Below are 82,768 nucleotides of genomic sequence, written 5' to 3' on the forward strand. Positions count from 1 at the left end.
CCCCCCCCGCCCCCCCGCCTGTGACGCCACCCGTAATTCCGCCCGTCACGCCGCCCGAGCCGGCCACCCTGGCCAGCGCCGTCAACCTCGTGTTTTCCAGCACGGAACTGGCCTCGGCGGGCCTGGCCGGCGGCGAAGTGGCCGTCACGGCCCTCGTCAAGGATGGCGCCAACCTCGCTTTGCCCAACGCGAAGATTTCCTTTGCTACCGATTCCGGCATCCTCGGCAGCGTCGATGCCGTGACGGACAAGAACGGCCAGGCGCGCGCCCTGCTGGGCACGGGAGGCGCCAACAGCAACCGCAGCATTACCGTGACGGCCACTGTCGGCACGCGCAGCGGCAAGGGCACGGTAGCGGTCACGGGCAGCACCGTGGAAGTGCTGGGGCCGGCCGCCCTGATGCTGGGCCAGGGCGCCGACCTCACCGTCACCGTGCGCGACTCGGCGCGCAAACCCGTGGCCGGCGCCGCCATCGCCTACAGCACGGGCGCCGGCAACAGCGTGCGTACCAAGGATGGCGGCGCAGCGCTCAGCAATGCACAAGGCCAGCTGGTGCTGCGCCTGACCGCAGGCAGCCTGGGCAGGGACGCCGTGTCCGTCAATGCGCTGGGCGCCGCCGCCACGCAAGCGTATGCCGTGGCCGGCAGCGACCTGCGCCTGAGCCCGGCCGTGGGGCAGGATGCCAGCGGCGCTGACGTGCTGGCGGAAGTGGCCACTCTGGCGTGCCAGCCCATCGACGTGCGCTACGACAAGGCGGGCGTGGCGCAAACGGGCAGCGCCAGCCTGTCGACCTCGCGCGGCAGCCTGTTTGCGGACAGCGCCTGCAGCCAGGCCTTGCCTGCCAGCTTGATGTTCAGCAATGGCAACTTGCCGCGCAGCTATGTGCAATCGGCCAACGCGGGTGTGGCCACCATCACGGCGGCCGTGGCCGGCGGCCCCTCGGCGCAGACGCGGCTGGAATTCGTCACGCCATTGAGCCCTGCCAGCAAACTGGCCGTGCAAGCGGAGCCGGCCGTGCTGCGCGCCAACACGACCACTTCGGCCGACAACGCCAGCACCAGCACCATCAGCGCCGTGGTGCGCGATGGCGCGGCCAACAACCTCGTCAAGAACGCGCCCGTGCTGTTTACCATCTTGAGCGACCCCAGCGGCGGCTACCTGCGGCAAGCGGGCCGCGTGCTGACGGGCAGCGACGGCCTGGCGCGCGCCGAGTACGTGGCGGGACCAGCCGACAGCGGCCGCGATGGCGTGCTGATCCAGGCCCGCATCGAGGGCGCGCGGCAAGCGGCGGCCTCGGCCCTCGTGCGCCTGACGGTGGCACGGCAAGCGCTGTCGATCAAGCTGGGCACGGGCAGCCTGCTGCGCGAATATTCGGCCAGCGTGCTGCAAAAGGACTTTGCCGTGTTCGTTTCCGACAGCGCCGGCAACGCCGTGCCCGGCGTCGCCATCACGGCCGCAGCCTGGCCCAGCCGCTATGCCAAGGGATCTTACGTGTGGCAGGCGGACAAGCCCGAGTTCCCCGACACGGGCGTCTGGCGCCTGGCCCTGCCCAATTACCTCTGCGCCAACGAGGACGTGCTGCGGAATGGCATTTTTGACGCTGCCTACGACCGCAACGGCAATGGCGTGCTCGACCCGGGCATCCCCCTGACCGTCAGCGCCAGCGCCAGCGGCCTGAGCGACGCGCTGGGCATGGCTACCGTCACCGTCAGTTATCCGCGCAACTATGGTTCCTGGGTGAACGTCGCTTTGACTGTGCGGGGCGCGGTCAGCGGCACGGAAGCGAGCGCCACGGCGGACTTGCCCTTACCCACCCTGGCCAGCGACTTCAGCGCCCGCCGCGTGGACCCGCCGGGACGCATCAGCCCCTATGGCAGCGGCCCCTGCGACAGTCCCGATTGAGGAGCAGGCATACCACTTGCCATTAGATCAAATTATTTGCAACATGGATAAGAAAACAGTCTTGCCACATGGAAATATTTTCGCTATGCTCATTTTTCCCGCCCAGGCCGCCACAAGCGGCCGGGCCTGCAGGAATACTTTGAGACAGGTTGCTTGCCAGACCAATATGCGAAAAAAGAATACTGTAGCCCGGACACCCAGCACCGCCACCCGCCCCGTATCCGGCGACGGACGGCGCGTGACCTCGTATGACGTGGCCTTGCTGGCCGGCGTGTCGCAATCGGCCGTCTCGCGCTGCTTCAAGCCGGGCGCCAGCATCTCGCAAGCCACCCACGCCAAGGTCATGCAGGCGGCCATCAGCCTCGACTACATCCCCAATGCGGCCGCGCGCAGCCTGATCACGCGCCGTTCGAATCTGGTGGCCGTCATCATTTCCAACCTGGCCAATCTGTACTATCCGCAAGTATTGTCCGACCTGAGCCAGCAAATCGCCCGCCAAGGCAAGCGTCTCTTATTGTTTACCCTGGAGCGCGAAGCGGACATCGGCAAGGTCTTGTGCGACGTGTGGCAATACCAGGTCGATGGCGCCGTCGTGGCCGCCTGCCTGTCGGACGAGCAGATGGCTGAATTCGGCCGGCGCGACGTGCCGCTGGTGCTGTTCAACCGCAGCCCGCGCGAACACGCCGTGCACGCCGTGCTGTGCGACCAGGGCGAAGCGGCGCGCCTGCTCGTCTCGCGCCTGGCCGAAGCGGGCCACCGCCAGTTCGCCATCATCGATGGCCCCGGCGACTCGGCCGTCGCGCAGGAACGCAAGGCCGGCATGCTGGACCGTCTGCTGACCCTGGGCTTGCCCGCGCCCATCGTCGTCAGCGGCAACTACGATTACGCCAGCGGCGGACGCGGCTTGCGCAAGGTCATCGACCGCCTGGGCCGCGTGCCCGACGCCGTCATCTGCGGCAACGACATCATGGCCATCGGCTGCCTCGACACGGCGCGTCACCAGATGGGCATCGAGGTGCCGCTGCAAATGTCGGTGGCCGGTTTCGATGCGCTGGAAGCTTCGGGCTGGCTCAGTTACGACATCACCACCCTGCGCCAGCCCGTGCAAAAGATGGCCACAGACGCCGTCGCCATGCTGGGCGAACTGATGCAGCGGCGCGGCGGCATCGCCGAGCGGCGCCGCTATTGCTCGTATCTGGTCGAGGGGAGTACGGCCAGGCTGACTGTCGAGCAGCCATATTTCGGCATGATGGCCGCCGCCTGAAAAACGCCCGTGGCGTTGTTGCCTGCCCCTCGCCGTACTATTCGTACTGTCTTCGGGGCCGCGCCTAGCCACAGGCGTTTTTCAGACGCTCGCACTTCTCTGCCAAAAACCTTGCACATAAAAAAACCTCGCATTGCTGCGAGGTTTTTCATTTCAAGGCCAGGGAATCAACCGAAAATCTTGCCCTTGAGCATATTCAAACCCTGGCTGACGAGGTCATTGCCTTCCGGTACCTGACCATCGGGGGTCAGCTTGTCGATCAGCTGGGGCAGCAAGGCGGCCAGGCCGCCCGAGGCCGCGTCCGGTGCGACGCCCGCTTTTTCCGCGATCTGACTGATCGTGTCGCTGCCGAGCGCATCCTTGATCTGTTCGCCGGAGACAGGCGCATTGGCGCCCGTGCCGATCCAGCTGGCCACCTGGTCGCCCAGGCCGCTTTCCTGGAATTTCTGCAGCAGGCCGGGCAAGCCGCCATGCTGGTTGACCAGGTCCATCACACTGGCCATCAATCCCGATGGGGCTTCCCCGTCAGCACTTTTGTTGCCCAAAGCGCTCATCGCCTGTCCTGCAATTTGATCTAGCAAACTCATCGTATTCTCCTGAACGCTATCGATTGGTGCCGCATGACTGCGGCGTCCGGCATGAACGCAGACTATTCTGCGCCATGGAAATCATTATACTATGAATAATAACAATGCTATAATTACAATCCTGAGGCGAACGCACAGATCGCCTCACTGTCGAGGCATCCACCTCCATCATATTTAGTTCGGCCCAACTTGCAAGCGTAAATTGACAGTTTGCAAAAACGTGTAGAATTAATTTTCCCACTTACTGAGGAGTATCAACACATGAACATCAATAAAGCGGTAGACAAGGCTTACGAAAAAAAGACGTTCAAGGAAATCGCTGATGCACCCGTCGATGCGCTGCAAGGCGTGAGCGAGAAGGATGCTGAGCTGCTCAAGCAGGCGTTCAATGTCAAGACCGTGCGCGATCTGGCGAACCTGAAATACTCGAAGTGGGCGCGCGCCATCGTCACCCTGGCCGATACGGAAGAATAAACGGGGCCATGCCGCAGGCATTCCCGTCAGCACAGCCCGCCCGAGACGGCGGGTTTTTTCATTCCGGGCCACTATCGGCTGGCAAGCCGATAGCCTTGCAGAGGCCTCATTGGCTACGCCGCTGACCCTGCCCGGCATCTGCTGGCCCCTGCAAGCGAGCACGGGCCACCTTGCCGTCACCACCCAGCACATCACGGGCCACTTTCGCGCCGGCGCGGGCGAAGACGCCATCATCGTGTGCGATCTGCTGCCAGCCGGAAAGTTCCGCAATGGCGCGGCGCGCCACTGGTGCCGCACGCACCAATGCTACTGGGGCACGCAGGCCGACGTGGCCGACTGGCAGGCAACGCGGCAGATGCGTTGCCGCCAGCACGCCAGCCCCATGGGCTACGTGCTGTATCCGGCGCTGTTCGACCCCAGCCAGTTTCACGCCACAACCTTGCGCCCGGGCCCCGATGGCATGCTGCAACTGCGCGCCAGGGCCGATGACGGCGGCGCCCTGCTGGCGCGCGACACGGCCGCGCTGGCCATCGATTGCCGCGCCCTGCCCGGCCTGTTCCCGCCCGACGTCGTGCAGCTGAACATCACGCCGCCCGCCGCGCAAGCCTTCACCGCCGCCTTGCAGGCGGGCACGCCGCTGGACTGCAGCGACTGCGCCCGCTGCGGCCACCCGCACCTGGACCTGGGCAGCTTCGCGCTGGCGCCGCACCGGCGCCACAGCTGCGGCCATTGCGGCCACGACGCCTCGCACAGCGCCACGGCCATCGTCTCGACGCCCCTGTGGCGGCTGCGCCAACGCTACGCGCAATGGTTCTGACGCAATGCGTCTGAAGGTGCGCCCGCCCACAGTCGGCCTGGTCGCTTGTGCGTAGACTGGCGCCATCACCACCACGAGGACGGCCCCATGCCACAAACGCCACACCAGGATGAAGATGGCCAGCCAGGCGACGAAGGCGACCTGTCCGACCTGCTCAGCGAATTGCGCATCCTCTTGCCGGGCGCGCAGATGCTGACGGCCTTCCTCATCATCCTGCCCTTCAACGGCGGCTTCGCAAAGATCGTGCAGGCGGAAAAAGTCGTTTTCCTGCTGACGTTTTTCCTGTCCATGACCAGCCTGGTGCTGCTTAGCGCGCCAGCCATCCAGCATCGCGTGATGCGCCCGCTGCAAGACCGCGAACGCTTCAAGCGCGTGGCCGACCGCATCATGATGTGCGGCGCTTTTTCCCTGGCGCTGGCGTTTATTTTAGGCACCAACCTAGTGATGTCGGAAGTGTTCGGCCACATCGCCGGCATCATCGCCGGCGTGCTGATGGGGTCACTCATCATTTGCATGTGGTGGTGGCTGCCCCTGCACCTGAAAAGCAGCAAGAATATCTGAGCGAAGCTGGCAGCGCCCGTCCGCGCCCGGCAACTATCGTAGGCATAGTCGCTTTCATATTCTGCGTGTCAATATTTTCCATGGGATCAGAAATTCCTTGCGCCTGCCGTCTCCGAATGACATCAGAGCGATTCGCCCATCCTGGCCATCAGCATGGCTGCCGTCATGCAAATACAGCTTGCGCACATCGACGCCAAGATTAGTATGAATGCAATATTTTGCCTTTATACAAGCAGTATCGATGCCTCATTGAAAGGATGACAACTTGGATCCCGATCTCGACCTCCTCAAGAAACAGATTGAATTGATGGCCTTGCACGCGCAATCGAGCATGGACCCCGCGCAAGCAAGGGCATTCGAGGCGGCGACACGGAAAATGCAGGCGGAGTATGAAGGGGCAAAACGCATCCTGGCCGACAAAAACTCCAGCGCGGATGCTAAGAAATATGCAAAGGACGTCACGGACGCCATCAACAAGAACTTGCCCAATATGGTCAAGGGCGTGCTGTCCGCGGCCAGCGCCTTCAAGTCGGGCGACTATGTCAACGGCAGCGCCGCCATCATGGATATCTGCGCCGCTGGCATGCAGCTGATCGGCAGCCTGTCAGCCGGCGCCAGTCCGTACGGAGCGATATTCGGCGCCCTGTTCAGCATTGTCGGTCAACTGCTCACCTATTTCGGGCCAAAGCAACCTTCTCTCAAGGATCAGATCATTGAGGCGATGAAAGGGTTGAATGCTGATGAAAAACTGCGTGAAGTCAAGGCCAATGGCAGTGCGGTTGATCAATATATGGCGACCATAGGCCGCATCAAACTGGATCTGTCCGAAATTCTGCCGACGCCCTTGAACACGGTGGAGAATCGGGTGAAGGTGCACAAATGTCTCGATAGTTGCATTATTTCAATAAATAATGCGTTTACCATTATTTCCGTTTTATACGACAAATGGATGACCGCCGAATGGCTGAAGGACGAAAAAACCCAGGACCTGGAGAAATGGCCGGAAATCCTCGGCGTTTTCTGCCGCACCTATGCCGATGCGCTGCTCGCCCATGTACTGCTGGAGTCCCTCGTCGACCATGAAATGGTGGGGCGGCAGCTGGAGCAGGCCTCGATTCGAAATCCGGACTACAAGAACACGCCGCACGAGTATGACGCGATCTACGACCGTTTGATACGGCTCGAAGCGGACATGGAGGCGCTGCCCAAGCTGTGGAACGACGGCAATACCCAGATGCTGGAATGCCTGAAGGCGATCGAACCGGTCGCCCGCGACCGGGGCCTGTTCGTTCACCTGGGCACCAACATGAGCAAGAACCTCTACGCCGCGACGGGAAGCACCGTCACGCGGACCGGCGAATGGAAGCCTTTTCAGATCGGCTACGGCAATCGTGGCCGCCGCTTCGCCATGACGATGCCAAAGACGGAGGCGGGCTCGCTGAAGCCGCGCTATCACCTTTTCTTCTGCCAGCACTGGAGCGCGTCCGATAACGGCGACATGGAACACGGCTGGATGGATCCGACCACGATTGAAGTGTCGGGCATGAAAGAAGTATCCGGTGATAAATTCCATGACGTCTGGGCGCTGCCGTCCCCCGACGACAGCCACGCATCGTTCGTCTACACGGCACGCAATGAAGGCAGGCAAGGCTCCATCAAGCTGCATCAATTGAATGACAGCGGAGAGTTGAAGGCCGGAAATTGGCAGCCGGCGACCAAGGCCGGCGTCGTCAACGTCCGCGCCATCACCCATCCGCCCGCGACATTGCCGGATGACCCGGACGGGGCCGCCATGCTGCCTGCCCTCCTGCAAGGGACGGACCATTACAACTCCATCATGTACGGCGCCCTTGCCGCTTCCGGCGAGCTTTACGTCGACCAGTCAAATACCCGCTGCTACGTGCCAGCGCCGTGGGGCAGCTATACCGGTATCGATGTCGATCCCTACTACGTCTGGGTTTTCGGGCCGATGGGCCTGGCGTGCGCCACGCACGCCTCGGTCATCAGCTGTATACGCGGCATCATCAAATCGCCCAGATGGATCAGCCATATCCCCGAAGCGCTGATCGGCGACACGCATACCCATCCGGGCAAAACGTGGTGGGACAGATATACCCAGACGAGGATTCCCTACCCGCCGCTGATCGGCATCCAGTCGCTGTCGCCGTGCAAGGATGGCACCCTGTTCGCCAGCATCACGACACGCACAGTTACACCTGCACAACGTGGCGGAGAAGTCGCTTACATCGCGACCGATACGCCAGCCCTGTACACAGCCCTCTACAGCATCAATATCAAGGATGGCAGCCTCAACGTGGGGCCGTGGAGCAAGCTGCCCGGCGGCCCGCAGGCGCAACAGGTCCAGAAGATGGCCATCCCCTGCTGGTCGCTATTTGCAAGTTTGAAAGCACAGCTGGCCAAGACGCCTGTCATGGCCCCGCCTCCGCTGCGAACTGCCCGACAGACCACGCTGTAAGCCTGCCCTGCCGCCTTGGCTCGCCGTGGCGGCAGGAATCACACAGATAGCAGGCGACGCACGGCGGAAGGAAACGCAGCGTGGGCAAGCCGCTAGCCCGCCTTTTGCAAAATGGTGATCTTGCCGTCCGCTTCCAGGAACGCGCATTTCATGTCAGCCAACGGACAATCGGCCTCGCGCAGCGCCTGCTCCACATCGCCGCCGGCCACCCGGCATTTCTTGACGACATCCTCAAAAATCTGCCCGTCGCGCCCCAGCAGCACGGGCGTGCCGTCGACCAGCTCGGCGAACTTGCGGCTGCGCGAACTCAGCCATGCGATCAGCATGTTGAGGCAGATCAGGGTCAATGCCAGTACCAGGCCGGCAGGAACGGAATCGTCGCCTCCGGACAAGGAATTCGATACGGCTTCGCTCAGCAGCATGACGACGAGCAAATCGAACGGCGTGAATTGCCCCACCGTCCGCTTGCCCGTCATGCGCACCATCAGCAGCAAGGCAAGGTAGACGATGACGGCGCGCGCCACCAGTTCCCACACCGGCACATCCAGATCGAACATGGCAATCTCCCCACAGATGATTGCCTTATTTATACGTCTTTTTGCTCCGGCATGGCCACACCGCTGGCCTGCTCCAGCAAGGTTTCACGGAAAATCCCCACCAGCGGACGCAGGTTGACCTTGTGCCAGGCCAGCCACAAGGGCGTGCGATAGCTGAACCACGGCAGTGCGCGCACGATCACGCCGGCCGGCGCGTGCTGGCGCAAGCTGTGCTGGATCATGGCCATGCCCAGCCCGGCCGCCACCAAACCCAGCGCCGTCAGCGGTTCCGTCGCTTCCATGCGGATATCGGGCGTAAAACCGGCGCGCGCGCAGGCGGCGATGAAGTTATCGTGTTTCAGCACGCTTTCCTTGTGCAGTACGGCAATCCACTCCTGGCCCGCCAGGTCCTCAGGCGTCAGCTCCGCCTTGTGCGCCAGCGGATGCGTTTCCGGCAAGGCCAGCAGCATGGGGTCGCTCAGCACTTGCGCGCAATCGAGGTCCGGGTCGTCCGGCAGCGGCGGTTCGCACAGCAGCGCGATATCGAGACTGCGCTGGCGCAAGCCCTCGATTTGCTCGGCCGAATGCAGGTTGTACAGGGCGATGTGCACCTGCGGGCGCGTGGCGCGCAAGGCGCGCAAGCCATCGGGCAACACGCCCGCATGCATGGCGTTCTCGATGTAGCCGATGCACAGGCCGCCCTCGTCGCCCCGTCCCAGGCGTTTCGCCAGGGCTTCCAGGCGATTCCCGTGAGTAATGAAAGCGCGCGTTTCGGCCAGGAAAGTATGGCCGTCGCGCGTGAGGCGGATGCGCTGCGCGCTGCGCTCGAACAGGGTCAGGCCCAGCCTGTCTTCAAGCTGGGCGATTTGCCGGCTCAGCGGCGATTGGGAAATATGCAGGCGCTCGGCGGCCCGCCCCACGTGTTCTTCCTCGGCCACGGCGATGAAGTATTGCAATTGGCGGATGTCCAGCATGTAAGACCTTTCAGGACTCAAGTTACGCCAATTATGTCTTGGACAGGCTTAACTTGTCCAGCTATTCTGTCTTCACTGATCCACACATTGAAGGAAAACATCATGAGTATCAAACACTTACTGACAGGCAAACTGGGTTTCGGCACGGCGCCGCTGGGCAATATGTTCCGCAACATTCCCGAGCAAGAAGCGCTGGCGACCGTCGACGCGGCCTGGGAATCGGGCATCCGCTACTTCGATACGGCCCCGTTCTACGGCGCCGGCCTGGCCGAGCTGCGTCTGGGCGCCGCCCTGAAGCAGCGCCGCCGCGACGAATACGTACTGAGCACCAAGGTCGGTCGCCTCATCCTCGATGAACTGGAAGACCCGGCAAGCCGCGAACTGGGCGAAAAAGGCGGCTTGTTCGAATTTGGCCGCAAGAACAAAATCGTCGATGACTACTCGGCCGACGCCACCCTGCGCTCGATCGAAGACAGTTTGAAACGCCTGGATACGGACCACCTCGACATCGTCTGGGTACACGACATCGCCCAGGATTTTCACGGCGACAACTGGCTGACGCAATTTGAAACTGCCCGCACGGGCGCCTTCCGTGTGCTGACCCGCTTGCGTGAAGAAGGCGTCATCAAGGCCTGGGGCGTGGGCGTGAACAAGGTGGAGCCGCTGGAACTGACCCTGGACCTGGCCGAAGCCCGGCCCGACGCCTTCCTGCTGGCCGGACGCTACACTCTGCTCGACCATGAACGGGCGTTGCAGCGATTGATGCCTGCCGCGGCCAAACAAAACGTCGACATCGTCGTCGGCGGCCCCTACAGCTCGGGCATCCTGGCCGGCGGCGCGCATTTCGAATACCAGAAAGCCTCGCCCGAGATCATCGCGAAAGTGGAACGCATCAAGGCGATTGCCGCGCGCCACGGCGTCAGCGTGAAGGCGGCCGCCCTGCAATTCTCGCTGGCCAACCCGGCCGTGGCTGCCGTGATCCCCGGCGCCAGCCGTCCGGAACGCCTGGCCGAAGACCAGCAAGCATTGAACAGCATCATCCCCGCCGCCTTCTGGCAAGACATGCGCGCCGAGCAACTGGTGTCGGCATTCGCGCCGCTGCCAACTGGCAGCAACTAATATATAAAGGAAGACCATCATGGCCCATACCACCACCTCGATCGACATCGCCGCCACGCCGGCGCAAGTGTGGCAACTGATCGGCGGCTTCAACTCGCTGCCCGACTGGCTGCCCTACATTCCCAGCAGCACATTAAGCGACGGGGGCCGCATACGCCACCTGGCCAATCCGGCCGGCGACGTCATCGTCGAGCAGCTGGAAGCGTACGACAATGCGGCGCGCAGCTACAGCTATTCCATTCTGCAGGCGCCGTTTCCCGTCACGGATTACCTGTCCAACCTGCAAGTGAGCGCAATTCCCGGCAGCGATGGCGCGCGGGTCACCTGGTCGGGCCGCTTCACGCCGGTCGGCGTGGGCGAGCAGGAAGTGACGGACCTGTTCCACGGCATCTACGTGGCGGGCCTGGAAGCGCTGCAGCAATCATTATCGAAGTAACACACCACAAAGACCATTTCCGCCACAGCCAGCGTTTCTTCGCCTGCCCTGTGGCGGAATCGCGCAGATTCCGTGTTATCGTTAACAACAAGAGCAATCGCGGTTGTGTGCAGTGCAGCAGATTTCAGCCATCGCCCAGCAGAGCTTGCCCGAATCTTTTACAATGTTGTCTTTGGGCAGTTCCTGTAGCCCGAAAATACCGGCCGGCCGTCGACTCCGGTGGCGCATTGCCACTTCCGGCCGGGCCACAGCGCGCCTCTCCACCCTGTCATTCTTTACCCAACTAACAAGAACATGCACGCCTCCGTAGACCCATTGATTCCGCGCGTCACCGCGCCTTTTGGCGCTGGTTATGCCGACCTGGCCCTGGCCATCGGCGGCCTCGCCATCGGTACGGGCGAATTTGCCTCCATGAGCATCCTGCCCGTGGTGGCTGACGACCTGGGCACGACCTTGCCGCAGATGAGCCACATGATCAGCGCCTATGCGCTGGGCGTGGTCGTCGGCGCACCCCTGATCACGATCTTCCTGGCCCGCATGCCGCGCCGGCTGATGCTGATCTGTCTGATGCTGATGTTCGCTGGTGGCAACTTGCTCAGCGCCATCGCCCCCAACTATGGTTTGCTGGTCGTGGCGCGTTTTGTCGCCGGCATCCCGCACGGCGCCTATTTCGGCGTGGCGGCACTGGTGGCGGCCGCCCTGGCCGAACCGGACAAGCGGGGCCAGGCCGTGGCCCGTGTCCTGATGGGCTTGACCGTGGCGAATATCTTCGGCGTGCCGCTGGCCACGTATATCGGCCAGACTCTGGGCTGGCGCTCGGCCTTCTTGCTCGTCGCGGCGCTGGGCTTGCTGACCATGCTGATGGTGCGCATCTTCGTGCCGATGGTCGCCGCCGGCGATTCGAGCCCGCGCCGCGAACTGGGCGTGTTCCGCCGTCTGCAAGTGTGGCTGACCCTGCTGATGGTGGCGATCGGCTTCGGCGGCATGTTCGCCGTCTACACGTTTATTACGCCAACCTTGCTGGAAATCACGAAAGTGTCCCCCCTCGTCATTTCCATCTTGCTGGCCATCATCGGCGTCGGCATGACCGTGGGTAATCTGATCGGCGGCTGGCTGGCCGACCGTTCGCGCCTGTGGACCATCTTCGGCGTGCTGCTGTGGAATGTGGCCGCCCTGGCCGCCTTTACCTATACCAGCAGCAATGTGTGGCTGACGGCGATCAACCTGTTCGCCATCGGCGCCGGCATCGCCGTCGCCCCGGCCGTACAGACGCGTCTGATGGACGTGGCTGGCGACGCGCAAACCGTGGCCGCCGCCCTCAACCATTCCGCCTTCAACATCGCCAACGCCCTGGGCGCCTGGGCCGGCGGCATCGCCATCGCCATGGGCATGGGCTTGCGCTCGACGGGCTGGGTCGGCGCCATGCTGGCCTGCGGCGGCATCGTCGTGCTCGGCATTTCCGTGCTGGTGGAAAACCGCAGCCGCAATGTGGGCGGCGCGCAGCCGGCCTAATCCGTTCAGTGAGCGGCGGCCTGTTCAGGTGGCCGTTCACTGCCCGCTCGTCTAGTGCTCGATGGCAAACGCCACCGCTGCCTCGCAGTGAATCGCCGTGGTATTAAATAGCGGCAAGTCGACATCGCCGGGCTTGACCAGCAAGGGAATCTCCGTGCAGCCCAGAATCACGCCCTGCACGCCTTGCAGCCGCAGTTTCTCGATGATATCCAGAAAGATATTCCGGCTGGCGTCAGTAACAATATTCTGCACCAGTTCCGTGTAGATGATGTCGTGGACGACTTCCTGGTCGGTCGCATCGGGCGTCACCGTGGCGATGCCCAATTGCTCCAGCGCGTCGTGATAAAAGCGGCCCGCCATGGTCTGCTTTACGCCCAGCAAGCCGACCTTGCGCAAGCCCGACTGCTGCACCCGCTTCGCCGTCTCCTCGACGATGCTGATGAAAGGCAAGCCGATCCCCGGCACAACGGCCGGCGCGAAACGGTGTGCGCCATTCGCGCATAGCAGGAAAAAATCCGCGCCCATACCTTGCAGGCGCCGCCCTTCCTTGACCAGGAAGTGCTCGATGGCGTGCGAATCGGCTTGCGCCGCGTGCGCAACGAAATCGGCCTGGTCCAGGCTGACCAGCATGATGCGCGCGCTATGCGCGGGGCCGATGCGCGCCACCAGCATTTCATTGAGCAGGCGGTAGTATTCCAGGGTGGAGGCCCAGCCGATGCCGCCGATGAGCCCTATGGTTTTGTGTTGCACGTTATTCCCGGCGAAATGATTTGCGCAAATTATACGGTGACCAAGCCCGGCCATGCACTTGCCATCAAGCGTCCAGCCACAGAAACAAGGCCTTATCCGGCGTGGCGGATCGATGCCAGTTCGCTTTCAACTCCATCAGGAATCCTGCCAGATCGACGGGGTTGACTTCCAGTCCAGCCCATGGCGCGGTTTGCGCCCACGCCACCGCGATATCGGCCAGGTCGTCGGCCGCTATCCGGTCGAGCGCCTGCCCTATTGCAGTACTGAACACGTACAGATCGCCCCCCAGAATAGGCACGGACCTAAGGACAGACGCCGTCGAGTGCGTCAACAATTGCCCCAGCGACGCAAAATCCAGTTCCCCAGGCAAGGTGATGCCGGTGACAGGAAAGGAGTCGAAGGCATCCTGCCAGCTGGCACATGAGCGTATTTCTGTATCGGAACAGACAAAAATATCGATTTTTTTCATGGGACAGTCAGAGGCCCGCCTGCGGCGCCGGTCGCATCATGCCGGTTCGACGTCTCGCGGCTGTATGCGCTCTCAAACGCGGCCAGGCTCTCCGCTTGCGCCCACAGGCTGGCGACATAGTGAAATTCATCTTCGAACGGCTGCTCGAAATCGGCCACGTCCGTCGCGTATTCACAATTGCGGCTTAGCATGACGAGCCAGTCGGGATAATCGAGCGCCGGGTACAAGCGGGTCAAGATGGCATCGAGCGACAACACGCTTTCGCTCCCTGCCAGATAAGCTGAGCGCAACTCGACAATGTATTTGCCAGCCAGAAATTGCTGCTCGAGCCGCTGCGCGCCACGGTAGCGCTCGATGATCACGTCGGCCAGCGGCAGCACCTCGTCAACACCGCGGGCGCTGGCCAGCAGCACGACCTCGAGGTCGTCGCCTTCCTGGTCCAGGCGCAGGCGTTCCACGGCCCAGTCGACGCAGCGGTCCGCCGGGGCAAAACCCATGCTCAGCTGGAAAACGGCGATTTCAAGTTCTGTCAGTTGTTGCATGTCTTTCATTTTTCTGATGCCCTCCTCACCCCACCTGCAGCATCTTTTGCAGCACCGCATCGAGCTCATAAAAATCCACAGGTTTGGTCAGGTGCAGATCAAATCCCGCATCGGATGCCATCTGGCGGTCCTTATCCTGGCCCCAGCCCGTGACGGCCACGAGGATGGCGTGCTGGCCGCAGGCCTGGCTGCGCAACAGCCGCGCCACGTCGTAGCCGTTCATGTCCGGCAAGCCGATGTCGAGCAGGATGACTTGCGGCATGAACACTTGCGCGGCCGCCATGCCGGCCGGGCCGTCGTAGGCCGTGCGCACTTCATAGCCGAGGATGTCGAGCGCCAGCGCCAGGCTTTCGGCCGCGTCGGCGCTGTCGTCGATAACCAGCACCTTGCCTTCGCGCGTGCCGGCAAGCAAGCGGCGATTGGGCTCGGGCGGCGCTTGCAGCGGCACGGCGGGCAGCGGCAGGCGCAAGGTGAAGGTGCTGCCCAGCCCGACGCCATCGCTGTGCGCGCTGATGCTGCCGCCATGCAATTCGGCCAGGCCGCGCACCAGCGACAGGCCGATGCCCAGGCCGCCCTGGGCCCGCGACAGGGCCGGCTCCAGCTGAGAAAACATGTCGAAGACCTTGTCCAGGTGCTCGGGCGCGATGCCGATGCCCGAATCGCGCACGGTAATGTTCACTTCGTTGTCCGTGCACGCCACTTCCAGGCCGATGACGCCGTTGGCAGGCGTGTATTTGACGGCGTTGGTCAGCAGGTTGGCGACCATCTGCCCCAGACGCGTGGCATCGGCGTCGAGCCAGATGGCTTGCGGCCATTGCTCCACGTGCACCTCGTGGCCGGACTGCGCCGCCAGCTCCGCCACGCTGTGCAGGGCCGCTTCCACCACGGGGGCCAGTTCCACGCTGGCGCGGCGCAGTTCCAGGCGCCCCCGTGTGATGCGCGACACTTCCATCAAATCGTCGACCAGGTGCGTCATGTGGCCCACTTGCCGGCCCAGCACGTCGCGGGCCCAGCGCAGCTGCGGATCGTCCAGCTGCGTCAGGCGCAGCACTTCCAGCACATTACGCATGGGCGCCAGCGGATTGCGCAGCTCGTGCGCCAGGGTCGCCAGGAACTCGTCCTTGCGCCGGTCGGCGGCCGCCAGCTGCTCGTTGAGCTCGCCAGCCTCCTTGCGCGCCAGTTGCAGCTGCTGTTCGTATTTGCGCCGGTCGCTGGCGACAAAGACGGCGATCTCGTCATAACGCACGCCCTCGTGCACGCGGCGCACGGCGTTGAACAGCATGGGGATCGACTGCCCTTGGCGCTGGCGCATGTCGAGCAGGATTTCCGACACGCTGCCCTGCACCTGCATCAAGGGCAGCCAGTGCGTCTGGTGGAATACGCGCCCGCCGATGGTCAGCAAGTCCTGCAGTTTCTTTTTTCCGAGCAATTCCGCGGCGCCATAGCCGAGCCAGCCGCAAAAGGTGGCGTTCGCCTGCACGATGGTGCCGTCGGCCGTGCATAGCAGCAAGCCGCAGGCGGCGTGCTGGAACAAGGTATTGGTATCAGGCAAGGAAGGCATCGTGTCGCGCATTACAGGTGCAGGCCGTCGAGAAAATGGCGGATGGCGCGGTAGCTGGCATCGGGCACGCTCATGTGCGGGCAATGGCCTACATTGTCGACCACGTGCAGGCTGCTGAGCGGCAGCATCTCGCGCAAGTATTCGCCCACGGACGGCGGCGCGATGAAGTCGTCGCTGCATTGCACGATCAGGGCCGGCGTGCTGTTGTGTGGCAAGACGGCGCGGTGGTCGGACAAAAACGTGGTTTGCGCAAAATGCCAGGCGATGGCCGGGTCCGTGCGGCAAAAACTGTTCACAAGATCTTCTCCCAACCCCGGCTGCCCGGACGCGCCCATGATGGCAGGCGCCATGCTGGCGGACCAGCCCAGGTAATTGCTGTCCATGGCGCCAAGCAAGTCGTCGATATCGGCACGGCTGAAGCCGCCCCGGTAGCCGGCCGCCGCATCGTCGACATAGCACGGCGACGGCGCCAGCATGACTTGCGCGGCGAACAGGTCCGGCTCGGCGATGGTGGCCAGCAAGGCGCTCATGGCACTGACGGAATGGCCGACGCAAATCACGGGACCTCCGCCAACGGCATGGATGACCTGGCGCAAATCAGCGCCATGCGCGCCGAGCCGCGCGTAGCGATCGAAATCATAGGCGTCCAGGTCGGAAGCGCCGCTGCCGACCAGGTCGAACAGCACGGTGCGGTAGTGCGGACGAAACAGCGGTTCCAGGTAGCGCCACATGGTCTGGTCGCAGCCAAATCCATGCATGAACACCATGGTGGCTGCCGCGCCCGCCAGCGGCGCATCGTTGCGTTCGTGCACGCGGACATTGTTCCGATCTTCTATACGCATACCGCTTCAACCTTGAATATTTCCATGTGGAACGTAAATTAACTTCTTGCTAGCATCTTAGCATGCGGTTTTTGTACAGGGCCAGCAGCATCGTCGCTGGACAAACTCTGCGCCACGGCGGATAATGAGAACGATTCCCATTATCAAAATACCAGGCCTGTGCCTGGTTCTTACTGTGCGCCGCCATGGCGTCCGCTGGCGGCAACAAGCCGGTTTCATGTTGAAGGTTTGTACCGCATGCGCGCTTTCTGGACTGTCATACACCGCTGGGCTGGTCTCACCATCGCCCTCTTCCTCATCGTTGCGGGCCTGACGGGCGCCGTCACGTCGTGGGACCACGAACTGGATGAATGGCTCAACGCCGACATCATGGAAACGCCGGGCCGCGGCCCCCTGCAGCGGCCGTTCGTGCTGGCGCAAAAAGTGGCCGCCGCCGATCCGCGCGTGGAAGTCAATTACATGACCCTGGGCCTGGAGGAAGGCCATGCGGCCGCCTTCATGGTGCGCCCGCTCACCGATCCGGCCACGAACAAGCCGTTCGTGCTCGACTACAACACGGTCTACATCGACCCCGTCACGGCGCAGATCACGGGCACGCGCGATTCGACGGCCATTTCCCTGTCGCGCCGCAGCCTGATGCCGTTCTTGCGCCACCTGCACTACAGCCTGCACGTGCCCGCCTTCTGGGGCATGGACCGCTGGGGCTACTGGCTGATGGGCACGGTTGCCCTCATCTGGCTGCTCGACAGCATGGTGGCGTTTTATCTGACCACGCCGCGCCGTTTGCGCCCGCGCGCGCAGGACGAGGCGCCGCGCCACCGCGACGCCGCCAACTGGTGGCAGCGCTGGAAACCGTCGTGGGTGGTGCGCTGGGCGGCCGGCGGCTACAAGCTCAATTTCGACTTGCACCGCGCGGGCGGCCTATGGGTGTGGGCCATCATCATCGTCGTCGCGTTCACGTCGTTCTCGCTGAACCTGTACCGCGAAGTGTTCTATCCCGTCATGTCGCTCGTCTCGACCACCACGCCGGGCCCGTACGAAACGCAGACGCCGGCGCCCTACGGCGCGTATATCACGCCCGCGATCGGCTTCGAGCAAGCCGTGTCCATCGCCAAAAAGCAAGCCGTGCAGCGCGGCATCACGGCGCCCATCGGCGGCATTTATTACGGCGGCAATTACTCGTTCTATAACGTCTCATTTTTTGATCCCGCCGATGAATTCGGCGCGGCCGGCATGGGCTTGTCGAACCTCTACGTCGACGGCATGGACGGCAGCATCATCGGCCAGCACAAACCGTGGGAAGGCACGGCCGCCGACGTCTTCGTGCAACTGCAATTCCCACTGCACTCGGGCCGCATCCTCGGCATGCCGGGACGCATCATGATGTCCTTCATGGGTGTCATGGTGGCGATGCTGTCGGTGACGGGCATCGTCATCTGGGAAAGAAAACGGCGTTCGCGCCGGCTGCAGGCGAAAATGCCATAGCAATCCACCTGAAGCAACCGCTCCACAAGGGCGCAGGCGGACTCATTCAGCCTGCGCCGCACACGCGCAACGCGCAACTAATAATAGCGGCCATCCCACCTCCTCACTTTGCTACACGGTAGCCGGCACATGCCGGCTGTCCGCGCTACTCTTTCCATGCGACTAATGCAGTTTACTTGCAATAACATGACGCGCCAACTATTATTGCAACTCAATTGCACTTACACCTTCGCGCTGCGCCTGCGTCCAGCGCCAACATTCCATACGCCTTTTAGAGAGTCCTATGCGCCATCATGTATTCGCAGCTGCCATGCTGTCCACTGCCCCGCTCGCTTACGCGGCGGACGACGTCACCTTGCAAACCATCAAAGTCCGCGCGGACAGGCCTTCCAGCATCGACAGCGTCGTGCTGGTCGAAAATACGCAAGCGCAGAACAGGACTTTGGGCGGCATGCTCGAGCATGTCTCTGGCGTGCAAAGCAGCGCCTTCGGCCCGAATGCCGGCGCCCCCGTGATTCGCAGCCTCAGCGGCAGCCGCGTGCAAATTCTCGAGGATGGCCAGTCCATCCTCGGCATGAATGCGCTCAGCGGCGACATCAACATCCCGTTCGATCCCCTGTTTGCGCGCAGCGTGACCGTCAACAAATCGTCCGATAGCGTGCGTTTCGGCGGCAATGCGATCGGCGGCAGCGTCGACATCGATTCCGGCCTCGTTTCCAGAAAGATGGAGAGCAAGGAGAGAGATCTGGAGCTGATGCTGCGCAAAGGCTTCAACGATGCCGACGCGCAAGGCTTGCGCATGAATTTCAACGATGGGAAGCGTTTCTCTACGAATCTGCAGATGTCATTCCAAAAGATCGGGCATTACGATATTCCCGGCAACAGCAAGGCCGGCGTGTGCAACAGCCAGCTGTTCCCAGTGAAAGGTGGCGTGAATACCTTCCTGGCCGACAGTTGCCAGAAAGAGGCGAGGATCCAGCAAGTCTATAGCAAGGCTTCGCAACCGTTTATCGACCAGTTCATGACGGAAAATCCTGACTGGGCGGATGGCGATTTTTCCTTCTATACCAATCAGCCGACGTCTGTCTGGCAGCGCAAGACCTACGTCAATCCGGCCAACCCCGCTTACGTACCGGGTACGCCAAAGACGGTGCAGAACAAGATCAACAAGGACGTGACTCCCGACTACCACGGGACCCTGGGCAACAGCCATGCCAGCAATTCCCACTTTGCCGTCGGCAGCACCTATTTTTTCGATCGCGGCCACGTGGCCGTCAGCCTCGATACCAAGAATAGCGAGTATGGCGTGCCGGGCTTTTCCATGGAAAACAAGTCTTTCGGGGCCAACCATGACGAAGGGCTGCCCGTCGGCGTCGTGATCAGCCAGGATAAATATGCGCTGGAAGCCACTCTGCGCGACCCCGTCGCGTATATGGAAAGCGCGCAGCTGCGCGTGTCGCGCCTGAACAATACGTCGGGAGAACGCCTGGGAGCGGCCAAGGCGAATGACTACCAGTTCGACACCAATCAGGCCGAGCTCCTGCTGGCGCACCGGCGCGCGGGGCCCTTGAGCGGCTTGCTTGGCCTGAGCCATCAATCCCGCGACATCACCGGTAGCGGGCCGCAGCTTTACCTGCCCGATGCGAGCACGGTCAGCAGTGCGCTGTTCGTCAAGGAAAGCCTCGATGCCGGCGGGGCCACCTTCGATGCCGGTTTTCGCCATGAAAAAGTCGAGCACGATATCCGCCAGAGCGGATTCAAGACGTCGAGGAATGCGAAAAACGCCAAACTCGAGGACAGGTCATTCAGCCTGAACAGCTATAGCCTGGGGGCCTCGGTCAAGCTTGCCCAGCTGTTCGGTGCCAAGCTGCGCCATGCCTCGTCGGAAAGAGCGCCCGACGTCAATGAGTTGTATGCGAGCAACCGCCACTATTCGATCATGACCCAGGAAGAAGGCAACCAGGATTTGAAGGCCGAGCGCGCGCGGAATACCGAGCTTACAGGCTTGTTCGCCAATAGCGGCTTCCAGATGTCCGCAACGGGCTACGTCATGAAGTACGAGAACTATCTCTACCTTGGCCACTCGGGCCTGCAGACGGCCAATCGCCTGCCATTGAAATATTGGAAGCAGACCGATACGACGGTCAAGGGATTCGAGATCGACGTGTCCCAGGCCGTTCAGCTTGACGGCTACGGCAAGCTGAACCTCTCCGCATTTGCCGACCTGGTCAAGAACAAGGCGGACAATCCGGACAAGCTGCGCGCGCACAACGACGGCGCCTACCTGCCCAACATGCCCACCAGCCGCTATGGCGCAAATGTGTTGTGGGAAAACAAGGGGTGGAAGGCCAGGCTTTCCAGCACTTGGTACGACAAGCAGAAGTACCTGGGCAAGAGTGTCAGCGAGGAAGTGCCGCTCGACGGCTACACCATGGTGAACTTCCAGGTGAGCCGCGCACTGCAAGTGCCGAATTCGCCGTTTGCCGGCATCGACGTATTCATCAGCGGCACCAACCTCCTCGATGAGGACGCCAGGCCGCACAATTCTCCACTGAAATACATCGCGCCCTTGCCGGGCCGTGGCTTCCAGATTGGACTGAGCGCCAGGCTCTAAGACGCGGCGCCGTCCCGCTCCCGCCTCACCAGCGCCAGCAGGCTGTCGCCCCGGTTGCCGTCGCAGCAGACGGCCACGCCATCCGTGAAGTCGGGTGCCGTCAGCCGCGTCAGGACGCTGCCGGGCGGCATTTCCAGCGCCAGCCTGGCCCCCCGCTCCCACGCCAGGCGCACGGTACTGCTCCACTGTACGCGCTGCGCCATGTTGGCGGCCAGGCTGTCGCGGATGCGGGCAGGGTCGAACAGTGCGCGCGCCGCGCTGCTGCTCAGGTAGACGAGCGATGGACGGCGCACAACCACGCCATCGAAGGCGGCGGCCATGTCGCCGGCGGCGGCCGCCATCAACGGGCAATGCGACGGCACGCTGACGGCCAGCCGCTTGGCCTTGCTGGCGCCGTGCGCCAGGGCCAGCGCCATCATGGCGTGCAAGGCGGGTTCGCTGCCCGCAATGGCGATCTGGCGCGGCGCGTTCAGGTTGGCGACATACACGGGCGTTGTTGCGCCATGCACCTGCGCCAGCAGCGGTTCGAGCTGCGCCAGGTCCAGGCCGATGATGGCCGCCATGCCGTAACCGGCGGGATACGCCTGCTCCATCAGTTCTCCGCGCCGCGCCACCAGGCGCACGGCGTCGGCATAATCGAGCGCGCCGGCGACGACGGCCGCCGCATATTCGCCGATGGAAAAGCCGGCCACCATGTCGGGCCGCGCGCCGCGCGCGGCCAGGGAACGCGCCATGGCCACGCCGGCGATCAGCAGACACAGTTGCACGGCCCGCGTCGAGGCCAGCACGTCAGCCGTGTCCAGCGCCAAGGGATCGTGGCCCAGTACTTCCGCCGCTTCGGCCAGGGCCGTCCTCACCGCCGCGTCATCGGGCAGCGTATGCAGCATGCCCGGAGTCTGGGCACCCTGGCCGGGAAAGGTAAACAAGACGCTCATGCCAGCTCCCATGGCGTGGCCGTCAGCACGGGGCCACGATCCGTTTTCAGCAAGACCCGCTCACGCCCCGCCGCCCACTCGGCATACGCAAAGCCGCCACGGCCCGTGTCGATCTGCAGGTCCAGCCGGCACGCCGTGACGGCCGCCGCGATGGCGCGCAGGGCCTCGGCCTGCGTGGCATCCGGTGGCGCGGCAATGCGCAGCACGAGATCGAGGTCGCTGTCGGCGCGCAGCACGGGCAAGCTGCTGGCCAGCGCAAAACCCACGCCGCCCGTCGGCCCCCAAGGCCAGCCCATGGCGTCGAGCAAGGGCGCCACCTGCCGCAACGCGTCGAGGGCGGCACAGGAAAAAACCGGCACTGGCGCATGCGCCAGCATTTCCGGCGTCACGCAGCGCACGACGGCGGCGGCATCCACTTCGCACGCATGCCGCTCGCTGCGCAGCATCCCCCGCATGCCCACGGGGATGCGCCCGGGCGCCATGCTGGCGCGCCGCACCACCAGAGGCGCCGCCTGCAGCCAGGCAGAGTCGGCCCAGGCGGGCAAGGCTGCGCCGTCCGGCAGGCCGGAAACCCACAGCAAATCATGCGTGCGCCAGGTGTCCATCAGGCCACCACCGCCTTGACGGCAAAGAACAGCAACGATGGTCCCAGCAAGCAGCCCAGGCCCGTGTGAAACGTGGCCACCAGCGCGCCGTACGGCACCAGTTTGCGGTCGGTGGCGGCAAGGCCGGCCGATACGCCGCTGACCGTGCCGGCCAGGCCGCCGAAGACCATCGCGGAACGCGGCGTTTTCAGGCGCAAAAAGCGCGCCGCGGCGGGCGTGCCCACCATCACCAGGATAGCCTTGATGAGGCCCGCCGCAATGCTCAGGGCCATGACGTCCGAACTGGCGCCGATGGCCGCGCCCGTGACGGGGCCGACGATGTACGTGACGGCGCCAGCACCGATGGTGGTCATGCTGACGGCATCCGAATAGCCAAATGCATACGCGATGCCCGCGCCGACGAGAAACGGCAGCACCACGCCCAGCATCAGCGCCACGACGCCGATCAGGCCAGCCTTGCGCGCCTCCGTCGCCTGCACTTCGAAGGCCGTGGCGACGATGGCAAAGTCGCGCAGCATGGCGCCGCCCATCAGGCCGATGCCGCCGAACAGCGACAAATCGGCCAGTCCCTTGTGGCCGCCGCTATGCACGCCGCCCCAGTAAGCGAGGCCCAGGCCGATGACGATGGCGATGGCCGAGCCGTGCACGCGGCCCAGGGTCAGATACTTCGACAGCGCCACGGACAGCAGCATGATCAGGCCGACAAAGGCGAATGCCGTCACCAGGCCGTTGTGGATGGCGGCTTTTTCAAAGAGCTCAAGCATGACGGTGCTCCTTGCTCAACATCGAGTCGGCTTCGGCGGCGGGGTTTTCCATTCGCGGGTTTTCCATACGATTAATCAGCGAGATCACGGCACCGCAAACGAGCACGGAACCGATGGCGGCCAGCACGGCCACCGGACCGCCGCGCAGGGCCGCGACCACGTCCTGCTGCGCGGCCATCGCCACCACCACGGGAATATACATGGCGCCCCAGTATTCGACGCCCCGTTCCGTCATTGGCGGCAGCCATGCGCGGCGCTGCATGTAGAGACGGGCGCAGATCAGCAGCAGCATGGCGATGCCCACACCGCCCACGTTGGTCTTGACGCCCATCAGTTGCCCGAGCAGGTCGCCCAGGAAGATGCCGAGCAAGTGGCATAAGGCCAGCAGTGCGGTTCCGTAAATGATCATGATTGTCTCCGTTATAGGAATAGGAATGACTTGGTGTCTTCTCTGTTTGTTTCCCCTACCACTGCTGTCCCAGCACCTCCCTGACTTTTGCCGACGCCTGACGGTGCGGCGCGCCCAGGCGGCTGGACAGGTCCGCCAGCGGATCGGCGCGGATGTCGGCCAGGGCCGCCCGCAGGCTGGCCTCGACGGCGGCCGCGTCCTGCGCCGATGGCGCGTCCGGCTGCGCCACTTGCAAGGTTTGCCACAGCAGGCCCAGGGTGGCGTAGTTGCCAATGTCGTAGGCCATCGGCGCGATGGTGGCGGCCAGCGCTTCGAGCGCTTCCACCGTGCGCAGGGTGATGCGCGCGGCCGACGCCTTGCCCATCGCGTGCACCATCACTTGCGGATCGTCGAGCGCGATCAGGCGGTTGGCCTGGTAGCCGTGCGCGAGGAAAGCACCCGACATGGCCTTGCCGACGATCAGGCCGATCACAGGATGACCGGCCAGGCGCGCCTCGGCGTATGCGCCTGCCGCGCCGGCCAGCGCCTGGTGGATGCCGTACGCTTCTTCGCGCCGGCCGTAGGCCTGGCTGGCCACGTCGATGACGGCGACGATGGGGCGTTTCACGGCCAGCGCACGATCCTCCAGCACCACCTGCTGCACGGCGCGGGCCAGTTGCCAAGCCTCGACCAGGCCGATTTCACCCGTGCGTGCGCGCGTAAAACGGTTGTCCGGGTCGGGTAGCACGGCAAGGTAGCGCGCCGGCTCGCCCGCCAGCGGCGCGTCGACCACGCGCACGGCAGGCGGGTAATCAGGCAACGGCGCGGCATGCTGCGTCAGGGCCGCCAGCCAGACGGCGCCCCGGCTCGTATCGGTGATGGCGTTCATGCTGCAACTCCTTTGCTGTAGATGGCGCGCACGGCTTGCGGCGTGGCTTGCGGACCGGCGTCGACATCGGCCAGGCGCGCCAGAAAAAGATCTGCCTGATCGCTGCGGTGCTGTGCTGGCACGCCGCGCGCGAACAATTCGGCCACTGTGGCGCGCATCTGCGCCGTGTCGTCCTCCACGTAGGCGTCGGCCAGGCCGCTGTGGAAGCGCTGTTCGCCGCCCGTCAGGCTCCAGATGAACGGTTTGTTGCGCGAGTCGAATTCCTCCACACCCGCCTCCTGCTCGATGACTGCCGGCCCGTTGAGACCCAGGCGCGCCTCGCGCGTGACGATCAAGTAACTGCACAGGCCTGCCGCGATCGACATGCCCCCGTAGCAGCCCACCGTGCCGGCCGTAATCCCGATCACGGGCTGGTAGCGGCGCAGGTCAACGATGGCCGCATGGATATCGGCAATGGCAGCGAGGCCCAGGTTGGCTTCCTGCAGGCGCACGCCGCCCGTCTCGAACAGGATCACGGCGCGCGTCGGGATGCCGTTGCGGTTGTCGCGCGCAGCCAGTTCCAGCGCGCCGGCGATTTTCGCACCGCCCACTTCCCCCATGCTGCCGCCCTGGTAGGCGCCCTCGATGGCCAGCACCACGGCCGGCTGGCCGCCGAACAGGCCCTTGGCCACCACCACGCCATCGTCCGCCTGGGCCGTCACGCCTTGCTGCGGCAGCCAGGGCGAAGCGATGCCGCAGAACGGGTCGAGCAGTTCGCGCATGCTGCCCGCATCCAGCAGGGCCTTGACCCGGCTGCGCGCACCCCGTTCGATGAAGCTGTCACGTTCGAGTAATTGCTGCAATGTGCTCATGCCGCCCTCCCCGCTTGCAATTCTTCGTATGCTTGCTCGATGCGCATGCGCACCACGCCCGGCGTGGCGCCGCAATCGTTGATGACGATGTGCGCCGCCGGCAGCGGCTCGCCGCCGAATACGCGCTGCAACAGCGCATCCCACACGGCGCCCTTGCCATCGACGGAGGTGTTGACGACGATGCGGGTCACGCCATCGCTGCCCGGCTGCAGCAGTACTTCCAGGTCGCCCGAGCCGACGACGCCAGCCAGGGCGCGGCTAGACGCCGGCTGCCCGGCCGGGAATATATAGTCACGCGTTTCCATGCGCTTCTCCTTGTGTCAATCGGTCGAGGAACAGGGTGGCCGCCAGCAGATCGGCCGCGCCGCCCGGCGACACGCCGCGCGCCAGCGCCACCGCTTCCAGGGCCAGCAGCGCTTCGGTACCGGCGGCCGTGGCCGCGCCGCCGGCCGCCAGCACCCGCGCCGCGCCCGTTTGCAGTGCCAGCAAGGCCGGCTCGCCGCCGCGCGACAGCACGCAGGTGTCGTCGAGCTGGCTGACTATCGCCAGCAAGGCGTTCAGGCGCGCCGTCGTTTCGTTGTCGCCGCGCACCCGCGAGGTGTGCAGCTGCACCAGCCCAACGCCTGTCACCAGGGGAAAGCCGGCACGTGCCTGACCCCGCGCGCCGTCAACCTGATACTGGCGGCACGCCAGCTCGCCCTTGTTGCCGGTGGCGCCAGGCGCGCCGCGGTCGTGCAAACGGGCCAGCGCGCCGGCCCGCGCCGCCACGGCTGTTGGTGCCAGCGATGCGCCGCGCGCGCCCTGCTGCGCCGCCGCCGTCACCAGCAATCCCAGCGCCCAGATGGCGCCCCGGTGCGTGTTCACGCCGCCCGTCGCTGCCAGCATCAGCGCCTCGCCGTCGCGGCCGAGGGCGCCGATGCGCTGGCGCAGCAAGTCGTCGTCTTCACTCTGCGCGCCAGCGTCGGCCATGGCGGCAAACACGGGCTGCAGCACGCAGGCCGAATGGCACATCAGGGCCCAGTTCAAGTCCGTGTGGGCGCCACGGCTGCGCAAATCGACCAGGCCCGGTTTCGGCGTCAAGGTCACTTCATCAAGCAGCGCCTGCAGCACTTGCCGTCCCAGCACGGCGGCGCGTTCGCGCACCGGCACTGTCATCATGGTCGTCATTACCAGCTCCTGAATTTGGCGGGTGGTTGATACAGGCCGTCCGACCATTCGACCAGGTCGGCGATGCTTTTCGCGGCCAGCAGCGAGCGGTTCGCAGCGCCGCGCTGCACGCCGATATCCTCGGGCAGCGCGATCAGGCCGTCGGCGCGCAATTTGGCCGTCGTCTTCGGGTCGTGGCGCAGGCCGATCGGTGTCACGCCGGCGACTGCCGCCAGCATGACCTTGCGCTCCTCGAGCGAGCGGGCCTTGTACAGGTAGGCGATGCCCTCTTCCGTCAGCACGTGCGTGACGTCGTCGCCATAGATCATCACGGGCGCCAGCGGCATGCCGCTGGCCTGGCCCACGGCCACGGCATCGAGCGATTCGACGATGGTGGGCTGGCCGCCGTCCTGGAACGTCTCGACCATCTGCACCACCAGCTTCTTGCCACGCGCCAGCGGGTCATCCGTCTCGATCAGGTCCAGCCAGGCCGGCGTCGGATGGCGCCGGCCGTGCGGATCGTGGCCCATGTTCGGCGCGCCGCCGAAGCCGGCCAGCCGTCCATTCGTCACGGTGGACGAATTGCCCAGGCCATCCATCTGCAAGGTGGCGCCGATGAACAGGTCGACCGCGTACTGGCCGGCCAGCTGGCACAGGGCGCGGTTCGAGCGCATCGAGCCGTCGCGGCCCGTGAAGAAGACGTCGGGCCGCGCGGCCGCATAGCCTTCCATGCCCAGCTCCGCGCCGAAACAGTGCACGCTTTCGACCCAGCCCGTCTCGATGGCCGGTATCAGGGTCGGATGGGGGTTGAGCACCCAGTTGCGGCAAATCTTGCCCTTCAAGCCCAGCTGCTCGCCATACGTGGGCAAAATCAGCTCGATGGCGGCCGTATTGAAACCGATGCCGTGATTGAGCGACTGCACCTGGTGTTTTTCATACACGCCGCGGATCGCCATCATGGCCATCAGCACGTGCACGGGCTTGATCACGCGCGGGTCGCGCGTAAACAGCGGTTCGATGAAGAACGGTTTGTCGGATTGCACGACGAAATCGATCCACGAGCCGGGCACGTCCACCCTGGGTAAATCGCTGACGTCGTCGACGATCTGATTGACCTGGGCGATGACGATGCCGTCGCGGAAGGCGGCCGACTCCACCAGAGTCGGCGTGTCTTCGGTGCTGGGGCCCGTGTACAGATTGCCCTGGCGGTCGGCCATGTAGCCGGCCACCATGACGACGTTGGGTGTGAGGTCGACGAACAGGCGCGCATACAGTTCGATGTAGGTGTGGATGGCGCCAACTTCCAGCAAGCCATCCTGCAGGAACTGGGCGATGCGCAGGCTTTGCGTGCCGGCAAACGAGAAATCGAGCTTGCGGGCGATGCCCCGTTCGAACAGGTCCAGGTGCTCGGGCAGGCTGACGCTGGGCATGATCAGGTGCAGATGGTGGATCTTGTCGGGATTGACCTGCGTCAGCATGCGGGCGAGGAAGTCGGCCTGCTTCTGGTTATTGCCTTCGAGGACGACGCGGTCGCCCGGCGCCAGCAGCGCTTCGAGCACGGCGACCATGTCGCCCTGTTGCAGCACGGGGCCGCTCGCGTAATGGCGCACGGCGTCGAGGCGGCGGCGCTTCTCGGTGCGACGCGTGTCCCATTGTTTTTGCCGCTGCGCTGGCGCTGCTGTGGCGGTTGACATCTTGCCTCCGAATTAAGCTATCGAACCCTGACGATAGAGTGAAAACGGAGGCGCGACAATCAACCTGCTACCATGTTCATTACCCTGAAGTTAATGAACTCACGATAATCACGGTGATCATGGCCATCAACGAAGAAATCACGCTGAAAAAGCTCGAGGTTTTTCTCAGCTTTATGGAATTGAACAACCTGGCGCGGGTGGCCGATGCGCTGGGCCAGAGCACGGTCAGCGTGCACCGCGCCCTGCACTCGCTGGAGGACGGCTTGCGCTGTCCCCTGTTCAAGCGCGAGGGCCGCAGCCTGATACCGCTGCATGCGGCCTACACCTTTGCCGAATCGGCGCGGCGCGCGCTGGCCGAGTGCGAGGAAGGCATGCGCAAGGTGCGCGAAATGTCGGGCATCAACCCCGTGCGCCTGAAGATCGGTTCGCTGTATTCATTGACCCTGCACTGCATCCCGCAACTGGTGATAGCGCTGAAGCTGCGCCGGCCCGGTCTCGACATCGACCTGACCCTGGGCTCGAACCGCGAACTGCTGCAAAGCCTGGCCGATGGCCGACTCGATGCCATCATCGTCGGCGTGCAGGAGGAAGAACAGCATGCCGGGCTGGTTGCCGTGCCCCTGTTCCAGGACGACGTCTACCTGGCCGCGCCACTCGGCTCGCCCTATGCGGGCGCCGCATCGGTGGACTTGCAGCAGCTGCGCGACGACAAATTCGTCACCCTCAACGAGGGTTTCGTCACCTCGCAAAGCTTCAACCACGCATTCGACCTGGCGGGATTCGTGCCCGACACGGCCATGCGGGTGGGCGACATCTTCTCGCTGATCAACCTCGTCAGCGGCGGCATCGGCTATAGCCTGCTGCCGGGCCGCGTGCGCGCCTTCAGCTCGCGCATCGAACTGCTGCCGCTGGACGCGCGCTACGGTTCGCACCAGCAAATCACCCTGCTGATGCTCAACAGCCGCGAGCGCGACCCGAATTTGCTGGCGCTGGCGGCGGAGTGCCGGTTGTATGGGCGCAGGGAGCCAGCTAAATGAGTTGCTGAGCGAGGTAAACAAAATCGCGGGTATGTAGCGAAATCGGCATACAAGTGTTCATCGATTAGGCAGAATGAATCGAAAAATTATCAAATATCCATTGAGTTAAAGACAATGACAACCATCCATGGTTGTAAGCCCACATGGTGATCCGTTTCAAAGCACTGCGGCCAATGACTGTAATGGCGCGCATGTTGCTTCTCGGTTTTGTAAAATCAGATGAGGTACTGCGCTTGACTATGGTGCTCATGACTATTCTCCAATCTATGCTATGGGGGGGCAGTTGGATGGAGAATACCGATAGATTTTATGCTGCAGCAGGCCCTAGCGCAGTTACATAACGTTTGAATGAATTCGCGCTCTAGCGCAAATTCATTGAAAAAACATGATTTGCGCTAGTCCAACCCTTACGCCACATACTCTTTGAGTTCGGTACTTAAAACTGCCTTAAGTTCTGAGGCCAAACTTGGGTCTTGGATGTCGCTGACGATTTCAAGCATTGCCCGGAGGGACGACGCATCTGTTGGAAAGCGCCGCAGCCCTCGCTTAATTCGACCAATTTGCTCTTCGAGGTTCGCGATTGCATCTGCATTTTCAGGGGAAAGGATTCGCCTTGTACTACTCGCAGCCTGTAGGGTCAAGTGCGTGTGCGTACGAGCAGTGCTCTCAGCCTTCCTATCAATCTCGCACTGCCGCTTTATCTTCTCTGTTACCTCGGACGTAAGTACACGTCGCGTTGCACTAACGCTCACCGTGGGCCAAGCTATGGTAATAAGATAGTGCACGTAATCGACCGGTACTGAACTAAAAGCTTTCGCGAATTTTTTTGCCAGTGTGAGCGTGAGAGAACGTCTGGTAGGGTCTCCTGATCGATTGGTCGGAACGAAGATCGGCGGCGCGTAGACACATAATGCTTGCAGTCCTGACAGAAAATCAGATGTCGCTGCGGTTGAGGGAAGATATTGCGCCGCAGGAAGTTCGTTAAGCAACGAGTTAGCTCGCTCTCGCACTTTGTAGACCATGGAAGGGCTAATTATTTCAACTTCAATCCCAGTTCGCAGCTCGTGGTATGCCTCCGCAATTACGTCACAGGCCGTAAGCTTGAAAACTACACTGTCGCGCGAACCTTTAAAAAATACAGCAGCCGCTGGTGCCCCCAGGCACATTGAGAACCAAGTTGTCGTATCACGCTGTTTTCTTTTTGTGCGCGCATATATGTCGAGGGCATCTGTCGTGTTTGGAGATAAAGCGAAAATTGGCTGAGAGCCAACTTGCTTAACGCTCGTGCGCAAAGGTGTGGATCTAGTTTTCATGGTTCATACAATCAGTTTGTTACAGTGTTGAACTAGCTCGATCTAAAGCGAAGTATACAGCACCCATCTGATCTAGCCGAGTATTAGCCTGCTTGGTCCGCACTGTAACGTGGTGTAGTAGAAAACTTAGATTGTTCTTGCTAACAGTTATCAGCCTGCTGCCGGGCCGGGTCCGCGCCTTCAGCTCGCGCATCGAACTGCTGCCGCTGGACGCGCGCTACGGCTCGCACCAGCAAATCACCCTGCTGATGCTGAGCAGCCGCGAGCGCGACCCGAATTTGCTGGCGCTGGCGGCGGAGTGCCGGTTGTATGGGCGTGGCGAGCGCGCAACTGGCAACTGAAATGGAGTCGCAGGAGCGCCGCGCTGACATTGAAATAATAATGATGCCGCATGCCATCTGCACTTTGGACCATGCCTGTATCAGCTCAAGTTGGAAACTCTCCGCGCATATAGGTTTTCCAGAGATTGTCGATAAAGTCGATCTTGCCTTTATCGTGGCATGCCTGCGCAATCAGGCCCATATCGTCCGACACATAGCCAGCAAGGTCGGAATTTTCAGTGACTTGATACACTTTCTTGAATGCGACCTCCCTGATCCCCTTCACCAGGGCGCCTTCAGGTGGACAAGATGAAGTCACTTTTTCGTAGCTGGCACACCATGCGCCATCAAACTCAACAGATTCCCTGGCGCACAATGCAGCATCCCAGTCAGTATCTTTCTGGAAAATAGTCTCAAGAAAAATGCTGTCATTTATTGTCGCTAAAATGTCGTTTGCGGTCATCATCTCGGTATTTCGTATTGATCAGTGTGGATGCCCTTCGGTATTTCGTGTTACTACGCACCAAGCCTGGTGATGACCTGGCGCGTAATGACACGGTACAATTAAATCGCACTATCCCAAGGCGCCGACAACCTGACCGCGCAGTTGATCAACCCCACCATCGAGTAAGTTTGCGGGAAATTCCCCCACATTTCGCCCGTCACGGGATGCGTATCTTCCGACAGCAAACCCAGGTGGTTGCGCGCCAGCAGCATGGTTTCGAAGATTTTGCGCGCTTCGTCTTTCCTGCCGATGCGGGCCAGGGCGTCGATGCGCCAGAAGGTGCAGATGTTGAAGGCCGTTTCCGGTTTGCCGAAGTCGTCGGGCGCTTCGTAGCGGCGCATGTAGGGGCCGTCGCACAGCGATGCTTCCAAGGCGTCGACTGTCGCGATGAAACGGGGGTCCATGGGGTCGATGAAGTTGACTTCCGCCATCAGCAGCACGGAGGCGTCGAGGTCGCGCCCGCCCAGGCTTTCCGCGAAGGCCTGGCGTTCCTCGCTCCACGCTTCACGCAGCAGGCGCTCGCGGATCAGCACGGCGCGGCTGTTCCAGTGATCGGCGCGGTCCGGCAAGCCCAGTTTATGCGCGACCTTGGCCAGGCGGTCGCAGGCGGCCCAGCTCATCAGCATGGACGAGGTATGGACCCTGGCCCGCGTGCGCAGCTCCCACATGCCCGCGTCCGGTTCCGCATGCAGTTTGAAGGCTTGGTCGCCCACGGCTTCCAGCGCGGCGAACTCGGCTTTTCCCGCCCGGTGGAACAAGCGGTGATCAAGAAACGCCTGCGCGGCGCCCAGCACAATATTGCCGTAGACGTCGTGCTGGAAGTGTTCCTGTGCCTGGTTGCCCACGCGTACGGGACCATTGCCGCGGTAGCCGGGCAAGTGGTCGAGCATGGATTCGGGCAGTTGCTCTTCCAGGCCGATGCCGTACAGTGGCTGGATGTGGCCGCCTTTCGAGCGGGCCACGATATTCGTCAGCCAGCGCAAATACTCTTCCATCGTGCCCACTTCGGACAAACTATTGAGTGCCCGCACGACAAAGAAGGCGTCGCGCAGCCAGCAATAGCGATAATCCCAGTTGCGGCTGCTGCCAGGCGCTTCCGGAATGCTGGTGGTCATAGCGGCGATGATGGCGCCCGTGTCTTCATATAAAGACAGTTTCAAGGTGATGGCCGCGCGGATGACCACGTCCTGCCATTCCAGCGGCACGGCCAGGCGGCGCGTGTAGGTGCGCCAATAATTGATGGTTTCCTTTTCGAAGATGCGCGCCGTCTCGTCGATGCCGCCGGCCAGGGTTTCATCAGGCCCCAGCAGGAAGTTGGCCGTGCCGCCCAACACGAAATACGTTTCACTCAGCACATAATTGAGCGACACATCCGTGTTCAGCCGCAAGGTTTGTTCCGGCCCCACGTAGCGGATGTGGTGGCTGCCCTGTGTGATTTGCGGCGCCAGCTTGCCCCAATCGTAGCGGGGGCGCAGACGCACGCGGATGCGCACGGCATGATCGAGCGGCCGCACCCGGCGGATCAGCATCAGCGGGCGGAACATGCGGTCGCGGCTGAGGAATCGGGGCGCGAAGTCCGTGATTTCCACGCCGCGCCCATCCGTGTCGTACAGCCGCGTGCGCAGCACGGCCGTGTTTGGCTCGTAGAATTGCTCGCTGCGGGCAAAGTTTTCAATGTCGATGGCCCACACGCTGCCGTTTTCCGTGGCGTCCAGCAGGCCGTTGAAGACAGGATCGCCATCGAAACGGGGCAGGCAGGACCAGACGACCTGCCCCGCCTGGTCGATCAGGGCGCTGAAGGCGCAATTGCCCACCACGCCGCAGTTGAGGGATGCTTGCGCGGGAGGCAAGCTGGCGGCGTTGCTGGCGGCGGATGCATGCGCGCCGCTGGGGGTGTCATAGGATGTCGTCATCGGCTACTCCTTCTGTATGTGTTCCAAGGCGGCCAGCAAGGCTGTCCGCAAGGCGTCGGGGCTGGCCAGGCGCAAGGTGGCCACGCTGGGGCCGCTGCCCACCTTCACGCCATGTCCGCCCGCTCCTTGTACATAGGCAAAACCTGCCTCGTCGGTGGTATCGTCGCCGGCGAAGACGGGACGGCGGCCCGCGAACGGCGCCTCGGCCATGAAGGCGGCGATGGCGCTGCCCTTGTCGGTGGTGGCAGGCTTGGCTTCCAGAACCATTTTGCCATGCAACAGTAAAAGGCCGGGGCACGCTTGCACGGCGGCCGTCATTTCCTGCACGCACAGCTGCTCGAGTTCCGGCGCCAGCCGGTAATGCAGGGCGACCGCACCGCGCTTGTGTTCCACCAGCAAACCGGGGTGGCGCTCGGCCAGCGCCTGCGCGCGCGCCAGCACGGCAGACACGTCGGGTGTCGGCACGACGGAGAGGCGGCCATCGGCATCGCGCCGCTCCACGCCGTGCACGCCGGCCACGGGCAGCAGCAAGGGCGCCAGCATCGCGTCGATCTGCGCCACGGGGCGACCGGAAATGATGGCCAAGGCACCGCCATGCCGGCGCGCCAGCACGAGCAGCGCGTCGACCACGCCCGCTTCCAGGCGCACGCCGTCGGGCGTGGGAGCCAGGTCGACCAGGGTGCCGTCGAAGTCGAGGAAAACGGCGCTGCCGGACGCACTCAGCAGCTGCAACAGGGCTGCAGTATCGTCAGGAATCTCCGCCATCAAATCCCCTTGCGCCGCTTGATGCGGCTGTGGGCGTCGATCTTCGTCATGACCTTGTCGCGCTGGCGCAAACGGGCCGCATCGAGCAGCATGCGCCCGGCCCAGCGGTAGACATTGAAATGCTTCACGCGCGCCCGCATGCTCTTCATGCGCTCGCGCTGTTCCACGGGCGGCATCACGAGGGCGCGGTACAGGGCGTCGGCGCCCTGCTCGATATGGTAGGGGTTGATGATCAGCGCTTCGTGCAGCTCGCGCGCGGCGCCCGTGAATTGCGACAACACCAGCACGCCCAGTTCGTCGTCGCGCGCGGCGATGAATTCCTTGGCCACCAGGTTCATGCCGTCATGCAAGCTCGTCACCATGCACACTTCGGAAGCGCGGAAATAGCGCTGCAAATCGTCCTGTCCATGGTGCTCCGCTTTCAGCAGGATGGGCACATAGTCTCCGCTGCCGAAGCGGCGGTTGATGCGCTCGACCATCTTGCGCACCCTGGCGTCGAAACTTTGATATTCATCGAGCGAGGCACGGCTGGGGGCGGCGATCTGCACGAAGGTAAAATGGCCCACCATGCCGGGCTGCTGCTCCAGCATGCGCTCGACGGCCTGGAAGCGCTCGACGATGCCTTTCGTGTAGTCGAGGCGGTCCACGCCGATGCCCAGCAAGTGGTCAGGCGCCACGCCCAGTTCGCTGCGGATTTGCGCGCGGCACGTGGCCACGTCGGGCTGGTCCGGGTTATCTTCCGGCCAGGCGATGGAAATCGGGTAATCCTCGACCTGCGTCATCTCGCCGCCATAGGAAATGGTGGACGCTTCCGGTTCGATACGGGTTTCCAGGTAGCGGTCCACCGTTTCGAGGAAATTCTTGCGGTGGAATGGCGTGTGGAAGCCGAGGATTGTGCTGCCCAGCAAGCCATCGAGGATTTCTTCGCGCCATGGGCAAATGCCGAACGATTCCGAGTTTGGCCAGGGGATATGCCAGAAAGTAATAATCGTCGCCTTCGGCAAGGCTTCGCGCACCATGCGCGGCAGCAAGGCGAAATGGTAATCCTGCACCAGCACGACGGGGTTGTCCGTCTTCGCTTCCGCGATCACGGCGTCGGCAAAGCGGCGGTTGACCTTCACATACTGCTCCCAGTCGGACGAGCGGAACACGGGGCGCACATGGGCGATATGGCACAGCGGCCACATGCCTTCATTGGCGAAGCCATAATAATAGCCCTGCTCTTCCTCTTGCGTCAGCCACACGCGGCGCAAGGTATAGCTGGGATTGTCGGGCGGCACGGGCACGTGGTCGAGTTTATCCACCGTCTCGCGGTCGGCGGAACCGGCGCCATGCGCGATCCACGTGCCGGAACAGGCGCGCATCACGGCTTCCACGGCCGTCACCAGGCCGCTGGCGGGACGCTGCACCGCAACACCGGTCTCCGTTTTGGTGTGGATGTACGGCTCGCGGTTCGATACCACGAGCACCTGGTCGCCGGACAAGTCCGCTTCAAGCAAGGCACGCAGCTTGTCCGGCGTCCAGTCGGACGACCAGCCGTTATCGCCCTGGCGTTCCAGGTGGTATTCCTGCAGCAATTCGCGCAAGTCGCCGATCAGCGGCTGCATTTCCGGCGGCGGCGCGGGCGCGGCGGCCGGTGCGGCGGCGGCAACGGCTGGATTGTTCTTCGACAGCAATTCGCCGCGCAAGATGTCCTTCACGGCCGCCAGCCAGCCGCGCCAGCTCAGGTGCGCCACGAACACGGTCATCAGGGAAATCAGCACGGCCAGCACGGCCAGGAAGGCAAAGATAAAACGCTTGGTATCCGTATTGCGGCGCTCGACAAAGCTCATGTCCTGCACCAGCACCAGCCGGCCTAGCTGGGATGCATCCTGCATCACGGGCGTTTCGCTGAGGTGGACCTGGCCTTGGGGCAATTGCGCCAAGGATTTGTACAGGCCGCCTGTGGGCGGCGTGCTCCAGCAACCGATGGAAGCGGGGTATTGCGCGGACTGGTACAGCAAATGCCCCGCGTTGTCGCAAAAGCCGATGGCGATCAGGCGCTCGTCGCGCGTGGCGCCCTGGAACAGTTCGCTGATGCGGGTGGTGTCCTGCGCGGGCAGGTATTCGGTCAGCGAGGGCCGCAGGGTGCCGGCGAGCAATTCTGCCCGGCTGTCAAGGTCGCGCACATACCAGCGCAGGGTGATATTGTCGAGCAGGGGTACTACGATATAAGCAAACAGTCCCAGCACCAGGGCCAGTGGCAGGATGAAGCGCAAGGACATTCGGAGTGATCGTACTATCATCGTTTTCCTTTGCAAAAACAAAAAGCATGGCAAGTATGACTATGTTTCCACTGCGGCGACGCCCGTTTGCTTTCCGTATTGAAACGTCAAGGTGACATGGCGCAGCGCAGCAATTTCATCCAGTATCCACGTTGACGCAAGTCTTATCCGTACGGCAACGCACGCCCCCGTTACGCCATCTGCCCGTAAAATACCCGCTTCCGACATCCCCCCACCAATTTCAAGGAGTTTTCGCCTATGGATCTCAGCACGTTCCACTCGCTGATGGGAGGCCCGCTGCGCTCTGCGCTGACAGTGCTCGTTTCCGCCCTGCTCGTCACCCTGGTCGCCATCGGCATGCACCGGGCCGGCATCGGCCTGCTGAGAAGGCTGGCCAATGGCCATCCGCTTGCCAGCAACGTCGCGCGCGTGGCCTTCCGCGCCAGCCAGCTGTGCCTGATCGTCTTCGGCTTGCGCATGGTGCTGGCCAGCGCGCCCGACGATACGCCGGGGCTGGTCGCCATGTCGCACCTGGCCAGCGTGGCGCTGATCATCGCGCTGACCTGGCTGGCCATGCAATGCATCGAGTCGCTCAGCATCACGATTTCCCAGATCAATCCCGTCGATGCGGCCGACAACCTGCGTGCGCGGCGCCGGATCACCCAGGCCCGCGTGCTCACGCGCAGCGCGCACGCCATCGTCGTCCTCCTGGGCCTGTCCTTCGTGCTGCTGACCTTGCCCGGCGCGCGGCAGATCGGCGCCAGCCTGCTGGCCTCGGCCGGCGTGGCGGGCCTGGTGGCCGGTATCGCCGCTCGCCCCGTGCTCGGCAACTTCATCGCAGGCCTGCAAATCGCGTTCTCCCAACCGATCCGCATCGACGACGTACTGATCGTCAACGGAGAATGGGGCACGGTCGAGGAAATCAAGGGCACCTACGTGGTCGTGCGCGTGTGGGACGAGCGCCGCCTGATCGTGCCGCTGCAGTGGTTCATTGAAAATCCGTTCGAGAACTGGACGCATACCTCCTCCGAGATCCTGGGCACGGTGTTCCTGTGGCTCGATTTCAGCATCCCGATAGAGCCGCTGCGCGCGGAACTGACGCGCATCTGCGAGTCCGCCAAGCAATGGGATGGCCGCGTCTGCACCGTGCAGGCGACGGATTCCAACGAGCGGGCCGTGCGCGTACGCTTCCTCATCAGCGCGGTAGATTCAGGCACGGCGTTCGAATTGCGCTGCATCGTGCGCGAGCAGATGCTGGCCTTCATCACCACCCATTATCCGCACGGCCTGCCCCGCTTGCGCTCCACGCACGACCCCATCGAACTGCATGGCATGCAGGCGCAGAACGACAGCGTGTCGCTGTACAAAGTGTAAAGAAACCTGCGGCGCGCTGCCCTTGCCCGCGCGCCGCTACAATGGTTCGCATGAGCACCACCGCCTGGTTCATCCTGATCGGTTGCCTGATGCTGGCGCGCGGCCTGGGCGCCGACGGCATCGCGCGCCTGCCATTGACCTCGGCAATGGCTTACCTGGGCGTGGGCCTGCTGCTGGGCCCCATGTTCCTCGGCCTGTTCTCGTTCGACCTGGTGCAGCAAGCGCCCCTGCTGGAAACCCTGACGGAAATCGCCGTCCTCATCTCCCTTTTTTCCGCCGGCGTCAAGATGCCCGTGCCTTTCAGCCTGGCCCGCTGGCTGCCGCCGCTGCGCCTGGCGTGGCTGTCGATGGCCATCTCCGTGGCCCTGGTGGCGGCCTTTGCCTGCCTGGTGCTGGGCCTGCCCTTGGGCGCAGGCGTGCTGCTGGGCGCCATCCTCGCCCCCACCGACCCCGTGCTGGCCACCGACGTGCAGCTGCGCCATGCGGGCGACAGCGAGCAATTGCGCTTCACCCTGACCAGCGAGGCGGGCATGAACGATGGCAGCGGCTTTCCCTTCGTCATGCTGGGCCTGGGCTTGCTGGGCCTGCACGAGCTGGGACCGCATGGCGCCAACTGGCTGTGGCGCGACCTGGTCTGGGCCAGCGCGGGCGCCATCGGCCTGGGTGCGGCCGGCGGCGCGCTGCTGGCCTGGCTGGGCTGGCAGGTGCGCGCGAAGGAGCCGAAACACGCCATGCTGGACGACTTGGCGGCCCTGGGCTTGATCGCCCTCGTGTATGGCGTGGCCACGTGGCTGCACGCGTGGGGCTTTTTGGCCGTGTTCTTTGCCGGCGTGGCCTTGCGCCAGACGGAACTGCGGCTGGCCGGCGCGCCGAAAGACCGGCAAGGCTTGCTGCAGGCCGAGGAAACCCATGCCGTGTCCGCCGCCAAGCCGCACGACAGCGACGTGACGCTGACCGTCAGCGGCGAAGCCCTCGTCTTCAAGGAACACCTGGAACGCCTGTCCGAACTGACCCTGGTGCTGCTGCTGGGCGGTGCCGTCACGGCCGCCGCCTGGAGCTGGCAGGCGTGGAGCGTGGCGCTGTTCCTGCTGCTGGTGGCGCGCCCTGCCAGCGTGATGCTCGGTTTGCTGGCATCGGGCACCAGCGTGCGCCTGCGCGGACTGGCCGCGTGGTTCGGCGTGCGCGGCATCGGCTCGCTGTATTACCTCAGCTATGCCACCGCGCATGGCTTGCCGCGCGGCTTGGCGCGCGAACTGGCCGACATTACGCTCGTCGTTGTCATCCTCTCCATCGTCGCGCACGGCCTGACGGTCAAACCGCTGCTGGAACGCTACTGGCGCAAATAGCACCGGTGGCCCCCATTTGTCTCTGCTTCAAAGCAATGTTTTGTCAATCGCCCCTATGCCGGGCAGAAATATTGTTAAGATAATTAAAAATGGCAAAAGAGAGAATCAATGAAACGAAGAAGCGTGCTGGGACTGGGCGTCTCGATGGCCCTGCTGCAAACGGGCTGCGCCACCGATCCGGCCCGGCTGGCGTGGGAAACGGCATTTGACGGCTTCATGCGCGACGGCCTGGCCCGCACGGAAACACCGGGCATGAGCGTGGCCGTGGTGCGCGGCGAGCAAACGATTTTTGCGCGCGGCTATGGCTGGGCCGACATCCAGGCCGGCAAGAAGGCCGATGCCAACACGGTGTTCCATGTCGCCTCCGTCAGCAAGCTCGTCACGGCCACGGCCGTCATGCTGCTGCTGGAACAAGGCGCCTTCCAGCTCGACGACAAGGTGGCGGCCTACCTGGACTTCCCGTTCATGCATCCGAAGTTTCCCGACGTGCCCATCACCTTTCGCCACTTGCTCAGCCACACCTCCGGCATTTCCGACGCCGTATACGAAAAGACGACGACGTTTGCCGTGCAAGGCGACCCGCGATTGCCCCTGCGCGACTTCGTCAAAGGCTATCTGTCGCGCGGCGGCGCCTGGTATGACGCGGACGTGTCGTTTGCCGCACGGCCCGGCACGGAATGGCGCTACAGCAATGTCGGCATCGCCCTGCTCGGCTATCTGGTGGGCCGTTTGAACCCCGATGGCCTCGACGCCTTTACGCAGGAGCAGCTGTTCGAACCGCTGGGCATGGACAACACGGCGTGGAAACTGGCCGGCTTGCCGCGGCGCGCCATCGTCGCCCAGCCTTACGCGCACAAGGAACCGGGCCTGCAAGTGCTGCCGCCCGTCGGCTATCCGGACTGGCCGGCCGGCCTGCTGCGCAGCTCGGCGCATGATTTTGCCCGCTTCCTGGCCATCTTCAGCAATGGCGGCCGGGTCGATGGTCACCGCTACCTGCAAGATTCCACCCTGCAATCGTTTTTTGCCCCGCAAGCGGCCCCCGTCGTGCCTGCGGACTCGTCCGTACGCCAGGCGTTGGTGTGGCTGCTGCGCGACGTCGACGGCAAGGTGCTGGCCACGCACAGCGGCGGCGACCCGGGCGCCGCGTCCGTCGTCTGCGTCGACCGCGCCAGCAAGACGGCCGTGCTGGCTTTTGCCAACGTCAGCGCCGACAAGGAGTTTCGTTCATTCCAGAAAGAAGTCGTGCTGCGCCTGCTGGCGCATGGCGGCGGCGCGCAAGCGCGCTAGGCATGCCGCTTGTGTGAGCGGGCGCACGGTGGCGCCCAGGCAAGAACGTATGCTGTGCTGGTCAGATTTGACACTCAACGAGGAGACTGGCATGACGAACCGCATCGGCAACAAGGACGTGGCGCAGCAGCGCAGCAAGAGTGAAAAAGCCCGCATCAAGGCACAGAACATCGCCAACGAGGCGGTCAAGAAGGCCGAGGCCAGGGCCAGGTACCGCAACGCCGTCAAGGGACAACCGGGCCAGCCGGGCCAGCCCGCACCAGCAAGCTAGGCGCCGAACCAGCCGCGCAGTTTCTCGGCGGCCCGTTCCTTGACCTCGGCCGTGATGTAGGTGGCGACCGTGGCGACGGCCGCCGCCAGCACGGCCAGGTCATCCGCATAGCCGACCACGGGCGTGATGTCAGGAATCGCATCGATGGGCGAAATGAAATAGCCGAGCGCACCATAGATGGCCGTCTTGGCCCACAGCGGCGTATTCGGCTGCTGCGCCGCGTAGTACAGCCACAGGGCTTTCTCGATGACTTCGCGTCCCGCCGTCTTGGCGAACTTGACGACCTTGTCCCAGAAGCTGTCATCCGTGTATTTCTTTTCATACTGCTTGTCGGCCTGGGGGGCGTGGTCTTCTTCCAGATTCTTTTTTCTGCCAAACATCTGCTGCTCCTGTCTGCCGCGCACGGCGTTACGAATGCGCACCTTAGCATAACGGCGCGGCAGGTGCGCGGCGTACAAGGTACGCTATATCCATGGAAATATCCGCCACCACCACGGCCCGCGCCGCCGGCCTGCGCTACACGGGCGACCATCAAAGCGGCATCGCCCGATCGGGCAAGCCCGGCAAGTTCCGCTACCGCGACGCGGATGGCAAAGTCCTGCGCGATGCCGCCACCCTGGCGCGCATCAAGGCACTGGCCATTCCACCGGCCTGGACGGACGTGTGGATCTGCCCGCTCGCCAACGGCCATTTGCAGGCGACGGGACGCGACGCGCGGGGCCGCAAGCAATACCGCTACCATGCGCGCTGGCGCCAGGTACGCGACGAAGTGAAATATGAACGCATGCTCAGCTTTGGCCGTGCCCTGCCCGCCATCCGCGCCGCCGTCGCGCGCGGCATGCAGCTGCCGGGCTTGCCCCGTGAAAAAGTGCTGGCCACCATCGTGCACTTGCTGGAATTGACGATGATGCGCATCGGCAACGAAGAATACGCACGCACGAACAAATCGTTCGGCCTGACCACCCTGCGCACGCGCCACGTGCAGGTCGACGGCAGCGCCGTGGCTTTCCACTTCAAGGGCAAGAGCGGCGTGCGCCACGATATCCGCCTGAGCGACCGGCGCCTGGCCAAGGTGCTGCAGCGCATGCGCGAACTGCCGGGGCAGGAACTGTTTCAATATGTCGATGAGGACGGCGCGCGCCACGGCATCGGCTCGGGCGACGTCAACGATTACCTGCGCGAGGTGACGGGCGAAGACTACACGGCCAAGGATTTCCGCACCTGGTCCGGCACCCTGCTGGCCGCGCTGGCCCTGCAGGCGTTCGAACAGGTCGATTCCGATGCGCAAGCGAAGAAAAACATCGTGCAGGCGATCGAGTCCGTGGCTAAAAAGCTGGGCAATACGCCGACGATCTGCCGCAAATGCTATGTGCACCCGGCCGTGCTGGAATCGTATCTGGATGGCAGCTTATTGGAAGGCATGCGCGCACGGGCGCGGCAGCAGATGCAGGACGATTTACAGGCGCTGGCGCCGGAGGAAGCGGCCGTGCTGGCCTTGCTGCAGCAGCGCCTGCAGGGCGCGGTCAAGCCTGGCGCGCAGGCTGGGGCTGGCACTGGGCCGACAGCGTAAGGGCGTCGCTGCTGCAAACGGGCAAGGCGCCGTGGCCTGCTTCGCGCGCCACTGGCGCCGGCGCGGCATCGCTTGCCGGCGCCTCGCCCATCGTCATCAAGGTGGCCGCCAGGGTCGAGAAAGTGAACAGGCAGATCAGCAGGAAGGGCTTGTTCACGTGGATGGACTGATCTGGCTTTTGCATCGCATACTCCGTCGGACTGGTTGGCTGTTGCAGCATGGACACGATCATCGCGTGTTTCCGCAAAGCATACAATCAGACAGTTTCGACAAGGCGGGTAGGACAGCGCTGACAGACTCAGCCATGCATCAGCTGGCGCGCATTTGAAATGGCAAGGTGAATAAAGCAGGCATGCCGGGATTATAACTAAGTGACGGGCGTGGATATTCCAGCCAATATGAGAATATCGACAGGAAATGGAATTGATTAAAATAAAACAAGATCTTATTTATTTTAATTTCCTTGAAAATAAATATCGTCCGGCAGTTCGCATAAAATGGCGCAAGGTAATCGCGCGCCCCCTCGGATAAAAGAAACGGAATAAAAGCCGCACCTTTCAAACAGGCGCGGCTATTAATTTTCCGGCATGTTTACATGCAAACAACTTTACGCCGCTTCCAGCATGGCCTTCAGGGCCGGCACGGCAAGGCAGCTCCACTTCTGGTTCTGGCCGCCGTTATATGGCCACACGAGGATGGCATTGCCAGGGCTGGCGTTGTTGTTGGCGTTGTCCAGCACCATTTGCGGGTATTGCACGTTCGAGATGTTCGGCGCACGGCCCACCCAATTCCACAACTGGCTGGTGCGGCCCAGGGTCATCGTGCTGACGATCACCTGGCCTTGCTGGCCATCGTAGCCTTGTACATCGAGGCACAGGCTGGGGTTGGCCGCCAGCGTGATATAGCCGGTATTCGGGTCCATATTCCATTGCGAAGTCGTGCCGCCGACGCCAGAAAGAACTTGCAGGGTAACGAGGGAACCTGCCGCGGCGCTGGTGACGCCGATGCACAGATTTGTATTTTGCAAGCTTTGGATTACATATGCAGTCATGCTATATCTCCAATGGGATTATCGACGTTAATATTATCGGGCTGGCAGCACAATATATTAACGGAGCTGTTTTACAGCAAAGTCAGTATGGACCCTATTTTTTGATTTATTGTCACGCTTTGTCACTTTGAAAAATATATATTAACGGGCTAACGCTAATTAAATTCCTTAATTGAAAAAACAAACGCCAGCCACGCGGACGGCCTGGACCAGAACCGGGACAGGACTGTCAGCATATTTGACAGTGCGCCCGGCAACAAAGGGAGCGCCGTAGCCAAGTCCTTGTTTTACAAACGATAAATTTTCAGGAACGCTTCCTGCTTGACCTCCTGCCTGGGCACGCTTGGCGCCAGTCAACGGAGGAACGATCATGAGCTTTATCAAACAGGCGCTGCTGGCGCTGCTGCTGTGCGCAATGTCTGCCGCGCACGGCGCCAGCATCGGCTACACGGCCACATCGCTGGGCGGCACGCAATGGCGCTACGACTATACGGTCAGCAATACCACCCTGGCCGTGCCCATCGAGGAATTCACCTTGTTCTTCAGCGTGGGCCAGTACGCCAACCTGCACAGCGCCTCCACGCTACCCGGCTGGGACCTGCTGCTGGTGCAGCCCGATCCCGCCATTCCCGCCAGCGGCTACCTCGACGCGCTGGCGCTGGCAGGCGGCATCGCGCCCGGCGCCACGGCCACGGGCTTTTCCGTCACCTTCGACTACCTGGGCGCGGGCAGCCCCGGCGCCCAGCCGTTTTCCATCCTCGACCCCGTCTCCTTCATCGCGCTCGAGACGGGCATCACGCAGGCGGCCGCCATCGCCCTGCCCTCCACCCCATGGCTGCTGCTGGCGGGCGTGCTGGCCATGGCCTGCCTGCGGCGCCGGCAGCTGGCGGGCGCCGCGCTGGCCACGGGGCTGGCACTGAGCCTGTGCGCCTGCGGCGGCCCGGACGGTTCCATGCAGCCGCCCGCGCCGAAGGTCATGCTGGCCGCCGCCGCGACCGCCACCCAGGCCGCCGGCGACCTGGAAGTGACCTTGCTGGAAAAAGTGGCCGAGCAGCGCGTCAACCGCACGGCCTGGGATTACACTTACCGCGTGCACATCCGCAACAATGGCAGCGAAGCGGCCGGCAATGTGCAAGCCGTGCTGGCCAGTACGCCTGCCGGCAGCACCATCATCGATGGCGACGTGCTGGCCGGCAGCATCAGCGCGGGCGCCACTGTCACGCCCGCCGACACCATCACCCTGCGCATCGAGCGCAGCATCGCCTTCCAGAGCGCCGGGCTGACGTGGACCTTCAGCACCAGCGACGGCATCGCCCTCGACCCCGTGCGGCCCGCGCAAGTGGTCGTGCTGCCGCTGGCCGAGCTGGGCTTTCCCGACGGCGCCGACAGCGTCAAGGCCAGCGGCGCCGTCACGGACGTGCTGCTGCAGGACGGCAGCCTGCGCTTTTCCACGCCCGGCGACACGGGCGTGGACCAGCACGCGCAATTTTCCCTCAGCAAGGGTGGCAAGATCACCATCCTGGACTTGCTGATCCAGACGCAACTGCCCACCGCCGTGGAAACCTATGTGGAGCCGAACGACGACGGCAGCGTGCCGACCACGGCGCCCGTGCTGGCCATCACGGGACTGGGACCGAACAACCGCCTGCAGCCAGGCGCCCTGGGCTTCCGCCTCGTGGGCGCGGCGCCCATGGCCCTGCAGGACGACAGCGACGGCCTGCTGTCCACCCCGGGTGGCGTGGCTGTCAGCCTCAAGACCTACTGGACGTTCGATGCGGCCAGCGGCATCTTCAGCATCGGCGCCACGGCCATGCAGCAACTGCTGGCACCCTTGCCCAACGGCAGCTATGACCTGAACCTCAATTTCGTCTCGCAGGATGGCGAGTTCACGGCCAGCTATGCCTTGATCGTCATCAAGTCCGGCATCGTGCTGCAAGGACAGCTGCGCACGCCAGCGGGCGGTAACGCCACGGGACTGGCCGGCAAGAAGATGTTACTGGCCGGCTACAACAATCACCAGCGCCAGGTGGCCGTGGTCGACGCCACGGGCGCCTTCCACTTCGATGGCGTGCTGCCCGATACCTACCAGCTGACCTTGAACGACCTCGTCCACCCGAACGTGGTCAGCGTCAGCGCCGTCGTCTTCAACAGCAGCAGCAACGTCAACGTCGACATCGTCTATCCGTACGTAACGAGCCTGGCCCTGCGCGCCGGAGCCCAGACCTATGCGGCCGGCAGCGTCACGCAGGATGGCGCCGGGCCGCCCGCGCGCGCGGTGCCCGCCAGCCCCCGTGCCGCGGGCGACGTCACGCAGCAGGATGACGAGGGCAGCAAGACCTTCACGGCCACGGCGGCCGCGCAAAATCAGACCATCACCTCGCCCATCGCCTTCACGGTACCCAAGGGCACGAAAAACGTGGGAGTGAAAATCACCGTCAGCACGGCCGAATATCCCACCTACACGACGGCGCAAAGCCAGTACAACGATACCTGGTCGTACGCCGTGACCGGGCTGCCCGGGGTCAACCTGGCCGCCACGGGCGCCGTCAACCAGACGCACTTCACGCAAGGCACCATCGTCAGGACGGAGTGCATCGACGTCAGCAAGCAAACCAAGGATGGGGCGTTGAGCCTGGGCGGCAACGTCAGCGCCACGAATATCGGCGACAGCGCCCTGGCCACCGTGACGACGGTGGAACTGAGTCTCGCCTGCAAGGGCTTGAAGGTGACGCAGGCGAAGTTCAGCTCGCCGAACCAGGCCGCCCATCCCGTGCTGCAGCCGATCAAGCTGACGGGCAATTTGGCGGGGCCGTATGTATCCGTGTCGCAGGGAGCGGCCACGGCCACGCACACCGTGCCGCTGGAATTGCACTACACGCCAGCGGCGGCGACGATTACGGAAGTCAATATCGGCATCTCGTCGGGCGGCGGCGATCCCGCCTTCAGCACGGAGAATTTATTGTCCCAGACGAATACCAAGACTGCCGGCAGCGTGAAATTTTCCAGCCTGGTGCTGCCCGCCTTTGCCGGCGCCAAGCTCGACAAGAAGGCAGTCATCACGGTGCGCCTGAAGGGCCGCATCGACAATGTCGATGCCAGCTCCGACCCGGCCGAAGGGGGGCAAGTGGAATTCAAGGGCGACACGGCCTACATCCCCCTGTACCTGGCCGACAACGAGGCGGCGCTGGCGGCACGGCGCTACGGCACGCGTGACGCTGGCGGCGATTCGTGGGCCACGCGCCTGGCCATCGCCTGGCTGGCGGGCAAGGCTTACCGTTTCGACGACATCAGCGGCCAGCATGTGACGCAGACGGCGACGGGCCGCTCCATCCTCGGCCACAGCGGCCACAGCGACGGCCAGCAGATCGACTTGCGCTACGCGGACGGCGCGGGCGGCTACACGGACGCGCTGGGCGGCCAGAACGATGGCGCCGCCATTCACAAGCTGATCAATGATGCGAAGGCGGAAGTGGTGGCCAATCCCGCGCAAAAGCCGAAACTGGCGTCCCTGCAGGCGTGGATCGCGGCGAACCGGGCCATGCTGGCCCAGGAAGCGGCGCCGGCCAGCACGCGCGTCATCTACATCGGCCCCAGCTTCATCAAGCTGGCCCTCGTCGACGGACGTTTTTCCGCCGCCACTACCGACAAGATCCCCGGTGCAGGTGCCTGGACCAAGCCGGCAAAAGTGCACATCGAGGCGGGACACCTGAGTCACTGGCACATCAGCATCACGGCCCACCCCTAGCTGGATTCAGGCGGGCAGATCGGATAGTTCCAGTTCCGAAAAGCCCGCCCGGCGCCGCGCTTCCAGGTTGAATGGGCCGCGCAGGGTGGGCGCTTCGTAGCGCAGCGCCAGCTCGGCATAGGTGGCGCGCAATTCCAGGCCCCTTTCATCGCACAGGTAGCCATACCAGCGGTTGCCGATTTCAACGTGCCCCACTTCATCGCGCAAGATGATGTCGAGGATGGCGGCGGCCGCCATGTCGCCCGCCTGCGCCAGCTTGGCGCGCAGCGGCGGAATCGCGTCCAGCCCCCGCGCTTCCAGGGTGCGCGGCACCAGCGCCATGCGCGCCAGCACGTCGCCGCGCGTCTTGTCGACCATTTCCCACAGGCTGTCATGACCGGGGAAGTCGCCATACGTGTGGCCCAGCACCTGCAGGTGCGCCTGCAGCATGGCAAAGTGCGTGGCTTCCTCTTTCGCCACGCGCAGCCAGTCCGTGTAGTAATCAAAGGGCAAGTCCGGGAAGCGCCACAGCGCGTCGAGCGCCAGATTCATCGCATTGAATTCGATATGCGCGAGCGCGTGGACCAGCATGGCGCGTCCTTCCGGCGTGATCATCGAGCGCCGCCCCACGAGGCGCGGCGGCACCAGTTCCGGGCGTTCGGGACGGCCCGGCACGGGGCCGGTCGGCGCCAAAGGCGCTTGCGCATCGAGCTGTAGCTGCGCTTCGGCCATGGCCGCCACCATCGCCACCTTGGTTGCCGGGTCCGGTTCGAGCAGGCAGGCCAGCGCCGTCGTGCGCAATTCCTGTGGCGGCGTGGAGGTCAGTGGAAGTGGATGCATGGGACTGCTTTCTGGCGCGTTTTTTCAATGAGGGGCGCAGTGTATCAAATTGCCTGCCGCAGCAGCCAGTCGGACAAGGCCTGCACTCTTGCCGGCAGCGCGGCACGCCCGCTGTGCACGAGGTAGTACGCCTGCGGGCTGGCCAAGGCAAAGCCGCCAAACGGCAGGATCAGCTGGCCGCTGTCCAACCACGGCTGCACCAGCTGGCGCCGGCCCATGGCCACGCCCGCGTGGTGGATGGCCGCCTGCGCGCACAGGTCGGCACGGTCGAAGCGCAGGCTGCGCGCGGGCAAACTCACCTCTGGCGCCTGCCCGTCCAGCCACAGCCGCCACTCGGCATCGGGCGCGCAGGCGGGCCAGGCCAGGGTGTCGTGCAGCACCGTCACGCCTGACAAGTTGTGCGGCGTCTCCTGCAAGCCATGCTGGCGCGCATAGTCCGGGCTGCACACGGGCGCCAGCCATTCGCCCATCAGCTTGCGCGATGCGAGGCCGGGAAAGCTGCCGTCGCCGTAATGCAAGGCCAGGTCGACCTGGCCGGCGCGAAAGTCGACAGCGTCGTTCCCCACGCGCAAATCAATCGACACGTCCGGATACTGCGCCGTAAAGCCTGCCAGGCGCGGCACCAGCCAGCATTGGGCGATGGACGGGCGTGCATGCACGGTGATGCTGCCCGTCAGCGCATCGCCGCCGGCCAGCGCCGCATGCAAGCCATCCCAGCCGATTTGCAGCGCGGCAAAGATGCGTTCGCCATCCTGCGTCAGCTTGACCTGCCGCGTCAGGCGCTCGAACAAGCGCAAGCCCAGGCCCGCTTCCAATCGTGCGATGCGGTGGCTGACGGCGCTGGGCGTAAGCGCCAGTTCCTGCGCCGCCAGCGCGAAGCTGGCGTGACGTGCCGCCACGAGAAACGTGTGCAGGTTGGCGAACTGGCTGGCCGTCAGCGTCGCCATGCGCGGTGCGCCGGGCGGCATCAGGCGGCGCCGGCCGCCAGCAGCGCGCGGCCGCGCGCCACGTAGGCGGACATTTCCGCCTCGGGAACCATGCTGCCGCCCGTGCCCCACACCAGGTGCGTGGCCGTTTCCAGGTGCGGCTGATACTGCGGCGCGGCCAGCACGGCAGGAATGCCCGCGAAACCGGCCACGGCGGACGGTTCCAGGCGCAACTGCTCCGTCTGCTCCAGCAGGGCCAGCAAGCGGTACAGTTCTTCATCCGTGACGGTGGCGTAGCCATCGATCAGCCGCTGCATGGCGCGTCCGACGAAGCCGGACGGGCGTCCCACGGCCAGGCCATCGGCGGCCGTGAGGTTGTCGATGCCGACCTCCTGCACGCTGATCCCTTCATGCAAGCCCGTATGCACGCCCAGCAGCATGCATGGCGAATGGGTCGGCTCGACGAAGACGCAGTGGACAGCATCGCCAAAGGCCAGCTTCAAGCCAAACGCCACGCCGCCGGGGCCGCCGCCCACGCCGCACGGCAGGTACACGAACAGCGGGTGGTCCGCATCGACCGTGACGCCGCTAGCTGCAAATTGGGCTTTCAGGCGCTGGCCCGCCACCGCGTAGCCGAGAAACAGATCGTGTGAGTTTTCATCGTCGACGAAATGGCAGGTAGGGTCGTTCTCCGCCTGTTTGCGCCCCGCTTCCACAGCCACGCTGTAGTCGGTCGCGTACTCGACGACGGTGACGCCATGGCCGCGCAATTTATCCTTCTTCCATTGCCGTGCGTCGGCCGACATGTGCACGGTGGCACGAAAGCCCAGGCGCGCGCTCATGATACCGATCGACAAGCCGAGGTTGCCCGTGGAGCCGACGGCAATCGCGTACTGGCCAAAGAAGGCCCGTACGGCGTCGCTGGCCAGCAGGCTGTAATCATCGCCCTCCCTCAACAAGCCGGCATCCAGCGCCAGCGTTTCCGCGTGTTTCAGCACTTCATAGATGCCGCCGCGCGCCTTGATCGAGCCGGAAATGGGCAGATGGCTATCCTGCTTGAGCCACAGCTGACCGCTCGTCATGCTTGATGCCAAACCCAGCGCCGCCTGCATGGCCGGCAGCGGCACGACGGGCGACTCGATGATGCCGCCGCTGGCCTGCGTTTCCGGGAACGCCTTGGCCAGATACGGCGCAAAGCGCGCCAGGCGCGCGCTGGCCTGCGCCACGTCATCCGCCGTCAAGCCGACGTCGTTCAGCCCCTCGGCCGCCGGCGCGATGCCGGGATTGAACCAGCTCAAGGGCTGCAAGGCCATCAACTCTGTAATCAGGGGAAATTTTTCGCGCAGCGCGGCGATGGCGGAAGTGGGCAGCATGGCAACCTCGTGAAAGAACAAGCCATGATTAGACCGCATCCAGGCGCCGCTGGCAAAGGATGGTTGATCAGGCAATGGGTGACGGGAGATCATCTATGCCGTATTCATCGTCCGTGCATGTCTGGGCTCTGAACTTGGACGATAGATAAATTTAATTCCTCAATGCACTATCGATTAAAGAAAAATTTCCACAAAGTCACAAAAATAAGTTATCTTAAAGGCAAATAAAAGGAGACATTTTTTCTCTTTTCTACCGAGGCAAAAATGCGCTCCAAGAACGACAAGGTCACTGCTACGAATATGGATATCCTCGACTGCGCAAGGCAGGACGATTTGACGGCCCAAAAGGTCGAAGTCGGCATTATTTTCCAGGAAATGCTCGATACGGCCACGGCCGCCGCCTACCTCGCCAAGAACAAGGTGCCGATCGCCACCGCGCTGCGCGTGCTGACGGGGTCGCGGCGGAAAAAGAGCGGCGGCGCGAATTGATGGGGCTATGCGGGATTATCTGAGGCAGCCTGGTTGAACACGTCAGGGTTTCAAGGGAATAGACGCCACTTCATACCAAACCCGTATCCCTCGCTCAACCTTGGCTAGCGCCATCCAGCCCCTGGTTTCCGTGATGGTTTCGATGGAGACAGGGCGAACGCCGTTTTTTGTCAGCCATTCATTGGCCAGGACCAGCGACCTGTCCATGCCATCAGAGAGCGGACTGCCCGGGGTGCTCGAGCGAAAATCTTTAAATGCGATCATGCATGCCTTTCTTGTTCCGGAGATGGCGCTTGCAATTAATGTTCATGGCCGTGCTTACGCGCCAGCACCTCGTCCAGCGCCACCCATTCGCCATCGCCTTGCGTGGCGGAGGCAATGCCAGCGACACTGCGCAGGCGTTTCGGATCGATGAAAATCTTCCCATTCCGATTATCCACAAACGACCAAGAGACCTTGCCGCCTTCTTCGTTGACGACGATTTGTTTCTGCGTCACGGGGAAACTGGGGCCAAATTCACCGATGCGCGACGAGAATTGGCGTGTCTGCGACGGCACCACGCCGCGATAGATGTGGTCCACTTTGACCTCCATCATCTGGCAGCCGCCGGTGTTCGAGATGCAGACCGCCTGCGGCTTGCCGGCAACGGCTGGTAACGCGGGAGGACAAGGCGAAGGGCAATGCTCGGTGCCTGACGGTTGCAGAACGACCCGCTGCACGTGTCCGGCAAGCAGGACATCCTGGGCCGAGCCGATGGAGCAAAGACTAAACACCAAGGCGGCAAGGCATGTGGATTTTCTCATTTTTCTTTTTGCGGATGGCGGTTGTTGATAGTCTATTATTAAACTCATGGGAAAGTCCACCCATTACTTTCATTCCCGATAACACGCCCCGTCCACCGTTTGACGAGCAGGACGAAGGCGCGTTATTTCCGTTTTAGAACTTCAGTTGCAGCCCCAGATCAATCGACCTGCCCTCGGCCGGCAAGGCTTGCAGCGCGCCGCCGTTCGCCTTCAAGCCTGACAGGTACACGCCGCCCAGCGGGTCCGCATACGCGCGGTTGAACAGGTTGCTCACGCCAGCGCTCAGGCTGGCCATCTTGCCCAGCGCTACGCTGCTGCGCAGGTTGACGAGCGCGTAGCCGCCCGTTTCCGGTTCGAAGCGGCGCGCATCGACCATGTCCTTGCGGGCCACGATCTTCGTTTCGATGCGGTTGCTCCAGGCACCCAGCTTGTGCTCAACGGCCAGCAAGGCGTTGAACGGCATCATGCGGTACAGGTCGCCGCCATCGCTGCGCTTGCCCCGCGTGTATGCGGCGTTGCCTGTCGCCATGAAGCTGCCCCAGCGCGCGCCGCGTGCCAAAGGCAGCTGCCACGCCAGATTGGCGCCGTACAGCTTGGCGTCGTGGTTGGCAAAGCGCAGCAAGTTGCCCTTCGCGCCCATTTTCATGTACGGGTTGAAAGACGCCAGCACGTCGACGTCGATGTAATTGTCGACCTTGCTGTAATAGGGATTGACGCGCACGAACCAGCCCTCCTCGCCGCCGCCATGCCAGTCGGCCGTGAACGCCGCCGTGGTGGCCGCTTCGGGCTTGAGGTCGATACTGCCCACATAGCCGTTGCCATCGCCAAACCAGTTGGTCATGGTCATGGCCATCGAGCCGCGCCCCCACGAGTAGCGCTCGTACAGGTTGGGCGAGCGCACCTTGCGCGCCAGCGCGAATTCATAGCTGCTGGCCGCGTCTGGCGTGAACGTGGCTTGCGCGGAGGCATCGATATTCGTGTCGCGCTGGCTGCGGTTACGCGCATTGAAGGCCCTGGCGGCCATCACGTCCGGCATGTTCATCATATTGGTGCCGTACGATTGCACGTCGCCCGAGTCCATGCGCACGGATTCGCCGCGCAAGCCCAGCACGCTCTTCCAGCGCGCATCGTGGCGCGTTTCCAGTTCGCCAAACAGCACGGTGCGGTCGCGCTTGCCGTCGTTGATGTTCAGGTAGGTGCGCGGCCCCATCATCATGGAACCGGGCACGGCCGGCCAGTAATCGTCGAGGCGGAAGCCATGCCACTCCTGGCCCAGGCGCAACTCGCCCGCAGCCATTGGCAAGCTGGCCATCAGCGCATAGCCCGTGTTACGCCCGTGCGTGATCATCGGCATCGTGCCCGTGCGCTCGGGGGTAAAGAAACCCATTTCATGGTCCGTCTGCTGCCAGTAGGCACGTGCCTCAAACACGCCCCAGCCGAACTCCCCCTTGTAAGCGAGGTTGGCGAATTGGCCGTGGTTATCCGTCATGTCCATGTACTGGTTCGGGAAACCCTGGTACGGGATATGCTGCACGCCGGCGCGCAGGGTCAGCTGCTGGCCATCGCGCTTGGCCGCCAGAACGATGGACTGGTTGATGCTTTCAAACATGCTGGCCAGCACTTTGTTGCCGTGACCATCTTCATAGCTGTGTCCGCGCGTGTAGGCGCCGCTGTAGCCGACGCTCAGGCTGTCGCTGGCGGCCGAGGCGTTCACGCTGGTCGCCACGCTGTTGTTGACGCTGCGTCCCGACACGGCAAAGCTGCCTTGCGTGAGCAGGCCCACGCCGGGCGGGGCAAACACGGGCGCGTTCGACTGCACTTCGATGGTGCCGCCGATGCTGTCGCCGCCCGCGCTGACGGGTGTGACGCCCGCGACCAACTTGATGCGCTGCACCTGCTGCGGATCGATATACGACAGCGGCGCATTCATGTGATTGGCGCAGGCCGACGTCAGTTCCATGCCGTCGATGCGGATCTTGATGCGGTCATCGGCAAAGCCATTCACTACCGGCAAGCCGGACACGCCGCCACCGGCCGCCACGCTGTAGCCGGGCGTGCTCGACAGCATCAACGCCGTGTCGGCGGCGGGACGGTAGCCGTCGCCTATGGCCGTGACGATGACTTTCATCTCGGGCAAGACCTCTTCGGTGCGCGTTTGCGCCATGGCGGGCATGGCGATGGCGAGGGAAATCAATAAGGGGAAATGTTTCATGGTGCTGCTTTCAGATTCTGTATAGGCAAGACGAACAGGCGCAAGCGCACGACACGCGCGGCGCAAGGCTGTTCAGGAAAAGGTCAGATCAGAAAGCGGCAGGAGGTCCGCGGGGCTGGACAGGCGTCCAGGCAAACAGCGGCGTGGCGGATTGGTAGAACAGCGTGGGCAGCAAGCCCGCGATGAGCTCGCCGGAAGCAAGCACGAGGGTCGTGGGCGGCACGTCCAGGGTGGCCGCATGCATGCTGCAGCAGGGGCAATCGCCCATGCGCATGCCGCCCTTGGAGCTATCGGGTGCATCCGTCGACAGTGTTACGGGCAGCATGTTCATGCCGCCCGCCACCGAGCAGATTTCCAGGCTGGGCACGGCCCGGCCGCCGGCGACCGTCAGCGCGCGCGACACCGTAGGGGCGAGCGTGGCCAGGAAGATGGCGATACACGCGATCCACAGAACGATGCTGGCCTTGCCTTTGCTGATGAACATGGCAACATTGTATCAGCGCAGGTCACTCTGTGGACAGCGCGCAGGTCAAACCATTCTTACAAATCCACCTTCATGCTCAGCTTGATGGCGCGCGGCGCGCCGGACGCCAGGCGCGTGCCGGCGCCGGCCCAGTAGCGCTTGTCGGCCGCGTTTTCCACGTTCAGCTGCCACACGACGGCCTTGTCCATCACGCGGCTTGCATAGCGGGCGCCCGCGCTGAACAGGCTCACGCCGCCGAGGAAGGCCTGGTTCAAATCATTGACGGGACGGGCGCTGTAGTAATACGCGCCGCCGTTGACGGACAGGCCCGGCACGGCGTCAAACGCGTAGGCGAGGAAGGCGCTGGCCGTGCGTTTCGACGCGTTTTCCGGCGCCTTGCCGTTGTAGTCGGCGTTGATGTGCGCAAACTTGGGATCGAGGAACTGGGCCGACGTCTGCCACGACAACTGGCGCGTCAGCTTGCCTTGCGTCGACAGTTCCAGGCCGCGGTAGCGCTGTTCGCCGTCCGACGTAAACACATTGCTGGCATTCGTGTAGTAGCCGGGACGGGTGATGTCGAACAAGGCGGCGGAGAGCAAGGTGCCGCCCGGCGTCAGCCAGCGCGCGCCCAGCTCTTTCTGTTTGCTCACGCCAGGCGCCATCTTGACGCCCTGGTTGACGGTGCCCGTCGGGCCCGTCTCGCCCTCTTCCAGCCCCCGCGCCGTGGATGCATAGAACGACAGCTCTGGCGTGGCCTTGTAGATCAATGACGCCATCGGCGTCGTCTTGCTGACGTCGTAGTGGCTGGCGCCCTGGTCGCTCTGGTAGCTGCTGCGGCGCACGCCGATGACGCTTTGCCATTGCGGGCTGAAGACCATGCGGTCGAGCGCATACAGGCCCGTGTCGCGCGTGTCGAGCCCGGCCGTCGTGGGTGACGTCGGCTTGGGGCCGAACACGACGTTCGTCACGGGCACGGGGTTGTACAGGTTTTGCGAGGCGATCGTGTAATTGCTCTGGTAGATAGGATCTTGCGACTTGTCCGTACGCGAGGCGCCCAGGGTCAGTTCATGGGCGATGAAACCCGTATTGAAATTGCCGGCCAGTTCCGCGCGCAGCAAGTCCGACGCCATCACGCTGTGCTGGATGTTGCCCGTGATGCGGCCTGCGCCCGTGGCCAGCGCGGCCGCGTTGTTCAGGCGGAAGATCGCCAGGCGGCGGTCGCGCGCCGTTTCCGAGTGGCCCGCCTCCACCGTCAAGGCCCAGCCATCCGTGATGGCGTAGTCGGCGCGCAATTGCGCGTTTTTCGTTTGCGCTTCAAAGTTCGACCAGTCGGGGCCGATCAGCTTGCGCGGATCGACGGCGCGCGGCAAGCTGATCACGCCTTTGACGGCCGCAGGCAAGGCCACGCCCGCCTGCTCCGTCACCCTGCGGCGCTCGTATTCCAGGTCGGCCTTGAGCAGCAATTTGTTCGTCACTCTCCAGTCGAGCGCCGTGGAAATGAAGCGGCGGTTGCCATTGCCGACATGGTCCAGGTAGGAACCAAGGGTGCCGCCGGCGGCATTGACGCGCACGCCGAATTCCTGCTGCGCGCCAAAGCGGCGGGCCACGTCGACATTCGCCACGGCACTGCCGCGGTCGTCGATGCTCAAGCCCATGCTGGTGACAGGCTGGCTGCCGGCACGCTTGGTGACGAAATTGACGACGCCGGCCGGCGAGGTAAAACCGTAGTACAGGGCCGAAGCGCCTTTCAGCACTTCCACCCGTTCCTTATTTTCCATGGGCACTTGCGAGAAGTTCATGATGGGCATGGAGCCGTTGAGGCGGTAATTCGTGCGGTTTTCCATGGGGATGCCGCGTATTACCAATTGATCCCACGTCTCTCCCCCGTTTTGCTGGCGCGTCACGCCGGCCGTGTTGCGCACGGCGTCGTATAGGCCGGAGACGGCTTGCTGCTCCAGCAATTCGCGCGTGATCACGTTGACGGTGGACGGCACGTCCATGATGCTGGCGCCCCTAAAGCTGCCCGCCTCCGTGGTCAGCGGCACCAGGCCTTGCGCGCGGGCGCCCGTCACTTGCACTGCCTGCATGACTTTCTCATCGCCAGCCGTTGGGTCGTCCTGGCCGCTGGCCGCATTGGCAGCCAGCGCGGCGTGGGAAGCGAAGGCCAGCGACAGGGCGGCGGCGACTGGAAGTAAACGGGTGCGGGGTGTGACGACAGGCATGACATCGGGCTTTCAATGAGAAAGTATGTGCAAATGAGAACTTACGGTTAGCGGACATGATACCGATAATAAGAATCATTATCAAGTAAGAGTGAGTTTGTGTGAGTTTTACAGGAGAAATTAGTTCCCCTAGGCGCCTGTTATCACTTGAACACGTTTGGATTTTGCAGACGAGGCCGCAAAGAGGCATACTGACAGTCACGGCGCGCACGGTGCGCCGCCCAACAAGATCAAAAGGTAAGTTCGTGAACACAATCGACAACAAAAGCGTGCAGACGAAAACATTTCGCTGGAAACGCTGGCAGCGCTGGGCCCTGGGCACAGGCTGCGCCCTGGCCGCCTACAGCGCGGCCGGCTTCTGGCTGGTGCCCTACGTCATCAAAAACCAGCTCCCAAAATTTGCCGAGAAAGAACTCGCGCGCCAGGCCAGCATCGCCGATGTGCGCTTCAACCCGTTTACCCTGCGCCTGGAAGCGGACCAGATCGCTTTCAAGGAAGCGGCCAGCGCAAACAATGCGCCGCTGCTGTCCATCGGCGCCCTGGCCGTGCAGCTGGAATGGAAATCCATCGTGCGCCGCGCCTGGAGCCTGGCGGAAATCCGCATCACGGCGCCGCAGGCGCAGCTGACGATCACGCCGGACGGCAAGTTCAACCTGGCCGAAGTGCTGGCCACCTGGCAACGCAATCACCCGGAAAAGAGCGAAGGCGGCATGCCGCGCCTCGTCATCGCCCACTTTGCGCTGGAGCAAGGCAAAGTCGATTGGCAAGACCAGAAGGCGGGCTATGCGGACAACTTCACGCCGATCAACTTTACGCTCGATAATATCTCCACCCTGCCCGACGCCAACGGCAGCTACAGCCTCAGCGCCGATGCGGCGCGCGGCGGCAAACTGCACTGGCGCGGCACGGCCTCGCTAAGCCCCATCCGTGGCGAAGGCGAACTGATACTGAACGACGCTTCCCTGCCCGGCCTGGCCGCGTATCTGAAAGCCTACACGCGCGCGCAAGTGACCAGCGGCAAGCTGTCGGCGCGCCTGCCCTACGCCTTTTCGTATGAGGACGGCAAGCTGGAAGCGAGCGTCAAAGGCGCGGGCCTGGCCTTGCGCGACTTGGCCCTGGCGCAAGATGGCAAAGGTGCGCCGTTTACCTCGCTGAACACCCTGGGCATCGCCGGCGTGAACGTGGACCTGGCGCGCCAGAGCGTCACGGTTGACAAGGTAAACTTGTACGGCGGCAAGGTGGCCGTGCGCCGCGACAGCAAGGGCGAGATCGACGTGGCGAATCTGATGCTGCCGGGTAATCCCGCACCAGCAGCACCTGCCGCCACCACGCCCGCCGCGCCAGCCAAGCCTGGCAAGTGGAAAGTGGACTTGAAACAGCTGGCGCTGGCCAACGTGGACGTGTCCGCCATTGATGAAACCGTCTCGCCAGCCTTGCAACTGAGCGCCAGACAGCTGCAGCTGAACTTGCAACTGGCCTTGCAGCAAGGCCCATCGGGCATGGCCACCGTCATCGACGGCGCACATTTTGGCCTGGCCGACCTCACCATGCAGCGCGGCGCGCAAACGCCGTTCAAGCTGGCCCAACTGGGCTTTACAGAAGGCAAGATCGACCTGGCGGCGCATACTGTGCACCTGGGCGCCGTGACGGCCAGCGGCGCGCAGATCGACCTGGCGCGCAACCGCCAGGGCGAATTTGCGATTGCGCAAAAGCTGCCCGTGTTTGCCTCCGGCAAGGCCGACCCGGCCAAGGATGCGCCATCCGCGCCCTGGTCCACCAAGGTAGACAAGGTAGAACTGAGCAAGTTCGGCGCCCGTTTCGATGATGCTGGCACGGGCATCAAGGGCACGCTGCAGGATGCCCGTTTGTCCCTGCAAAACGTCAGCAACGACATGAAACAGGCGCTGCCGTTCGAGCTGGGCGTGGGCCTGCGCGAAGGCGGCTTGCTCACGGCCAATGGCAAATTCGTACCGGGCACGGGCGCCGTCGATGCGCAATTGAATTTGAAACAGCTGACCCTGGCGCCCGTGCAACCGTTGCTGGCGCAGCATATCAAGCTGAAACTGGCAAGCGGGTCGCTCTCCGGCAGCGGCCGCCTGACGACGGGCGGCGGCGCGCCGAAAGCGCCCAAGGTCCGCTATGAGGGCGGCGTGGATATTGCCGGCCTCGTGCTCAATGAAACGGATGGCAAGCGCTTTGCCTCGTGGAAAAGCGTGCACGCCGACAAGCTGACAGCCAGCGTGGGGCCCGACTTCGTCGACATCCCCGAACTGCGCGTGGTCGAACCGAACGCCCAGCTGATCATCGAAAACGACCGCAGCCTGAACGCGCAGCGCCTGCTGGTCAAGGCGCCCGAGCCGGCCACGGCCCCCGCTTCAGCTTCCGTTACCGCAGCCACGCCAGCAGCCGACGCCGCCTTCCCCGTGCGCGTGCGCCGCGTGCGCCTGCAAAACGCCAAGCTGGACTTTGCCGACCTCAGCCTGCGCCCCCAGTTCGCCGCCAAGATTTATGAGCTTAACGGCGTCGTCACGGGCCTGTCGACCAAGCGCGATGCGCGCAGCCAGATCGAACTGGACGGCCGCATCGACGAATTCGGCCTGGCCCGCGTGCGCGGCCAGCTCAATCCGTTCGCCCCGACCGACAACACGGACTTGAACGTGGTCTTCAAGAACGTCGACATGGTGTCCGCTTCGCCGTACACGATGAAATTCGCCGGCTACAAGGTGGCTGAAGGCAAGATTTCGCTGGACTTGCAATACAAGGTGCGCAACCGCCAGCTCGACGGCACCAACCAGATCGTGCTCGACAAGCTGACCCTGGGCGAGCGCATCGACAGCCCGGACGCGTTGAAGCTGCCGTTGGAACTGGCGCTGGCCATCCTCAAGGATAGCGACGGGCGCATCGACCTGGGCTTGCCCGTGTCGGGCGACATGAACGACCCGCAATTCAGCTATGGCGCCCTGATCTGGAAAGCCGTGGGCAATGTGCTGACGAAAATCGTCACGGCGCCGTTCCGCGCGCTGGGCAACTTGCTGGGCATCAGCGCCGACAAGCTCGAAGCTATCGACTTCGATGCGGGCAGCGCCGTGCTGCTGCCGCCCGAGCGGGAAAAACTCAAGCAGGTGGCGCAAATCCTCGCCAAGCGTGAACAGCTGAAGCTGGCCGTGCCTGGCCAGTACAGCGACACGGATGCGGCCGCCCTGCGCGCCCAGGCCGTGCGCCGCGCCGTCGCCGCCAAGGCTGGCATCAAGCTGGAAGCAGGCGAAGAACCGGGGCCGTTGAACCTGGGCGAGCGCAAGGTCCGGGGCGCCCTGCGCGACCTGTACGGCGAACGCTTCGGCAAGGCCGAGCTGGACAAGCAGAAAAAGGCGGCGGAATCGGCCGCTCCTGCCACAGCGGCGGCATCCGCCAGCGCCACCGCTCCGGCGGCGGCAAAGATCCCTGTATTCCAGCGCTTGGGCAAGCTGATCGAGGGAGAGCCGCAAGTGGCCGACACGGGCGCCTTCTACAACGGCTTGCGCGAGCAGCTGGAAGCCAAGCAGACTTTGCCTGCCGACGCCTTGAGCAAGCTGGGCACGCAGCGCAGCGCAGCGATTCTGGCGGCATTGCAGCAGGACGGCACGCCGGCAGCCAGAGTCAGCGCCGGTGCGCCGGAAAAGACGGAGGCCGCGCCGGGCAAGCTGGTGGGCTTGAAGCTGGGATTGGCGGCTCAGTAACCCAAAAGCAAAGTGCCGGGGTCGGCCCATCGGGATCCAAGCCCGGCACTTTCCGCCTTACCTCTCTTGTCCCTACTTTTTCTTCTCCACCGCCTCATCCGGCAACGCAAACGCCACCAGGCTATCCCCCATCTTCGTGCCCAGCGAACCGTGGCCGCCGGCCATGACGACGACATATTGCTTGCCCGTCTTGTCCGAGACATAGCTCATCGGCGTGGCCTGGCCGCCGGCCGGCAGGCGGGCCTTCCACACGGTCTTGCCGTTGCGCACGTCGTAGCCGCGGATGTAGTAGTCGAGCGTGCTGCTGAGGAAGGCCACGCCGCCGCCCGTGGTGGACATGCCGCCCAGGCTGGGCACGCCCAGCGGCAAGGCGATGGGCACGGGGGCGCTGTCGCGCGTGGTGCCGTTCTTGTGCATCCACACTTTTTTCATCGTGCGCAAGTCGACGGCGGCGATATAGCCCCACGGCGGCGCCTGGCATGGGAAGCCCAGCGGCGACAGGAAAGGCTTGATTTCCACGGCAAACGGCACGCCCGTCTGCGGCTGCAAGCCCATTTCCGACCCCGTGCCGCCCTTCGCATTGGCTTGCGCGCGCGGCACCAGGCGTTCCAGAAAGCCCATGTAGTCGGGGTTCACCAGCAGCAATTGACGCACGGGATCGACGGCCGCCCCACCCCATTCGAAGATGCCGAGCGGACCGGGGGAGATGATGGCGCCCTTGATCTTGCCTTCGGCCACCGTTTGCGGCGTGAACGGGCCTTCATAGCGGTGCTGGCGGAAGATGATGCGGCAGGCCAACTGGTCGAACGGCGTCGTGCCCCACATATCCGTTTCGCTGATGTTTTTCTCGGGCAGGAAAGTGAGGGCCGAGAATGGCTGCGTGGGCGACAAGCGGTCGCCCGGAGCGGGATTGTTCGTCGGCACGGGTTTTTCCGGCGCAGGCACGACCAGGCTGCCGTCGCGGCGGTCGATCACATAGATGTCGCCGCGCTTGGTGGTGGCCACGACGGACGGCACTTTGCCTTTCGGCGTGTCGATGTCGACCAGGGTGGGCTGGCCGCCGATATCCATGTCCCAGATATCGTGGTGCACGGTCTGGTAAACCCAGCGCACCTTGCCCGTCGCCAGGTCCAGCGCGACGATGGCGCTATTGTATTTTTCGCCATGGGGATTGCGGTTGCCGCCCCACGTGTCCGGCGTTTCATTGCCCATCGGGATGTACACCATGCCCAGTTTTTCATCGATGCTGGACACGCCCCAGGAATTGGGCGAGTTGTTGGTGTACGTCTTGCCGTCGGCAATCGGCGCCGTGTCGTCGGGGTTCGAGGCATCCCAGTTCCACATCAGCTTGCCAGTGACGGGATCGTAGCCGCGGATCACGCCCGACGGTTCTTCCGTGGAAAAGTTATCGGTGACGCTGGCGGCCATCACCACCACGTTTTGCGCCACGGCCGGCGGCGACGTCGGCATCAAAAAGCCCCGCTTCTTCATGCCCATGCCGTGGTACAGGCCGATCACCCCGTTTTCGCCAAAGCTTTTGCAGGCTACGCCCGTGTCGGCGTTGACGGCGATCAGGGTCGCATCCATGGTGGGCGCGAGGATGCGGCGCGGGCACTCCATGCCGGCCGCCTCGGGCGCCGGGTCGTCCTTGGCGCGGCCCGCATTGACGTCCCAGTAGGCCACGCCGCGGCAGATCATGTGCTGATAGCTCGATGCGTCGCGGTTGATCTTCGGATCGTGGCGCCAGATTTCCTTGCCCGTGTCCGGGTCCAGCGCGATGACGATGTTATGCGGCGTGCACAGGTACAGCATGCCGTTTACTTTCAGCGGCGTGACTTCGTTGGCGATCTCGCCCGGGTCGTTCGGCCCCTTGAAGTCGCCCGTGTTGTACACCCACGCCTGTTTCAGCTGCGACGCGTTGGCCGGTGTGATCTGCGCGGCCGGCGCATAGCGGTCGCCATAGCCGGAGCGGCCATACGCGGCCCAGTCGTTGGGCGCCACGCCAGGCGCGAAATCGCCTTGCGGCGTGGCCGCCATGTTTTCGGCCGGCACTTCGCCATGCAAGGTGGTGTAGTCCTGGAACAGCGAGAACACGCCCACGGCGGCCGTCAGTACCACGGCGGCGGCCAGCGCGCTCTTGCCCGCATCGCGCGGTTTGGCTCCGGCCGTCAATGGCGGATCGAGGCGGCGGTCGACGAAGGGCAGCAGCAGCCAGACGGCCGCGGCGAACCAGATATCGAGGCGCGGCAGCAATTGCCACCAGTCGAACTTCACTTCAATGACGGACCAGATCAGGGTGGCAAACAGCAGCAGCGCGAGAAACAGCTGGGCGCTGCGCCGCCCCTTCCACACGAGCGCGCCCGCGACGAGCATGCCGATGCCGGCCACGACGTAATACCAGGAACCGCCGAGGCTGACGAGCCAGGCGCCGCCGCCGGCAAGCGCCAGGCCCAGCAAGATGAAGATGACTGCGGTGATGACAAGCAAGGGTCCAGGCCGGGCAGAGGCAGTCATGATGCTCCTTTACAAGAGTCAGTCGGCGGCACGCGCCTGCGCACCGTATTTGATGGCGATCAACGAAATTCCATTTTTTCACTAATCGCTAAAGCGTGCCACACGCCACAACGCCCCGTGCGTACGGTGTGGCTTTTTATACACGCGCTTAACGTCCAGCCCGCCACAATTATGCGATTTTTATGGAAAAAATTGAATAAAATAAATAAATAACAAATTTCTCGAATAAAACGAATTTCTATCGTAAAATGAAAAAAACATCCAAGCCAAGCACGTCAGGTCCGCCATCGCGCAGACCACTTGCATCGACCGCACTGGAGCACCACCATGAACGCCTTCCTCGCCATTCACCCCTTCCTTCGCTGCGAAGACCTGTCGCTGATGCGCCCGGCGCTGGCGCTGGCAGGCCTGCTGTTGCTGCTGGCCGCCCTGCTCTGGCGCCGCACCCGCTGGCAGGCCGGCAGCGGGCCAGCCGCCAGCGCGGCGCCGCCCGATCTGCATGCGCTGCTGCAGCTGCGCAAAGCGGCCCCGCCGGCCAAGGTGGCTGACAGCGCCCCGCCTGCGCCCAGGGCGCCGGACGCGCCGCCGTTCGAGCAAGCCCGCCTGGACGCCATGTTCGGCCACGACCGCCGCCTGCAAGGGGAAATTCTCGCCCTGTTCGTGGCTGAGACGCGCGACCGCCTGGCCGGCATCGCCCATGCGCTGCGCTGCGAGCGGACGGCCCCGGCAAGAGTGCTGGCACAGGAAATCCTCGACGGCAGCCAGTCCATGAGCCTGCTCCCCTTGCAGGCACTTTCGCGCCAGGCCGTGCATGCGGGCTTTTCCAACGATATCGGCGCGCTGCGCCGCCTGCACGCTGAGCTGCTGATGGCGCTCGATGTGCTGTCGCAAGCCGTCACGGTCCTGCAAACGGACGCGGCGCTGGCCGACGACCGCAGCGGCGTGGGAAGCCGGCCATGAGCGCGCCAGGCCACGGTCCGCGACCTGCCAGGTTTTTTAATGAATTCATCTAATTCGTTGAAATTGATTTTTTAAGGCCGATTGCGTATCATTCCCTTCAACTACATCCGCGACCATAAAGCCCATCATGCACACTGCAGACGTTTGCACTACCCAAAAGGCCGCCGAAATCCTCGGCATTTCGGTGACATCGGTGCAGCAACTGGTCGAAGCCGGCGTGATCGAAGCCTGGAAGACCAAGGGCGGCCACCGGCGCATTCCCCTCGCGGCCGTCGAGGCCTACAAAGGCAATCCCGGCCAGCCGGGCCAGGACCAGCGCGCGGCACGCGCCAGCCGCCCCGCCCCATCGGGCCGCCCGCCGTCCATCCTGGTCATCGAAGACAATCCCATCGAGCGCGCGCTGTATGAAAAGCAGATCGGTTCATGGGGCTTGCAGGCGGGCTTGCGCTTTTGCGAGAACGGCTACCAGGCGCTGATGGAAATCGCCCGCGACCAGCCCGACATCCTGCTGGCCGACATCATCATGGAAGGCATCGACGGCTACGAAGTGATCCGCACCATCCTGGCCGACCCGCTGCTGGCGGACATGCACATCGCCATGCTGTCGAGCCTGACGCAGGAAGAACTGGAAGAACGGGGCGGCGTGCCGCCCGGCGTCGTGTTCTTTGCCAAGCCCGTCAATTACGACGAGCTGCGCGGCTACCTGCGCGCCTGCTGCGCCGGCCATGCGCGGCGCAACAGCCTGGCCGCCTGACCCGCCACCGCATCCCCTCTCCCCGGAGCCGCCATGCCAGCCTACCGCCACATCGATCCTGCCGTGCTGTTCCAGGCCACCGGCCACGACCTGGAGATGTTCCGCGCCCTGTCGCAGACCTACCTCGATACGTCGCCGGCCATGTTTGCGCGCATCGAGCAGGCCGTGCGCGGCGGCGCGGTGCCAGCCATCGTGCATAGCTGCCATACGTTGCGCGGCACCGTGATCCTGCTGGGCGCCAGCGCCCTGGTGGCGCGCCTGGCGGCACTCGAGCAGCTGGTGCGCCACCAGGGCGTGGCGGCAGCGGGCTGGCTGGACGAGACGGCCGCGCTGATCGGCGCAGTGGAGCAGGAAGTCCGCCGCAGCATGCAGGAATATACGGGAGCCCAGGCATGAACGAGCGCGAGGAAGCGGCGCATGCCGCCAGGCCGGCCCCCGCCTCGGAGCCCGGCGCGCGCATCCTGCTGGTCGAGGATACGGCGCTGAACCGCCAGCTGGTGTGCCTGCAGCTGGCCGCCCGCGGCTACAGCATCGACACGGCGGAGAACGGCGCGCTGGGCTTGCAAGCGCTGGCCGGACAGCAATACGACCTGGTGCTGATGGACTGCATGATGCCCGTCATGGACGGCTACCAGGCGTGCCAGGCCCTGCGCGCCAGCGAAGCGGCCAGCGGCGCGCCGCGCCTGCCCGTCATCGCCCTCACGGCCGGCGTCACCGAAGACGACCGGCAGCGCTGCGTGGCGGCCGGCATGGACGATTACCTGTCCAAGCCGTTTACGGCCGCCCAGCTGCGCGACATGGTCGACCGCTGGCTGGCGCGCCGGTGACGCCGGGCATCCACGCATAACGGCAAACCTGGCAGACCTTGCGGAGGCAGCATGCGGCAGCACAGACACTGGAAGGCCCTGGCCTGGGAGCGCTGGGAGCGTTGGGATGCGCGCACCCTGCTGTCGCTCTTCATGGCCGTCCTGCTGGCGGCGCTGTGGAGCATCACCGTGCTGCAACTGCGGCACGCCTACGACGCCGCCATCGCCGGCGCCGGGCGCGACGCGCGCAGCATGGCGCGCGTCTTCGACGAGCACGCGATCCGCACGATCGAAGCGGCGGACCAGGCGGCCACGTATTTGCGCGGCCGCTACCAAACGCTGGGCAGTAGCCTCGACATCGTGGCGGACCTGCGGCAAGGCCTCAAACCCGGCCCCCTGTACAACCTGTTTACCATCGTCGACGAACAGGGCGACATGGTGCTGTCGAGCCGTCCATTCCAGCCGACCAGGCTGGCCGACCGCGAGCACATCCGCGTACACATGCAGCGCGACAGCGGAGAACTGTATATCAGCAAGCCGGTGCTGGGTCGCGTATCGAAAAAATGGTCGATCCAGATGACGCGCCGCATCAACCATGCCGATGGCCGCTTCAAGGGCGTGGTGGTGGTCTCGATGGACCCGTATTACTTTACGCGCCTGTACGACGAAGTCGACCTGGGCAACAACAGCTCCACCGAACTGGTCGGCAGCGACGGCGTGGTGCGCGCGCGCCGGGTCGGCGCCGTCGACACCATCGGCCAGGATATCGGCGGCAGCCAGGTATTTTCCCTGATGCAGGGTAAAGCGCGGGGCGGCTTCACCGAGCGCAGTCCCGTCGACGGCATCCTGCGTTTATACGCGTTTGAAAAACTGGCCGGCTACCCGCTCTACATGCTCGTCGGGCTGGACCGCGACACGGTACTGGCCGACTACGTCTCGCGCCGCAACCAGGCCTTGCTGATGGCGGCCATCACGAGCGCGCTGATCGTGTTGGCGTGGGCCGCGCTGGTGCTGCTGATCGGCCGCCTGGTCGACAGCCGCGCCAGGGCCATCGCCGCCAGCGAGGCCAAGTCGCGCTTCCTGTCGAACATGTCGCATGAATTGCGCACGCCCCTCAACGGCATCCTCGGCTTCTCCGAACTGCTGCAGGAACAGCTGCGCGAGCCGGAACAGGCCACCTACGCGCAAACGATACACGACAGCGGCCGCCAGTTGCTGGCCATGGTCGAGGCGGCGATGGAATTGAGCGCGCTCGAGCACGACCAGGTGCGGCTGGAGCGGGCCGCCGCGCCATTGGACCAGTTGCTGGAACTGGCGCTGGCGCCGCACCGGCCACGCGCGGCGCACAAGGGCTTGCAGCTGGCCGCGCAGGTCGCGCCCGCCACGCCGCCCAGCATCGATTGCGACCGCGTCCTCCTCGTGCGCGTGCTCGATATCCTGCTCGATAACGCCATCCGCTACACGCCCGCGGGGCGGGTCGACGTGCACGTCATGCACAGCGGCGCGGACCTGCAGATCGAGGTGCGCGATACGGGCATCGGCATCGCGCAGGCGCAGCAGGGCGTCATCTTCGACAAATTCTCGCAGGCGGACGACTCGCCCAGCCGCGCCCATGACGGCGCCGGCATGGGCCTGGCCATCGCGCGCCAGCTCGTCGCGCTGATGGGCGGCAGCATCGGCGTGGCGTCCGCGCCGGGCCAGGGCGCCGTCTTCCGCCTGCGGCTGCCGCTAGGCGGCAAATTGACCACACTATCATCTGCGTAGTGATGCGCAAAAGTTGTTCTCCGTGCATATCGGGTATAGCATCGCCACATGAGCTATCACACAGATGCGGCGGCGCTGCGCAGGCAATGGATCGAATGGCTGTTCCTGCTCCTCGGGCTGCTGATCGTCGCTGCCGCCCTCGCCTATGCGCATCTGGCCGAAGCGACGCGGCATGACGAGGCCGAGCGCGAGCGCCTGAGCGTGCTGACGGCGCTGCTGGCAAAAAATATCGAAGTCGACCTGGAGGCGACCAACCTGGTGCTCGGCGGCGTGATCCGCGACTATCTTGCCGCCGGCGCCGCCCCGGATGCCGGGCAAGCCTTGCCCCGGCGCCTGGCCGCGCTGGTCGACGCCATGCCGGGCGTGCGCACCATGCTCGTCATCGATGCGCAGGGCAAGCCGGTCGCCACCAGCGTCCCGGAACTGGCGGACCAGGATTTTTCCCGCCGCGGCTACTTCCAGACGGCGCGCGACGCCCCCGATGCGCGCATGCTGTACATTTCGGCGCCCTTCCATTCCTTCAAGGGCGACCTGGTCATCACGGCGTCGCGCATGGTGCAGGATCAACAGGGACGCTTTGCCGGCGTGGTGGTGGCCACCTTCGCCCCCGAATACTTTACGGCCAAGTTCCGCACCGCCATGTACGCCCCCGACGTCTGGGCCGTGGTGCTGCATGGCGATGGCCGGCAATTCCTCAACTATCCGGCCAGGATTGCCAATGGCGGCAACATGGACGTCCCCGGCAGCTTCCTGCGGCGCTTTCGCGACAGCGGCTACCAGGCGGGCGTCCTGAACGGCGTCGAGATTGCCGGCGCCGCCCCCCGCGTCATGGCCATGGCGACCATCGCCCCCGCCGCGCTGCACATGGACCGCGCCCTGATCATTGGCCTGAGTCGCGAAGAAGCGGCCATCGCCGCTCCGCTGCGGCGCCAGGCGCTCGGCTACATCCTCTCCTTTGCCATGCTGGCGCTGGCCACGGCCAGCCTGCTGTTCTGGAGCCAGCGGCGGCGGCGGCAGCAAGCCGCCTGGCATGCGGAACAGGAAAGGGAGCGCCAGGCCATGCAAGCCGTGTCCGACAGTGAAACGCGCTTTCGCACCCTGATCGAAGATGCGCCCGTGGCCATCGCCATCCTGCGCCACGGCCGCTTCATCTATTCGAACCCCCGCTACCGCAGGCTGCACGGCTACACCATGGAAGACAATCTGAACGGCTTGCCCTGGTCCGCCATGATTTTCGAACCATCGCTGGCGGCGCTGGCCGCCAACGAAGCGCTGATCGAGGCGGATTCGCCCAGCGAACAGGTGTTCGAGGCCGTCGGCCTGGGCAAGCAGGGCCTGCCCGTGCCCATGTTCAAGACCACCACGCGCGTCATGCTCAAGGATGGACCGGCCACCCTGATCTTTGCCCAGGATATCTCCGCGCAAAAGCAGGCCGAGGAAGCCATGCTGCTGGCGCGCGACGCGGCCGAAGCGGCCAACCGCAGCAAGGCGGAATTCCTCGCCAACATGAGCCATGAAATCCGCTCCCCGCTCAACGCCATCCTCGGCATGGCCTGGCTGCTGGAACGGAACGGCCTCGATGGCGAAGCGCTGCAGATGGCGCGCAAGATCCGCGCCGCCGGCCAGTCCCTGCTGGGCATCATCAACGACGTGCTGGATGTATCGAAAATCGAGGCGGGCCACATGACCATCGAGCAGGCGCCGTTCCACCTGGCCGACGTGATCGAGAAGATCGCCGCGAGCATGGGCGTGGCCGCGCATGACAAGCCGATTGCGGTGCGCATCGGTCCGCTGCCCGATGGCGTCGACCACGTGATGGGCGACGCGCTGCGGCTGGAACAGGTGCTGGTCAACCTGACCAGCAATGCCATCAAGTTCACCGCGCAAGGCACGGTCGAGCTGACGAGCGCACTGGAAAGCCGCGACGGCGACGCCGCCATGCTGTGCTTTTGCGTGCGCGACACGGGCATCGGCATCGCCCCCGAAGTCCAGGAAGCGATCTTTTCCGCCTTCGCCCAGGCCGACACTTCCACCACGCGCCGCTTCGGCGGCACGGGCCTGGGCCTGACCATCTGCCGCCAGCTGGTACGCCTGATGGGCGGCTCCCTGCGCCTGACAAGCGGCCTGGGCCAGGGCAGCGCATTCAGTTTCACGGTGCCGCTGCAGCTGCTGCACGCCAGCGCCCCATCCTCGCCCGACATGCAGGGCTTGCGCGTCTTGCTGGCCGATGGCAAGGCCGACACGCGCGGCGCCGTGGCCGCCGTGGCGCAAGGCCTGGGCTGGAGCGTGCATGCCGTGTCCGGCGGCCAGGCGGCCTTCGAGCATGCACTGGCCTGCGCCGAGGATGCGCGGCCCGGCGTCATCGTGCTGGCCGCGCGCATGCCGGACATGGACGGAGAGACCACGGCGCGCGCGCTGCGCGAGCACCTGCCGCCGCAGGATTGCCCCATCGTCATCCTGGCGGCCAGCGGCGCGCCGGCGGCAGCGCCCGCGCGCCGCCATACGGACCCGGCCAATCCGGCCGACGCCATCCTCAACGAACCGGTGACGGCTTCCAGCCTGTACAACGCGACGATGGAAGCGCGCCAGCGGCGCGCCGAAGCGGCCGGCCTGGGCTCTCGCCACGCAGCGCCGGACGAGCGCGTGCTGGCCGGCGTGCGCGTGCTGGTGGTCGACGACAGCGACATCAACCGCGACGTGGTCAACCATATCCTGTGCGACCAGGGCGCCCTGCCCTCGTTCGCCTGCGACGGCCAGCAGGCGCTGGACTGGCTGCTGGCCCACCCGACCGACGTCGATATCGTGCTGATGGATGTGCAGATGCCCGTCATGGATGGCTTGCAGGCGACGCGCGCGCTGCGCCAGCTGCCGCAGTTCCAGGACTTGCCCGTGGTGGCGCTGACGGCCGGGGCATTCCAGACGCAGCGCGCGGCGGCCCTCGAAGCAGGCGTGAACCATTTCATCAGCAAGCCATTCGACGTGCCGGAGACCATCGCCCTGATCGCGCGCGCGCACCGGCGCCATGCGCACGGGCTGCCGGCCGTGGCCGAAATGGCGATGCCCGTGCCTCCGGGCGGCGCGGCGCCCGCGATCGACGTAGCGCAAGGCATGGCGCAGTGGCTCGATGAAACACCCTACCGCCAGCACCTGTCGCACTTCGGCAGCACCTACCGCGACACGGTGGACGCCATGCGCGCGCTGCTGGCGGCCAATGCACGGGGCGACGCCGCCGCGCTGGCGCACCAGTTGGCCGGCGTGGCCGGCAGCCTGGCCCTGCCCGCCACCCTGCATGCGGCCCAACAAGCCGAGCAGTTGCTGCACGCGGGCGACGATGCGTCAGCCGCGCTCGATGCCCTGGAACAGGCGCTGGCGCACGCCATCGAGGCCGTCGCCGCATTCACGGCACAGACGCCGGCAGACCAGACGCCCGTGCCTATGCCAAACCTGTCAACATGAAATTTCGGGAGACGCCATGATCTGGTGCAGGGATTTATTGCTGAGAGCCTTCATGCTGGGCATGCTGCTATTCGTCGTGGGCGAATCGCTGTCCTACTGGGCGCCGGAAATCCGGGAACTGCTGGCCTGGCGCCCTTCCTGATACCAGCCTAGCCTTCGCGGCCATCCACCCTGGCGCGCCACAGGTAGGGCGCATACACGCACACATACAGGCCAAAGGCCAGCGACCAGCACACGCCCGCCGCCAGCAGCAGCGGCATGGACAGCGCGGCGGGACCGACGGCGGCCAGCAGGCGCGCCAGCGCGCCCAGCTGGATCAGCCAGTACATCGCCGCTTCCGCCCTGCCGCCCTTGAGCGGCCGACCCGTGTGACCCAGGGTGGTGCGCGTCATCATGCCGATGATCAGGCCCGCCATCGAGCCCACCGTCAGCGCGTGCAAGGCGGCGCTGGCCGGCAGCAAACCCAGGCTGGCGGCCGCCAGCAGCGCGAAGCCGATGCCTATCCATGCATACGACAGGTGCAATATCCACAGCAGCGGCACGTGCACCGTGCGCTGCGGCTGCCATGCCAGCAGGTTGGCCAGCGACACGCCGGCGGCACAGAAGGCCAGCGGCGCCGTCAGCCAGGCCGGCGCGCCGGCCAGCCACGCGACTGCGGCGGCCGCCATGCAGGCCACGGCGATCACGGCTCGCTGCGGACTGGCCACGGGCGAGCTGCCCGGCGCGCCATTGCGGGTAAACATGGGGATCACGCGCGCGCCGATCACCGATTCGATCAGCACGATGATGAAGATGGCCGCCTGCACGGGCAGGAACAGCGACAGCGGCAGAGCGCCCAGCACGGCCGCGTGGAACAGGCCATTGGCCAGCGCCAGCAAGGCCAGCAAGCCGACGAGGAACAGGTTGCGCGTATTGCCCGAGCGGCGCAGCACTTGGTACAAAGGCCAGGCGGCCAGCGGCAGGAACAGCCAGTCGACCAGCGCCGGCAACAGGCCCGGGCCGCACAGCATGGCCACGCGCCCAGCCAGCCACAGCCCCACGAGCGCCATCAGCTGCGCGCCGTGCGGCGTGGGCAAGCCTGTCCAGTTGCGCCCCGCCGTATAGAGGAAACCGACGACGACGGCCAGCGCGAAACCGAACACCATTTCGTGCATGTGCCAGCCCAGACCCACCTGCAGGCCGCCCGTCAGCCAGCCTGCATAACTGGCCAGCCACAGGGGAATGCCGATGGCCGCAAACACGGCCGCCAGCAAATAGAACGGGCGGAAACCCAGTTGCCAGACGGCGTGGCCGGCCTGCCAGGGCGCCGCGCCCGATGCGGGGCGGCGGGCGGATGGTTCGCTGATGGGAGTAATGGCCATGATGGACTCGCTATTAAAGATATATTCAATATACTACTTTAAAAGCGCAGCGACGGCCATCGGCAAAAAGAACTAGACCGGGGATAACGGCGGCTACTTGCCCTGCCGGTGCTCGACCGCGTACACGGCCGCCTGCACGCGGCTGGTGAGATTGAGTTTTTTCAGCACGTTCTGCACGTGGATCTTGACCGTGCTTTCAGCCAGGTCGAGGGTGCGGGCGATGCCCTTGTTGCTCTCGCCGCGCGACAGGCAATCGATGATTTCCTTTTCACGCGGCGTGAGCTTGTCCAGCTCCGACACGGGTTCCTCGCGCCGCGTGCCCGCCTGCAGCTGCGCCACCAGCTTGCCCGTCATGGCTTCGGCGATGACGACTTCGCCGGCCGCCGCGCGGCGGATGGCGCGCACCAGGTAGTCGGCGTCGATGTTCTTGATCAGGTAACCACAGGCGCCCGCGCGCAGGGCCGTCGCCAGGTCTTCCGCGTCTTCGGACACGGTCAGCATGACGATGGCCGTATCGGGGCAGTCGTGCTGCATCAGCTGCAGCGCTTCCACGCCGGACATGCCGGCCATGTTCAAGTCCAGCAGCACCACGTCGGGCTGCAGCTGGATGGCGCGCTTGATGCCTTCCACGCCATCGGCCGCCTCGCCCACGACGGCAAACTCCGTATGCCGCTGCAGCAGCGAGCGTATGCCGCTGCGGAACAGCGCGTGGTCGTCGACCAGCATGACGGTGATCGGTTTATCGGGTGTCTCCATGTTTTGTACTTTCAGATAGTTACTCAGGCGGCGCGGCGCTGCTCGCGCGACAAATGCAGTTCAACCGTGGTGCCGCCGCCCTGGCAGGCATGCACGTCGAACGTGGCGTCGATGCGCTGCGCGCGCTCGCGCATGATATGGATGCCGACATGGCTGTCGCCCTTTTCCAGCACGGCGGCAGCGTCGAAGCCGACGCCATTATCGCTGATCGTCAGGGTAAAGTCCTGGTGATCGGCGAGGCGCACTTCGACGTGGCTGGCCTGGGCGTGCTTGCGGATGTTCGACAGCGCTTCCTGCACGATGAATAATAGCTGTAATTGCTGCTCGCGGGGGAATGGCGCGCCGTCGACGTCGGCCAGCAGTTCGGCGTCGATGCCCGTCTGGCGGCGGAATTTGTCCACGGCCGCGCGCAGGGAGCCGATCAAATCGTCCTCCATCAGGCGGCTGCGGAAGTTGGCCAGCAGTTCGCGCACGTCCTCATAGCTTTCCTTCACACCAGCATGCAGGGCCGGCACGATGCCCGCCACCTCGTCGAAACGGGCGTTGCGCACGGAGTCGTCGAGCATCTGCACTTGCAGGTTGAGGAAATTGAGGCTTTGCGCGATGCTGTCGTGCAGGCCCTGCGCCACCAGGTTGCGCTCTTCGGAAATGGCCATTTCGCGTTCGCGCGCGGCCAGGCGCAGGTTTTCCAGCGCGATGCCCAGCAGCTGGCCCAGGGTTTCCAGCAAGGCCAGCTCGCGCGCGGAAAACACGCGCGCATGGCGGAAATGCAGGTTGAAGAAGCCCAGGTGCTGTTCGTGCGCATGGATATGGAAGACGGAGACGGTGGCAAAGCCTTCGCGGTGGCAGCGCAGCTCGTGCGCCTTGTCGATGCGGCGCATGTCGTGCACCTTCGCCACCTTCATCTCGACGGCCGTGCCGCACAGGCAGTCGCCCACCTTCAGGCAATGTTCGGATGCCACCAGCTCCTCGGACAGTCCCGTATGCACAACCATGTGCAGGTTGCCCCGCTCGGCGTCGAGCACGCGCACGGTGGAGCCGTCCGCCTCGAAATAATCGACGATGCGCTGCATGAAGCCGCCGCAGATATCTTCCAGCGGCTGCGGGCGCTGCAAAAAGGCAGCGCTTTCGTACAGCAGCGCCAGTTCGCGGTTGCGGTATTCGAGGGTGGCCGTCTTGCTGCGCACGCCCTCTTCCAGGTTGCCGTACAGGGCCTGCAGGCGGTCGGCCATCTGGTTGAAGCCGCTAGCCAGCTGGCCGAATTCGTCGTTGCTTTCCACTGCCAGGCGCACGCTGAAATCGCGCTCCTTCATGCGCTGCATGCCCAGGCGCAGGCGCGTCACCGGTTCGATGATGAGCATGAACATCAGGTAAATCATGCTGACCGTGCCGATGACGGCCATGCCGACGAGGATCAGCTGCGAGGCGCGCAGCCAGAAGGTGCGCTGTTCGCTATCGTGCTCGATCAGGCGCACCAGTTGATCGACCTGTCCCACGAAGGTATCGGCGTCGTGCTCGAACTGGCGCGCGCGCGCGGTGGAGTTGGCGGCCAGGGCCGACGGGCGCAAGGCGCCGCGCCAGGCCGTGCCGATGCGTTCGAATTCGGACTTGATGGCCATGCTGGGGGGCAGGAACAAAGGGCGCTGCGGGTCGCCGTGGCCGATCTTGGCCAGGGTTTCGTCGATCAGCAGCACTTGCTGGCGCGCCTGTTCGCGCGCGTCGCTGGCAAGCAGCAGAGTCAGGCGGTAGGTCTGCATGCGCAGGCGGCCCGTCTCGTTGATGGCGGCCGAACTGCCTTCGAGCTGCCACGACAAAAACAGGGTGCAGCCGATGGCGCTCAAGGCCAGCACCAGCATGAGCAGCAGCGCGCCGACGATCTTGGTCGACAGCTTCTGCCAGGAGGAAAACATCGCCTTGAATTTCATACCGCCCTTGAATGTAAATGCAAACTGCCTCAGCCGCCCGTCTGCGCCATGAACCGGATAATCTTGTCGGGCTGCGTATTGAAATCATGCTGCTGCGGCTTCAGTTCGATGGCGGCACGGATCGCCGCCTCAATCTCCGCATCCGTGGCCCCGCCGCGCAGCATGGGGCCGAGGGCGAATTTTTCTTCCTGTCCCAGGCACAAATACAGGGTACCATCGACAGACAGGCGCACGCGGTTGCAACTGGCGCAAAAATGCTGCGACATGGGCGTAATGAAGCCGATGCTCGAGCGCCCATCTGGCGTGGCCAGGTAACGCGCCGGCCCGCCGCCCAGTTCCAGCGCCTGCGGCACCAGGCCAAAACGTGCCGCCAGGCGCTCGCGCACGGGACCGAGCGGCATATAGCTGGCATTGCGGCCCGTGCTGCCCATCGGCATGGCTTCGATCAGGCGCAGGATGAACTGCTGCTCGATGCAGAACGCCGCCATGGCCTCGATCTGGCCGTCATTGATGCCGCGCATGGCCACCATATTGATCTTGATCGGGTCGAAACCGGCCGCCTTGCCCGCCATCAGCCCATCCAAAATCGGCTGCAGGCTGTCGCGCCCCGTGATCTGCTGCATGCAGGCGCGGTCCAGCGAATCGAGGCTGACGTTGATGCGGTCCACGCCCGCCGCGCGCAAGGCCACGGCGTGCTTGCCCAACTGGGTGGCGTTGGTCGACAGCGACAAGTCCTGCAAACCAGGCAGTGCCGTCAGCTTGCGCGCCAGTTCCGGCAGGTTGCGCCGCAACAGCGGTTCGCCACCCGTCAGGCGCACGCGGCGCGTGCCGAGGCGAACGAAGATGCCCATCAGGCGCTCGATCTCGTCGAACGTCAGCCAGTCCTTCGGCTCTTCGAAACCGCGAAAGCCCTTGGGCATGCAGTAACTGCAGCGCAAGTCGCAGCGGTCGGTGACGGACAGCCGCACATAATCGATCGAACGGCCAAAACGGTCCTGCAACTTGACGCTACCCATGACGCTACTCCTGTTTCTTCCTTGATTGTAAAGGCTGGGGCACGATCTGGCTGTGCCCCAGAAGGCCTAGCGGCCTACGCCTTTCGGCCTACGCATTTCTACCTACTGCACCAGCGGGCTGGCCGTGCCTTCGAGCTCGATGCCGGCGATCTCGGCGTGCCCCACCAGCAAGTGCAGATACTGGTGCACGGCGCGCTGCCACGCGGCCCGCGACAGGCGGTCGGCGATCTGCGCCTGCACGGCCTCGTAGGCGATGGCCTGGCCTTCGACCCGGCGCAGCACTTGCACGATGTGGTAGCCGAAGCGCGTTTCCAGCAAATGCCCGGCCAGCGCGCCCGCTTCCAGGCGGAACAGCAGCGCGTCGAATTCCGGCACGCTCTGGCCCGGCGACAGCTGGCCCAAATTCCCTCCCAGGGCGCCCGACGGGCAGTTCGAATACTGCGCCGCCAGTTCGCCGAAGCGCTCGGGCGCCAGTTTGAGGGCGTCGAGCACGGCTTGCGCCGTCGTGCGCAGCAGCTCCAGGGGCGCCTCGGGCGTTACCTGGAACAGGATGTGGCGCGCCTCGACCAGCGCCCCGCTGCAAAACAGCTGCGGGCGCTGCGCATAAAAGGTGCGGCAAGCCGCATCGTCGGCGGGCGGCACGCGCACTTCCTGCGCGAACAGCGTCTCGATGCGGTCATCAATACTGCCGCCCTGCACGCCGAGGCGTTCGGCCTCGTCCAGCAGCAGCCGGCGCAGCACCAGTTCATGCACGGCCTGTTTCAAAGGATTGCCGGCGCCGTCGTGATGCTGCAGTTCCTGCGCGATGTCGGCATCGTCGATATCGATGCCATTGACGGAGATTCCCATGATGTGACTCCTTTCTTAACGGCGGCGCACCAGTTGATAGGCGCGGCCCAGGTACCCGATGGCGCCGAATCCGCTCCACACGTGCACCAGGCGGGTGAACGGGAAGATGACGAACAGCGACATGCCCATGAACAGGTGCAGCTTGAACACCAGCGGCGCATCGACGATGAAGCTGGCCGCGTCGCCGCGGAAGGTCACGATGTGCTGCGCCCAGTTCATCAGCAAGACCATCATGTGGCCATCCATGTGCGAAGCCGAGACGAAGATCGAGGACAGGCCCAGCAGCAAGGTCAGCAAAATCCACAGCATCACCAGCTTGTCGCCTGCCGTGGTGACCGCGCGCAGCCGGTCGTTACTGAAGCGGCGCGCCAGCAGGATCAGGATGCCGACCAGGCACAGGCCGCCCATCACGCCGCCTGCCGCCATGGCCACGCCCTGCTTCAGGCTGTGCGACACGCCCAGGGTGTCCCACACCCAGACGGGGGTGAGCAAGCCGGCCGCATGGCCGAACAGCAGGCCGATGATGCCGATGTGGAACAGGATATTGCCCAGGCGCAGGCTGCCGCGGTGCAGCAGCTGGCTGGAATCGGACTTCCACGTGTATTGCTCGCGGTCGAAACGGATCAGGCTACCGAGGAAAAAGATGGCCAGCGCGATGTATGGATAAATGCCATACACAAATTGATGCAAGTAATTACTCATGATGTACTCTCCTCATGCGGACGCGCTTCAAGCGGCGCGCCGCGGCTGCGGGTGAAAATGCACGGGATGGACGCCGCCCGGAACCTGGGCCGGACCTTGGCGCAGCAGGGGCTCGACGCCGTCCGCACCGGGACCGAAGGTTTCCAGCGCTTCATCCATGTCGCGCACCGGCGGTTCGGCCAGCATTTCCGCAGCCACGGGGCTCAGGCGTTCGAGCAAGGTGAAGACGGGTGCATACGGGCTGCCGTTGGCCGTCAATTTGCGGCCGATGTGCGCCAGCACGTGGACGGCGTCGCCCAGCAGCGGCGCCGAGACTTCCTCCTCGAGCTGCGCCAGGAATTCCAGGAACAGCGGCACGAAGTCGGGCAAGTCGTCGCCCACCATTTGCAGGCCGTGACGCTTGTATTCCTCCATCAGGTCGACCATGGCCTGGCCCCGGTCGCGCGATTCGCCGTGGATATGCTCGAACAGATGCAGCGAGTGCGACGGATTGCGGTCGAACGTGGCCACGTACTGCTGCTGCAGGTCGATCAGGCTGCTGCTTTCCAGGTGCGCCAGCAAGGGCCGCAGCAGCGCGTGCTGTTCCGGCACGGCCGCCAGCGCGGCGTCCAGCTGCGGCAGGTGGGCGATCAGCTCGGGCTCCGGATACAGCAGCAGGCGCGAGAGGATTTGGTAGTGATGCATAGCGTGTTCCATATCAGCTCCTTAAGCGCCTGGCGCCGTTTTGCGCGACTTCGGCATCTGCATGAAGATGGCCGAACCGTGTTTTTTCTTGCCGAACAAGGTCGGTTCGCTGGTGCCGTCCGAACAGCCGTTGCCGAAGCTGAAGCCGCACGAACCCTTCTCGTTGAAGCTGTCCTCGGCCATTTCCTTGTGGCTGCTGGGGATGACGAAGCGGTCTTCGTAATTGGCGATGGCCATGATGTGGTACATGTCCTCCACCTGCGCCTTGCTCAAGCCCACCTGTTTCAGGACCGTCAGGTTTTCCACCTTCTCGACGGTCTTGCTGCGCATGTAGGCACGCATGGCCAGCATGCGGTCCAGGGCCGAGACGATGGGCGGCTGGTCGCCGGCGGTCAGCAGATTGGCCAGGTACTGCACGGGAATGCGCAGGCTTTGGGTGTCCGGCAGCATGCCGTTCACGCCCAGCTTGCCCGATTCGGCGGCCGCCTGGATCGGCGACAGGGGCGGCACGTACCACACCATCGGCAAGGTGCGGTATTCGGGATGCAGCGGGAACGCCACTTTCCACTCGACGGCCATCTTGTAGACGGGCGACTTGACGGCCGCTTCCAGCCACAGGTCGGGGATGCCCTGGCGGCGCGCCTCGGCGATGATGGCCGGGTCGTGCGGATCGAGGAACAGGTCGAGCTGCGCCTGGTACAGGTCCTGCTCTTGCGGCACGGAGGCGGCAGCTTCGATCTTGTCGGCGTCGTACAGCAGCACGCCCAGGTAGCGGATGCGGCCCACGCACGTTTCCGAGCACACGGTAGGCTGGCCCGCTTCGATACGGGGGAAGCAGAACGTGCACTTCTCCGCCTTGCCGGACGACCAATTGTAGTAAATCTTCTTGTACGGGCAACCGGAGATGCACATGCGCCAGCCGCGGCACTTGTCCTGGTCGATCAGCACGATGCCGTCGTCTTCGCGCTTGTACACGGAGCCCGATGGGCAGGACGCCACGCACGTCGGATTGAGGCAATGCTCGCACAGGCGCGGCAAGTACATCATGAAGGTGTTTTCGAACGTGCCGTACATCTCCTTCTGCATGTTGTCGAACAGTTTATCCTTGCTGCGCTGGGCAAACTCGCCGCCCAGGTCATCTTCCCAGTTCGGACCCCACTCGATTTTTTCCATCTTTTTCCCCGTCAGCACGGAGATCGGACGGGCCGTCGGCGGCGTCTGCGACAGCGGCGCGCTTTGCAGGTGCTCGTAGTCGTAGGTGAACGGCTCGTAGTACTCGTCGATGGCGGGCAGGTTCGGGTTGGCGAAGATATTCGCCAGGATTTTCAGACGGCTGCCCTGGCGCGGCTCGATCTTGCCAGCATCCGTGCGGCGCCAGCCGCCGTTCCACTTGTCCTGGTTTTCCCACTGCTTCGGATAGCCGATGCCGGGCTTGGTTTCCACGTTGTTGAACCATGCGTACTCGACGCCGTCGCGGCTGGTCCATACGTTCTTGCAGGTGACGGAACAGGTGTGGCAGCCGATGCACTTGTCCAGGTTCAGCACCATGCCGATTTGCGCTCTGATTTTCATACTATGCTCCTTGTTCCTGCAACGGGCCTTCGAGCCAGTCGACCTTGTTCATCTTGCGCACCAATACGAATTCATCGCGGTTGGAGCCCACCGTGCCGTAGTAATTGAAGCCGTACGCCAGCTGGGCGTAGCCGCCGATCATGTGCGTCGGCTTGGGCACGGCCCGCGTCACCGAGTTATGGATGCCGCCCCGCTTGCCCGTCATCTCCGCGCCAGGCACGTTGATGATCTTTTCCTGGGCGTGGTACATCATCGTCATGCCGGCCGGGATGCGCTGGCTGACGATGGCGCGCGCCGTCAGGCTGCCATTGACGTTGAAGACTTCGATCCAGTCGTTGTCGACGATGCCGGCAGCTTGCGCGTCCGTCTCCGACAGCCACACGTGCGGTCCGCCGCGCGACAATGTCAGCATGCGCAGGTTGTCCGAATACGTGGAGTGGATGCCCCACTTCTGGTGCGGCGTCAAAAAGTTCAGCGCCAGTTCCTTGTTGCCGTTCGGCTTGGTGCCCAACAGCGCTTCCGTCGTCTTCGTGTTGATGGCCGGCTTGTACACGCACAGCCCCTCGCCGAAATCGCGCATCCACAAATGATCCTGGTAGAACTGCTGGCGGCCCGTCAGGGTGCGCCAAGGGATCAGTTCATGCACGTTGGTATAGCCGGCCGTGTAGCTGACTTCTTCGCTTTCCAGGCCCGACCAGGTGGGCGAGGAAATGATCTTGCGCGGCTGCGCCTGCACATCGCGGAAGCGGATGCTGTCATGCTCGCGCGGCAATGCGAGGTGCGTATGGTCGCGTCCCGTGATGGAGGACAGCGCGGCCCAGGCTTTCACGGCCACGTGGCCATTCGTTTCCGGCGCCAGCGACAGGATCATCTCGGCCGCATCGATGGCCGTATCGAGGCGCGGCTGGCCCTGCGACACGCCCTCGTCCAGCACCGTGCGGTTGATGCCGCGCAGGACGTCGACTTCATGCCCCGTTTTCCAGGAAATGCCCTTGCCGCCGTTGCCGATGGTTTCCAGCAGCGGGCCGATCGAGGTGAACTTTTTGTAGACGTCGCGGTAATTGCGCTCGACCACCGTCATGTTCGGCATGGTCTTGCCGGGAATCGCTTCGCATTCGCCGGCGCGCCAATCCTTGGGATCGAAAGGCTGGCCCAGTTCACCGGGCGTGTCGTGCATCAGCGGCGTGAGGATGATGTCTTGCTGGGTGCCCAGCAGCTCGCCACCGATTTCCGAGAATTTCTCGGCGATGCCCTTGTAGATTTCCCAGTCCGACTTCGATTGCCACAGCGGCTGCACGGCTTCGGACAGCGGGTGGATGAACGGATGCATGTCCGACGTATTCAAGTCGTCTTTTTCATACCAGGTGGCCGTCGGCAGCACCACATCGCCATACAAACACGTGGTCGACATGCGGAAGTCCAGCACCACGAGCAGATCGAGCTTGCCTTCGGCGGCCGGGCGCACTTTCACCTGTTTCGGCGTGAGGCAGTCGTCTTCATCGCTGAGCAAGCCGTTTTGCGTGCCGAGCAGGTATTTCAGGAAGTACTCGTGGCCCTTGCCCGAGCTGCCGAGGATATTCGAGCGCCACACGAACATATTGCGCGGGAAGTTGGCCGGATTGTCCGGGTCATCGCACGAAAACTGCAGCTGGCCCGCCTTGATCTGGTCGAGCGCATACGCGGCCGGCTTCTGGCCTGCGGCGGCAGCGGCCTTGGCCACTTCCAGCGGATTCGTTTGCAGCTGCGGCGCCGATGGCAGCCAGCCCATGCGTTCAGCCTTGGCGTTGTAGTCGAGCAGAGTCAGGTCGCCCGTGCCGCCGGCCGCCGATGGCGAGGCGATGTCGCCCGTTTCCAGCTTTTCGTGGCGCCACTGGCTCGTGTGGGCATAGAAGAACGAGGTGCCGTTCATCTGGCGCATCGGACGTACCCAGTCCTGGGCGAAGGCCAATGGCGTCCAGCCCGTTTGCGGACGCAGTTTTTCCTGGCCCACGTAATGGGCCCAGCCGCCGCCCGACTGGCCGATACAGCCGCACATCATCAGCATGTTGATGATGCCGCGGTAGGTCATGTCCATGTGGTACCAGTGATTCAGGCCGGCGCCCACGATGACCATGCTCTTGCCGCGCGTCTGGTCCGCGTTTTCCGCGAACTGGCGCGCCACGGTGATGACGTCGGCGCGTTTCACGCCCGTGTGCTTTTCCTGCCATGCGGGAGTGTACGGCACGTCGTCGTCATAGCTTTCCGCCACGTTTTCGCCACCGAGGCCGCGGTCGATGCCGTAGTTGGCCAGGGTCAGGTCGAACACGGTGGTCACCAGGCCCGTCGAGCCGTCGGCCAGGCGGATGGTTTTCACCGGCACCTTGCGCAGCAACATGTCGGACGCGTCCTTGCCGCCGAAGTAGGCAAAGCCCACTTCCGTGACGGCGTCGCTGTCGTTGATCATGGAGAGCATCGGCACGATGGGCGCGCCGCTGCCGCCGGCCTTCTGTTCCAGGTTCCACTTGCCCGACTCGCCCCAGCGGAAGCCGATGGAGCCGGCCGGCGCCGTGATCGCACCCGTCGTCTCGTCGATGACGAGGGTTTTCCATTCCGGGTTATTCGTTTCGTCGAGGTTGTTGTCAAGGTGCGAAGCGCGCAGGAAGTAGTCGGGCACGAGGGTGCCGTTATGTTCCTTGAGCAGCACCAGCATGGGGAAGTCCGTGTATTGGCGCGCATAGTCGCGGAAATAGGCGCTCTGCCCTTCCGAGTGGAATTCCTTGAGGATGACGTGGCCCATGGCCAGCGCCAGCGCGGCGTCCGTGCCCTGCTTCGGCGCCAGCCAGATGTCGCCGAACTTCACCATTTCGCCATAGTCAGGCGAGATGGCGACGGTTTTCGTGCCCTTGTAGCGCACTTCCGTATAAAAGTGGGCGTCCGGCGTGCGCGTCATCGGCACGTTCGAGCCCCACACCATCAGATAGGTCGAGTTGTACCAGTCGGCCGATTCCGGCACGTCCGTCTGTTCGCCCCACACTTGCGGGCTGGCTGGCGGCAAATCGCAGTACCAGTCGTAGAAGCTCAGGGCCACGCCGCCGATCAGCGACAGGTAGCGCGTGCCGGAAGCATAGCTGACCATGGACATGGCGGGAATCGGCGAGAAGCCGACGATGCGGTCCGGGCCGTATTTCTTGATCGTCAGCGCATTCGCGGCGGCGATGATTTCATTCGACTCTTCCCACGTGGCGCGCACGAAGCCGCCCAGGCCGCGGATGGACTTGTACTGCTGCGAGCGTACGGGGTCCTGGCTGATCCAGTCCCAGGCCGTGACGGGGTCCATGGTCTTGCGCGCTTCGCGCCACATTTCCATCAGGCGGCCACGCACCATCGGGTATTTCACGCGCTGCGCCGAATACACGTACCAGGAATAGCTGGCGCCGCGCGGGCAGCCGCGCGGTTCGTGGTTGGGCAGGTCGGGCCGCGTGCGCGGGTAATCGGTTTGCTGGGTTTCCCAGGTGATCAGGCCATTCTTGACATATACCTTCCAGCTGCACGAGCCGGTACAGTTCACGCCATGCGTGGAGCGCACGATCTTGTCGTGCTGCCAGCGCTGGCGGTAGGCGTTTTCCCAGGTACGGTCTTCATCGACCACGGTGCCGTGGCCGTTTGAAAACGGCTCGGCGGGCTTGCTAAAAAA

Annotated in this window: 72 protein-coding genes; 28 read left to right on the forward strand and 44 right to left on the reverse strand. The window is 64.0% G+C overall.

The window, feature by feature from the left end; translation table 11 throughout:
* Positions 1 to 1,901, forward strand: a 1,901-nt coding sequence (locus ASN89_RS19215; protein ID WP_235502015.1) for an Ig-like domain-containing protein, incomplete at its 5' end; no start/stop codon positions are given.
* Positions 1,902 to 2,139: 238 nt separating this feature from the next.
* A complete protein-coding gene (locus ASN89_RS19220) occupies positions 2,140 to 3,165 on the forward strand; it encodes a LacI family DNA-binding transcriptional regulator (protein WP_235502016.1) in 1,026 nt (341 codons plus the stop codon).
* A gap of 167 nt (positions 3,166 to 3,332) precedes the next feature.
* On the opposite strand, the gene ASN89_RS19225 is transcribed toward ASN89_RS19220, so the two are convergent.
* Positions 3,333 to 3,719: a YidB family protein gene (locus tag ASN89_RS19225; protein WP_058050394.1), complete on the reverse strand. Its 387-nt coding sequence runs from the start codon at positions 3,717 to 3,719 to the stop codon at positions 3,333 to 3,335.
* A gap of 294 nt (positions 3,720 to 4,013) precedes the next feature.
* On the opposite strand from ASN89_RS19225, the gene ASN89_RS19230 reads away from it, so the two are divergent.
* The 4 genes from ASN89_RS19230 (at position 4,014) to ASN89_RS19245 (ending at position 8,080) form a co-directional block, all read left to right on the forward strand.
* Entirely contained in the window at positions 4,014 to 4,226 is a 213-nt protein-coding gene (locus tag ASN89_RS19230) for a hypothetical protein (RefSeq protein ID WP_046685101.1), read from the forward strand.
* A 109-nt stretch (positions 4,227 to 4,335) separates the two neighbouring features.
* On the forward strand, positions 4,336 to 5,043 hold the full coding sequence (locus tag ASN89_RS19235) for a hypothetical protein (RefSeq protein ID WP_058050395.1): 708 nt from the start codon (positions 4,336 to 4,338) through the stop codon (positions 5,041 to 5,043).
* An 87-nt stretch (positions 5,044 to 5,130) separates the two neighbouring features.
* Positions 5,131 to 5,604 (forward strand): DUF6328 family protein, encoded by a 474-nt coding sequence (locus ASN89_RS19240; RefSeq protein ID WP_046685099.1) that lies wholly within the window; start codon positions 5,131 to 5,133, stop codon positions 5,602 to 5,604.
* A 265-nt stretch (positions 5,605 to 5,869) separates the two neighbouring features.
* Complete coding sequence (locus ASN89_RS19245; RefSeq protein ID WP_058050396.1) at positions 5,870 to 8,080, forward strand: hypothetical protein; 2,211 nt, start codon at positions 5,870 to 5,872, stop codon at positions 8,078 to 8,080.
* A 92-nt stretch (positions 8,081 to 8,172) separates the two neighbouring features.
* On the opposite strand, the gene ASN89_RS19250 is transcribed toward ASN89_RS19245, so the two are convergent.
* Together ASN89_RS19250 and ASN89_RS19255 are read right to left on the reverse strand one after the other, a co-directional pair.
* A complete protein-coding gene (locus tag ASN89_RS19250; RefSeq protein ID WP_046685097.1) occupies positions 8,173 to 8,637 on the reverse strand; it encodes a DUF421 domain-containing protein in 465 nt (154 codons plus the stop codon).
* A gap of 29 nt (positions 8,638 to 8,666) precedes the next feature.
* The gene (locus tag ASN89_RS19255) at positions 8,667 to 9,590 is read right to left on the reverse strand and encodes a LysR substrate-binding domain-containing protein (protein ID WP_058050397.1); all 924 of its coding nucleotides are present in this window, start codon (positions 9,588 to 9,590) and stop codon (positions 8,667 to 8,669) included.
* 102 nt (positions 9,591 to 9,692) lie between these two features.
* Here ASN89_RS19255 and ASN89_RS19260 point away from each other — a divergent pair, with 102 nt between their 5' ends.
* The 3 genes from ASN89_RS19260 to ASN89_RS19270 all read left to right on the forward strand — a co-directional run bounded on the left by ASN89_RS19260 (position 9,693) and on the right by ASN89_RS19270 (position 12,657).
* Positions 9,693 to 10,709 carry an aldo/keto reductase gene (locus tag ASN89_RS19260; RefSeq protein ID WP_058050398.1) on the forward strand — a complete coding sequence of 339 codons (1,017 nt, stop codon included), beginning with the start codon at positions 9,693 to 9,695 and terminating at the stop codon, positions 10,707 to 10,709.
* Positions 10,710 to 10,728: 19 nt separating this feature from the next.
* Positions 10,729 to 11,145: an SRPBCC family protein gene (locus ASN89_RS19265; RefSeq protein ID WP_058050399.1), complete on the forward strand. Its 417-nt coding sequence runs from the start codon at positions 10,729 to 10,731 to the stop codon at positions 11,143 to 11,145.
* 294 nt (positions 11,146 to 11,439) lie between these two features.
* A complete protein-coding gene (locus tag ASN89_RS19270) occupies positions 11,440 to 12,657 on the forward strand; it encodes an MFS transporter (protein ID WP_035818476.1) in 1,218 nt (405 codons plus the stop codon).
* Positions 12,658 to 12,708: 51 nt separating this feature from the next.
* Here ASN89_RS19270 and ASN89_RS19275 read toward each other — a convergent pair whose 3' ends face one another.
* From ASN89_RS19275 to ASN89_RS19295, 5 genes are all read right to left on the reverse strand, one after another.
* On the reverse strand, positions 12,709 to 13,407 hold the full coding sequence (locus ASN89_RS19275) for an aspartate/glutamate racemase family protein (protein WP_058050400.1): 699 nt from the start codon (positions 13,405 to 13,407) through the stop codon (positions 12,709 to 12,711).
* A 64-nt stretch (positions 13,408 to 13,471) separates the two neighbouring features.
* Positions 13,472 to 13,876, reverse strand: coding sequence for a hypothetical protein (locus ASN89_RS19280; protein WP_058050401.1), 405 nt, complete (start codon positions 13,874 to 13,876; stop codon positions 13,472 to 13,474).
* The gene (locus ASN89_RS19285) at positions 13,873 to 14,418 is read right to left on the reverse strand and encodes a hypothetical protein (protein WP_058050402.1); all 546 of its coding nucleotides are present in this window, start codon (positions 14,416 to 14,418) and stop codon (positions 13,873 to 13,875) included. Before ASN89_RS19285 ends, ASN89_RS19280 begins: the two co-directional genes overlap by 4 nt.
* A gap of 25 nt (positions 14,419 to 14,443) precedes the next feature.
* Entirely contained in the window at positions 14,444 to 15,979 is a 1,536-nt protein-coding gene (locus ASN89_RS19290) for an ATP-binding protein (RefSeq protein ID WP_058050447.1), read from the reverse strand.
* Between the two features lie 11 nt (positions 15,980 to 15,990).
* Positions 15,991 to 16,821 (reverse strand): alpha/beta fold hydrolase, encoded by an 831-nt coding sequence (locus ASN89_RS19295; RefSeq protein ID WP_058050403.1) that lies wholly within the window; start codon positions 16,819 to 16,821, stop codon positions 15,991 to 15,993.
* Between the two features lie 237 nt (positions 16,822 to 17,058).
* On the opposite strand from ASN89_RS19295, the gene ASN89_RS19300 reads away from it, so the two are divergent.
* Positions 17,059 to 18,306 (forward strand): PepSY-associated TM helix domain-containing protein, encoded by a 1,248-nt coding sequence (locus ASN89_RS19300; RefSeq protein ID WP_058050448.1) that lies wholly within the window; start codon positions 17,059 to 17,061, stop codon positions 18,304 to 18,306.
* Between the two features lie 310 nt (positions 18,307 to 18,616).
* A complete protein-coding gene (locus tag ASN89_RS19305; RefSeq protein ID WP_235502017.1) occupies positions 18,617 to 20,920 on the forward strand; it encodes a TonB-dependent receptor in 2,304 nt (767 codons plus the stop codon).
* Here the strand turns inward: ASN89_RS19305 and mdcH are convergent.
* Genes mdcH through mdcA form a run of 9 tightly spaced genes read right to left on the reverse strand, consistent with a single transcriptional unit; the run spans position 20,917 to position 28,192 of the window.
* Positions 20,917 to 21,855, reverse strand: coding sequence for a malonate decarboxylase subunit epsilon (gene mdcH, locus ASN89_RS19310; RefSeq protein ID WP_058050449.1), 939 nt, complete (start codon positions 21,853 to 21,855; stop codon positions 20,917 to 20,919). The two genes, ASN89_RS19305 and mdcH, sit on opposite strands and share 4 nt — an antisense overlap.
* On the reverse strand, positions 21,852 to 22,460 hold the full coding sequence (locus ASN89_RS19315; protein ID WP_058050405.1) for a malonate decarboxylase holo-ACP synthase: 609 nt from the start codon (positions 22,458 to 22,460) through the stop codon (positions 21,852 to 21,854). Before ASN89_RS19315 ends, mdcH begins: the two co-directional genes overlap by 4 nt.
* Complete coding sequence (gene madM, locus ASN89_RS19320) at positions 22,460 to 23,224, reverse strand: malonate transporter subunit MadM (RefSeq protein WP_058050406.1); 765 nt, start codon at positions 23,222 to 23,224, stop codon at positions 22,460 to 22,462. The genes ASN89_RS19315 and madM overlap by 1 nt, the downstream gene beginning before the upstream one ends.
* On the reverse strand, positions 23,217 to 23,633 hold the full coding sequence (gene madL / locus ASN89_RS19325; protein WP_058050407.1) for a malonate transporter subunit MadL: 417 nt from the start codon (positions 23,631 to 23,633) through the stop codon (positions 23,217 to 23,219). The genes madM and madL overlap by 8 nt, the downstream gene beginning before the upstream one ends.
* A gap of 55 nt (positions 23,634 to 23,688) precedes the next feature.
* Positions 23,689 to 24,501 carry a biotin-independent malonate decarboxylase subunit gamma gene (gene mdcE / locus ASN89_RS19330; RefSeq protein ID WP_058050408.1) on the reverse strand — a complete coding sequence of 271 codons (813 nt, stop codon included), beginning with the start codon at positions 24,499 to 24,501 and terminating at the stop codon, positions 23,689 to 23,691.
* Positions 24,498 to 25,352 carry a biotin-independent malonate decarboxylase subunit beta gene (locus tag ASN89_RS19335; protein WP_058050409.1) on the reverse strand — a complete coding sequence of 285 codons (855 nt, stop codon included), beginning with the start codon at positions 25,350 to 25,352 and terminating at the stop codon, positions 24,498 to 24,500. Before ASN89_RS19335 ends, mdcE begins: the two co-directional genes overlap by 4 nt.
* Positions 25,349 to 25,657: a malonate decarboxylase subunit delta gene (locus ASN89_RS19340; RefSeq protein WP_058050410.1), complete on the reverse strand. Its 309-nt coding sequence runs from the start codon at positions 25,655 to 25,657 to the stop codon at positions 25,349 to 25,351. The genes ASN89_RS19335 and ASN89_RS19340 overlap by 4 nt, the downstream gene beginning before the upstream one ends.
* Positions 25,644 to 26,519, reverse strand: a complete 876-nt coding sequence (locus tag ASN89_RS19345; RefSeq protein ID WP_058050411.1) for a triphosphoribosyl-dephospho-CoA synthase — start codon at positions 26,517 to 26,519, stop codon at positions 25,644 to 25,646. Before ASN89_RS19345 ends, ASN89_RS19340 begins: the two co-directional genes overlap by 14 nt.
* Positions 26,519 to 28,192, reverse strand: coding sequence for a malonate decarboxylase subunit alpha (gene mdcA, locus ASN89_RS19350; RefSeq protein ID WP_058050412.1), 1,674 nt, complete (start codon positions 28,190 to 28,192; stop codon positions 26,519 to 26,521). The genes ASN89_RS19345 and mdcA overlap by 1 nt, the downstream gene beginning before the upstream one ends.
* A gap of 119 nt (positions 28,193 to 28,311) precedes the next feature.
* Here mdcA and ASN89_RS19355 point away from each other — a divergent pair, with 119 nt between their 5' ends.
* The gene (locus tag ASN89_RS19355; protein ID WP_058050413.1) at positions 28,312 to 29,229 is read left to right on the forward strand and encodes a LysR family transcriptional regulator; all 918 of its coding nucleotides are present in this window, start codon (positions 28,312 to 28,314) and stop codon (positions 29,227 to 29,229) included.
* Positions 29,230 to 29,293: 64 nt separating this feature from the next.
* Here the strand turns inward: ASN89_RS19355 and ASN89_RS28740 are convergent, their stop codons facing one another.
* Together ASN89_RS28740 and ASN89_RS28745 are read right to left on the reverse strand one after the other, a co-directional pair.
* Positions 29,294 to 29,479: a hypothetical protein gene (locus ASN89_RS28740; RefSeq protein ID WP_152988622.1), complete on the reverse strand. Its 186-nt coding sequence runs from the start codon at positions 29,477 to 29,479 to the stop codon at positions 29,294 to 29,296.
* Positions 29,480 to 29,636: 157 nt separating this feature from the next.
* A complete protein-coding gene (locus tag ASN89_RS28745; RefSeq protein WP_152988623.1) occupies positions 29,637 to 30,542 on the reverse strand; it encodes a hypothetical protein in 906 nt (301 codons plus the stop codon).
* A gap of 137 nt (positions 30,543 to 30,679) precedes the next feature.
* Here ASN89_RS28745 and ASN89_RS19365 point away from each other — a divergent pair, with 137 nt between their 5' ends.
* Complete coding sequence (locus ASN89_RS19365) at positions 30,680 to 30,883, forward strand: hypothetical protein (RefSeq protein WP_152988624.1); 204 nt, start codon at positions 30,680 to 30,682, stop codon at positions 30,881 to 30,883.
* An 85-nt stretch (positions 30,884 to 30,968) separates the two neighbouring features.
* Here the strand turns inward: ASN89_RS19365 and ASN89_RS19370 are convergent, their stop codons facing one another.
* The 4 genes from ASN89_RS19370 to ASN89_RS19385 form a co-directional block, all read right to left on the reverse strand.
* Positions 30,969 to 31,328: a hypothetical protein gene (locus ASN89_RS19370; protein ID WP_058050416.1), complete on the reverse strand. Its 360-nt coding sequence runs from the start codon at positions 31,326 to 31,328 to the stop codon at positions 30,969 to 30,971.
* Positions 31,329 to 31,426: 98 nt separating this feature from the next.
* Positions 31,427 to 33,280, reverse strand: coding sequence for a glycoside hydrolase family 15 protein (locus tag ASN89_RS19375; protein ID WP_046685077.1), 1,854 nt, complete (start codon positions 33,278 to 33,280; stop codon positions 31,427 to 31,429).
* Between the two features lie 3 nt (positions 33,281 to 33,283).
* Complete coding sequence (gene otsB, locus ASN89_RS19380) at positions 33,284 to 34,045, reverse strand: trehalose-phosphatase (protein ID WP_058050417.1); 762 nt, start codon at positions 34,043 to 34,045, stop codon at positions 33,284 to 33,286.
* Positions 34,045 to 36,309: an alpha,alpha-trehalose-phosphate synthase (UDP-forming) gene (locus ASN89_RS19385; protein WP_152988625.1), complete on the reverse strand. Its 2,265-nt coding sequence runs from the start codon at positions 36,307 to 36,309 to the stop codon at positions 34,045 to 34,047. Before ASN89_RS19385 ends, otsB begins: the two co-directional genes overlap by 1 nt.
* A gap of 258 nt (positions 36,310 to 36,567) precedes the next feature.
* Here ASN89_RS19385 and ASN89_RS19390 point away from each other — a divergent pair, with 258 nt between their 5' ends.
* The 4 genes from ASN89_RS19390 (at position 36,568) to ASN89_RS19405 (ending at position 40,587) form a co-directional block, all read left to right on the forward strand.
* Positions 36,568 to 37,683, forward strand: coding sequence for a mechanosensitive ion channel family protein (locus ASN89_RS19390; RefSeq protein WP_058050419.1), 1,116 nt, complete (start codon positions 36,568 to 36,570; stop codon positions 37,681 to 37,683).
* A 50-nt stretch (positions 37,684 to 37,733) separates the two neighbouring features.
* Complete coding sequence (locus ASN89_RS19395) at positions 37,734 to 39,029, forward strand: cation:proton antiporter (protein ID WP_058050420.1); 1,296 nt, start codon at positions 37,734 to 37,736, stop codon at positions 39,027 to 39,029.
* Positions 39,030 to 39,137: 108 nt separating this feature from the next.
* A complete protein-coding gene (locus ASN89_RS19400) occupies positions 39,138 to 40,316 on the forward strand; it encodes a serine hydrolase domain-containing protein (RefSeq protein ID WP_082654663.1) in 1,179 nt (392 codons plus the stop codon).
* Positions 40,317 to 40,407: 91 nt separating this feature from the next.
* A complete protein-coding gene (locus ASN89_RS19405; RefSeq protein ID WP_046685559.1) occupies positions 40,408 to 40,587 on the forward strand; it encodes a hypothetical protein in 180 nt (59 codons plus the stop codon).
* On the opposite strand, the gene ASN89_RS19410 is transcribed toward ASN89_RS19405, so the two are convergent.
* On the reverse strand, positions 40,584 to 40,967 hold the full coding sequence (locus tag ASN89_RS19410) for a YkvA family protein (protein ID WP_046685558.1): 384 nt from the start codon (positions 40,965 to 40,967) through the stop codon (positions 40,584 to 40,586). The two genes, ASN89_RS19405 and ASN89_RS19410, sit on opposite strands and share 4 nt — an antisense overlap.
* A gap of 92 nt (positions 40,968 to 41,059) precedes the next feature.
* Between ASN89_RS19410 and ASN89_RS19415 the strand changes: the two genes are divergently transcribed.
* Positions 41,060 to 42,157, forward strand: a complete 1,098-nt coding sequence (locus ASN89_RS19415) for a DNA topoisomerase IB (RefSeq protein WP_058050422.1) — start codon at positions 41,060 to 41,062, stop codon at positions 42,155 to 42,157.
* Here the strand turns inward: ASN89_RS19415 and ASN89_RS19420 are convergent.
* On the reverse strand, positions 42,111 to 42,341 hold the full coding sequence (locus ASN89_RS19420) for a hypothetical protein (protein ID WP_152988626.1): 231 nt from the start codon (positions 42,339 to 42,341) through the stop codon (positions 42,111 to 42,113). The two genes, ASN89_RS19415 and ASN89_RS19420, sit on opposite strands and share 47 nt — an antisense overlap.
* Positions 42,342 to 42,764: 423 nt before the next feature.
* Positions 42,765 to 43,208, reverse strand: coding sequence for an RICIN domain-containing protein (locus tag ASN89_RS19425; RefSeq protein WP_058050424.1), 444 nt, complete (start codon positions 43,206 to 43,208; stop codon positions 42,765 to 42,767).
* A gap of 370 nt (positions 43,209 to 43,578) precedes the next feature.
* Between ASN89_RS19425 and ASN89_RS29550 the strand changes: the two genes are divergently transcribed.
* Positions 43,579 to 46,953 carry a hypothetical protein gene (locus tag ASN89_RS29550; protein ID WP_058050425.1) on the forward strand — a complete coding sequence of 1,125 codons (3,375 nt, stop codon included), beginning with the start codon at positions 43,579 to 43,581 and terminating at the stop codon, positions 46,951 to 46,953.
* A 6-nt stretch (positions 46,954 to 46,959) separates the two neighbouring features.
* Here the strand turns inward: ASN89_RS29550 and ASN89_RS19435 are convergent, their stop codons facing one another.
* Genes ASN89_RS19435 through ASN89_RS19445 form a run of 3 tightly spaced genes read right to left on the reverse strand, consistent with a single transcriptional unit; the run spans position 46,960 to position 50,071 of the window.
* Positions 46,960 to 47,772, reverse strand: a complete 813-nt coding sequence (locus tag ASN89_RS19435) for a ferritin-like domain-containing protein (RefSeq protein WP_058050426.1) — start codon at positions 47,770 to 47,772, stop codon at positions 46,960 to 46,962.
* A 44-nt stretch (positions 47,773 to 47,816) separates the two neighbouring features.
* Positions 47,817 to 48,719, reverse strand: a complete 903-nt coding sequence (dsdC, locus tag ASN89_RS19440; RefSeq protein ID WP_152988627.1) for a DNA-binding transcriptional regulator DsdC — start codon at positions 48,717 to 48,719, stop codon at positions 47,817 to 47,819.
* Positions 48,720 to 48,739: 20 nt separating this feature from the next.
* Positions 48,740 to 50,071 (reverse strand): D-serine ammonia-lyase, encoded by a 1,332-nt coding sequence (locus ASN89_RS19445; RefSeq protein ID WP_058050428.1) that lies wholly within the window; start codon positions 50,069 to 50,071, stop codon positions 48,740 to 48,742.
* Between the two features lie 264 nt (positions 50,072 to 50,335).
* Between ASN89_RS19445 and ASN89_RS19450 the strand changes: the two genes are divergently transcribed.
* Positions 50,336 to 50,560: a hypothetical protein gene (locus tag ASN89_RS19450; protein ID WP_046685064.1), complete on the forward strand. Its 225-nt coding sequence runs from the start codon at positions 50,336 to 50,338 to the stop codon at positions 50,558 to 50,560.
* Positions 50,561 to 50,602: 42 nt separating this feature from the next.
* Here the strand turns inward: ASN89_RS19450 and ASN89_RS19455 are convergent, their stop codons facing one another.
* The 5 genes from ASN89_RS19455 to ASN89_RS19475 all read right to left on the reverse strand — a co-directional run bounded on the left by ASN89_RS19455 (position 50,603) and on the right by ASN89_RS19475 (position 56,260).
* Positions 50,603 to 50,824, reverse strand: a complete 222-nt coding sequence (locus ASN89_RS19455; RefSeq protein WP_046685063.1) for a hypothetical protein — start codon at positions 50,822 to 50,824, stop codon at positions 50,603 to 50,605.
* A gap of 35 nt (positions 50,825 to 50,859) precedes the next feature.
* Positions 50,860 to 51,411 (reverse strand): hypothetical protein, encoded by a 552-nt coding sequence (locus ASN89_RS28750; RefSeq protein ID WP_152988628.1) that lies wholly within the window; start codon positions 51,409 to 51,411, stop codon positions 50,860 to 50,862.
* Between the two features lie 85 nt (positions 51,412 to 51,496).
* Entirely contained in the window at positions 51,497 to 53,575 is a 2,079-nt protein-coding gene (locus tag ASN89_RS19465) for a TonB-dependent receptor (RefSeq protein WP_058050430.1), read from the reverse strand.
* Between the two features lie 88 nt (positions 53,576 to 53,663).
* On the reverse strand, positions 53,664 to 54,059 hold the full coding sequence (locus ASN89_RS19470) for a DUF2946 domain-containing protein (protein WP_058050431.1): 396 nt from the start codon (positions 54,057 to 54,059) through the stop codon (positions 53,664 to 53,666).
* A 56-nt stretch (positions 54,060 to 54,115) separates the two neighbouring features.
* Positions 54,116 to 56,260, reverse strand: a complete 2,145-nt coding sequence (locus ASN89_RS19475) for a TonB-dependent siderophore receptor (protein WP_058050432.1) — start codon at positions 56,258 to 56,260, stop codon at positions 54,116 to 54,118.
* A gap of 245 nt (positions 56,261 to 56,505) precedes the next feature.
* On the opposite strand from ASN89_RS19475, the gene ASN89_RS19480 reads away from it, so the two are divergent.
* Positions 56,506 to 59,976 (forward strand): DUF748 domain-containing protein, encoded by a 3,471-nt coding sequence (locus ASN89_RS19480; RefSeq protein ID WP_235502018.1) that lies wholly within the window; start codon positions 56,506 to 56,508, stop codon positions 59,974 to 59,976.
* Between the two features lie 72 nt (positions 59,977 to 60,048).
* Here the strand turns inward: ASN89_RS19480 and ASN89_RS19485 are convergent, their stop codons facing one another.
* Positions 60,049 to 62,490: a membrane-bound PQQ-dependent dehydrogenase, glucose/quinate/shikimate family gene (locus tag ASN89_RS19485; protein WP_058050433.1), complete on the reverse strand. Its 2,442-nt coding sequence runs from the start codon at positions 62,488 to 62,490 to the stop codon at positions 60,049 to 60,051.
* Between the two features lie 327 nt (positions 62,491 to 62,817).
* Here ASN89_RS19485 and ASN89_RS28755 point away from each other — a divergent pair, with 327 nt between their 5' ends.
* The 7 genes from ASN89_RS28755 (at position 62,818) to ASN89_RS29715 (ending at position 70,372) form a co-directional block, all read left to right on the forward strand.
* Positions 62,818 to 63,450: a hypothetical protein gene (locus ASN89_RS28755; protein ID WP_058050434.1), complete on the forward strand. Its 633-nt coding sequence runs from the start codon at positions 62,818 to 62,820 to the stop codon at positions 63,448 to 63,450.
* A 127-nt stretch (positions 63,451 to 63,577) separates the two neighbouring features.
* Positions 63,578 to 64,204: a response regulator gene (locus tag ASN89_RS19495; protein ID WP_058050435.1), complete on the forward strand. Its 627-nt coding sequence runs from the start codon at positions 63,578 to 63,580 to the stop codon at positions 64,202 to 64,204.
* A 33-nt stretch (positions 64,205 to 64,237) separates the two neighbouring features.
* Positions 64,238 to 64,600 (forward strand): Hpt domain-containing protein, encoded by a 363-nt coding sequence (locus tag ASN89_RS19500; RefSeq protein ID WP_058050436.1) that lies wholly within the window; start codon positions 64,238 to 64,240, stop codon positions 64,598 to 64,600.
* Positions 64,597 to 65,031, forward strand: coding sequence for a response regulator (locus ASN89_RS19505; RefSeq protein ID WP_058050437.1), 435 nt, complete (start codon positions 64,597 to 64,599; stop codon positions 65,029 to 65,031). Before ASN89_RS19500 ends, ASN89_RS19505 begins: the two co-directional genes overlap by 4 nt.
* Positions 65,032 to 65,082: 51 nt before the next feature.
* A complete protein-coding gene (locus tag ASN89_RS19510; RefSeq protein WP_058050438.1) occupies positions 65,083 to 66,774 on the forward strand; it encodes a sensor histidine kinase in 1,692 nt (563 codons plus the stop codon).
* 48 nt (positions 66,775 to 66,822) lie between these two features.
* Positions 66,823 to 70,230 (forward strand): response regulator, encoded by a 3,408-nt coding sequence (locus ASN89_RS19515; protein WP_058050439.1) that lies wholly within the window; start codon positions 66,823 to 66,825, stop codon positions 70,228 to 70,230.
* A gap of 16 nt (positions 70,231 to 70,246) precedes the next feature.
* Entirely contained in the window at positions 70,247 to 70,372 is a 126-nt protein-coding gene (locus ASN89_RS29715) for a hypothetical protein (RefSeq protein ID WP_260687154.1), read from the forward strand.
* Positions 70,373 to 70,379: 7 nt separating this feature from the next.
* Here the strand turns inward: ASN89_RS29715 and ASN89_RS19520 are convergent, their stop codons facing one another.
* The 9 genes from ASN89_RS19520 to ASN89_RS19560 form a co-directional block, all read right to left on the reverse strand.
* The gene (locus ASN89_RS19520) at positions 70,380 to 71,591 is read right to left on the reverse strand and encodes an NnrS family protein (protein WP_058050440.1); all 1,212 of its coding nucleotides are present in this window, start codon (positions 71,589 to 71,591) and stop codon (positions 70,380 to 70,382) included.
* Between the two features lie 93 nt (positions 71,592 to 71,684).
* The gene (locus ASN89_RS19525; RefSeq protein ID WP_046685054.1) at positions 71,685 to 72,347 is read right to left on the reverse strand and encodes a response regulator; all 663 of its coding nucleotides are present in this window, start codon (positions 72,345 to 72,347) and stop codon (positions 71,685 to 71,687) included.
* Positions 72,348 to 72,370: 23 nt separating this feature from the next.
* A complete protein-coding gene (locus tag ASN89_RS19530; RefSeq protein ID WP_321166397.1) occupies positions 72,371 to 74,257 on the reverse strand; it encodes a type IV pili methyl-accepting chemotaxis transducer N-terminal domain-containing protein in 1,887 nt (628 codons plus the stop codon).
* A 44-nt stretch (positions 74,258 to 74,301) separates the two neighbouring features.
* Complete coding sequence (gene moaA, locus ASN89_RS19535) at positions 74,302 to 75,288, reverse strand: GTP 3',8-cyclase MoaA (protein WP_058050442.1); 987 nt, start codon at positions 75,286 to 75,288, stop codon at positions 74,302 to 74,304.
* 102 nt (positions 75,289 to 75,390) lie between these two features.
* Entirely contained in the window at positions 75,391 to 76,137 is a 747-nt protein-coding gene (locus tag ASN89_RS19540) for a peptidylprolyl isomerase (RefSeq protein WP_058050443.1), read from the reverse strand.
* Positions 76,138 to 76,152: 15 nt separating this feature from the next.
* Entirely contained in the window at positions 76,153 to 76,839 is a 687-nt protein-coding gene (gene narI / locus ASN89_RS19545; RefSeq protein ID WP_058050444.1) for a respiratory nitrate reductase subunit gamma, read from the reverse strand.
* 27 nt (positions 76,840 to 76,866) lie between these two features.
* A complete protein-coding gene (gene narJ / locus ASN89_RS19550; RefSeq protein WP_058050445.1) occupies positions 76,867 to 77,523 on the reverse strand; it encodes a nitrate reductase molybdenum cofactor assembly chaperone in 657 nt (218 codons plus the stop codon).
* A 21-nt stretch (positions 77,524 to 77,544) separates the two neighbouring features.
* Positions 77,545 to 79,095 carry a nitrate reductase subunit beta gene (gene narH / locus ASN89_RS19555; RefSeq protein WP_046685048.1) on the reverse strand — a complete coding sequence of 517 codons (1,551 nt, stop codon included), beginning with the start codon at positions 79,093 to 79,095 and terminating at the stop codon, positions 77,545 to 77,547.
* A gap of 1 nt (position 79,096) precedes the next feature.
* Positions 79,097 to 82,768, reverse strand: a 3,672-nt coding sequence (locus tag ASN89_RS19560) for a nitrate reductase subunit alpha (RefSeq protein ID WP_058050446.1), incomplete at its 5' end; no start/stop codon positions are given.

Source organism: Janthinobacterium sp. Ant5-2-1 (genome assembly GCF_001445815.1).
Taxonomy (GTDB): Bacteria; Pseudomonadota; Gammaproteobacteria; order Burkholderiales; family Burkholderiaceae_D; genus Janthinobacterium; species Janthinobacterium lividum_E.

What these genes read in the sequence shown, in the direction of transcription:
- ASN89_RS19225 (WP_058050394.1), bottom strand. Translation starts at nt 3,719, where the DNA reads ATGAGCGCTTTGGGCAACAAAAGTGCTGACGGGGAAGCCCCATCGGGA.
- ASN89_RS19230 (WP_046685101.1), top strand. Translation starts at nt 4,014, where the DNA reads ATGAACATCAATAAAGCGGTAGACAAGGCTTACGAAAAAAAGACGTTC.
- ASN89_RS19240 (WP_046685099.1), top strand. Translation starts at nt 5,131, where the DNA reads ATGCCACAAACGCCACACCAGGATGAAGATGGCCAGCCAGGCGACGAA.
- ASN89_RS19250 (WP_046685097.1), bottom strand. Translation starts at nt 8,637, where the DNA reads ATGTTCGATCTGGATGTGCCGGTGTGGGAACTGGTGGCGCGCGCCGTC.
- ASN89_RS19255 (WP_058050397.1), bottom strand. Translation starts at nt 9,590, where the DNA reads ATGCTGGACATCCGCCAATTGCAATACTTCATCGCCGTGGCCGAGGAA.
- ASN89_RS19260 (WP_058050398.1), top strand. Translation starts at nt 9,693, where the DNA reads ATGAGTATCAAACACTTACTGACAGGCAAACTGGGTTTCGGCACGGCG.
- ASN89_RS19265 (WP_058050399.1), top strand. Translation starts at nt 10,729, where the DNA reads ATGGCCCATACCACCACCTCGATCGACATCGCCGCCACGCCGGCGCAA.
- ASN89_RS19270 (WP_035818476.1), top strand. Translation starts at nt 11,440, where the DNA reads ATGCACGCCTCCGTAGACCCATTGATTCCGCGCGTCACCGCGCCTTTT.
- ASN89_RS19280 (WP_058050401.1), bottom strand. Translation starts at nt 13,876, where the DNA reads ATGAAAAAAATCGATATTTTTGTCTGTTCCGATACAGAAATACGCTCA.
- ASN89_RS19285 (WP_058050402.1), bottom strand. Translation starts at nt 14,418, where the DNA reads ATGCAACAACTGACAGAACTTGAAATCGCCGTTTTCCAGCTGAGCATG.
- ASN89_RS19290 (WP_058050447.1), bottom strand. Translation starts at nt 15,979, where the DNA reads ATGCCTTCCTTGCCTGATACCAATACCTTGTTCCAGCACGCCGCCTGC.
- ASN89_RS19295 (WP_058050403.1), bottom strand. Translation starts at nt 16,821, where the DNA reads ATGCGTATAGAAGATCGGAACAATGTCCGCGTGCACGAACGCAACGAT.
- ASN89_RS19300 (WP_058050448.1), top strand. Translation starts at nt 17,059, where the DNA reads ATGCGCGCTTTCTGGACTGTCATACACCGCTGGGCTGGTCTCACCATC.
- ASN89_RS19305 (WP_235502017.1), top strand. Translation starts at nt 18,617, where the DNA reads ATGCTGTCCACTGCCCCGCTCGCTTACGCGGCGGACGACGTCACCTTG.
- mdcH (WP_058050449.1), bottom strand. Translation starts at nt 21,855, where the DNA reads ATGAGCGTCTTGTTTACCTTTCCCGGCCAGGGTGCCCAGACTCCGGGC.
- ASN89_RS19315 (WP_058050405.1), bottom strand. Translation starts at nt 22,460, where the DNA reads ATGGACACCTGGCGCACGCATGATTTGCTGTGGGTTTCCGGCCTGCCG.
- madM (WP_058050406.1), bottom strand. Translation starts at nt 23,224, where the DNA reads ATGCTTGAGCTCTTTGAAAAAGCCGCCATCCACAACGGCCTGGTGACG.
- madL (WP_058050407.1), bottom strand. Translation starts at nt 23,633, where the DNA reads ATGATCATTTACGGAACCGCACTGCTGGCCTTATGCCACTTGCTCGGC.
- mdcE (WP_058050408.1), bottom strand. Translation starts at nt 24,501, where the DNA reads ATGAACGCCATCACCGATACGAGCCGGGGCGCCGTCTGGCTGGCGGCC.
- ASN89_RS19335 (WP_058050409.1), bottom strand. Translation starts at nt 25,352, where the DNA reads ATGAGCACATTGCAGCAATTACTCGAACGTGACAGCTTCATCGAACGG.
- ASN89_RS19340 (WP_058050410.1), bottom strand. Translation starts at nt 25,657, where the DNA reads ATGGAAACGCGTGACTATATATTCCCGGCCGGGCAGCCGGCGTCTAGC.
- ASN89_RS19345 (WP_058050411.1), bottom strand. Translation starts at nt 26,519, where the DNA reads ATGACGACCATGATGACAGTGCCGGTGCGCGAACGCGCCGCCGTGCTG.
- mdcA (WP_058050412.1), bottom strand. Translation starts at nt 28,192, where the DNA reads ATGTCAACCGCCACAGCAGCGCCAGCGCAGCGGCAAAAACAATGGGAC.
- ASN89_RS19355 (WP_058050413.1), top strand. Translation starts at nt 28,312, where the DNA reads ATGGCCATCAACGAAGAAATCACGCTGAAAAAGCTCGAGGTTTTTCTC.
- ASN89_RS28740 (WP_152988622.1), bottom strand. Translation starts at nt 29,479, where the DNA reads ATGAGCACCATAGTCAAGCGCAGTACCTCATCTGATTTTACAAAACCG.
- ASN89_RS28745 (WP_152988623.1), bottom strand. Translation starts at nt 30,542, where the DNA reads ATGAAAACTAGATCCACACCTTTGCGCACGAGCGTTAAGCAAGTTGGC.
- ASN89_RS19370 (WP_058050416.1), bottom strand. Translation starts at nt 31,328, where the DNA reads ATGATGACCGCAAACGACATTTTAGCGACAATAAATGACAGCATTTTT.
- ASN89_RS19375 (WP_046685077.1), bottom strand. Translation starts at nt 33,280, where the DNA reads ATGACGACATCCTATGACACCCCCAGCGGCGCGCATGCATCCGCCGCC.
- otsB (WP_058050417.1), bottom strand. Translation starts at nt 34,045, where the DNA reads ATGGCGGAGATTCCTGACGATACTGCAGCCCTGTTGCAGCTGCTGAGT.
- ASN89_RS19385 (WP_152988625.1), bottom strand. Translation starts at nt 36,309, where the DNA reads ATGTCCTTGCGCTTCATCCTGCCACTGGCCCTGGTGCTGGGACTGTTT.
- ASN89_RS19390 (WP_058050419.1), top strand. Translation starts at nt 36,568, where the DNA reads ATGGATCTCAGCACGTTCCACTCGCTGATGGGAGGCCCGCTGCGCTCT.
- ASN89_RS19395 (WP_058050420.1), top strand. Translation starts at nt 37,734, where the DNA reads ATGAGCACCACCGCCTGGTTCATCCTGATCGGTTGCCTGATGCTGGCG.
- ASN89_RS19400 (WP_082654663.1), top strand. Translation starts at nt 39,138, where the DNA reads ATGAAACGAAGAAGCGTGCTGGGACTGGGCGTCTCGATGGCCCTGCTG.
- ASN89_RS19405 (WP_046685559.1), top strand. Translation starts at nt 40,408, where the DNA reads ATGACGAACCGCATCGGCAACAAGGACGTGGCGCAGCAGCGCAGCAAG.
- ASN89_RS19410 (WP_046685558.1), bottom strand. Translation starts at nt 40,967, where the DNA reads ATGTTTGGCAGAAAAAAGAATCTGGAAGAAGACCACGCCCCCCAGGCC.
- ASN89_RS19415 (WP_058050422.1), top strand. Translation starts at nt 41,060, where the DNA reads ATGGAAATATCCGCCACCACCACGGCCCGCGCCGCCGGCCTGCGCTAC.
- ASN89_RS19420 (WP_152988626.1), bottom strand. Translation starts at nt 42,341, where the DNA reads ATGCAAAAGCCAGATCAGTCCATCCACGTGAACAAGCCCTTCCTGCTG.
- ASN89_RS19425 (WP_058050424.1), bottom strand. Translation starts at nt 43,208, where the DNA reads ATGACTGCATATGTAATCCAAAGCTTGCAAAATACAAATCTGTGCATC.
- ASN89_RS29550 (WP_058050425.1), top strand. Translation starts at nt 43,579, where the DNA reads ATGAGCTTTATCAAACAGGCGCTGCTGGCGCTGCTGCTGTGCGCAATG.
- ASN89_RS19435 (WP_058050426.1), bottom strand. Translation starts at nt 47,772, where the DNA reads ATGCATCCACTTCCACTGACCTCCACGCCGCCACAGGAATTGCGCACG.
- dsdC (WP_152988627.1), bottom strand. Translation starts at nt 48,719, where the DNA reads ATGGCGACGCTGACGGCCAGCCAGTTCGCCAACCTGCACACGTTTCTC.
- ASN89_RS19445 (WP_058050428.1), bottom strand. Translation starts at nt 50,071, where the DNA reads ATGCTGCCCACTTCCGCCATCGCCGCGCTGCGCGAAAAATTTCCCCTG.
- ASN89_RS19450 (WP_046685064.1), top strand. Translation starts at nt 50,336, where the DNA reads ATGCGCTCCAAGAACGACAAGGTCACTGCTACGAATATGGATATCCTC.
- ASN89_RS19455 (WP_046685063.1), bottom strand. Translation starts at nt 50,824, where the DNA reads ATGATCGCATTTAAAGATTTTCGCTCGAGCACCCCGGGCAGTCCGCTC.
- ASN89_RS28750 (WP_152988628.1), bottom strand. Translation starts at nt 51,411, where the DNA reads ATGAGTTTAATAATAGACTATCAACAACCGCCATCCGCAAAAAGAAAA.
- ASN89_RS19465 (WP_058050430.1), bottom strand. Translation starts at nt 53,575, where the DNA reads ATGAAACATTTCCCCTTATTGATTTCCCTCGCCATCGCCATGCCCGCC.
- ASN89_RS19470 (WP_058050431.1), bottom strand. Translation starts at nt 54,059, where the DNA reads ATGTTCATCAGCAAAGGCAAGGCCAGCATCGTTCTGTGGATCGCGTGT.
- ASN89_RS19475 (WP_058050432.1), bottom strand. Translation starts at nt 56,260, where the DNA reads ATGCCTGTCGTCACACCCCGCACCCGTTTACTTCCAGTCGCCGCCGCC.
- ASN89_RS19485 (WP_058050433.1), bottom strand. Translation starts at nt 62,490, where the DNA reads ATGACTGCCTCTGCCCGGCCTGGACCCTTGCTTGTCATCACCGCAGTC.
- ASN89_RS28755 (WP_058050434.1), top strand. Translation starts at nt 62,818, where the DNA reads ATGAACGCCTTCCTCGCCATTCACCCCTTCCTTCGCTGCGAAGACCTG.
- ASN89_RS19495 (WP_058050435.1), top strand. Translation starts at nt 63,578, where the DNA reads ATGCACACTGCAGACGTTTGCACTACCCAAAAGGCCGCCGAAATCCTC.
- ASN89_RS19500 (WP_058050436.1), top strand. Translation starts at nt 64,238, where the DNA reads ATGCCAGCCTACCGCCACATCGATCCTGCCGTGCTGTTCCAGGCCACC.
- ASN89_RS19505 (WP_058050437.1), top strand. Translation starts at nt 64,597, where the DNA reads ATGAACGAGCGCGAGGAAGCGGCGCATGCCGCCAGGCCGGCCCCCGCC.
- ASN89_RS19510 (WP_058050438.1), top strand. Translation starts at nt 65,083, where the DNA reads ATGCGGCAGCACAGACACTGGAAGGCCCTGGCCTGGGAGCGCTGGGAG.
- ASN89_RS19515 (WP_058050439.1), top strand. Translation starts at nt 66,823, where the DNA reads ATGAGCTATCACACAGATGCGGCGGCGCTGCGCAGGCAATGGATCGAA.
- ASN89_RS29715 (WP_260687154.1), top strand. Translation starts at nt 70,247, where the DNA reads ATGATCTGGTGCAGGGATTTATTGCTGAGAGCCTTCATGCTGGGCATG.
- ASN89_RS19520 (WP_058050440.1), bottom strand. Translation starts at nt 71,591, where the DNA reads ATGGCCATTACTCCCATCAGCGAACCATCCGCCCGCCGCCCCGCATCG.
- ASN89_RS19525 (WP_046685054.1), bottom strand. Translation starts at nt 72,347, where the DNA reads ATGGAGACACCCGATAAACCGATCACCGTCATGCTGGTCGACGACCAC.
- ASN89_RS19530 (WP_321166397.1), bottom strand. Translation starts at nt 74,257, where the DNA reads ATGTTTTCCTCCTGGCAGAAGCTGTCGACCAAGATCGTCGGCGCGCTG.
- moaA (WP_058050442.1), bottom strand. Translation starts at nt 75,288, where the DNA reads ATGGGTAGCGTCAAGTTGCAGGACCGTTTTGGCCGTTCGATCGATTAT.
- ASN89_RS19540 (WP_058050443.1), bottom strand. Translation starts at nt 76,137, where the DNA reads ATGGGAATCTCCGTCAATGGCATCGATATCGACGATGCCGACATCGCG.
- narI (WP_058050444.1), bottom strand. Translation starts at nt 76,839, where the DNA reads ATGAGTAATTACTTGCATCAATTTGTGTATGGCATTTATCCATACATC.
- narJ (WP_058050445.1), bottom strand. Translation starts at nt 77,523, where the DNA reads ATGCATCACTACCAAATCCTCTCGCGCCTGCTGCTGTATCCGGAGCCC.
- narH (WP_046685048.1), bottom strand. Translation starts at nt 79,095, where the DNA reads ATGAAAATCAGAGCGCAAATCGGCATGGTGCTGAACCTGGACAAGTGC.